Source organism: Ruegeria sp. BC7 (assembly GCF_056539165.1).
The window spans coordinates 628,500-743,842 of record NZ_JBQFUL010000001.1 but is presented as its reverse complement, the minus strand read 5'-3'; the positions used below and the strand labels follow the sequence as shown (position 1 = coordinate 743,842).

98 protein-coding genes and 2 tRNA genes (2 of these 100 cut by a window edge) are annotated in these 115,343 nt (G+C 56.3%); 41 read left to right on the top strand and 59 right to left on the bottom strand.

Annotated elements, in window-relative coordinates:
- The 4 genes from rpoD to ACR0KS_RS03420 form a co-directional block, all read right to left on the bottom strand.
- A protein-coding gene (rpoD, locus tag ACR0KS_RS03435) for an RNA polymerase sigma factor RpoD (protein WP_170562681.1) crosses the window boundary here: on the bottom strand, positions 1-1,201 show its 5' portion. The gene continues 788 nt to the left of window position 1, outside the view; only the first 1,201 of its 1,989 coding nucleotides appear in the window; it begins with the start codon at positions 1,199-1,201; its stop codon lies off the left edge, out of view.
- Between the two features lie 114 nt (positions 1,202-1,315).
- Positions 1,316-3,262, bottom strand: coding sequence for a DNA primase (gene dnaG, locus ACR0KS_RS03430; protein WP_170562678.1), 1,947 nt, complete (start codon positions 3,260-3,262; stop codon positions 1,316-1,318).
- A gap of 80 nt (positions 3,263-3,342) precedes the next feature.
- A complete protein-coding gene (locus tag ACR0KS_RS03425; RefSeq protein ID WP_170562675.1) occupies positions 3,343-3,639 on the bottom strand; it encodes a hypothetical protein in 297 nt (98 codons plus the stop codon).
- A 144-nt stretch (positions 3,640-3,783) separates the two neighbouring features.
- Entirely contained in the window at positions 3,784-5,214 is a 1,431-nt protein-coding gene (locus ACR0KS_RS03420) for a Glu/Leu/Phe/Val family dehydrogenase (protein ID WP_170410518.1), read from the bottom strand.
- 323 nt (positions 5,215-5,537) lie between these two features.
- Here ACR0KS_RS03420 and ACR0KS_RS03415 point away from each other — a divergent pair, with 323 nt between their 5' ends.
- Genes ACR0KS_RS03415 through ACR0KS_RS03405 form a run of 3 tightly spaced genes read left to right on the top strand, consistent with a single transcriptional unit; the run spans position 5,538 to position 8,315 of the window.
- Positions 5,538-7,220 carry a TadE/TadG family type IV pilus assembly protein gene (locus tag ACR0KS_RS03415; RefSeq protein ID WP_170562672.1) on the top strand — a complete coding sequence of 561 codons (1,683 nt, stop codon included), beginning with the start codon at positions 5,538-5,540 and terminating at the stop codon, positions 7,218-7,220.
- Positions 7,217-7,747 (top strand): TadE/TadG family type IV pilus assembly protein, encoded by a 531-nt coding sequence (locus ACR0KS_RS03410; RefSeq protein ID WP_480681099.1) that lies wholly within the window; start codon positions 7,217-7,219, stop codon positions 7,745-7,747. Before ACR0KS_RS03415 ends, ACR0KS_RS03410 begins: the two co-directional genes overlap by 4 nt.
- 7 nt (positions 7,748-7,754) lie before the next feature.
- Complete coding sequence (locus ACR0KS_RS03405; RefSeq protein WP_170562669.1) at positions 7,755-8,315, top strand: pilus assembly protein; 561 nt, start codon at positions 7,755-7,757, stop codon at positions 8,313-8,315.
- Between the two features lies 1 nt (position 8,316).
- Here ACR0KS_RS03405 and ACR0KS_RS03400 read toward each other — a convergent pair whose 3' ends face one another.
- Positions 8,317-8,787, bottom strand: a complete 471-nt coding sequence (locus ACR0KS_RS03400) for a hypothetical protein (protein ID WP_170562666.1) — start codon at positions 8,785-8,787, stop codon at positions 8,317-8,319.
- A 158-nt stretch (positions 8,788-8,945) separates the two neighbouring features.
- On the opposite strand from ACR0KS_RS03400, the gene ACR0KS_RS03395 reads away from it, so the two are divergent.
- Positions 8,946-9,857, top strand: coding sequence for a pirin family protein (locus ACR0KS_RS03395; RefSeq protein WP_170482878.1), 912 nt, complete (start codon positions 8,946-8,948; stop codon positions 9,855-9,857).
- Here ACR0KS_RS03395 and ACR0KS_RS03390 read toward each other — a convergent pair whose 3' ends face one another.
- On the bottom strand, positions 9,858-10,445 hold the full coding sequence (locus ACR0KS_RS03390) for a TetR/AcrR family transcriptional regulator (protein ID WP_170383568.1): 588 nt from the start codon (positions 10,443-10,445) through the stop codon (positions 9,858-9,860).
- Between the two features lie 98 nt (positions 10,446-10,543).
- Here ACR0KS_RS03390 and ACR0KS_RS03385 point away from each other — a divergent pair, with 98 nt between their 5' ends.
- The 6 genes from ACR0KS_RS03385 (at position 10,544) to ACR0KS_RS03360 (ending at position 15,338) form a co-directional block, all read left to right on the top strand.
- Complete coding sequence (locus tag ACR0KS_RS03385) at positions 10,544-10,792, top strand: hypothetical protein (RefSeq protein WP_170562663.1); 249 nt, start codon at positions 10,544-10,546, stop codon at positions 10,790-10,792.
- Positions 10,793-10,907: 115 nt separating this feature from the next.
- Positions 10,908-12,194: a homoserine dehydrogenase gene (locus ACR0KS_RS03380; RefSeq protein ID WP_170563381.1), complete on the top strand. Its 1,287-nt coding sequence runs from the start codon at positions 10,908-10,910 to the stop codon at positions 12,192-12,194.
- Between the two features lie 70 nt (positions 12,195-12,264).
- The gene (glpX, locus tag ACR0KS_RS03375; RefSeq protein ID WP_170383564.1) at positions 12,265-13,248 is read left to right on the top strand and encodes a class II fructose-bisphosphatase; all 984 of its coding nucleotides are present in this window, start codon (positions 12,265-12,267) and stop codon (positions 13,246-13,248) included.
- Between the two features lie 77 nt (positions 13,249-13,325).
- A complete protein-coding gene (recJ, locus tag ACR0KS_RS03370; protein ID WP_170562661.1) occupies positions 13,326-15,068 on the top strand; it encodes a single-stranded-DNA-specific exonuclease RecJ in 1,743 nt (580 codons plus the stop codon).
- A gap of 98 nt (positions 15,069-15,166) precedes the next feature.
- Positions 15,167-15,241, top strand: a tRNA-Glu gene (locus tag ACR0KS_RS03365).
- 22 nt (positions 15,242-15,263) lie between these two features.
- Positions 15,264-15,338: transfer RNA gene (locus ACR0KS_RS03360), tRNA-Glu, on the top strand.
- Between the two features lie 5 nt (positions 15,339-15,343).
- Here ACR0KS_RS03360 and ACR0KS_RS03355 read toward each other — a convergent pair.
- The 7 genes from ACR0KS_RS03355 to ACR0KS_RS03325 are packed head-to-tail and all read right to left on the bottom strand — an operon-like array spanning position 15,344 to position 22,730.
- Positions 15,344-17,185 carry a V-type ATP synthase subunit A gene (locus ACR0KS_RS03355; RefSeq protein WP_170562658.1) on the bottom strand — a complete coding sequence of 614 codons (1,842 nt, stop codon included), beginning with the start codon at positions 17,183-17,185 and terminating at the stop codon, positions 15,344-15,346.
- Complete coding sequence (locus ACR0KS_RS03350; RefSeq protein ID WP_170562655.1) at positions 17,182-17,874, bottom strand: hypothetical protein; 693 nt, start codon at positions 17,872-17,874, stop codon at positions 17,182-17,184. Before ACR0KS_RS03350 ends, ACR0KS_RS03355 begins: the two co-directional genes overlap by 4 nt.
- Position 17,875: 1 nt before the next feature.
- Positions 17,876-18,553: a hypothetical protein gene (locus ACR0KS_RS03345; RefSeq protein ID WP_170410551.1), complete on the bottom strand. Its 678-nt coding sequence runs from the start codon at positions 18,551-18,553 to the stop codon at positions 17,876-17,878.
- The gene (locus ACR0KS_RS03340; protein ID WP_170562652.1) at positions 18,553-18,996 is read right to left on the bottom strand and encodes an ATP synthase subunit C; all 444 of its coding nucleotides are present in this window, start codon (positions 18,994-18,996) and stop codon (positions 18,553-18,555) included. Before ACR0KS_RS03340 ends, ACR0KS_RS03345 begins: the two co-directional genes overlap by 1 nt.
- On the bottom strand, positions 18,993-20,789 hold the full coding sequence (locus ACR0KS_RS03335) for a V-type ATP synthase subunit I domain-containing protein (RefSeq protein ID WP_170803171.1): 1,797 nt from the start codon (positions 20,787-20,789) through the stop codon (positions 18,993-18,995). Before ACR0KS_RS03335 ends, ACR0KS_RS03340 begins: the two co-directional genes overlap by 4 nt.
- Positions 20,786-21,391 (bottom strand): V-type ATP synthase subunit D, encoded by a 606-nt coding sequence (locus tag ACR0KS_RS03330; protein WP_170562644.1) that lies wholly within the window; start codon positions 21,389-21,391, stop codon positions 20,786-20,788. The genes ACR0KS_RS03335 and ACR0KS_RS03330 overlap by 4 nt, the downstream gene beginning before the upstream one ends.
- Positions 21,369-22,730, bottom strand: a complete 1,362-nt coding sequence (locus tag ACR0KS_RS03325; protein WP_170549073.1) for a V-type ATP synthase subunit B — start codon at positions 22,728-22,730, stop codon at positions 21,369-21,371. The genes ACR0KS_RS03330 and ACR0KS_RS03325 overlap by 23 nt, the downstream gene beginning before the upstream one ends.
- A gap of 320 nt (positions 22,731-23,050) precedes the next feature.
- Between ACR0KS_RS03325 and ACR0KS_RS03320 the strand changes: the two genes are divergently transcribed.
- The 8 genes from ACR0KS_RS03320 (at position 23,051) to ACR0KS_RS03285 (ending at position 30,592) form a co-directional block, all read left to right on the top strand.
- Positions 23,051-24,790 (top strand): ABC transporter substrate-binding protein, encoded by a 1,740-nt coding sequence (locus tag ACR0KS_RS03320; RefSeq protein ID WP_170562641.1) that lies wholly within the window; start codon positions 23,051-23,053, stop codon positions 24,788-24,790.
- Between the two features lie 63 nt (positions 24,791-24,853).
- Positions 24,854-25,903, top strand: a complete 1,050-nt coding sequence (locus tag ACR0KS_RS03315) for an ABC transporter ATP-binding protein (RefSeq protein WP_170562638.1) — start codon at positions 24,854-24,856, stop codon at positions 25,901-25,903.
- On the top strand, positions 25,903-26,979 hold the full coding sequence (locus tag ACR0KS_RS03310) for an ABC transporter ATP-binding protein (protein WP_170549067.1): 1,077 nt from the start codon (positions 25,903-25,905) through the stop codon (positions 26,977-26,979). The genes ACR0KS_RS03315 and ACR0KS_RS03310 overlap by 1 nt, the downstream gene beginning before the upstream one ends.
- Entirely contained in the window at positions 26,976-27,839 is an 864-nt protein-coding gene (locus ACR0KS_RS03305) for a carbohydrate ABC transporter permease (protein ID WP_170383538.1), read from the top strand. Before ACR0KS_RS03310 ends, ACR0KS_RS03305 begins: the two co-directional genes overlap by 4 nt.
- A complete protein-coding gene (locus ACR0KS_RS03300; RefSeq protein ID WP_170410573.1) occupies positions 27,836-28,633 on the top strand; it encodes a carbohydrate ABC transporter permease in 798 nt (265 codons plus the stop codon). The genes ACR0KS_RS03305 and ACR0KS_RS03300 overlap by 4 nt, the downstream gene beginning before the upstream one ends.
- Positions 28,634-28,641: 8 nt before the next feature.
- Complete coding sequence (locus tag ACR0KS_RS03295) at positions 28,642-29,046, top strand: DUF2160 domain-containing protein (RefSeq protein ID WP_170383534.1); 405 nt, start codon at positions 28,642-28,644, stop codon at positions 29,044-29,046.
- A gap of 66 nt (positions 29,047-29,112) precedes the next feature.
- A complete protein-coding gene (locus ACR0KS_RS03290) occupies positions 29,113-29,508 on the top strand; it encodes a BlaI/MecI/CopY family transcriptional regulator (protein WP_170383532.1) in 396 nt (131 codons plus the stop codon).
- The gene (locus ACR0KS_RS03285) at positions 29,495-30,592 is read left to right on the top strand and encodes a M56 family metallopeptidase (protein WP_170562635.1); all 1,098 of its coding nucleotides are present in this window, start codon (positions 29,495-29,497) and stop codon (positions 30,590-30,592) included. The genes ACR0KS_RS03290 and ACR0KS_RS03285 overlap by 14 nt, the downstream gene beginning before the upstream one ends.
- Before the next feature lie 5 nt (positions 30,593-30,597).
- Here ACR0KS_RS03285 and ACR0KS_RS03280 read toward each other — a convergent pair whose 3' ends face one another.
- Together ACR0KS_RS03280 and ACR0KS_RS03275 are read right to left on the bottom strand one after the other, a co-directional pair.
- Positions 30,598-32,001 carry an MATE family efflux transporter gene (locus tag ACR0KS_RS03280; protein ID WP_480693115.1) on the bottom strand — a complete coding sequence of 468 codons (1,404 nt, stop codon included), beginning with the start codon at positions 31,999-32,001 and terminating at the stop codon, positions 30,598-30,600.
- A 107-nt stretch (positions 32,002-32,108) separates the two neighbouring features.
- The gene (locus ACR0KS_RS03275; RefSeq protein WP_170562632.1) at positions 32,109-33,605 is read right to left on the bottom strand and encodes a GMC family oxidoreductase; all 1,497 of its coding nucleotides are present in this window, start codon (positions 33,603-33,605) and stop codon (positions 32,109-32,111) included.
- Between the two features lie 407 nt (positions 33,606-34,012).
- Between ACR0KS_RS03275 and ACR0KS_RS03270 the strand changes: the two genes are divergently transcribed.
- The 3 genes from ACR0KS_RS03270 to ACR0KS_RS03260 all read left to right on the top strand — a co-directional run bounded on the left by ACR0KS_RS03270 (position 34,013) and on the right by ACR0KS_RS03260 (position 36,759).
- Positions 34,013-35,425 carry a GMC family oxidoreductase gene (locus ACR0KS_RS03270; RefSeq protein ID WP_170562629.1) on the top strand — a complete coding sequence of 471 codons (1,413 nt, stop codon included), beginning with the start codon at positions 34,013-34,015 and terminating at the stop codon, positions 35,423-35,425.
- A complete protein-coding gene (locus ACR0KS_RS03265) occupies positions 35,422-35,847 on the top strand; it encodes a hypothetical protein (protein WP_170562626.1) in 426 nt (141 codons plus the stop codon). The genes ACR0KS_RS03270 and ACR0KS_RS03265 overlap by 4 nt, the downstream gene beginning before the upstream one ends.
- A 141-nt stretch (positions 35,848-35,988) precedes the next feature.
- Positions 35,989-36,759, top strand: a complete 771-nt coding sequence (locus ACR0KS_RS03260) for a DUF3299 domain-containing protein (RefSeq protein WP_480693114.1) — start codon at positions 35,989-35,991, stop codon at positions 36,757-36,759.
- A 40-nt stretch (positions 36,760-36,799) separates the two neighbouring features.
- Here ACR0KS_RS03260 and ACR0KS_RS03255 read toward each other — a convergent pair whose 3' ends face one another.
- The 7 genes from ACR0KS_RS03255 to ACR0KS_RS03225 all read right to left on the bottom strand — a co-directional run bounded on the left by ACR0KS_RS03255 (position 36,800) and on the right by ACR0KS_RS03225 (position 43,892).
- On the bottom strand, positions 36,800-37,726 hold the full coding sequence (locus ACR0KS_RS03255) for a 3-hydroxyacyl-CoA dehydrogenase NAD-binding domain-containing protein (protein ID WP_170562623.1): 927 nt from the start codon (positions 37,724-37,726) through the stop codon (positions 36,800-36,802).
- Positions 37,726-38,466: an SDR family oxidoreductase gene (locus tag ACR0KS_RS03250; RefSeq protein ID WP_170562620.1), complete on the bottom strand. Its 741-nt coding sequence runs from the start codon at positions 38,464-38,466 to the stop codon at positions 37,726-37,728. The genes ACR0KS_RS03255 and ACR0KS_RS03250 overlap by 1 nt, the downstream gene beginning before the upstream one ends.
- A gap of 76 nt (positions 38,467-38,542) precedes the next feature.
- A complete protein-coding gene (locus ACR0KS_RS03245; RefSeq protein WP_170562617.1) occupies positions 38,543-39,334 on the bottom strand; it encodes an SDR family oxidoreductase in 792 nt (263 codons plus the stop codon).
- A complete protein-coding gene (gene betC, locus ACR0KS_RS03240; RefSeq protein ID WP_170562614.1) occupies positions 39,331-40,866 on the bottom strand; it encodes a choline-sulfatase in 1,536 nt (511 codons plus the stop codon). Before betC ends, ACR0KS_RS03245 begins: the two co-directional genes overlap by 4 nt.
- Positions 40,863-42,002 carry a ring-hydroxylating oxygenase subunit alpha gene (locus tag ACR0KS_RS03235; protein WP_170562611.1) on the bottom strand — a complete coding sequence of 380 codons (1,140 nt, stop codon included), beginning with the start codon at positions 42,000-42,002 and terminating at the stop codon, positions 40,863-40,865. The genes betC and ACR0KS_RS03235 overlap by 4 nt, the downstream gene beginning before the upstream one ends.
- Positions 42,003-42,137: 135 nt before the next feature.
- Positions 42,138-43,157 (bottom strand): GlxA family transcriptional regulator, encoded by a 1,020-nt coding sequence (locus tag ACR0KS_RS03230; protein WP_170562608.1) that lies wholly within the window; start codon positions 43,155-43,157, stop codon positions 42,138-42,140.
- Between the two features lie 168 nt (positions 43,158-43,325).
- Entirely contained in the window at positions 43,326-43,892 is a 567-nt protein-coding gene (locus ACR0KS_RS03225; RefSeq protein ID WP_170562605.1) for a beta-barrel domain-containing protein, read from the bottom strand.
- Here ACR0KS_RS03225 and ACR0KS_RS03220 point away from each other — a divergent pair.
- A complete protein-coding gene (locus ACR0KS_RS03220) occupies positions 43,887-44,249 on the top strand; it encodes a hypothetical protein (protein ID WP_170562602.1) in 363 nt (120 codons plus the stop codon). The genes ACR0KS_RS03225 and ACR0KS_RS03220 overlap by 6 nt on opposite strands.
- A 221-nt stretch (positions 44,250-44,470) precedes the next feature.
- Here the strand turns inward: ACR0KS_RS03220 and ACR0KS_RS03215 are convergent, their stop codons facing one another.
- The 4 genes from ACR0KS_RS03215 to ACR0KS_RS03200 all read right to left on the bottom strand — a co-directional run bounded on the left by ACR0KS_RS03215 (position 44,471) and on the right by ACR0KS_RS03200 (position 48,761).
- Entirely contained in the window at positions 44,471-45,847 is a 1,377-nt protein-coding gene (locus ACR0KS_RS03215) for an FAD/NAD(P)-dependent oxidoreductase (protein ID WP_170562599.1), read from the bottom strand.
- Positions 45,834-46,133 (bottom strand): (2Fe-2S)-binding protein, encoded by a 300-nt coding sequence (locus ACR0KS_RS03210; RefSeq protein ID WP_480693112.1) that lies wholly within the window; start codon positions 46,131-46,133, stop codon positions 45,834-45,836. The genes ACR0KS_RS03215 and ACR0KS_RS03210 overlap by 14 nt, the downstream gene beginning before the upstream one ends.
- A complete protein-coding gene (locus tag ACR0KS_RS03205) occupies positions 46,114-47,208 on the bottom strand; it encodes an FAD-dependent oxidoreductase (protein WP_170562593.1) in 1,095 nt (364 codons plus the stop codon). The genes ACR0KS_RS03210 and ACR0KS_RS03205 overlap by 20 nt, the downstream gene beginning before the upstream one ends.
- 137 nt (positions 47,209-47,345) lie before the next feature.
- The gene (locus ACR0KS_RS03200; protein WP_170562590.1) at positions 47,346-48,761 is read right to left on the bottom strand and encodes a sensor histidine kinase; all 1,416 of its coding nucleotides are present in this window, start codon (positions 48,759-48,761) and stop codon (positions 47,346-47,348) included.
- Positions 48,762-49,056: 295 nt separating this feature from the next.
- Between ACR0KS_RS03200 and ACR0KS_RS03195 the strand changes: the two genes are divergently transcribed.
- The gene (locus ACR0KS_RS03195) at positions 49,057-50,397 is read left to right on the top strand and encodes a cytochrome P450 (RefSeq protein ID WP_170562587.1); all 1,341 of its coding nucleotides are present in this window, start codon (positions 49,057-49,059) and stop codon (positions 50,395-50,397) included.
- Between the two features lie 34 nt (positions 50,398-50,431).
- On the opposite strand, the gene ACR0KS_RS03190 is transcribed toward ACR0KS_RS03195, so the two are convergent.
- Positions 50,432-51,493 (bottom strand): response regulator, encoded by a 1,062-nt coding sequence (locus ACR0KS_RS03190; RefSeq protein ID WP_480693111.1) that lies wholly within the window; start codon positions 51,491-51,493, stop codon positions 50,432-50,434.
- 114 nt (positions 51,494-51,607) lie between these two features.
- Here ACR0KS_RS03190 and ACR0KS_RS03185 point away from each other — a divergent pair, with 114 nt between their 5' ends.
- Positions 51,608-51,832, top strand: a complete 225-nt coding sequence (locus tag ACR0KS_RS03185; RefSeq protein WP_170562581.1) for a hypothetical protein — start codon at positions 51,608-51,610, stop codon at positions 51,830-51,832.
- A gap of 51 nt (positions 51,833-51,883) precedes the next feature.
- Here the strand turns inward: ACR0KS_RS03185 and ACR0KS_RS03180 are convergent, their stop codons facing one another.
- Positions 51,884-52,633, bottom strand: coding sequence for an acyl-homoserine-lactone synthase (locus tag ACR0KS_RS03180; protein WP_170410651.1), 750 nt, complete (start codon positions 52,631-52,633; stop codon positions 51,884-51,886).
- 548 nt (positions 52,634-53,181) lie between these two features.
- Here ACR0KS_RS03180 and ACR0KS_RS03175 point away from each other — a divergent pair.
- The 5 genes from ACR0KS_RS03175 to ACR0KS_RS03155 all read left to right on the top strand — a co-directional run bounded on the left by ACR0KS_RS03175 (position 53,182) and on the right by ACR0KS_RS03155 (position 61,044).
- Positions 53,182-54,123 carry a response regulator gene (locus ACR0KS_RS03175; RefSeq protein ID WP_170383481.1) on the top strand — a complete coding sequence of 314 codons (942 nt, stop codon included), beginning with the start codon at positions 53,182-53,184 and terminating at the stop codon, positions 54,121-54,123.
- A 277-nt stretch (positions 54,124-54,400) separates the two neighbouring features.
- Positions 54,401-56,323: a DUF3604 domain-containing protein gene (locus ACR0KS_RS03170; RefSeq protein WP_170410654.1), complete on the top strand. Its 1,923-nt coding sequence runs from the start codon at positions 54,401-54,403 to the stop codon at positions 56,321-56,323.
- Positions 56,324-56,448: 125 nt separating this feature from the next.
- Positions 56,449-57,279: a peptidyl-prolyl cis-trans isomerase gene (locus tag ACR0KS_RS03165; protein ID WP_170562578.1), complete on the top strand. Its 831-nt coding sequence runs from the start codon at positions 56,449-56,451 to the stop codon at positions 57,277-57,279.
- A complete protein-coding gene (locus ACR0KS_RS03160; RefSeq protein WP_170562575.1) occupies positions 57,276-58,277 on the top strand; it encodes a HupE/UreJ family protein in 1,002 nt (333 codons plus the stop codon). The genes ACR0KS_RS03165 and ACR0KS_RS03160 overlap by 4 nt, the downstream gene beginning before the upstream one ends.
- A 118-nt stretch (positions 58,278-58,395) precedes the next feature.
- Positions 58,396-61,044, top strand: a complete 2,649-nt coding sequence (locus ACR0KS_RS03155) for an AsmA family protein (RefSeq protein ID WP_170562572.1) — start codon at positions 58,396-58,398, stop codon at positions 61,042-61,044.
- Positions 61,045-61,114: 70 nt separating this feature from the next.
- Here the strand turns inward: ACR0KS_RS03155 and ACR0KS_RS03150 are convergent, their stop codons facing one another.
- The 4 genes from ACR0KS_RS03150 to ACR0KS_RS03135 form a co-directional block, all read right to left on the bottom strand.
- Positions 61,115-62,884, bottom strand: a complete 1,770-nt coding sequence (locus tag ACR0KS_RS03150) for a pilus assembly protein TadG-related protein (protein ID WP_170562568.1) — start codon at positions 62,882-62,884, stop codon at positions 61,115-61,117.
- 262 nt (positions 62,885-63,146) lie between these two features.
- Positions 63,147-64,496 carry a sensor histidine kinase gene (locus ACR0KS_RS03145; protein ID WP_170562565.1) on the bottom strand — a complete coding sequence of 450 codons (1,350 nt, stop codon included), beginning with the start codon at positions 64,494-64,496 and terminating at the stop codon, positions 63,147-63,149.
- Positions 64,496-65,155 (bottom strand): response regulator transcription factor, encoded by a 660-nt coding sequence (locus ACR0KS_RS03140; RefSeq protein ID WP_170383466.1) that lies wholly within the window; start codon positions 65,153-65,155, stop codon positions 64,496-64,498. Before ACR0KS_RS03140 ends, ACR0KS_RS03145 begins: the two co-directional genes overlap by 1 nt.
- Positions 65,156-65,193: 38 nt before the next feature.
- Positions 65,194-65,814: a hypothetical protein gene (locus ACR0KS_RS03135; RefSeq protein WP_170562562.1), complete on the bottom strand. Its 621-nt coding sequence runs from the start codon at positions 65,812-65,814 to the stop codon at positions 65,194-65,196.
- Positions 65,815-66,424: 610 nt separating this feature from the next.
- Here ACR0KS_RS03135 and ACR0KS_RS03130 point away from each other — a divergent pair.
- The 4 genes from ACR0KS_RS03130 to ACR0KS_RS03115 are packed head-to-tail and all read left to right on the top strand — an operon-like array spanning position 66,425 to position 71,959.
- Positions 66,425-68,515, top strand: coding sequence for a hydantoinase/oxoprolinase family protein (locus ACR0KS_RS03130; protein WP_170562559.1), 2,091 nt, complete (start codon positions 66,425-66,427; stop codon positions 68,513-68,515).
- Positions 68,515-70,161, top strand: a complete 1,647-nt coding sequence (locus tag ACR0KS_RS03125; RefSeq protein ID WP_170562556.1) for a hydantoinase B/oxoprolinase family protein — start codon at positions 68,515-68,517, stop codon at positions 70,159-70,161. The genes ACR0KS_RS03130 and ACR0KS_RS03125 overlap by 1 nt, the downstream gene beginning before the upstream one ends.
- A complete protein-coding gene (locus ACR0KS_RS03120; RefSeq protein ID WP_170562553.1) occupies positions 70,158-71,225 on the top strand; it encodes an aminotransferase class I/II-fold pyridoxal phosphate-dependent enzyme in 1,068 nt (355 codons plus the stop codon). Before ACR0KS_RS03125 ends, ACR0KS_RS03120 begins: the two co-directional genes overlap by 4 nt.
- Positions 71,222-71,959 carry an aspartate racemase/maleate isomerase family protein gene (locus ACR0KS_RS03115; protein ID WP_170562550.1) on the top strand — a complete coding sequence of 246 codons (738 nt, stop codon included), beginning with the start codon at positions 71,222-71,224 and terminating at the stop codon, positions 71,957-71,959. The genes ACR0KS_RS03120 and ACR0KS_RS03115 overlap by 4 nt, the downstream gene beginning before the upstream one ends.
- A 33-nt stretch (positions 71,960-71,992) precedes the next feature.
- On the opposite strand, the gene ACR0KS_RS03110 is transcribed toward ACR0KS_RS03115, so the two are convergent.
- Positions 71,993-72,925 (bottom strand): AraC family transcriptional regulator, encoded by a 933-nt coding sequence (locus ACR0KS_RS03110; protein ID WP_170562547.1) that lies wholly within the window; start codon positions 72,923-72,925, stop codon positions 71,993-71,995.
- Between the two features lie 65 nt (positions 72,926-72,990).
- Here ACR0KS_RS03110 and ACR0KS_RS03105 point away from each other — a divergent pair, with 65 nt between their 5' ends.
- Positions 72,991-73,791, top strand: a complete 801-nt coding sequence (locus ACR0KS_RS03105) for an MBL fold metallo-hydrolase (protein WP_170562545.1) — start codon at positions 72,991-72,993, stop codon at positions 73,789-73,791.
- A 113-nt stretch (positions 73,792-73,904) separates the two neighbouring features.
- Here ACR0KS_RS03105 and ACR0KS_RS03100 read toward each other — a convergent pair whose 3' ends face one another.
- The 19 genes from ACR0KS_RS03100 to ACR0KS_RS03010 form a co-directional block, all read right to left on the bottom strand.
- Positions 73,905-74,873, bottom strand: coding sequence for a sugar-binding transcriptional regulator (locus ACR0KS_RS03100; RefSeq protein WP_170562541.1), 969 nt, complete (start codon positions 74,871-74,873; stop codon positions 73,905-73,907).
- Positions 74,870-75,892 carry an ABC transporter permease gene (locus tag ACR0KS_RS03095; RefSeq protein ID WP_170562538.1) on the bottom strand — a complete coding sequence of 341 codons (1,023 nt, stop codon included), beginning with the start codon at positions 75,890-75,892 and terminating at the stop codon, positions 74,870-74,872. Before ACR0KS_RS03095 ends, ACR0KS_RS03100 begins: the two co-directional genes overlap by 4 nt.
- Entirely contained in the window at positions 75,889-76,920 is a 1,032-nt protein-coding gene (locus ACR0KS_RS03090; RefSeq protein WP_170562535.1) for an ABC transporter permease, read from the bottom strand. Before ACR0KS_RS03090 ends, ACR0KS_RS03095 begins: the two co-directional genes overlap by 4 nt.
- Positions 76,917-78,425, bottom strand: coding sequence for a sugar ABC transporter ATP-binding protein (locus ACR0KS_RS03085; RefSeq protein WP_170618230.1), 1,509 nt, complete (start codon positions 78,423-78,425; stop codon positions 76,917-76,919). The genes ACR0KS_RS03090 and ACR0KS_RS03085 overlap by 4 nt, the downstream gene beginning before the upstream one ends.
- 218 nt (positions 78,426-78,643) lie before the next feature.
- A complete protein-coding gene (locus tag ACR0KS_RS03080) occupies positions 78,644-79,660 on the bottom strand; it encodes a substrate-binding domain-containing protein (protein ID WP_170383440.1) in 1,017 nt (338 codons plus the stop codon).
- A 502-nt stretch (positions 79,661-80,162) separates the two neighbouring features.
- A complete protein-coding gene (locus ACR0KS_RS03075; RefSeq protein ID WP_170562530.1) occupies positions 80,163-81,776 on the bottom strand; it encodes a GMC family oxidoreductase N-terminal domain-containing protein in 1,614 nt (537 codons plus the stop codon).
- Positions 81,777-81,795: 19 nt separating this feature from the next.
- Positions 81,796-82,806 carry a zinc-binding alcohol dehydrogenase family protein gene (locus ACR0KS_RS03070; RefSeq protein ID WP_170562525.1) on the bottom strand — a complete coding sequence of 337 codons (1,011 nt, stop codon included), beginning with the start codon at positions 82,804-82,806 and terminating at the stop codon, positions 81,796-81,798.
- A 5-nt stretch (positions 82,807-82,811) separates the two neighbouring features.
- A complete protein-coding gene (locus tag ACR0KS_RS03065) occupies positions 82,812-84,323 on the bottom strand; it encodes an FGGY-family carbohydrate kinase (RefSeq protein WP_170562523.1) in 1,512 nt (503 codons plus the stop codon).
- A complete protein-coding gene (locus tag ACR0KS_RS03060) occupies positions 84,316-85,158 on the bottom strand; it encodes a Cgl0159 family (beta/alpha)8-fold protein (RefSeq protein ID WP_170482988.1) in 843 nt (280 codons plus the stop codon). The genes ACR0KS_RS03065 and ACR0KS_RS03060 overlap by 8 nt, the downstream gene beginning before the upstream one ends.
- Entirely contained in the window at positions 85,149-86,870 is a 1,722-nt protein-coding gene (locus ACR0KS_RS03055; RefSeq protein ID WP_480693110.1) for a glycerol-3-phosphate dehydrogenase/oxidase, read from the bottom strand. Before ACR0KS_RS03055 ends, ACR0KS_RS03060 begins: the two co-directional genes overlap by 10 nt.
- A gap of 31 nt (positions 86,871-86,901) precedes the next feature.
- Positions 86,902-87,897 carry an aldo/keto reductase gene (locus tag ACR0KS_RS03050; protein ID WP_170562518.1) on the bottom strand — a complete coding sequence of 332 codons (996 nt, stop codon included), beginning with the start codon at positions 87,895-87,897 and terminating at the stop codon, positions 86,902-86,904.
- Positions 87,887-88,867 (bottom strand): sugar-binding transcriptional regulator, encoded by a 981-nt coding sequence (locus tag ACR0KS_RS03045; protein WP_170562515.1) that lies wholly within the window; start codon positions 88,865-88,867, stop codon positions 87,887-87,889. The genes ACR0KS_RS03050 and ACR0KS_RS03045 overlap by 11 nt, the downstream gene beginning before the upstream one ends.
- Positions 88,867-89,862, bottom strand: coding sequence for an ABC transporter permease (locus tag ACR0KS_RS03040; protein WP_170562512.1), 996 nt, complete (start codon positions 89,860-89,862; stop codon positions 88,867-88,869). Before ACR0KS_RS03040 ends, ACR0KS_RS03045 begins: the two co-directional genes overlap by 1 nt.
- Positions 89,863-89,876: 14 nt before the next feature.
- Complete coding sequence (locus tag ACR0KS_RS03035) at positions 89,877-91,391, bottom strand: sugar ABC transporter ATP-binding protein (RefSeq protein ID WP_170562509.1); 1,515 nt, start codon at positions 91,389-91,391, stop codon at positions 89,877-89,879.
- Between the two features lie 93 nt (positions 91,392-91,484).
- Positions 91,485-92,501 (bottom strand): substrate-binding domain-containing protein, encoded by a 1,017-nt coding sequence (locus ACR0KS_RS03030; RefSeq protein ID WP_170383419.1) that lies wholly within the window; start codon positions 92,499-92,501, stop codon positions 91,485-91,487.
- Between the two features lie 247 nt (positions 92,502-92,748).
- Positions 92,749-93,723 carry a zinc-dependent alcohol dehydrogenase family protein gene (locus tag ACR0KS_RS03025; protein WP_480693137.1) on the bottom strand — a complete coding sequence of 325 codons (975 nt, stop codon included), beginning with the start codon at positions 93,721-93,723 and terminating at the stop codon, positions 92,749-92,751.
- Between the two features lie 110 nt (positions 93,724-93,833).
- Positions 93,834-94,241 (bottom strand): universal stress protein, encoded by a 408-nt coding sequence (locus tag ACR0KS_RS03020; RefSeq protein WP_170383415.1) that lies wholly within the window; start codon positions 94,239-94,241, stop codon positions 93,834-93,836.
- A 58-nt stretch (positions 94,242-94,299) separates the two neighbouring features.
- A complete protein-coding gene (locus ACR0KS_RS03015; RefSeq protein WP_170562500.1) occupies positions 94,300-94,749 on the bottom strand; it encodes a phasin family protein in 450 nt (149 codons plus the stop codon).
- 246 nt (positions 94,750-94,995) lie between these two features.
- A complete protein-coding gene (locus tag ACR0KS_RS03010; protein ID WP_170562498.1) occupies positions 94,996-95,403 on the bottom strand; it encodes a c-type cytochrome in 408 nt (135 codons plus the stop codon).
- Positions 95,404-95,812: 409 nt separating this feature from the next.
- Here ACR0KS_RS03010 and ACR0KS_RS03005 point away from each other — a divergent pair, with 409 nt between their 5' ends.
- On the top strand, positions 95,813-97,033 hold the full coding sequence (locus ACR0KS_RS03005) for an amino acid permease (protein ID WP_170562495.1): 1,221 nt from the start codon (positions 95,813-95,815) through the stop codon (positions 97,031-97,033).
- A 115-nt stretch (positions 97,034-97,148) separates the two neighbouring features.
- On the opposite strand, the gene ACR0KS_RS03000 is transcribed toward ACR0KS_RS03005, so the two are convergent.
- Complete coding sequence (locus ACR0KS_RS03000) at positions 97,149-97,829, bottom strand: GntR family transcriptional regulator (RefSeq protein ID WP_170562492.1); 681 nt, start codon at positions 97,827-97,829, stop codon at positions 97,149-97,151.
- Positions 97,830-97,951: 122 nt separating this feature from the next.
- On the opposite strand from ACR0KS_RS03000, the gene ACR0KS_RS02995 reads away from it, so the two are divergent.
- Positions 97,952-98,971, top strand: a complete 1,020-nt coding sequence (locus tag ACR0KS_RS02995) for an AbrB family transcriptional regulator (RefSeq protein WP_480693109.1) — start codon at positions 97,952-97,954, stop codon at positions 98,969-98,971.
- A gap of 142 nt (positions 98,972-99,113) precedes the next feature.
- On the opposite strand, the gene ACR0KS_RS02990 is transcribed toward ACR0KS_RS02995, so the two are convergent.
- On the bottom strand, positions 99,114-99,803 hold the full coding sequence (locus ACR0KS_RS02990; protein WP_480693108.1) for a DUF6629 family protein: 690 nt from the start codon (positions 99,801-99,803) through the stop codon (positions 99,114-99,116).
- Positions 99,804-100,172: 369 nt separating this feature from the next.
- On the opposite strand from ACR0KS_RS02990, the gene ACR0KS_RS02985 reads away from it, so the two are divergent.
- Positions 100,173-101,249, top strand: coding sequence for an AI-2E family transporter (locus ACR0KS_RS02985; protein ID WP_170562486.1), 1,077 nt, complete (start codon positions 100,173-100,175; stop codon positions 101,247-101,249).
- 71 nt (positions 101,250-101,320) lie between these two features.
- Here ACR0KS_RS02985 and ACR0KS_RS02980 read toward each other — a convergent pair whose 3' ends face one another.
- Positions 101,321-102,223, bottom strand: coding sequence for a YegS/Rv2252/BmrU family lipid kinase (locus ACR0KS_RS02980; protein ID WP_170562482.1), 903 nt, complete (start codon positions 102,221-102,223; stop codon positions 101,321-101,323).
- Positions 102,224-102,665: 442 nt separating this feature from the next.
- Here ACR0KS_RS02980 and ACR0KS_RS02975 point away from each other — a divergent pair, with 442 nt between their 5' ends.
- The gene (locus ACR0KS_RS02975; RefSeq protein WP_170563371.1) at positions 102,666-104,522 is read left to right on the top strand and encodes an SLC13 family permease; all 1,857 of its coding nucleotides are present in this window, start codon (positions 102,666-102,668) and stop codon (positions 104,520-104,522) included.
- A gap of 178 nt (positions 104,523-104,700) precedes the next feature.
- On the opposite strand, the gene ACR0KS_RS02970 is transcribed toward ACR0KS_RS02975, so the two are convergent.
- Complete coding sequence (locus ACR0KS_RS02970; protein ID WP_170562479.1) at positions 104,701-105,153, bottom strand: hypothetical protein; 453 nt, start codon at positions 105,151-105,153, stop codon at positions 104,701-104,703.
- A gap of 385 nt (positions 105,154-105,538) precedes the next feature.
- Here ACR0KS_RS02970 and ACR0KS_RS02965 point away from each other — a divergent pair, with 385 nt between their 5' ends.
- Positions 105,539-106,321, top strand: coding sequence for a lysophospholipid acyltransferase family protein (locus ACR0KS_RS02965; protein WP_170562477.1), 783 nt, complete (start codon positions 105,539-105,541; stop codon positions 106,319-106,321).
- Between the two features lie 814 nt (positions 106,322-107,135).
- Here the strand turns inward: ACR0KS_RS02965 and ACR0KS_RS02960 are convergent.
- The 3 genes from ACR0KS_RS02960 to ACR0KS_RS02950 form a co-directional block, all read right to left on the bottom strand.
- Positions 107,136-110,456: an AAA family ATPase gene (locus tag ACR0KS_RS02960; protein WP_170562474.1), complete on the bottom strand. Its 3,321-nt coding sequence runs from the start codon at positions 110,454-110,456 to the stop codon at positions 107,136-107,138.
- Positions 110,457-110,830: 374 nt separating this feature from the next.
- Positions 110,831-112,285, bottom strand: coding sequence for a metal-dependent hydrolase family protein (locus ACR0KS_RS02955; protein ID WP_480693107.1), 1,455 nt, complete (start codon positions 112,283-112,285; stop codon positions 110,831-110,833).
- A gap of 309 nt (positions 112,286-112,594) precedes the next feature.
- Positions 112,595-113,503: a LysR substrate-binding domain-containing protein gene (locus tag ACR0KS_RS02950; protein WP_170562472.1), complete on the bottom strand. Its 909-nt coding sequence runs from the start codon at positions 113,501-113,503 to the stop codon at positions 112,595-112,597.
- Between the two features lie 179 nt (positions 113,504-113,682).
- On the opposite strand from ACR0KS_RS02950, the gene ugpB reads away from it, so the two are divergent.
- Positions 113,683-114,993, top strand: a complete 1,311-nt coding sequence (ugpB, locus tag ACR0KS_RS02945) for a sn-glycerol-3-phosphate ABC transporter substrate-binding protein UgpB (RefSeq protein ID WP_170695720.1) — start codon at positions 113,683-113,685, stop codon at positions 114,991-114,993.
- A gap of 61 nt (positions 114,994-115,054) precedes the next feature.
- Positions 115,055-115,343, top strand: partial view of a sn-glycerol-3-phosphate ABC transporter permease UgpA gene (gene ugpA, locus ACR0KS_RS02940; RefSeq protein ID WP_155150415.1) — the beginning only. The gene runs 593 nt beyond the window's last position; only the first 289 of its 882 coding nucleotides appear in the window; the start codon lies at positions 115,055-115,057; its stop codon lies off the right edge, out of view.

The window sequence follows — 115,343 nt, the reverse complement described above, 5'->3', positions numbered from 1 at the left end:
CGACATACTGACCGACCTGAGCCATATCGTTGCGCAACTCCTCGACCTTGGCAGTCGAGCGTTCGATGAACATCTGCCAACCACGGCCCGGCTTTTCAGCCATTTCGGCCAGCCAGTTCGGGTCCAGCTCGCGGCCGCGATACGCTTCGATGAACTCGCGGCGGTTGATCCGTGCCTGATCAGCCAGTTTCACCATCGCGCTGTCCAGCGACATGACGCGGCGGTTGATGCCATATAGCTGGTCGATCAGAGCTTCGATCCGGTTGTTATGCAAGTGAAGGCCGTTCACCAGCTCCACGATCTCGGCGCGGAGCTTCTGATAGGTTTCTTCGTCCTTTTCGCTGAACGAGCCGTCTTCGTTCAGGGTGGCAGAAATCCGGCTGTCCTGCATTTCCGACAGCATCGAGAAGTCGGTCGAGATACGCTCCAGCGTGGTCAGAACCTGATCTTTCAGCGCAGCTTCCATCGCGGCCAGCGACATGTTGGCCTGATCGTCGTCGTCATCATCGTCGTCGTTGTTCAGCGGGTTGCCGTCAGCATCCAGCTCGGGGCCGGTATCTTTGGCAGGCTTCGCCGCCTGCACGTTCGAGGTATCGACAACCGGTTCCTCGACATCGCCGTCTTCGTCAATCTGGTTGCCGAAGGTGGCCTCCAGATCAATGACGTCGCGCAGCAGAATGTCTTCGGACAGCAATTCGTCATGCCAGATGGTGATCGCCTGGAAGGTCAGCGGGCTTTCACACAGGCCGGCGATCATCGTGTTCCGACCGGCTTCGATCCGCTTGGCGATGGCGATCTCACCCTCGCGGCTCAGCAGTTCGACCGAGCCCATCTCGCGCAGGTACATGCGAACCGGGTCGTCGGTGCGGTCCAGCTTTTCGGTTGCCGCCCCCGAAAGAGCAACTTCGCGGTTGCTTTCCGTCGTGGTCAGCTCGGTCGAGCCTTTGTTTTCTTCTTCTTCGGCTTCTTCATCTTCGATGATGTTGATGCCCATCTCGGACAGCATCGACATCACGTCCTCGATCTGTTCCGAGCTGACCTGATCAGGCGGTAGCACCTGATTGAGCTGGTCGTAGGTGATGTAGCCTTTCTCGCGGGCCTCGGCGATCATCTTCTTGACCTGAGCTTGGCTCATGTCCAGCGAGATCTCCTGTTCCTGCTCGTCGGATTTGCGGTCTTCGTTCGTATCCTTGGCGGCCATTCAATGCTCCTGCAGGGATGGGTGATTCGTTTCAGCCGAATCATTAGCGCGTAGAAGTGATTCGGCTACCCGTTTACCTGTTTTTCTTTTCCAGTGCCTTACGAAAACACCACTTTACCGGCGTTTTCGCTCGAAATTGATTCCGGACATGATTGCTTTGAAGGCGTCTTTCTCATCTCGATTGATTCGCGCGCCATTGTCGGCCACGTCGAAAATCGCCCTGTCTTCATTCTGACTGCGGCTTGTGCGATTGCGCTCTTCGGCGGCCTGAGCCAGCCGATATGTCAGCGCCTCATCCGGCAGTTCAGACAGTTCCTCCTCGGCTTCGGCAATCTCTGCGTCCAACCCCCTGAGAGCTTTGATTTTTGCGAGTTCCTCGGCCAGCGTCATCTCGGCCTTTTCAACGTCGCCCGGTTTGAACACACAGGGGATCACTGCGACATGGCGAAGGCGCAGCAGGTTTTCAAGGGCGTCCGGCCCCAAAGTTTCGGCAATGTGGTCTTTCAGGTTGTCGGGATCATCAATCGCATGACGCAGGATCGCGTCGCGCAAGGCGGCATGATCGAGGTCACGACACTCCATCTCTTCCAATTGATGTTCAAACTGCACAACGACCTGAGGGTTCAGCGCGGCGATCGCCAAGATCGCTCCTTCGCGCAGTTGGATTTCCGCGTTCTCTGACGATGCAAGGAACGAGGCGCGCGCGCCCGGCGTTGCTGCCGGTTTTGGCTGCCACTTGCCGCGCGGCTGCCATTGGCGGTTCTGCGATTGGCGTTGCGGGCGGAATAGCTGCCAGCGCAAATCTTTGATTTCTTGTCCGTAATGCGAGCGGATCGACGGGTCGCGGATCAGCTTGATCTTGTCGCGCAGCACCTTGTCCAACGCAGCCTTACGTTCCGGGCTATCGAACACTTTGCCCTCGGTCTCGCGCTGCCACAGCAGTTTGACCATGGGGATCGCGCCCTCCAACACCGCCTGCACAGCCCCCGGCCCTTCGGCACGCAGCAGGTCGTCGGGGTCTTTGCCCTCGGGCATCAGGGCAAAGCGCAGGGATTTTCCGGCCTCCAGCAACGGCAAGGCCAAATCAACCGCCCGCATCGCGGCGCGCAGACCGGCCGTGTCGCCATCCAGCGCGATGATCGGTTCATCGGAAATACGCCAGAGCAGTTGCAACTGATGCTCTGTAATCGCCGTCCCCAAGGGCGCGACGGATGCGCCGAACCCGGCCTCGGCCAGTGCGATCACATCCATATACCCTTCGGCCACGATCAAAGGCTGCCCCTTCCCCGCCGCTTGCCGTGCGGGGCCGTGGTTGTAGAGGTTGCGCCCCTTGTCGAACAGCTCAGTCTCGGGCGAGTTCAGATATTTGGCGTTGTCATTGGGGTCCATCGCCCGACCGCCAAAGGCAATACAGCGACCACGTGGATCGCGGATCGGGAACATGATCCGATTGCGGAACGTGTCGTAAGGCTTTTTACCTTTATTCGACGGTTTCGCCAGACCCGCCCCAAGGATCAAGTCTTCTGCGACGTTCTTGCCCGTCAGATGATCCCACAGCGCCTGCCATCCATCTGGGGCAAAGCCGATCTCCCACCGTTCCAGCGCCTGAGCATCCAATCCCCTACCGGTCAGGTAATCTCGCGCGGCACCCCCTGCCCCGGTTTTGAGTTGCAGCCGGAAGAACTGCACCGCCTGTTCCATCACTTCGGCCAGTTGCGCGCGGCGGTCCTGTTTTTCCTGCGCCTTGGGGTCGCGCTGCGGCATCGGCATCCCGGCCTCGCGCGCCAGAATCTCGACTGCTTCGATGAATGAGACATTCTCGGTCTCTTTCACAAAGCTGATCGCATCGCCCTTCGCGTGACAGCCGAAGCAGTAATAGAACCCCTTTCGATCATCCACATGGAACGAGGCTGTCTTTTCATGATGAAACGGGCACGGCGCCCACATGTCACCCTTGCCCTGATTTGACTTGCGCTGATCCCACATGACCTTGCGGCCAACGACCTGAGACAGGCTGAGGCGCGTGCGCAGTTCATCGAGAAATCCGGGGGGCAAAGACATGGATCAAACCTGACAGAAATGAAAACGCGCGCCAAGGGGATGACACGCGTTTGTCCACAGCGAATTGTTGAACTTGTGGATTATTGCTGCAAACACAGCTCCAGCCATGCGGCAGCAAGATCCTTCTTGCGAATATCGCGCATCTTCTGCTCATAGACCCACGGTGTGATAAGCGGGATTGCAGCGTTGTAGTTATCCGGCCATGTCGGGCTTGAGGCAGCAACGGCATCCGGCACGTCCCGCTCTTTCACCCTATCAAGTCGCGCTTGCTGAATGGCTGCGACAACGTCGGCCTGGTATTGGCAATCTTGATTCTTGGCTTCCTGAGCCGCCAAGGGTGTGGCCGCTAGCAAGGCCACTATTGCTATTCGCAACACGGTAGTCTCCCGGATTCGATTCCTTCTGGCCAGCTTACCCGCCCCCGGGCACCCCTGCCATCGTCCATTTGCACCCGTCCGGAATACACCCTGAAATTACAAGGGCGGCCGAATATGCAGCCGACCGCCCCAATTGCGCATGCGTCAGAGACCCTTGGCCCGGTAACTTTTGGAAACGCGATCAATGGCCACGATATAAGCGGCCGTTCGCAAATCCTCGACATCGTCGCGGCTGTGCCAGACTTCGCGCATGGACTGGTAGGCGATGCGCATCGTGTCATCCAGACCCGAACGTACCAGCTCCAGCTCGTCCGCGCCTTTCAGATACTTGGTCTTGAAGCCCGGCGTCATGGACCACGCATCCCCCAGATAGCGATCCAATCGTTCAAGCTCGCTGACAATAAGCTCATGCCGCGCTTCTTCTTGTCGGCGTTGCATTCGACCGAAACGGATATGACTGAGGTTCTTGACCCACTCAAAATAGGAAACGGTCACACCTCCGGCATTTGCGTACATGTCCGGTATGATAACGACCCCCTTCTTGCGCAGAATTTCGTCTGCTCCGGCTGTAACAGGCCCATTCGCCGCCTCGATGATCAAAGGAGCATGTATCCGATCAGCGTTGGACAGATTGATGACCCCTTCCAGCGCAGCAGGGATCAGGATGTCGCACTCTGCCTCCAGAACCGCCGCACCGTCTGCCGAATGGGTTGCGTCCGGGTAGTCGCTTACGCCGCCGTGCTTGACGATCCACTGCCGAACGGATTCGACGTCTATGCCGTCGGGGTTATAGAGTGCTCCGTCCCACTCAATGATCCCGACAATGCGGCTGCCGTCCTCCTCGCTCAGGAACTTTGCGGCGTGGTAGCCCACATTCCCCAGCCCTTGCACGACAATGCGCTTGCCATCCAGCTTTCCGGACAGGTTCGCCTTTTGAACGTCCTCAGGATGACGGAAAAATTCGCGCAGAGCGTACTGGATACCACGGCCCGTCGCTTCGACCCGCCCGGCGATTCCCCCGGCATTGAGGGGTTTGCCGGTCACGCAGGCACGTGAGTTGATATCCGTGGTGTTCATGCGGGCGTATTGATCCGCCATCCAAGCCATCTCACGCTCACCCGTGCCCATGTCTGGTGCCGGGACGTTCTGCGAGGGGTTGATCAGGTCGCGTTTCGCCAGTTCATAGGCAAACCGGCGGGTGATCTGCTCAAGCTCGTGTTCTTCATATTGGCGAGGATCAATACACAATCCACCCTTGGACCCGCCAAAAGGCGTTTCAACCAGCGCGCACTTATACGTCATCAAAGCGGCCAGCGCCTCGACCTCGTCCTGATTCACGGCCAAGGCATAGCGAATGCCACCCTTCACCGGCTCCATATGTTCCGAATGGACCGACCGGTAACCTGTGAACGTATGGATATCGCCACGAAGCCGCACCCCGAAACGGACGGTATATGTGGCGTTGCAGACCCGGATCTTTTCTTCAAGCCCCGGAGGTAAATCCATCAGGGACGCTGCCCTGTTGAACATCAGGTCTACACTCTCGCGAAAACTGGGTTCTTTTGTGGCCGTCATTTAAACCTCCGTGCCAAAGAACGACTGGCGTCCTGACGTTTTGTCGCACCCCTTTCGTAAACGATCAATATTTAAGCAAAAATAAAACATCAAAATCCCCGCAATTTTTCGTGCCCCGACCGAGTCGCCGTTTTCAAACCCTGTTCAGAATTGTTCCCAGACTGAACACAGAGGTCGCCAGAAAACTCTGATTATCCCCTCTCCGCCCGGAAAAGGGCCCAATCCAAGGCTTTTTCGCCCAAATCCCGCCACGTTTCGGCGCTAATTTTCTCGCGTTAACATTTCCTTAGCAGAAGTGAGCTTCTGTTCAGCGAGGTCAGAAAATGATTAAGCGCGCTATTCTCAGCGGAATTGGAAGATTTGGACTAAACACTTCAACGACCCGCACGTTCGCTAAACGCGAAGACGGGACGTTCACTATTTTTGTGCTATTGGGTTTCATTATTATTTTCGCCACCACCGGAATTGGTGTCGATGTTATGAACTATGAGCGTGACCGCGCCAATTTGCAGTCAACGCTGGATCGTGCAGTGCTTGCCGCCGCTGACCTTGACCAGAAACTTCCCGCCAAGGACGTCGTTGCTTCGTATTTGGAAAAAGCGGGGCTGGAAGGGAAGCTCGTTGGTGAGCCCATCGTAATCGAAGGGCTGGGGTCCAAGACGGTTTCCGCCGTCGCCGAAACAAAGGTCAGAACTCACTTCATGAGCTTTTCGGGTGTCGACTCTTTGACGGCCCGCGCTGCCAGCACAGCGGAAGAAGCAGTCGGTGCCGTGGAAATCTCATTGGTGCTCGATATGTCCGGGTCGATGAACGAAGATTCGGCCGAGGCCGGGAAAACCAAGATCCAGGTGCTCCGGGATGCCGCCAAGCAATTTGTGACGCTGATGCTGCAGAAGCAGGACGCAGACAGGGTCTCGATGTCGATCATCCCCTACGCGACCCAAGTGAACGCCGGAGAGGAAATTCTGGGCAAATTCACTAACGTCACCTCCGAACACAGCTACTCTCACTGCCTGAACTTTTCGTCGACACAGTTCAACAATGCGGCGCTGGACCCGGATGCATCCTTCCAGCGTACAGCACATTTCGACCCCTTCCGGTACACAAACGGGGCCGAGCAGTTCCCCAAGTACCCGGTCTGCCCAGTTCGTACCGGAAGTGAGATTACGGCCGTAACCGACGATGTTGATGTCCTGCATGACAGAATTGACGCGCTGACTGCGAAAGGTAACACGTCGATTGATGTCGGTATGAAATGGGGATCCGCCATGCTGGATCCTCAGTTTCGCAGTGTTATCGAAAGTCTTTCCGAGGATGGCAGCGTCCCTGCGAAGTTCAACACCCGTCCACTGAGCTATGACGATGACGTTCTGAAGATCGTCATTGTCATGACAGACGGAAAGAACACCACCCAGTACATGTTGAACTCCAGCTATCGTAGCGGAAAGTCGAACGTCTGGTACAATCCCGAATACGACAGAGGCAACGGCAAGAAAGGCGAATACAGTGTTCGCTATAGGCGAAACCCTGATCGCTGGGTCTGGATGCAGCACACCGAGCGTAAGGGCAGCTATGTGACCGCTGATCACCCGTTCGGAAATCCCCCGAACGAGAACACCTCAAATCAGGAAGTCGGAACATCTGAACGCCTATCCTATCCAGAGTTGTTCAACCTTGCGTCCACCTGGTGGAATGCAAAGAACAACTATTACTGGCAGAATAACCACGAAAACAACTGGCACTACGGAATTCGGTCGTCGGTCGGCTCGTCCACAAAGAATACGCGCACCAAAAACATCTGCGGCGCGGCCAAGAACAAGGGCGTGATCGTTTACGGAATTGCCTTTGAAGCGCCAACTGAGGGTCTTACAACCATCAAAAACTGCGCGAGTTCGGACAGTCACGTCTACGAAGTGGACGAGTTTGACGATCCCGAGGGCATCTCTTTGGAAGAGGCATTTGCATCCATCGCTTCTTCGATCAAGAAACTGAGGTTGACGCAATGATACTCAAACCGCTGGCAAGGTTGCTGAAGTTCCGAAAAGCTGAGACCGGTACAGTGACGGTTGAATTCGTCCTGATTTTTCCGGCCTTCCTGTTCTTCATTCTCAGTGCCGTTGAGTATTCGCTTGTCACGTTGCAGCAGGCGATGCTTGAACGCGCGGTCGATCAGTCCGTTCGGGATATTCGTCTGGGGACAGGAACCAGCATGACCCATGATCAGATCAAGGACTCAATCTGCAACAAAACCATCATGGTCCGCGAGTGTGACAAGAACCTGCGCCTTGAGATGATCATCCAGAACGCATTCGTAGGAGTTGACCTGCCGCCAGAAGCTGACTGCACAGACAACTCGGAAGAAGTGAAGCCAGTGCGCCAGTTCAAGCAGGGCCAATCGAACGAGCTTATGATCCTACGTGCCTGCGCGAGGATCGATCCTGTGTTTCCGACCTCTTCCATGGGGCGCGCGCTGGCTGACGAAACCGGACAGATCGCGTTGACCGCCACAACCGCATTCGTACAGGAGCCTTGATAGACCGATGTCTCTTACCGCGATGTTGAGAAAATTTTTCACCCGTACCGCACGCGATGAAAGCGGGCTGCTCACGGTCGAAGCTGTTCTGATTTTCCCTATGATGCTGTGGACCGTCACGGGGGCTTTCACGTTTTTTGACGGATTTCGCCAAAGCGCGTCGAACTTGAAAGCGGCCTATACGATCGGTGACCTTATTTCGCGTGAAACACAAACGATAACCGATACTTATATCGACTCGCTTCACGAACTGACATTGCGCATGGTCAACAACGGTTCAGAAATGAAGCTACGTGTGTCGCTTATCGTTTTTGATGAAGAAGATGACCGGCACTACGTAAGGTGGTCAACGCAACGCGGCTTCGACGAAGTTTGGGATGACGGCAACATCGAAAATATGCGGACAAGCCTGCCGCCGATGCCGGATCAGGACACGCTGATCATTGTTGAGACATCTAACAAGTATGAACCCGTCTTCGGATCAGGTTGGGTCGCCGACGACTATACTTTCCAGAACTTTGTGTTTACTCGGCCTCGCTTTACCAACGAGATCGCCGCCGACGTGTGATTCAGGCTCTTTCTGCGATCATCGCAGACAGCATTTCTGACATGAACTTGGTTTCCGCTGCGGCGGTCATTCCACCTATGCCGACACGTTGCCCAAGACGCCACCATAGCCCCGGTGCCCAGGCGTTTTCTTCTTTAGTGCGGGTGCGAACAAGAAACCCGTTCGACGGTTTGAAAGCGAACACACCGCGATCAATGGCTTCAATGTCCTGAACCCGTGCTATCACCCTGCCCGTTCCGGTTCGCAGCTCTGTTTGCGTCAATTCGATCCAGTCATCCGTCGCATGCCACATACGATAGGCAAGCCAAAATGCGGCTGCTCCGACGACAAACAGGAATACTTGCCACACGGGTTCCGGCGGCGTTGCCATAGCCACGTACAACACCATTGCACCAACCACAGCCAACATGCCAACGCCAAGCCATCGTCTGGGTGTCGACGCCTTTACCTTGGCCAGAACTTCTTGCTGCATGTCCATCCCCTGCTTGGTTTTGACCGGGTGTAGCGGCTTTCCACGACAAACAACAGAGGGGGCGTCACTGCGAATTTTTGCACACTGTACGTGCCCGACCGCAAATTGACGCTGATTGCGCACAGATTACATGATCAGCGAAGTATCAGGAGGCTGCAATGTCACTAAGACCAACCTTGGAAACCCGAAAATCCGTACCAACAATGGAGGGCGCAGGCGTCAAACTGCATCGCGCGTTCGGGTTTCAGGATCCGTCCGAACTTGACCCGTTTCTTCTGTTTGACGATTTTCGGAACGAGCGCCCGCAGGATTATCAGGCTGGTTTCCCGTGGCACCCTCATCGGGGCATCGAAACGATCACCTATGTCTTGTCCGGAACAGTTGAGCACTCGGACTCACTGGGAAATTCCGGAACGCTGGGCGCAGGGGACGTGCAGTGGATGACCGCTGGCTCGGGAATCCTTCACCAAGAGATGCCAAAAGGGAACGCGGTGGGTCAGATGCACGGGTTTCAACTGTGGGGCAACTTGCCGTCTGACCAGAAAATGACGGCTCCGCGGTATCAGGATGTTCAAAGCCAGGACATCCCCGAGATCACAGATGACGATGGAACAACGGTTCGTGTCATCGTCGGCGAGTTCTGGGGGAAGACAGGCCCTGTAGACGGTATCGCCGCCGATCCGCAATATCTTGATATTCAGATTCCGGCCGGAGTGAAAAAGACATTTCGTATCGATACCTACCGCAGGGCATTTGCCTATGTTTTTCAGGGGCAAGCGGCATTTGCGGACGCATCTCAACCCACCGGTGTTCTGCTAGAGAAGGAAGTCGCGGGGCAAGAGGTCAACATCCGCGATATGTCAGGTGACCGGACACTGGTTCGTTTCGGAACCGGAGATGAGATCACCGTTCAGGCCGGTCCTGAAGGTGTGCGATTTCTGCTGATTTCCGGCGCACCGATAGATGAACCGGTCGCGTGGCATGGGCCGATTGTCATGAACACCCAGGCCGAGCTTGAGCAGGCATTCAGAGAGTTGCGTAACGGCACCTTCATTCAGCCCGCTCATTGATCACGCGGTCACTGACCGTCGGACCATGTCCCAATAGACTCGCTCGACCTCATCCAAGGAAAGGCGTCCGCCTGCGCGATACCACGTCATCACACCGTTCAGCATGGCGATGACGGCCAATGTTGCGATTTTCGTGTCCGTGATCGCGAACAAACCTGCCGCCTGCCCCTGCTGGAGGATCGTTTCGAGCGAGTCTTCGTAGTCGCGCCGCAATGCCTCGATCTCCGTGAAATTGTCGGGGGTCAGGTTGCGCAATTCCATATAGGCGATGAAAACTTCGTCGGGCCGTTCAAGGTGAAAGCGTATATGGAAACCAACAAAACGGCGCAGGGCTTCCTCTGCGTTTTCAGGTTTGTCCAAGTTGGCGTAGGTCGAAAGCAGATCTTTCATGTGGTCGTACATCAACCGGTATAAAAGACTCTGCTTGTCCGGAGTGTAGTTGTACAACGCCCCAGCCTGCACGCCGACATCCGCCGCAATCTGACGCATGGAAACAGCTGCATAGCCATGTCGCGCGAACAGTTTGAGTGCTGCTTTGCGAATACGAGGGCCGGTAATATCGGAATGTGAACCTTGTGTGCGTGCCATATCTCAACAGTATATGAACGTTTGTTCAGATAGAACCCTCCTTGAACGAACACTTCAAAAGGTGCATCACGGGATCACGGATTACCTATGGGGCTAGCATGAAACCGTTGCCACTACTGATCTTGATGCTCTGCTGTGCAGGTTGTGCTGATTTTTCAGAACTGGACGACAGCGAACCCGCCAGCTTGAAATCGGCGCGCTACCCCAAACTGATACCTTTGCAGGAAAACCTGGGGCCACCAATAGACCCGGTCAACGAAGCGTCCGAGGTTGAAGAAGACCTGACAGCGCGACGTGATGAGCTGCAGAAAAAGGCGGATCGGCTGCAAAGCGAACAAATCAACTGACCAAGTGTTTGTCGTGGCGCACCACGCATTGCACCCTTTCGCCGAACCCGCTAAGGCAGCGTTGAACGGGCGAAACCCGTCATTCAAGAATTTCGAGCGGAAAGGAACCCACGGGATGACACAGGCGCTGCGGCTGGGAATTGCGGGCTTGGGAACAGTCGGCGTGGGCGTCGTCAAGATCGTGCGCCGTCATGCGGACCTGCTGCAGGCGCGGACAGGACGCGCAGTGGAAATCGTGGCTGTGTCCGCACGAGACGCAAGCAAGGACCGTGGCGTCAATCTTTCCGACTACGGCTGGGAAACCGACCCGGTCGCTTTGGCCAAGCGCGATGATATCGACGTGTTTGTCGAGTTGATGGGCGGCGAAAACGGCCCGGCCAAAGCCTCGGTCGAGGCTGCGCTGGCAAGCGGCAAGGATGTGGTCACCGCGAACAAGGCACTGCTGGCAATCCACGGTCAGGAACTGGCGGAAAAGGCCGAGGCCGCTGGCCGGGTCATTCGTTTTGAAGCCGCCGTCGCCGGTGGCATTCCGGTCATCAAGTCCCTGACCGAAGGGCTTGCTGGCAACGAGATCACCCGCGTGATGGGGGTGATGAACGGCACGTGCAACTATATCCTGACGCGAATGCAGTCGCAGGAACTCGGCTATGACGCTCTGTTCGAGGAATGCGCGCAGTTGGGATATCTTGAGGCCGATCCAAATCTGGACGTTGGCGGCATCGACGCGGCGCACAAACTGGCCCTGCTGTCTTCGATCGCCTTTGGCACCAAGCCGAATTTCGACGGGATCGAGATCGAAGGTATCCAGCAAATCAGCCTCGACGACATTCATCAGGCAGATGACATGGGATACCGGATCAAGCTGTTGGGCGTCGCACAGCGAACCGCGCGCGGGCTGGAACAGCGGATGCAGCCCTGTCTGGTGCCCAGCGGCTCACCTTTGGGACAGCTCGAAGGTGGAACGAACATGGTCGTGATCGAAGGCGACGCAGTGGAACAGGTTGTCCTGCGCGGCCCCGGCGCGGGCGAAGGACCAACGGCCAGTGCAGTGATGGGAGACATCTGCGATCTGGCGCGCGGACTGCAAATTCCGACGTTTGGACGCCCTGCCACATCGCTTCAGGATGCGGCCCCGGCGATTACGGGCCTACCTGCGCCTTATTACCTGCGTCTTGCGTTGCTCGACAAACCCGGCGCGCTGGCCAAAGTTGCCGCTATTCTGGGTGATGCCGGTGTGTCCATCGACCGTATGCGTCAATACGGACATTCCGAAAGCACCGCGCCCGTTTTGATCGTCACACACAAAACGACCCGAGCCACGCTTGACGTTGCGCTGGAAGGGTTCCGCGAGACTGACGTTGTTGCTGGAGAGCCCGTTGCGCTGCGGATTGAAGAAGTTTGACCCTTGCGACCTGCACAAGACGCAGGATATGCCCTAGAAAACGCCCATACTGAGCTAAGGATACTGAAAAATGAGTGCTGCCAAGATTGATTTCAACGACCGCCTGCTGTCACTGGGCCTTGCACGGGTGGCAGAACAGGCCGCACTCGCGTCGGCATCTCTGGTGGGGCGTGGGGATGAAAAGGCCGCAGATCAGGCTGCTGTGAACGCCATGCGCGAACAGTTGAACCTGCTGGACATCGCGGGTGTCGTTGTCATCGGTGAGGGCGAGCGCGACGAAGCTCCGATGCTGTATATCGGCGAAGAGGTTGGCACCGGCAACGGCCCCGGCGTTGATATCGCGCTGGACCCGCTGGAAGGCACCACACTGACCGCCAAGGACATGCCCAACGCGCTGACCGTGATCGCTATGGGTCCGCGCGGTTCAATGCTGCACGCGCCTGACGTCTACATGGACAAGCTGGCCGTTGGCCCGGGCTTCCCCGAGGGTGTCGTCAACCTGGATATGAGCCCGCGTGAACGGGTTGAGGCTCTGGCCAAGGCAAAGGGGTGTGAGCCTGCCGACATCACCGTCTGCATTCTTGAGCGCCCCCGTCATGAGGCAATGATCGCCGAGGTGCGCGAAACCGGCGCGTCGATCCGTTTGATCACCGACGGTGACGTTGCTGGCGTGATGCACTGCGCCGAAAGCGAAGTGACCGGCATCGACATGTATATGGGTCAAGGCGGCGCGCCCGAAGGTGTGCTGGCTGCTGCTGCTCTGAAATGTATGGGCGGTCAGATTTTTGGCCGCCTGCTGTTCCGCAACGATGACGAACGTGGACGTGCGGCCAAGGCGGGCATCACCGATCTGGACCGCGTTTATGCTCGGGATGAGATGGTGACAGCCGACGTAATCTTTGCCGCAACCGGCGTAACCGGCGGCTCACTGCTGCCGCGCATCAAACGCGAGCCGGGCTGGGTTGAGACCACCACCCTGCTGATGCGGTCGAAAACCGGATCGGTCCGGCGCATGTCCTATCGCACACCGATGTGGTCGCACGACAACGCCTAATCGGTGCGCAAGTCGATCCAAGCAATCATAAAGGCCGGGTCCGAGAGGGTCCGGCCTTGGCATATCAGGGGCAGGTCATGAGCTTTCTAGGGGTTGAACAGTCATTGTCCGGGCGGCGCTGGGTCGGCCCCTCGGCGGATGTGGAACGCGCGACCGAGATGTTGGTGCAACAGGCGGGTCTGCCACGTGCGGTCTGTCAGGTTCTGGCACGGCGTGGAGTTCCCGCAATGGAGGCCACCGGGTTCCTGGACCCTAAGCTGAAGGAACTGTTGCCCGATCCGCGCGCGATGAAGGATATGGAGGTCGCCGCCACCCGTTTTCTGACGGCGGTGCGCACCAAGCAGCGGATTGCTGTTTTTGCCGACTACGACGTGGATGGCGGCAGTTCGGCAGCTTTGTTGCTGGTCTGGCTGCGGCAGATGGGGATTGAGGCGACGCTTTATGTCCCCGACCGGATTGATGAGGGCTATGGCCCCAACGTGCCCGCGATGCAGGAACTTGCCGCGCGTCACGACCTGATCATCTGCGTCGATTGCGGCACGCTCAGCCATGAACCGATTGCGGCGGCTAAAGGCGCGGATGTGATTGTGCTGGATCACCATTTGGGCGGCGAGACCCTGCCCGATTGCGTGGCTGTGGTGAACCCGAACCGGCAGGATGAAAGCGGCGATCTGGGTTACCTCTGCGCGGCTGGTGTCGTCTTTCTGATGCTGGTTGAGGCCGGGCGGCAACTGCGCGAGGCCGGGGCCAAGGGGCCGGATCTGATCTCTCTGCTGGATCTGGTGGCGCTGGCGACTGTGGCGGATGTGGCCCCTCTGATCGGGGCGAACCGGGCGCTTGTGCGGCAAGGGTTGAAGGTGATGGCCCAGCGGCAGCGGCCCGGTCTGGTGGCCTTGTCGGATGTGGCGCGGATGGATTCGGCCCCCAACAGCTATCATTTGGGGTTCCTGCTGGGACCGCGCGTGAATGCCGGAGGGCGGATCGGTCAGGCCGATCTTGGCGCGCGGCTGCTCAGCACCGAATCGGCACACGAGGCCGAGGCGCTGTCGCAGCGGCTGAACGAATTGAATACCGAACGTCGCGATATTGAAAACGCCGTGCGTGCCGCCGCCATGGAGCAGGCCGAAGAACGCGGGTTGGATGCGCCCTTGGTCTGGGCCGCGGGTGAAGGCTGGCATCCGGGTGTCGTCGGCATCGTCGCCTCGCGCCTGAAAGAGACCGCGAACCGCCCCGCCATCGTGATCGGCTTTGACGGGGATGAGGGTAAAGGATCGGGCCGCTCGGTCTCGGGTGTCGATCTGGGGGCTTCGATTCAGCGCTTGGCGGCCGAGGGGCTGCTGGTCAAAGGCGGCGGGCACAAGATGGCTGCCGGGCTGACCGTGATGCGCGATCAATTGGAGCCGGCAATGGCGCGGCTGTCCGAGTTGCTGGCAAAACAAGGCGCGGGCGAAGGCGGTCCGGCCGACCTGAAACTGGACGGCACCCTGATGCCGGGCGCGGCCACGGTGGACCTGATCGAACAAATCGAAAAAGCAGGCCCGTTCGGAGCCAGCGCCCCTGCCCCACGCTATGCCCTGCCCGACCTGCAGGTGCGCTTTGCCAAACGTGTGGGCGAATCACATCTGAAACTGTCATTATCCGATGGCGTGGGCGCAGGGCTCGACGCCATCGCCTTTGGCGCGTTCGACGGGCCGATGGGTGAAAAGCTGTCCAACCACGGCGGCGCGCGGTTCCATTTCGCCGGACGGCTTGAGGTTAACACATGGGGCGGACGGCAATCCGTGCAGCTCAGGCTAGAGGACGCGGCCGAGGCCCATTAGCCCCGCGCCCGGCCCTGCCAAAAAACTTTCACATCCCTGCATTTTTCGGCTTGCGGGGGTGATAGGTAAACCGTAAAAGGCGCTCCACAAGCTAACGTGGCCCGTTCGTCTATCGGTTAGGACGCCAGGTTTTCAACCTGGAAAGAGGGGTTCGATTCCCCTACGGGCTACCACTTGTGCTTGTATCGCCTAAATGGCCCGTTCGTCTATCGGTTAGGACGCCAGGTTTTCAACCTGGAAAGAGGGGTTCGATTCCCCTACGGGCTACCACTTCCTTACACTCCGAATTTATCGCGGCACAGGTCTTGGATCTGACCCCATGTGGACTTGAACTCCGGCGTGTTTTCAGCCGCGTAGTGGAAATTTTTCATCAAACCCGTCAGTTGGGTAAAGACCTGCCGCACCTCTGCCTTGTCGGTGAATTCCGCGCTGGATTGTGTCACGCCGTAGACCAGCTTGAACGTCATCTTCTGCCGCTCAAGAGGCACGGTCGCATCCACCTTATCGAACGCATCTTGCTGCAGATACACCATGTCCACGAACAGCGCCTTTTGCTGAGTGACAAAGTCCTCAATCGTGACGCCCTCTTCGCCCGTCACCTGCATCATCTGGTCAACCTGCTCGCCCTTTTCGATCAAAGCCAGAAGATCACGAACCTTCCCAGTCCACCCTGCTTCGGCGTTGGCATCGTACCAGTCAGACAACTGATCCAGATAACGCGACCAGCTTAGCATCGGGTCCACCGCTGGATAGAATCGTTTATAAGCCCGCTCGGACGACAGGCCGAGGAAGCATTTCACCGTAGACAGGGTCGACTGAGTGACCGGTTCGTCAAAGTTGCCGCCAGCGGGCGAGACTGTTCCGATCAATGTCAGGCTGCCCAGATCGCCATCATTGGTCTTCAAGGCGCCCGCGCGTTCGTACAACCCTTTGATCGAGCTTTCCAAATAGGCGGGAAACCCCTCTTCGCCCGGAATCTCTTCCAGCTTACCGGACGTCTCGCGCATGGCCTGCGCCCAGCGGCTTGTACTGTCGGCGATCAACAGAACGTCATACCCCATCTGGCGGTAATACTCGCCCAGAGTGATGCCGGTGAAAATCGACGCCTCGCGCGCAGCGACGGGCATGGACGACGTGTTGCAGATGATGATTGTCCGGTCCATGAGGCTGCCGCCCGAGGTCGGGTCGGTCATCTTTGGGAATTCACTAATGGTTTCAACCACCTCACCTGCGCGTTCTCCGCAGGCGACAACGATGACGATGTCCACCTGGGCGTTGCGGGCGATCAGGTTCTGCAACACCGTCTTACCAGCACCAAACGGTCCCGGAATACAGGCGGTTCCACCCCGGGCAATGGGGAAGAATGTGTCGATCAGGCGCTGAGATGTCAGCACCGGCTCGGTTGGATACAGCCTCTCGGACAGTGCGCGTTTCAAAACGCCCTCGGGCAATGGGCGTCGCACTGGCCACTTCTGTGAGAGGGTCAGAGTATGCTCTCCGCCCTGTTCATCCTCAAGCCGCGCCACGATATCGTGGATCGTGGCCGCTCCCTTCTGGACCCAGACGACCTTATAGTCGCCAACCCAGTTAAACGGCAGCATGATCTTATGCTCAAACCTGCCCTCGGGCACCGTTCCGATACTGTCCCCAGCTTGAACGGTATCGCCAACCTTGACAGTCGGTGAGAACGACCACTTGGCCTGATCATCCAACGGGGCCACGTCCGCACCGCGCGGCAGGAAGGTGCCGAACTCGGACGCGACTTTCGGCAATGGGGATTGCAGGCCGTCAAACACCTGACCCAACAATCCCGGCCCCAGTTCGACCGACAGCAATTGCCCGGATTGTTCGACCGGATCGCCCACAGCGACGCCATCCGTGCTTTCATAGACCTGCACGTCCGCCGTATCGCCGCGCACGCGCAGAACTTCGGCCTTCAGGCGTTCCTGACGACCTCCGGGGCCGAGGCGTGTCGGCAGGATAAAGACGACCTCGTTTTTAACCAACTGCCCGGGGTGACCTTCTGCGTCGGGTTTTGCTTCGATCTGAACCAGCCCCTCCTGGACCGAGACAACACGGGCGGTGGCGGTTTGAGTGGATGGAGTTGGGGCGGTCATGCGTAAGCTCCCTCAAAGTCGATATCGGCGACGTCGGCCATGGCCTGTTGCGCCAGTTTTTCAAATCGTGCTGCTGCCTCCTGTGCGCTGCTTTGCGCCCAGCGGTCGAAGATATTCCAGATCAGCACATAGATCGCCACGGCCTCAAAATCGAAAAGGTGCCGTGCGGCGTGGCGCTTTAACTGTTTGTGACTTATCGACAAAAGCAGTCTTTCCAGCCCCAGCGGATCCTTGGATTCCAACAACTGACGAGCCTCTTTGATCCAGGGCATGGCTGCATCCAGCCCGAAACCGGGATCATTCCAATGCGCGGGGACGTGGCGGCTCCATCGTCCGAAACCAAAGGAGGTGGCAGGCGGGGCCTCCCCCCGATCCCGAAGCCGCAAAGCGGCAACAACGGTGCGCAAGTCCATCCGTTCGATAAGCAACTTTTTCAATGTTGGTTGCGGGATGTCATCCAACGCCGTCTTGCAACGCGCGATCGCCTGATCGTCCGTGACGCCCATGTCGTAATCGTTCCAGTTCAGAGCGTGCTCTAACACGCGAAGAACCCGCGCATCTTCGGCTGCCAACGCCTTTAACCGGCGATCCAGCCGCAGTCGTGACAGAGGCGGCTGCTTGGCAACAAACAACCGTTCCGAGCCGGGCAAACTGCTGATCAGCGCGATATAGGCGTCCGGGTCCGACATGTCAGCGGATCACACCTTCCAGCACGGCGCGGAATCTGGGTTGCAGATGCTCCATCAACAGCGAGGCTACGGCTTTGTCCGTGAGGTCCAGCACGACGCCTTGTTCCTCGGCCTGAATTCGGATGCCATCCTGCGTATCGTCTGACGCGTGCAACTCGACTTGTTCCCGCAGCATTTCAGCGGTCAAACCCAGCACGTATTTGGTCAATTTGCCGGACTGGATATCGTCGGCGTTCTGCTTGATATCTTCCTGAGTGGCCACTTTCGCGGGCAGGATCACCTGCACTTTACCGTCCAGTTTGGCACCTGCTGCGGCCCGCCCAACAACCTCAAGGATCATCTGTTTCAGCATCTCAGGATCCGCCATTTCCTTGGTGACGAGGCGCTCGACATCCTTGCGGAAGCGGTCGGTCAGACCGGCTTTCATGGTCAACACGGCATCGCGCATCGCGGTGTTCAGCGCCTCTTCTCCAGCCGCGCGGTAATTGTCCGAGTCGGCGCGGGCTTTCTTCTGATGCGCCTCAGCCTCGCGCTTGGCATCTGCGAGGATCTTGGCGGCCTCAGCCTTAGCCTCTGCGCGCAACTTCTCGGCCTCTGCCTGACCTGCGGCAACCCCGTCATTTCGCAGCTTGTCGATCAGGGCATCAACGCCGTGAGAGATCATGCCATCCTGTGCCATCAGCTAATCCCCGCGCTGATGACCAATGCGAATACGAAGGCGAAAACGCCAAACCCCTCGATGATCGCCGCCGGAGCAAGCGCCAAGCCGAAGATTTCAGGTTTCTCTTTCGTTGCATTGATCGCCGCGGCGCAGGCCCGACCCTGCCAGATACCACAATACATAAGCGCGATGCCTGAAAGGATACCGATCCCGAACAGCCCGCCTGCATTTTCGGACGTCACCTCGCGGTTCAGGGTAAACATGATGACGATCCCGTAGATCACCATCGTAGACGGGAATGCCGAAACACCGACGAACCGACCATAGCCGCCTTCGGTTTCCGTCATCGCGCCGATGCTGGCCTGACCAGCGATGGCGCACCCAATGGCGCTTGCCGCTGCGCCCAACGCCATTGGCGCGTAGATACCCAGCCAACCCAATGTCAATACAAGCTCATTCATTCCTGTACCTCCTTGCGGGCGAACGGGCGAAAGACGATGCCTTCATCCGGCAGACCCCATTTAAAGAATTCGATGTAATTGAGACGTAATCCGTGAACGACGCCGCTCATCATAGCGAGGGCAAAGTTCAGAATATGGCCGACGATCAGGATCAGCAGGCCGAACAGAATGCCCGGACCCTTCATTGCCTGCATCACCGAAACAGCCAGATCATTGAACGTGATCGCAAGCGACGCCGAGGCCAGCCCCAGCGCAAACAGCCGCATATAGCTGAGCACATCGCCAAAGGCACCCATCGCACCGGCAAGGCTTTGCAGCCCATCAATCAAGCGCCAAAGCCAATCGATTGGATTGCGTACAACCCTCTCACTTGAGAACAGTACAATGGCCAGAACACCCGCAGCCAATACAACCGCCCCCGGCACCATCGACCCGCCCTTCATATAGCTGAGCCACAGAATAAACCCGCCGATCAAGGCTCCGATCCAGCCGAGGTTTGCAACGGCCCTCCGCTGCCCCCACGCCGCGCGCGCGGCCAACGCATTGGCCAACACCAGATGCAATACACCCACCACGATCGAAATCATCATCATCGCGCCAAAGTTGTTGAGGTCCAGTATCTTGAGCTTGGCCCAAACCGTGCCTTCGGCCGGTGATGCACCGAAATAGCTTCCGACCAGCACACCGTAGACAATCGTGGCACCGGAAATGATTACTCCATACTGGCGCCATGACCTTTCACCTGGCGTTTTGCCCATCCGTTTCCAGAACGCCAGCAAGCCCAGCAGAATAACCGCTCCGTACCCAGCATCCGCCACGATCATGGCAAAGAAAAACGCGAACGAGGCGGCGACGATGATGCTTGGGTCCCAGTCTTTGTACCCCGGCACCTGATAGAACAGGGCAAGGTCAACTGCCGCGCTTCGGTTTTCCGGTTGCTCTAGCAGGGTCGGCGGATTGTCGTCTGGCCCCGGTTCTTCGATCAGAACAGCGGCGTCCTTGGATTTGGCCATGTCCAGCACAGCCTCGATACGGTCCTCGGGCACCCAGCCCTGCAACGCGAACATCGCCTCCGCATCGCGGACCTTCTGGGTCGCATGGGCCAGTTCCGCAGCACTTTCTGCCGCTGACAGGTTCCGGCGCATCAGGGTCAGATAACGTGTCTGGGCAACCCGTTCGGCCTCAAGCGCTTCAATCGCGATCTCAGCCTCCTCTAGTTGCGCCTCCAATTCGTGAATCGGCAAAGACCCGGTGTGAGTACGCGGCACCGGCAAGATGTCGTCGCCCGGATCATCGGGCGCAATCAGAACGGCGTAAATATACCGATGGTCTTCCTGCAAAATCGCCCAAGGCAGATTGATGTCCGACAATGCCTCGCGATGTTTCAGGGGAAGCTGATAGAACCACAGCCGATTGCCCGCCAGCACATCGGTCGGCGGGAAATCCAGATCCCCCCAAGGGCGTACCCGCGCGATCCGGTAGGCCAGAAAATCCCGACGATCCGTCATATCGCGGATGCGCTGCATCAGGTCCAAAACATCGCGAACGAACTGATCCATCTTAAACGCGGGATCACGTTGAATCTGTCGGCGCGGTTCGGGCACATCCGTCAGGAACCGCAGCGCCTTATACGCATGACGCGCCCCGCGTTCGCTAATCTTTTCGGGCTCGGCGGGCGGAGGCGCAAGCGGCAGCACATGCATACAGCCCAGCTCTTGCAACGCCTCCAGCGTGTCGCCCTTCTGCGCGGCCGGGCCGACAAGAGACAGTTTTTTCAGCCGCGCGACGCTCATGTCAGCGCCTCCTGCGCATGTTTGCGCTTGGAGATTTTCGAGCGCACAACCGCCTGCATCTGCTCATCGCTCAGATAGATGCGGATTTTCTTGATATTGGCCTTGGCGCGCGGGATCAGAACCTTCTCGAACAGGTTGACGCGCTGCGTGATCGTGGCCACGGCCTTGTCAAAAATTCGCACCCTCTCCTCGGCGACTTTGACGCGCAGCCGCGCCTCGATCATGTCATGCAGCAAGCTGGCGGCGGCATCGACCCAATGGGGTTTCGCCAACACCGAATAAGGCCGCACCGCAACCTCGATCCGGTCCAGATCGGGCATCTTGACGCCGACCACGTTGACCTCTTTCAACTGGTAATCCTTCAGCTCGACCAGCCCATCCAGATCGACGCCCTGCTGCGCCAGCATCGGCAGTTTTTCCCCGACCTGCTGCGCCAGATCATGCACCTCTTGCTGCAGGCGTTGCACGTCTTCGCGCGCCTTGGCGCGTTCCGCCATCAACTGCTGGCGCTTGAGGTCCAGCGACGGCAGGAACCGCTCATAGCTTTTCAGCTGTGTCTGCTGGCGGGCCAGCGACGATTTATTCAGCTGCAACCGCGCCATCGGTATCCTTTGGGAAATACTTGTCGACCAGAGCCTGTTTCATCAGCAACTGCTCGGGCTGGAAACACTCGGCCAGCGTTTTCCACCCCAGATCCAGCGCATCCTCAAGCGGGATCGAGACGTTGATATCCATGAACCGAGCCCTGAACAGCGCACCGAATTTCAGCAACTGGTGATCGTAATCCGACAGATCAAACGCCATCGCCTGTTTTTGCGCGGCGTCGCGACTTTCGGAATAGAACCGGATCATCGTATTCATGATCTGCCCGTGATCTTCGCGCGTGGTTTTACCGATCACATTCTGCTTGAGGCGTGAAAGGCTGCCGAACGGGTCAATCACCCCCGAATGCAGGTAAAACTGCCCCTCGGTGATATAGCCGGTGTTGTCGGGCACGGGATGGGTTACATCATTGCCGGGCATCGTCGTCACGGTCAGAACCGTGACCGAGCCGCCCTTGGCATAGTCGCACGCTTTCTCATACCGCCGCGCCAACTGGGAATAGAGATCGCCCATATAGCCACGCTGCGAGGGCACGCGTTCCTGACTGATCCCCACCTCTTTCATCGCGTCGGCATAGGCGGTCATGTCGGTCAGCAGGACCAGCACGCGCTTGCCTTCCTCAACCGCGAATTTCTCGGCCACGGCTAGCGCCATATCAGGCACCAGCAACCGTTCGACCAGCGGATCCATCGCCTGATTGACGAACATCACCGTGCGCGAGAACACGCCTGCATCCTCGAACGACGTGCGGAACGTGTGGTAATCGTCAAAGATCAGCCCCAGCCCGCCAAAGACCACGATATCCGCATCCGCCTGAATACCGATCCGGCTGAGGAAAGCATTGAACGGCTCGCCCGAGACAGAAAAGATCGGGATTTTCTGGCTTTCAACCAGCGTGTTGAACACGTCGATCATCGGCACATCGGTGCGGATCATCTTGTTGGGCACCGCGCGCTCGGACGGATTCACGGTCGGCCCGCCAATGTCGATCCGTGGCTCGGACGACAAGTCCGGCCCGCCATCAATCGCCACCCCTGCCCCATCAAAGACGCGGCCCAGAATGTTGGACGAATAAGGTGTCTGCATCGGGTGGCCCAGAAAAGTCGCAGTCGCCTCGGTCGAGATGCCCTTGGTGCCCGAAAACACCTGCAAGGTCACCACGTCTCGGTCGATGAAGATTGCCTGAGCCAACGTTTTGTGGCCGTCGACCGTTTCAATCACGGCCAAATCGTTGAACCGGACCGCCGCGTCGGTTTCGCCGTCCAGCGGCACCCTGACTTTGATTGTGTCCCCGACAATTTCCAGAACACGCGTGTACTTTAAAAGACTTTGGGACATCACTTATCCTCAGTCATCTAAAAGAAATTTATTGAAGCCACGACGCCGGGCAAAATCCCCCAAAACGAGTGAATCCACGGTCAGCTTACAAAGAATCAAGCACTTGGCAAGAAAAGATGCAGTTTAGTCTCGCCTCAGCCTCAATCGCAGAAAACACTGCGTGGCTACGCCAGAATATCCCAAAAAACATATAAATAACAATTTATTAACTCGCGGTAACTTCAAGTACTAAAAAATTAGTTTGACAGCAAAGCTGGAAATCGCTGATGCTGATCGCCATCCGGTCCGCGCCGGATCACATAATCTTTGGGAGGAGACAGATGCGGAGACATCTACTTTCCGCAGTGGCGGCGGCGGCCGTCATTGCGGGGCACGGTCCTGCTTGGGCCGACGAAGCCGCAGCGCAACGTTGGATTGACGACGAATTCCAGCCATCGACCCTGTCGAAAGACGAACAGATGGGTGAAATGAAATGGTTCATCGAAGCTGCACAGCCCTACGCCGGCATGGAAATTAACGTCCTGTCCGAGGGTATCCCAACCCATTCCTACGAGTCCGAGGTTCTGACCAAGGCGTTCGAGGAAATCACCGGCATCAAGGTCAACCACCAGATCCTCGGTGAAGGTGAAGTGGTTCAGGCTGTGCAAACACAGATGCAGACCGGACGGAACCTGTATGACGGCTATGTCAACGACAGTGACCTGATCGGCACCCACTCGCGTCTGCAATTGGCCTATCCGCTGACCGACATGATGGAAGGCGACTGGGCGGCAACAACCTCGCCGACGCTGGATCTGGGTGACTTCATGGGTATCCAGTTCACCACCGGTCCCGACGGCAAGCTGTATCAGCTACCCGACCAGCAGTTCGCCAACCTCTACTGGTTCCGCAAGGACTGGTTCGATGACGAAGCGAACAAGGCGGCCTTCAAAGAAAAGTACGGCTATGATCTTGGCGTTCCGGTCAACTGGTCCGCATACGAAGACATCGCCGAATTCTTCACCAATGACGTGAAAGAAGTCGACGGTGTTGCGATCTATGGACACATGGACTACGGCAAACGCGCGCCTGACCTGGGCTGGCGCATGACCGACGCCTGGCTGTCAATGGCCGGTGCCGGTGACGTGGGCGAGCCGAACGGCGTCCCGGTCGACGAATGGGGCATCCGCATGGAAGCGGGCACCTGTAACCCCGTCGGCGCGTCGGTGTCGCGCGGTGGTGCGGCCAATGGCCCGGCTGCGGTTTATGCGATCCGTAAGTGGGATGAGTGGCTGCGGAACTATGCGCCTCCGGGTGCGGCGTCGTATGACTTCTACCAGTCGCTGCCGGCGCTTAGCCAAGGCAACGTGGCCCAGCAGATCTTCTGGTACACCGCCTTTACCGCCGACATGGTGAAGCCGAAGTCCGAAGGCAACAACACCGTGGATGACGAAGGCACACCGCTGTGGCGGATGGCGCCCAGCCCGCACGGCCCCTATTGGGAAGAAGGCCAGAAGGTTGGTTATCAGGACGTGGGGTCGTGGACCTTCCTGAAATCGACGCCTGAAGATCGTGCTCAGGCGGCGTGGCTCTATGCTCAGTTCGTGACGTCGAAAACTGTCGATGTGAAGAAGTCCCACGTGGGTCTGACCTTCATCCGCGACAGCTCGGTCAACCACGAGTCGTTCACCGAACGCGCACCCAAGCTGGGTGGTCTGGTCGAGTTTTACCGCTCGCCCGACCGTGTGGCATGGTCGCCGACCGGCATCAACGTGCCGGACTATCCAAAGCTGGCCCAAATCTGGTGGCAGCAGATCGGTGACGTGAACTCGGGCGCGTTCACCCCGCAAGAGGCGATGGACCGTCTGGCCGAAGAAATGGACATCACCATGGCCCGGATGCAGGCCGCAGATGAAAGCGCCGGTGTCTACGGCGGCTGTGGTCCGCGTCTGAACGAGCCGCAGGACCCCGCTTTCTGGCTAGAGAAGGCCGGTTCGCCCAAGGCCAAGCTTGAGAACGAAAAGCCGCAAGGCCAGACCGTCAACTATGACGAACTGGTTCAGCGCTGGCAGGCTCAGTAAACGCAACACCGTAGGCCGGGCTCAAGCCCGGCCTACCCTCGGACTACCCCGCGAGATTCCCCGATGATCGAACTTCAAGACGCCACCAAACGGGTTGGCAACGTCATCCATATCAAGCCGACAAACCTGACCCTGCAGACCGGCCATTTCAATGTGCTGCTGGGCGCGACAGGATCGGGCAAGACCTCTCTGATCAAGATGATGGCCGGGCTGGATCCGATTGTATCGGGCAAAGTCCTGATGGACGGGCAGGACGTGACACGGCTGAACACGCAAAAGCGGCAGATCAGCTTAGTGCACCAGTTCTTTGTGAACTACCCGCATATGACCGTATTCAACAACATCGCCTCGCCGTTGCGCGTTGCGGGCATGGCAAAATCCGAGATCGAAGGCCGTGTTGAAGAAGCCGCCGAACTGCTGCAACTGCGCCCGATGCTGCACCGCCGCCCGCATGAGCTGTCGGGCGGGCAGCAGCAACGCACCGCCCTGGCCCGCGCCATTGCCAAGGAAAGCCGCGCGGTGTTTCTGGACGAACCGCTGGCCAACCTCGACTACAAACTGCGCGAAGAACTGCGAGAGCAGTTGCCCGATTTGTTTGCCGGACGTGGCGCGGTGGTGGTCTACGCCACCTCGGAACCCGAAGAGGCGTTGCTGCTGGGCGGCTATACCGCGCTGATGGAAGACGGCCGTGTCTCGCAATTCGGCCCCACCGCCGACATTTACCGCAATCCAGAAAACATCGCGGCAGCCCGCGTCTTCTCGGACCCCCCGATTAACGTGGCGCGCATCTCAGTTTCAGGCGCACAAGCGCAACTTGCCGGGGGCGGTGGCTGGGCTGTCTCCAACATCGCTGACGGAGATTACATAGTCGCCGTGCGCCCGCACCGGGTGACCCCCTTCCGCACTTCGGACGCCGATGTCGAATTGACGGGCCGCGTGATCGTGACCGAGCTGTCGGGGTCTGACTCCAGTGCACATTTCCAGCATGGGGACGACGCTTGGGTGTCACTGGCGGCAGGCGTTCACCCCTACCAAGTTGGCGAAGATCACAGTTTCTACATGAATCCAGCGCATTGCCGGTATTTCAGCCAAGACGGGACAAGGGTGGTCTAATGGCGCAGATCAAACTTTCAAACCTCAAGCACAGCTATATGCCCGCGCCGAAAGGCCCAGAGGACTACGCGCTGAAGGAAATTGATGTGACATGGCGCGATGGCGGAGCTTATGCCCTGCTGGGTCCGTCCGGTTGCGGCAAGTCAACTCTGCTGAACATCATTTCGGGCTTGCTGACCCCGTCCGAGGGTCAGATTCTGTTCGACGGTCAGGATGTCACCGCCCTGCCCCCCGATCAACGTAACATCGCGCAGGTGTTCCAGTTCCCGGTGATCTACGACACGATGACCGTTGGCGAAAATCTGGCCTTTCCGCTGAAAAACCGGGGCGTGGATGCCGCAACGATCAAGCGCCGTGTCGGTGAGATTGCCGAGATGCTGGACGTCACGGATATGCTGAACACGCGCGCCAGCGGTCTCAGCCCTGATAACAAGCAGAAAATCTCAATGGGGCGCGGATTGGTCCGGGATGACGTGAACGCGGTGATGTTTGACGAACCGCTGACCGTGATCGACCCCCATCTGAAATGGAAATTACGGTCCAAGCTGAAAGAGCTGCACCAGCGCGTCAAAGCGACGATGATCTACGTGACCCACGACCAGACCGAGGCGTTGACCTTCGCCGACGAAGTCGTTGTCATGCAAGAAGGCGAAGTGGTTCAGATCGGCACTCCGGTTGAGCTGTTCGAGCGGCCTCAGCACACATTTGTCGGCCACTTCATCGGATCACCCGGTATGAATGTCCTGCCCTGTGAGGCCAAAGGCGACCGTGCGCTGTTTGAAGGCCACGAGGTCATGCTGGAAGGCCCAACCAGCGGCGACGGAGGCCGCACCGATCTGGGTATCCGCCCGGAATATGTGGGCTTTGGCGACACCGGTATTCCAGCACATGTCACCAAGGTCGCGGACATCGGACGTCACTATGTGGTTAGCGCGATGGTCGGCAACACCGCGTTGAAGGCCGTGACCGAACACACCGTGCCCGAACCCGGATCACAGGTCTTCCTGCAATTCAAACCTGAACAATCCCGCGTCTACCGCGACGGCTGGATCGCAACCGAGGAGCGGGCGCAATGAGAACGGAAAACCAAAAGGCATGGTTCTTTGTCCTGCCCGTGCTGGCTCTGGTCGCTTTCAACGCGCTGGTGCCGATGATGACGGTGGTCAACTATTCGGTGCAGGAAACCTTTGGCAACAACCAGTTCTTCTGGGAAGGGCTGGGTTGGTTCGAGCAAATCCTCCGCTCGGACCGGTTCCAAGCGGCCCTCGGTCGGCAGTTCCTCTTTACCTTCCTGATCCTGCTGATCGAGGTGCCGCTGGGCATCATCGTGGCCCTGTCCATGCCCCGCAAAGGCTTCTGGGTGCCGGTCTGCCTGGTGCTGATGGCCCTGCCGATGCTGATCCCGTGGAACGTTGTCGGATCAATGTGGAACATCTTCACCCTGCCGAAAATCGGTCTGATGGGATATTTCCTGAATGACGTTCTGGGCATCAATTATGACATGACGCAACAGCCCCTGTCGGCCTGGATCACTGTCATCGTCATGGATGTCTGGCACTGGACCTCGCTTGTGGTGCTGCTGTGCTATGCGGGCCTCGTTTCGATCCCTGACGCCTATTATCAGGCGGCCAAGATCGACGGTGCCAGCCCCTGGTCGGTGTTCCGCTATATCCAACTGCCCAAGATGAAAACCGTCCTGACCATCGCCGTGCTTCTGCGCTTTATGGACAGTTTTAACATCTATACCGAGCCTTTCGTTCTGACCGGTGGCGGCCCCGGCAACTCGACCACGCTGCTGTCGATCGACCTTGTGAAGATCGCGCTGGGACAGTTCGACCTTGGCCCTGCAGCCGCGATGAGCCTGATCTATTTCGCCATCACGCTGCTGGTCTCATGGCTCTTTTATACTCTGATGACAAAGGATGACGCGCAATGAAGAAGCGGTCCCTTATCCCGATCCTCTATATCGCGTTCCTGATGTTGCCAATCTATTGGCTGGTGGCGATGTCCTTCAAGACCACGAACGAGATCCTTTCGGGCTTTTCCCTGTTTCCCCAGACGTTTACGCTGGACAATTACATCACGATCTTTACGGATCCGACGTGGTACTGGGGGTACATCAACTCGATCACCTATGTGACTCTGAACACAGTGCTTTCGGTCTGCGTTGCCCTGCCTGCGGCCTATGCGTTCTCGCGCTATCGGTTCCTGGGCGACAAGCAGCTGTTCTTCTGGCTGCTGACCAACCGGATGGCTCCGGCGGCAGTATTCGCGCTGCCGTTCTTTCAGCTCTATTCGTCGATCCACCTGTTCGACACCTATCTGGCCGTGGCGCTGGCGCATACGCTGTTCAACGTGCCGCTGGCGGTCTGGATTCTGGAGGGCTTCATGCGCGGCATCCCCAAGGAACTGGACGAGACCGCCTATGTCGATGGCTATTCTTTCCCGCGTTTCTTCGTGACGATCTTTCTACCCAATATCAAAGCAGGCGTCGGCGTGGCGGCCTTCTTCTGCTTCATGTTCTCGTGGGTCGAGATGCTACTGGCGAAAACCCTGACCGCGGTCGAGGCGAAACCCATCGCCGCCGTGATGACCCGCACCGCCTCCAGCGCGGGGTATGAGCTGGGCTTGCTGGCCGCTGCCGGGACGCTAACCATCATCCCAGGCGCCATCGTCATCTGGTTTGTCCGCAACTACATCGCGCGCGGTTTCGCGATGGGCCGTGTGTGAGGTTCGATATGCGTAAACTACTTCTTACCCTCCCCTTCCTGCCTTCAACCGCCCTGGCCCAAGCCAAAGCCGGATGGGGCAATGTCGGGCAGGAGGAGGAAAAAGGGTTTTCCTGGACTGATCCCCTGTGGCCCGATTTCTGGATGGCATGGACCCCCGCGACACTAGCCGTGTTTGTGGGCATCTTTTCGGCTATTGCGCTGATCGGTGTTCTCGAAGTCACCAAGTTCCGCGATGGGATTGAACGGCGGGGCGTACTGGGCCTGACGACCACACTGGGGGATCGGCTGTTTATCACTCTGCTTGGATCAGCTTACATCTTCCTTGCCTGGCTGGGGTTGGTGGGCCAGCCCGTCTGGACACCGCTGTTCCTGTCAATCGGCTGGGGCTTCTTCGTTTTCTGGAAAGTTTAGGCTTTGCGAAACAGCGAAAGGATGCTTGTCTGTCAGGCATACTAAGAAATGCGACACGAAAGACCGATGCGAAAGAAAAAGACAACAAACCTGCTGACCGAAGTCGAACTGGAGTTCATGAACGAGCTTTGGGCGCTGGGTCAGGGCTCGGTCCGTGACGTACTTGATCGCCTGCCACCAGAACGAAATCTCGCGTATACATCCGGCGCAACCATCCTGCGTATTCTCGATGAAAAAGGGTTCGTCGAAAGCCGCAAGGACGGAAAGACGCTGATCTATACACCGCTTCTGGAAAAAGACAGGTATCAGGCGCGGTCGCTGCAGAACCTGTCACGAACTCTGTTCGACGACACACCTGCCACGCTGGTTGCGCGTCTGGTGGACGACGCGGGCCTCAGCGAAGCCGATCTTGAGGAAATTCGGGCACTGGTAGAAAGGAGACTGCAAAATGACAGCAGTTAAACCGGTTCTCGATACCTATCTCGAATTGAACCTCGTCTTGGCGCTGGCTGCTCTTGTTTGGCTGGTGGTCCGAGCGGCACTTGCAAGAACAAGTTTGCAATATGGGTTTGTCACGCAGCTTCGGGCGCTCAAAGCCCTTTGCCTGTGTGTCGTTCTCAGCCCTATTTTGGCTATGGGTATTTTTGCGCTGGCCGCCCAGACATCTGCCCAAGGTGCGGTTGCCATTGGGGATATCGCAGTCGCAGCCTACTTGCGCGGCGAAATCGCAATGCCCGCCACACAGTTTGAATCTCTGTTGAATACGCGTCAACGCTGGGCCGATCTGGTGCTGTCCGGTGAATATCCGCTTGTGTCTGCTGTGCTGGTTCTTTTGGCCATTGTCTCAGCGGGTTACACGCTGCGCATCGCTTATGATGCATGGGCGATCCGAGGCACGATAAACAACAGCTTCCTGTGGCGCAGGTCATCCAAGGTAGATATCCGTCTGTCGGACCGGATCACTGTCCCCTTTGCAGTACGCGGATTGCGCAGGCGTCATGTCGTTTTACCCAGCCATCTTCTTGATACCCCACGCGAATTGCGGTTCGCGTTGGCCCACGAATTACAACACGTTCGCGCCGGTGATGTCGAATGGGAACTGGGTTTCGAGCTGTTGCGCCCGCTTCTATTCTGGAACCCGGCCTATGTGTTTTTGAAATACCAGTTTGACCGGCTTCGCGAGCTTGCCTGCGATCAATCCGTCGTCGCCCGTCGCGGTATCGACGCACGGGACTATACCGCTTGTCTGCTGGACTATTGCGCAAAGAGTATTGCTCTGCGCAGCCCGCGTGTTCTGAACGTCGCACTGGTCACCGGCGGCAAGGCAAAACGCGTACTGCGCCAACGCGTAGTCGCACTGGCCGAAGCACCAACAATCCAGTCGTCGATGCCTTTCCTGTTCCTTGGCCTGACAATCGTGTTTGCAATCGTCCTTGGGCTGGCCGCTGCTTCGGTGCGGCAGACCGAGGATTGGAGCCATGACCGCCTCATGTTATCGACGGTTGTGAACCTCGAACGGCTGGAAGCACGCAATCAGAGCAACTGAGCGACTTACCACCCACGCCGTCCAAACAGCGCCTGCAGCCTGTTTTGCCCTGCAAAGGGATCGACGGGCTGAGGGGCGGATAGCCGCGATACAACTCGGCGGACCAACAGCAAACAGACTGTCGCAAAGAGCACCCCACCCAATGCCTGCCCTAGCAACACTCCGGGCGCGCCCGCGACATAGCCGCCTGCAACAGCAAATGGCCAGGTGCCCAGCGTGTGCCGCCCCCAGTTAACCCAAGTTGAATAGACCGGGTGGCCCAGGTTGTTGAAACTGGCGTTCGAGACGAAAATCACTCCGTTGAAAAAGGACGCAAGCGCCAAAGGGCCGCAGAACAGGTAGATCAAGGCACGTGTCTCTCCCTGTGCCTGAAACAGATCCGCGATTGGAGCGCGCAGAAGGAAAAGCGTGGCTGCCATCAAACAGACATACACGGCGGTGAATTTAATTCCGGACCAGAAGGCTTCTTTAACCCGATCATAGCTCCCGGCCCCGAAGTTCTGCCCGACGATTGGGCCGATTGCCCCTGAAAGCGCAAAGACGACTGAAAACGCGACCGGCATCAAGCGCCCTATGACAGCCATTCCAGCAACGGCATCTGTCCCGAATTGCGCTATTTCGCGGACGACGATTGCGTTGCCAACTGGGGTTGCAATGTTGGTCAACACGGCCGGAACTGCAATCGCACGGACAGAGCGAAAATCTCGGGCCACCTGTCGCAAGGACGGTCGGGCAAACCCCCGGTGTACGCTCACCGCTGGCTTGAGCGCGGCAATCAACATACACACCCGGGCGATCACCGAAGCGATGGCCGCACCGTCCAGCCCCAGCCCTAGCGCAAAGATAAGGATCGGATCCAATACGGCATTTGTCACTCCACCGTAGATCGTCGCCATCATCGAGCGGCGCGCGTCTCCGTGCGCCCGCAAAACCGCCATTCCAGCCATGGCCAGAGCCATGACCCACATCGTCGGCAGAATAATCGAGACATACCGGACAGCCAGGCGCAATACCTCACCTTCAGCGCCCAGCGCTGAAAGAAGAAAATTTACATTAAACAATACGATGACGGACACAATTAAACCAAACAGAACGCCCAGCGTTGCAACGCTGGTGCCAAAGTGTCCTGCACGGTCAGGCTGTCCAGCCCCCAGTTCACGCGCGACCAACGCTCCGGCGGCGATCGAAAGTCCGACGTTGATGGAATTTGTGAAAAACAGCAGAGTTCCCGCATACCCTACAGCTGCGGCCAGTGCGTCGTTGCCGAGCATCGAAATGAACACCATGTCCACGAAGTCGACGGCAAAGATCGCCATCAGCCCGATACTTGTCGTCAGCGACATACGGGTCACGTGCCGCATCAGGCTTCCGGTTAGAAAAACAGCCTTGCCTGACGATCCTGATTGCATTTGATTTCCTGCTCATGCTTGCAAACGCAATCTGCCAGTGCGCGCGACCGATCAGCAACAGCAAAATTCAATGCATTGGCCTGTGCGCTGCATCAGCTGTTTTGGGATTAAGCCGCTAACCCTGTCAAATGGTCAGCGAGACGCAAAGAAAGCTGGACGATCGTAAAGGTCGGGTTCGCATGGCCGCTTGTTGCGAAAACCCCAGACCCCGCCACAAATAGATTAGGGGCACCGTGCACCTTGCAGTTGGCATCGACAACGCCGGTTTCAGATGTAAGCGACATCCGCGCACCGCCCATGTGATGACTGGAATAGTCGAAATCCAGTTCGTCCAACTCTGCGCGATTCCACAATGTTGGCTCAACGCGCATCCGACCCAACCCGTTGCGGATCAAAAACCTTGCCGCCTCTCCGGTTGAGACGCGCAGAGTTTCGATATCTCTGTCCGTTAACTGCAGATTCAACCCCACGAGTTCTAGTCCAAAGCGATCACGTTCATTGGTCAACACCAACCGGCTCGCCATGTTGGGCTCTTGTTCGCCAATCACACTGGAATCGCCCGTCAGGAAGTAGTCCTCATTGAATTCCAGGTTCTGTATGAAACGGTCGTTACCAGCTTCGTCTTCGCTCATGGGGCGTGGCTTCAAAGGCTCAAGGCGAACTGCAGAATTTAGCCACCCATTTCTCAGCATTTGGTCCTCGCTCGGGCTCAGGACAAGTTCCGGGCGCGCACGGCGACGCAGGCGCTCGAACTCCCAGGTCGGAGAATGCGAATATAGGCGTTTGGTGATGAAATACCGGCCGTTGTGAACGGCCGGGTGCTCCATGAAACAGCGCCCTACCATATCGTTCTGGTTGCCAAACCGGTTCTCGTTTCTGGCGTTAAGGCTCAGAAGCATTCGGCAATTTTCTATTCCGCCCATGGCAAAGACAAACTGCGCCGCTTTGGCCTGCCCTTTACCCTCTCCATAGTTGCGGAAATGGGCTTGGGAAATCCTGCCGGTATCGCCATCGACAGTAAAATCGACAACATTGGCGCACAGGACCAGATCGATATTTTCAGCACTCTCAAGATCGCCCAGGTAAAAGCTTCCAAACCGCACAGGATCAATGTTTCGGACTTCGTAGAAAGGCCGGTCTGAACTGAACCTTTGCGCCACGCTGTCGATCGTTCCTGTCGCATCCGCCGGTTTCCGAATTTCTGACCCGAAACTGCCGGTTTGCAAAACGTGCGCGGCCTCGTCTTGATACGGCTCCAGGTCTTCAAAGCGGATGGGCCAGCCACTTAGGGGAACATCTTCGCGCGGCAAGAAATCCGAGCGGTCCAACAAAACGCATTGTCCACCCCAATGCCCCGTCGTACCACCCAGCGCCCGCAGCCGAGGCGCAGACAGCGGATAGTAATCGACCCCAAGATTTTCCCCTTCGTAGAGATCCTGCGATTCTGAGGTTACTTCCTGACCTCCGGCTTCCAGCACAAGAACTCTTTGACCCGCGTTTGCCAGCTTGAACGCCAGCGTGATACCCGCAGGGCCAGCCCCGATAATGCAGCAATCATATATGTCGTCGAGCGCCGGAACCTCGTCGCGGGCATCAAAGATCATGTCGACAGCTCGCTCTCTAGATCGTTCTCGTCCAGCAGCCACCCCTCAGAGAAGACCAACTTTGGGTCTTCAACACCGGGAAGTGGATTGTCCTGCAATCGCATGAACCCGATCCGCACGATCGGTGGAACCACAACCAGGGCCGTAAAAAAACCTAAAACGTGCCGTCTTTTCATAGCCAACCTTTAAAAACCATTGCCAAAGCAAACTTGTACCAATTCACATCCAGGCGGCCCCTCAATCAAGCGGACACAAAGGACGCCTTGCACAAAATTCTACCGAGGACTTCTATCAAATTGCAAATCCAAATAATCACTGGTTGTTTTTCGCGAGTGCTATATCATCCTTAATCAGATTGCGTAATTTTATTGGTTTTGATCGATCGGTCTTAGGGTCAACAAGTTGTCATGCAGAGATTGTCCTTAGAAGAAGCAAGCTCTCGGGAATGGGATGTCGTGATCGCGGGGTCCAGTTTTGCTGCAATGTTTTTTGGCTGCGGTCTCCCTGATGAACTGGACGTTTTGTACGTCGAAAAAGGGGCCGACTACTCACATAACGACCAATTGGAACGTGGGTGGGCTGTGCGAGAGAATTTCACGCAGCGAAACCACTCGGGTGTGCACAAGAACTGGGTCGCGTTCTCGCTGTTTGGTGGAAATTCCAACTATTGGTGGGGAAACGCTCCGCGTCTTCATCCGGACGATTTCAGTCTGAATAGCAAATTTGGCGTCGGTAAAGATTGGCCGTTTCTTTACGAAGATATTGAACCGTTCTGGGAAAAGGCAGAAGATATAATCCAAGTTGCCGGCGGCGAGTGCGAACACATTCTGCCCCGCCGCAAACCCTTTCCCTATCCTGGACATATACCATCGCGCGCCGACGAAGCCTTGCGCGCCTCAAGCCCGCTGTGGGTTCCATTGCCTACAGGCATTTCAAACGGTGGTTCTCGTCCGGTATGCTGCACAAACGGCGTCTGCAGGATTTGCCCTGTGGGCGCCAAGTTCACAGTATTGAACGGCCTTGAGGCGCTCAACGCTGCCGGCTCACATGTCCTGCTGGATACCGAAGTCCGCGCGGTCGACATCGAAGGCGGAAAGGCACGCGCTGTCCGCGTAAGAAGCGCGGATGGTTCAGAAGCACGGCTGCGCGCAAATACTGTTGCCCTTGGAACAAACGGTATATTTAACTCTGCCATCCTGAAACGTTCGGGTGTGCAGAACAGCGCTTTAGGTAAATACCTGCACGAACAGGCCGTCATTGACGTCCATGTTGATACAGCCAATATCAAGTCGTTCTACGGCGGAACCTCTGAAACGGGTCACGGGTATCACTTCTATCATGAAATAGATCGCAGTTCCGCGGCGGCAGTTCTGATTGAAACTGTTAATGCGCCCGTGTCGATCCGACCGGAACCGGGAAAATGGGCGAACCGCATTCACTTCCGTATGGTCGCCGAAGACATCCCTCAGGCGGAAAATCAGGTCATCCTTGAGGATGACGAACCCATCATTGAATGGCATGGCTATACCGACTATGCAAAACTCGGTTTGGACAGGGCAAAGGCCGGGCTGGCGGACATCATACCCGACACGATTGAGAATGTGGCAGTTTCTCCGCTCCTGGGATCAGAGGCCCATATTCAAGGCACCCATCGCATGGGGACATCACCGGACGATTCTGTCGTGGACGAAAAGATGAGATTACATGGCGCTGCAAACGTGTTTGTTTTGGGGGCCGGGTCTTTCCCATCATGCTCACCAGCCAATCCCACTTTGACTATATGTGCATTGTCGCTCCTTGCATCGGAGGCCGTAGCATGAAGCTTTCACGTCGCAAAATTCTAGCTCTGGGTGCGGGGGCCGTCGGCGTTGGGGTCGCATATCGTGCTATCAAAGGTCACGGGATTGCCGCTCATGCGTTGGATGTGATCAGAACGGTTTACGGCCAGGACATGGCGCAACAAAGTGCCGCCAGTGAATTCGCGCAAGCCTACGAAGAGTTTGTCCTTGAGAAAGGTGCGCAAGGCCGGATGTTGGATATGGTATATTGGTCTGGTCTGGATGACGCGCCATACGTGGAAGACTATCTCAGTCGGATCGACAAGAGCGTAATCGACAAGTTCGCGACGTCTACAAATGTAATCAAGGCCGCCGAGGAAGGTGTACCGCTTGAGTTCTTCACGGTTTTCGATCCCTTCCACACGCCATGCATGAACCAACTTGGTGCTTATGCCGTCTCATAGTGGCTGTCTCTGACCGATTGCCGGACACAAGATAGAGCCCCGGTCAAGCCAACCGTAAGGCGCACAGCTATTGGCCTGTTTCCCTAAACCGAAGTGCACTATATTGAAGTGAGAGACAGCATCGTGGCGTGGGGAAAGCCTTTGTTTATTGATAAATACTTAAAAGGTTTGGCAATCACTTGTCTGGCGCTGTCACTGTCAGGTGGTCCCATAAGCGCGGGCATTTCAGTTGATTGGACGGACCTACCCGACCCGACAGTACAGGTGTTTGAGGATCCCTATCGCGATCTTAGCCCTGAACAATTCGACGATGTGCTGTACACCGTGCGGCTGCGCGGCAGGCTGCAACAGGATAGTGGCAGCCCGGAAGAGCGTCAGAAATGGCAAGAACTCCTGAATGAAACCGAAGACACACTAGCGGCTGAGGGCATAGACATTGACTGGCTTCTTGATCAACGTCAGGTCGTGATGGAGCGCCGGGAAAAAGCCGGAACAGCGGGTAACCCTTTATTCGATGGAAAAACGATTACCGTTGCCGGGTTTGCCATCCCTGCGCCCCCGGACGCTGACGGCAGCCAAGTCGCCTACCTGGTTCCCGAGCGGGGCATGTGCAGCCATATGCCCCCTCCCCCTCCGAACCAAATGATCCGGGTGCGACTGCAAGGCGATTGGACCCCGGCCTATGTCCACGAGCCCGTTCGCTTGACTGGACAACTGAAAATTGATCCCACCGATCATCAAATGGTCGTTGTAGACGGCCTTATGCCAATGCGCGCGACCTTTCTATTGGACGCCGAGCGGGTAGAAACTCTGGAAAATCGAGAGGATCGCCTGGAGTGGAGCGAAAGCGTAGCGGACAAAATTCGCGCCGCTGGTCAACGCAAAACCGGTGGGCAACCAGCATCCGACTGAAACACCGGAATCCCACCCTCACATGAGCGGTCTGATATCCTCAACGCAGTTCCGACACGGATTTTTGTAGCGCCACTATCATCTCATCGCGTTTCTGGGAAAGTTCGGCTGGAGTCTTACCCCGTGCTGCAGCGTGAATGCCGTCGGTCAACTGCTGCTTGATGTCATCGGTCAAATGAATTTGCCCCAAATCGTCCCACCAACCGTTGAATGTTCCCGAAAAATGCTCGCAGAACGCTGAAAGGCCGCCCTCGCCTGCGCCAAGGTTGAACAGCATCGTGGGCCCCATCGCGGCCCATCTCAGGCCCGGTCCGGCCCAAACCGCCTTATCGACATCCTCGACCGAGGCCACGCCAGACACAACCAGATGAATCGCCTCGCGCCAGATCGCGGCCTGTAGTCGGTTGGCAACGTGTCCGGGCACCTCTTTCTTGACCCGTATCGTGGTTTTGCCAAGGCTTTCATAAAAGTTCTGGGCCGCTGCGACCACACCGGGGGCTGTCTTGTCGTTGCCCAGCACCTCAACCAGCGGAATCAAATGCGGTGGGTTGAACGGATGCCCCAAAACAAACCGAGAAGGATCAGCCCAGCCGGGCTGCATCTGCCCAAGGGTCAGCCCCGAGGCAGAACTGGCAACAATGGCCTGCGGTTCAAGCGCGGGCTCGATCAAGGCAAAAGTTGCATGCTTGATATTCAGTCGCTCTGGCACGTTCTCCTGAACAAAACCCGCACCTTCGACGGCTTGGGCAGCGGATTGAGGAAACTCGATCGCGTCGGGGTTCCCGTTCTTCACCAGGCCAAGTTCTGTCATCGCAGCCCATGCATTTTCAATATAGGCGCGTACTTTGGCTTCAGTGGATGGATCAGGGTCATACAATGAGACTGATCGACCCGAGGCCAGAAACAGCGCGGCCCAGCTCGCGCCGATCACACCCCCACCAAGGCAGGCCGTATGTTGTATATCCATCAGAACATTCCCGGGTTTAACGGAGAAGCCGCGGTCATGCCGCCATCCACTGTAAACATCTGACCAGTCGCAAAACCCGCTTCGTCGGAAGCAAGCCAAACCGCCATACTTGCGATATCCTCTGGCCTGCCGAACCTTCGGGTTGCGTGCCGCGCCAATGCATCCCGGCGTGCGGCGTCGGGGTCTTTTGCCAGATCGAACCCGGCATCCAACATGCCTGTTTCGATCCAACCGGGACAAATCGCGTTGCAGCGTAGTCGCGGCCCGTGATCGACAGCAATTGACCGCGTCAACCCATGCACAAAAGCCTTGGATGCGTTGTACAGGGCCATCGAAGGGTCCGCGACGAAAGCGGAAATTGAACCTATATTGATGATGGCGCCTCCATCCGACATCTGCGGAATGAACGCTCTGCAAAGGTTAAATACGCCTTTACAGTTTGTGCCGACCACTGCGTCCCAATCGCTGTCCAGACTATCGACCACCGTCTTTTCGACCTGCACGCCAGCGTTGTTGACAAGGATGTTTAACTCCGCGCACGCGCTGGCCAATTTCTCAACGGCAGCCACGTCTGTGACATCCAGTGACACCCAAGCGACATCGTCCGCCAAACCTTCCGGCCTTGGCCCGCGTCCGCATGTCGTTACCACGGCCCCTTCAAACACAAATGCATCAACTATTCCCCGACCGATCCCCTGTCGACCTCCGGTCACGAGCGCTGTTTTCCCTGCCAGCCGCATCAGTACACCACCATCTTCATGGCGGTCGGCACATCTTTGGCGTCAGAGAACGCACTGGCCACGACGATTGGTTGGCTCATAGCTTCATCTGCTGAACCTGCGCGCTCAGCCCTCCGTCCAAAACCCAAAGTTGACCGCTGGCATAGCGTGCCTCGTCCGAGGCCAGCCAGTTGACCAGATTGGCGATATCTTCCGGCGTGCCGTAACTGCGCATGGGGTGCACGTCTCGAACGGCCTGCTGCAACTGGTCAATGGACTGACCGCCCCCGCCGGACCCTTCGCCCGCAAAGAAACTTTGCAGCATGGGCGTATCAACATAACCCGGGCATACGGCGTTGACGCGAATTCCTTCGGGTCCGTGATCGCAGGCCATCGCCTTTGTCAGCGCGTGTACCGCCCCTTTGGTTGCGCAATATGCGGCAAGGCCGGGGTCCGCGATAAACCCGTCATAGCTGCCGAAATTGATGATCGAGGCAGTTGCCCCTTGCGCCGCCTTGCGCAACAGCGGCAGCGCGTGCTTGGCGGCCAGAAAAGTCCCTGTCACATTCACTGCGAACGAGAGGTTCCACTCCTCCAGCGTTGTCTGTTCTATGGTCTTTTCAATCTCGATTCCGGCCGCGTTGACAAGCACATCAAGCTGCCCCGCCTCGCGCCCGACTTGCGCCATCGCCGCAACCACATCGGCCTCTTGCGTGACGTCGAGCTTAACAAAGATGCTGCCATCGTCATCATGGGCAGCAAGCGACCCCTCTGGCGTCAAGTCAGCGGCATAGACCCGCGCACCTTCCCGCAGGAACCGAGCCACGATTGCTCGCCCGATACCGCCGCGCCCGCCTGTGACCAGTGCGGTTTTCCCCTTGAGCATCATTCAGAGTTCTCCTTCAACGGCGGATACCGATACCGCTTGGCGGCCACGGTCCAATCCATGTGATTGCGCACATATTCCTGCGAGGCATCGCGTGGCGGATTGTAATCCCACGTCTCGCCCGCCCCTGCCTCCATCGCCGCATGAAGGGCACGACGAGATTTTTGCGTGGCGATCACATCGGCGCGCAGTCTCTCGCTGTCCCAACGCTCTGCAACCTCGTCCGCGAATTGCTTGGCATGCGACGCATAGGCGGGATTAGCGGCCACGTTGGTCTTTTCGTGCAGATCCAGCGCCAGATCATAAAGCTGCGGCGGGTCCGGGTCGCAATGAATGTACTTCAGCGCCCCTCTGCGGATCATGAAAACCGGGTATGGCGTCATCTCGGCGCAGTATTCGCCAATGGCTTCGTCCACCGCGTCATACTCTCCTCGCGCAAGGGGTAACAGCGACCGGCCGTCCACGGGCTCTCCGAACATGTCCGGCGTTCCACCGGCAATGTCCACGAAGGTTGGCAGCAGGTCCACAAGTGAACAGGCATTGCCAGCCACACCCTGAACAACGCCCGGCCCGGCCATGATCAATGGCACGCGGGCCGAGTGTTCAAAGAAGTTCATTTTGTACCACAGACCACGTTCCCCCAGCATGTCGCCGTGATCCGCAGTCACGACGACCAAAGTATTGTCTAGCTCACCAATATCCCTCAGCGCGCGCACCATTGCCCCGACCTTGCTGTCGAAATAGCTGACATTTGCCAAATACGCGCGACGTGCCCGTTGGATTTCCTCGTGGGTCAGAGGGACATAGCTTGCCTCGATCCCGTCCATCACGCGGCGCGAGAACGGGTCCTGTTCGTCCGGAGTGAGCGTAAACTCCGGCATCGGCACATCGGCGTCGGAATACAGGTTCCACCACTCTGGCATTGCAACATAGGGGTCATGAGGATGAATGAAGCTGGCCACCAGACAAAAGGGCGCATCATCCCCGCCTGCACGCTCTCGCCCGCGGTCGATCAGCCAACGGCGGGCCGCGAACTCGACCTCGTCATCGTAATCCGTCTGGAAGGTTGCGATTGCCTCGCTACTTTCCTTGACCGTCTGCATGTTGTGATACCATTTGTCGATCCGCTCGTCCGGTGCTTCCCAGTCCGGCGTCCAGGCAAAATCGGCGGGGTAGATGTCGGTCGTGACCCGATCCTGAAACCCGTGCTTCTGGTCTGGTCCGACAAAATGCATCTTGCCGGATAAACATGTCCTGTATCCCAGCGACATAAGGTAATGCGCAAAGGTCGGGACCGAGGCGCGAAACTCGCTGGCATTGTCATAGGCCGCAATCCGGCTGATCAATTGCCCGGACATGAAAGCAAAGCGCGACGGAGCGCAAAGCGGCGAGTTGCAGTAGGCCGCATCAAACCGCATTCCACGCTGCGCCAACGCATCGATATGCGGAGTTTTCACCGTTGGGTGCCCGTAGGCACCGCAAAAATGGGGCGCCAACTGATCGGCCATGATCACAACAATGTTGGGCCTGTTCACGGCGCGGCCTTCGCGTAAGCATCCAGCACCAAGCCGTGAAAGTGGTGAACGGCATGTTCCGATTTACCCGAACCGTTGGGGTCGTGAACAATACGGCCCTGCGTGAAGGCCGGCGTGCTCATCCCACGCTGGACACTTTCGACTATGTCGATGTCTTCGCGTTGCAGAACCTCATCCAGATAGCGGATCGCCTCTAGCTCGGCCTCGTCAGGCTCGGGCGTTTCCAAAAAGAAATCATAGGTCTCCAGCGTCCGGTCCGGGCCCACCGGAATGATATTCAGCACGATCATGGACGATCGCCCAGGATACCGCATCAGGCAGGTCGTGGGCCACAGCCACCAAACCGCGTGCGTCCGCACGGTTGCGTTGGACACGTCATAGGCGGTGTTGCTGCTTTTACCGGCTTCGGCCATATGACTGGAATAGATGCCGTAGGTCGTCACCTTGTAGGTGTCCATATCGACAAGATCGCAGAAATCCTTGTGGGCAGTCGGGCAGTGGTAGCATTCCAGAAAGTTGTCGACGACATTCTTCCAGTTCGACTTGATGTCATAGGTCAGCCGGTGCCCAAATGTCAGGTCTTCGATATCCGGTGCCCAGTGGCGTATCTCGGTCTGTAGATCGCCCGAAACTTCGGTCAGAGGACGCGCCTCGTTATCGAGGTTCACAAACACGAAGCCCGCGAATTCCTCGACCTGAACCTGATCCAGACAGATGTCCGACGTGCTGAAACCTGTCAGGTTTTCGGTTTCCGGAGCGCGGACAAGCTGTCCGTCCAGCTTGTAAACCCACGCATGGTACGGGCACATGATCCGAGTGGTCTCGCCCTCGCCAGACAACAGGTGATGCGCACGATGTTTGCACACATTATAGAAAGCACGGAGCGTCCCCTCGCGATCGCGAACGACAGCTATCGGGCGGTTCGCAATCTCAACCGTCACAAAAGACCCCGGCGTCCGCAGCTTTTCGACATGGCACACCCATTGCCACGTCTTGGCGAGGATTTCGTTCAAATCCACCCGGTGCCAAGCCGGATCAACGTAGGCTTCGGCCTTCAATGAGCTGGTGTTGAAAGGGTCAGGGCTGAACCCATCGGAAATTCGGGCGAATTGTTCTTTGGAGGGAAGCTCACTCATCGGCAACTCCACAAACTGGGCCGAACGTGGACCCGGTGACAGAATGGTAGAGTGTATGATCCGCTGAAATCCGACGATCGGCTTAACTTTTCTCGCCGTCAGTTTAACAATTCACGCCATATTGCAAAAGTTAACTTACCCGACTTGAGGCTTGCGATACATGGGCCAGGCACGAAACTCAAACGGCACACGACCTTCGATCCTGTCCTGACTTGGGGACAACCCAAACCGTTCTTTATATGAGCGGCTGAAATGGACGAGGCTCGCAAAACCGGACGCCACGGCGACCTCGGCGATCGGCATATCAGTCTGCGTGACCAACCCCCGCGCCCGATCCAGTCTTATGTCTCGGTAATAAAGAGCCGGTGTCTTCTTAATGTACGTCGCAAACAATCGGTCAAGTTGACGCTGTGAAAGGCCGGCTGCCTTGCTGATCTGAGGAACCGATAACGGTTCTTCCAGATTTGCTTCCATTGTCTGGATCGCCGCTCGCAGCTTTGCCGGAATGGTTGTGCCCAAGGGTTCGTTGACTTCGGGCTGCTGCAAATCCGCCGCCCCCCTCAACCTGTCATGAAAAACATACCTTGCGGCTGCATTCGCTAGGGCGCTGCCGTGGATATTCAGCAGGATTTGCAGTGCGAAATCGACGGTCGCGGTACCTCCGCAACACGTCACGCGATTGCCATCAAGGACGAACAGGTTTTCAACGACCGCCACGTCAGGAAACAGTTCCTGAAAGGCGTCGATATGCTCGTAATGTACCGTCGCTCTCTTACCCTTGAGAAGCCCGGCCTGCGCAAGGATGAACGCACCCGTATCCAACGCGCCCAGAATAGCACCACCGCGCGCCCAGTGTCGCAGAGCATTGCCGATCCTTGCGGTCACGTGTTTCTCAGGCGTCCAACTGGACGAAACGATAACCACGTCGAATTCCCTAGTAACCACCTGATCCAAGGCGAGCGTATTGATGCCCGCTCCGTTGCTGGAAACGCAATAACCGCCTGCTTCTGAAACGAACTCCCACCTGAAATATTGCTTTCCGTCCAAATAGTTCGCTGCACGGAAGGGATCAATGAACCCCATGGTTGCGGCCATATTGAAACTTGGCGCAACCAGAACAAGCAATCGGGTTTCGGACCTCTCGGACTTGGACATTCGACAGCAACCTCTCGACGAGACTCTGGCTGCAACAAGATAGCTTTTGGGTGCCCTGCGCAAGCAAAGCCTCCTGTGACCCTAAGAATATCGGGACGGGCATCCCCTGACCTTAGTGTTGACGACCTTGCCTGTTGTACAAACTTCGATGCTCAAATCAGAACTAGGCTACCTTTCGTTGAATGCACGATCCATGGTCAGTTGGACAGGCTTCAACAGGTAAGCAAGCATCGTCTGCTCGCCGGTTGTCATTTCAGCAACGACTGTCATTCCTGCTTGCAAAGGACGTGCCAAACCGCCTGTGCCCACCTTGGAGTTGTCCAAGACAATTGAAGCCCGAAAGTAGGTTTCACCAGTTTTCTCGTCCGTCAGCGGCACCGGATACACAGATTTCAAACGCCCCTCGGCTTTGCCAAAACGACGTGCATCATAGGTGTCTATGCTGATTGAAACGGGTTGATCGGTTTTGACGTGCCCCACCTCAGAATTCGGGATGCGAGCTTCGACGACAAGTTCGTTTCGGGTCGGTAAAAGTTCAAAAAGCGTTTCGCCTGGCGCTATGACTTCGCCGGGATTGGGATAAACAACCGCCTGAACGATGCCTCGCGTAGGCGCAACAATGCGCGTATCGTCCAACTTTGCGTTCACCATCTCAAGAGAGATATGCAGTTGGCGGCGCTCACGCTCTAACTCGGAGACACGGCTTTGTCGGATGGTGGGGCAGTTGACTTGCAAGGGTGGGATTTGGACCTGCTGGAAATCTCACCCCCACCGGGATTTGAAGGGACAATTAACGCGGAAATAATTGTTTCAGATACGGGATTTAATGGCGCGCAAGTGACGTCTATCAACTCGTTCTCGCTGGAAGTTGGGCAATCCAATGACTTGGCGAAGGGCATGATGCCAGACGAAATGGAACCCTTTTCTCTGGCCCCCAATACAATGCAGGACTCATGCCTTGCTTGGGATATGGATCAAACGAGTCAAAAGGAGGCCGAGGACACGGACGTCATGACAGAGGAGGTTCTCAGCAGCCACGACGCCCAGATTTCCTGTATCGACACGGACAGCTATGAGCGCGCGGACTGGTAGTCACCGCATTCGTTGATCAGAAAACAGACCGCGTCGGCAACCGCCTCCTGAGCGAGCCGTTCATTCGCTAGGGTTCCGGTGATCATTGGCCTTTCAACTAAATTCGCTGGAGCCATTAGCATCCGAACATCACCTACCCACCGTGTCTATCCGATATACCGTTTTCTGACGGGACTATTGTTCAGCTGTTCGACTTTGACGAAAAACACGGCGCGGCGGTATCAATCGGCATCGTCCTGCATCGCAGCCAACTCGCCCAGAGTGACGGGTTTCAAAGGCGGTCTGATCCTGAAATAGCCAGTCTGATCCTGCGAGACCCCGTTTGCCTGAGACAGAAGTTCCGTGACCGTCAAACCGCAAAACCGGCCCTGACACGGCCCCATTCCAGCGCGCCCGAACGCTTTTGCCTGATTTGGCCCAAGGCACCCCAAACGCGCGTAGGACCGAATGTCCGCTGCCGTGATCTCTTCGCACCGGCAGATGATAGTGCTGTCATCGGGCGACAACGCCTGTGCGCTTGGGGGGTATGCTGTTTCCAGAAACGGACGCACTGCAGTCTCAAGATCAAGTGCACGACGCAAGGGCTGAGCCAGCCTGTCCCTTTCCGACGCTGACAATCGTTGCATCTGCTCGGCAAGCCTTAGCGCCGCAAGGCGCCCAGTCAATTCAGCGGCTTTTGCACCGTTAATTCCCGCGCCGTCGCCGGCAATGTAAACTCCTGATACGGCGCTTTCCCCCCAAATATCGATATGGGGTCGAAAACAGCGCTGCTGGGCATCCCAACTATGGGCGATTCCGACTGAGCGCGCGGCCTGCGTGTTAGGAACCACCCCGTGATGCAAGAGCACCATTTCGCAACCGATGTTGACGTGTCGTCCCCTGTGTCGGAAACGCACAGCTTCGGCCCGATCACTGCCCACGATGGAAATGTCTGAAGCGTCTGTATAGCGCGGAACACGTGCCCGGCGCAGCTGGTTCAGCAGGCCGACGCCCTTGACCAGATACCGCCACCCGCGCAACGCACCAAAGCTGTGCCAAAGCGCGTTACGCATTGCGGTTCGGGTCTCTATCAATGCGACAGGCGGCGTTCCCGCGCGGACCATCTGAGCTGCAACCAACAACAACAACGGCCCGTTTCCAACCAAAACCGCATTTTGAACCAACACCCCGGATTGTTTTAGAAGGATTTGCCCCGCTCCTGCCGTCATCACTCCGGGCAAAGTCCATCCGGGCAGTGGCATGGGTCGCTCTAACGCACCGGTTGCCAGCAGAACCCTCGGCGCACGGATTGTGGCGGCGCGGCCAGACTGCGTGTACGAGAGTTCAAAGCCGTCTTCTATGGCCCAGACCGTCGCCGCCCGAATGTGTTCAATACCGGCAACGTGCATCCCGGCGGCAAGAGCTGCGCCACAGGTGTAATCCGGCCCAAGTATGTTGCGGCGAATTTCCGAGGCCCGCTCGACATCGCGGTAAATCTGCCCGCCTGCGCGGGGCTGTTCATCAAGAATGGCAACCCGCAATCCAAATTCGGCTGCCTGCGTTGCGGCGGCCATTCCCGCAGGACCGGCGCCGACGATAGCCAGATCAAATTCGGGCATTAGACCTCACTTGTCCGGGCAAGGTGATCCGAAGGCAATCGGCTACTTCGCTCATGCAGGCTTGGCGCGTGACGCCATCAATTTCCACCAGACACTCATAGCAAGCGCCCATCATGCAAAACGGACCACGCGGAGAGCCAGAGACCGGAGTTCGCCGAAACACATCTATGCCAGCGCACAACAGCGCCGCGGCGAGGTTCATTCCTTCCGGCAAGGTCAGCTCGACCTCATCCACGAAGACGACAGCCTGCGCAGCTTGTTCAGACTCAAGAAAAACGGGCTTCACCAAACACCTCCAGATCAGGGGCAGATACCGTGCCGTCAAACCAGTCGGGCAACAGCCGCGCATGGGCCGCAGCCAATGTGATGCCGCTATGACATGTCGCAAGAAACGCACCGGGCATCTTGGCGCTTTGCTGGTAGATCGGCAATCCATCCGGGGTCAGAACCCGCAACGCGCCCCAGCTTCGGACAAGCTGCGCGCGCGCGAGGATCGGATACGCGGCAATTGCCTCGGCCGCCAGCCCTGACAGGCCATGCCGCGTCACGCGATCATCAAGACCCGTTTGTTCGTTGGTAGCGCCTATCTGTATTCCGCCTTCATCCACCTGCCTTGCGATGATGGACGGGCGATTGATGATCCGAGGCAGCTTTTCCGTGATCAGCACCTGCCCCCTCTCTGGGCGCACTGGCGCGGAGAATCCCATTTTGGGCCCAAGCTGCGCAGCGCCAAGACCCGCGGCCAAAACAACCTTGTCAGCCTCAAAAACCTCTCCGTCCTCGCATGTGATCAGGAAAGAGCCGGGTTTGTCGACGTCAACAACCGTTCGCCCCGTCATGACCTGCCCACCCAACTGGCGTACATCGATCGCCAGCGCCTTCAACAGCTTCAAGGGATTAACATGACCGTCCTGATGATGGAGTATGGCGCCGATGACCTTGGGGCCGATATGCGGTTCTTCCTTGCGCAGCGCATTGTGCCCCATGACCTCGTACGGGTAATCGCCGTCCAGCGCGCTGCGAATATGCTCGTAGTCCCGAACTGTCGCCTCAAGTGTCTGTTCAGAGAAATGGAAGTCGAACCCTCCGCGCTGCTCGAGCCGAAGGTCGAGCCCCGTGGCCTCGCCAAGTTCACTGGCAAAATCTGACCAAAGTGCCGCCGAGCGCTGAGACCAACGTGCGTAACGGGGTTGCTTTAACCCCTTGCCTTGCACGCAAACCAGGCCAAAATTTCCACGGCTCGCGCGGAAAGACCCGTCATCCCCGTCGAGAACCGCAACACTACGCCCACGTTTTAGCAGCCCCCACGCCACCGAGAGGCCCACAACGCCAGCCCCGATAACAGCATAATCGGTTCCCATGGACCTGCCTTATTAATGAACAGCCTACGAAGTTTAATCTGCCCTTCGGGGAAGTCCAAACCGAATTTCATTTCGCGACGACGCCAAGTTCGACGTGAAAGCCGACAAGCAGCGCCTCAATCAGCCGACGGGTTTGATCAAGCCGCGTTGGATTTTCCGGCAAACGCACGCGCAATCGAACCGCTTCCGCCCTCAAAGATGGGGAATTCAACAAAAAACTCAGTGCCGACGCCAACTGTGCTGTAATAGTCTATCGTTCCGCCGAACTGTTCGACAATCTCCTTGGAGATGTTCATCCCAAGCCCTGTGCCTCCGGCGTGGCGTTCGTCCGACGAGTCAATTTGTGAAAACCGGTCGAATACCTTGTCCCGGCAGCCAGCAGGAATACCGACACCTTGGTCCTTTACGAAAATGCGAACACGTGGTCCGATCCTCTTGAACCCAACGGTCACTGTTCCGCCTTCAAACGAAAACTTGGCAGCATTGGATATCATGTTGGTCAAAACCTGCATCAGACGCGAGGCGTCGCCCTTTATCATCAGGTCCTGATCCTCTTGCTCATCCTCCACAATCTCGACGTTATGCGCGCTGGCAAATCCGAGGTTGCAGGCGATCGCCTCTTGAACCAGCGGACGAACGTCGATTGCCGTCCTGCGAATGACCATCTCACCGGCTTCCATTTTCTGGATGTCCAGAACGTCGTTGATCAAAGACGACAGCCGCTCGCTGTTCTTGCTCGCCAGCTCGATAAGGTTCTGCATTTTCTCGGGAACTTCACCCATCGCGCCGGAATTTATCAGATCCAATGACCCCTTGATTGACGTAAGGGGCGTCCGCAGTTCATGGCTAACCGTGGAAATGAACTGAGTCTTTGCAACGTAGGCCGCTTTTGTACGCTCATGTTCTTCTTTCAACTTTTCGAGCTGCTCCAAGTTTTTCCGGTACAGCTTTAGAAAAACCAGTGAGCAGTCGATCAGAAAGTACATCACGAACACGACTGTGAAAAAATGCAGCCACAAATCGGACGAAAGATCGGGTTGTTCGACCCATATATCCTTTACGACAATCACCATGAACGAGACCCCGTACATGGCAAGACGAACAATCATCGCCCAAACGAATTGGTGGTTGTTCATTGCAGCAAAAAGCGCCGCCGCAAACAGGAAAAACAACGGGGTAAAATGACCGCCCGTCGGCTGTTCAAGCGCGACCGAAACGGCATACAGACAAATTGCGGTGGAACTCAGGATCGTATTCAGCAGGATCCACGCGACCATCATGGCAATGGCTTTGCGTTCATCTGGGTTCAGGCGGGCAACGCGTTTTGCAAGGTACAAGTCCTGCGCTTCACAGATCAGGATCGTACCGTAGAACAAAATGGCATTGAGGGGCTCGAAGAAGAAACCAGTGAGAATTGTGGTGGCCAGAAAAATCGCCTGCCGCTGCCACAACAGCGCAAAGCTCATGGCAGTGTAGTCTTTAATGTTTTGTAGCAACTGATCTTTGGGTTCCCCTGGGTCCCGGACCTGTTGCGTTGCTTCGATGACCGTCATCCCGTCGTCTTCATTGCTTTGCCTCTTGGCAACTTCTAGCTAAACAATGAGGACGCAGTTGGTCGGAAATAGGTTCACAGTTTGGCGACTTTCTTTCGCCAGGCTATCAATTGTCGCATTGCCTAAAATCCAAGCCCATCGAAATCTAACCGCATTGTTTCCAGAAAGTAGGTCAATCAATTGGCTCTGCATCCACGAACTCATTGCTTATTTACACTTTTTCCACGTAAATGAACCTGTAGACCGGCGAAAAGCAAAGAGGGGCAGCGCCTTGAACGCCATCGGAAAGAGGAAAATGAAACAATTCGACGTCACGCCGGTTTCTGCCAACCTCGCAGAAAAGCCAGTGACGTTGCTTCAGTTCGCAAAATCGGCTGGCCGCAATATGCTTGAAGTCATTCCGGCCGAGACATTGCGGCAGACTTATGTTCGTGGACCGCTGAACATCCACTACATCTGCGACCCGGAAATGGTCACAGAGCTTCTTGTCGGCAAAGGCCGGTCTTTTCCGAAGGCAAAGTTCACGAAAGACATCATTGGATCAGCGGTAGGCAACGGTCTGATCCTTTCTGAGGGTGAAAAATGGCGCAAACAGCGACACAGGTACTCTCCTTTGTTTGCGGCAAGAAACCTGCCGGTTCTGTCCCGCCACTTCGCTGAAACTGGCATTGAAGTGGCAGAGTCCATTGCAGAAAACGAAGGCCCGGTCGACGTCGCGCAAATAGCCCCTGCGTCAACACTGACCAATATTTCAAGGGTCATCTTCTCAGGAAATGAAGAAGTCAGCGCCGAACAAATCCGCGTCGGGCTAATCGCTTACTTCAACTATATTTCGGATCTTTCCCTGTTTGACCTGCTTGGGTTTCCCAAGTGGCTTCCGCGGAAAAAGTGGCTCAGCAGCAAGGCTCCGGTCACTGACATGCGGGATTTGGCGCGGCAAGTTATTGAATTGCGCCGGTCTGAAAACCGTGACGAACCTGAAGATTTTCTTGATCTGATGATTGATGCGCTCAAGTCGGACTTTGAGGACGCCGAAACAACGGTCGACAACCTGTTGACCTTTGTTGTTGCCGGCCACGAAACTTCGGCCAATGCGCTGGCATGGGGGTACTACCTGCTGGCATTGAACCCCGATATGCAAAACCGAATACGCCAGGAAATCCGATCTGTTTGCCCCGAAGGAAAGCTGGAGTTTTCGCATCTCGAGCACCTGCCGTTACTACGGGCCCACATCAAGGAAACCCTGCGGCTGTACCCTTCGGCGGCCTTCTTTGCCCGAGACGCGTCCGACGCGATCGAGGTCAAGGATGTCAAAATCGAAAAGGGGGACGCGCTGTTTTTCCCGGTCTACTCGCTGCACCGGAATGAAAAGCTGTGGGACGAACCCTCGCAATATCGTCCGGAGCGATTTCTTGGCACGCCTCCTCCGCGAGGGCAATATATCCCGTTCGGAGCAGGGCCGCGAATTTGCATCGGCGCTCAATATGCCGAGACAGAGATCATGATCTTGATGGCTTCGGCACTGCGGCGCATTCACTTTTCCTTGTCCGACGTTCAAATTCCTGAACCGATCCTGACATTTACAATGCGCACGAGCGGCCCTTTGATTTTGAACGCCGAGAAAGCGCCAGCATGAGCCTGACGATCACAGGACCATCCGTATTGGCGTGTTATTTTCGCGCCAAGTAAGTTTGGTTTCCGTACATCTCGCGCAGCACTGTATCGAATAGCCTCTTATGAGACTTCACCTTGCGCGACCCTGCGGCCTCGCAATGAAACAGAGGCTCAGCGTCGAAACCTTTTCTATAAGCCTGCTCGCGGCCGTTAACATTCTCAACCGCGCTGTTCATTGCTGCGAAGGCTCCGGCCTTAGAGATCGAGCGCATCGAAACTGGTGCGCCTATTACGGCCCTCATGGACCCTCCCCCGCCTCTATCGCTGAGAACCTCAGCAAAAACAGAGTTAAGCTGGTCTTCCTTTGGAAGCATGGCCGCGCGGTCGCGCCCATGCGCGACAACAAGAAAGACGCCACTCCCCCTGTAGGAAAATACCGATTCAGCCTCTTTGGTGGCCAACTCTACGCTGCGACCCAAGCCGGTTATCGCGCGTCGAAAAGCTCCGAAATCGTTCAGGTCAAAGCGAAATTCTGCGTCCTGCAACTTTATCGCGACGGCGCAGGATTCAAACAGACGCCCCCTCGAAAGCTGCTCGACATAGTTGTCGAACTCTACATACCGCAAGAAACGACGCAGCCCGTCGATTGAAAGTGGGTCTTCAAAGCTGAATTGCTGGCTATAGTCCAACTCCTCGCGGAGATTTTTGACAGAGGCCGACGTCCTGCGTGCTTTGATCCGCTCCTGCATCAAATGATGAGCCGCGTTCATGCGGCTGCGCAACTCGAAAAAGTCAAAGGGTTTAGTGATATAGTCGAAAGCACCCACCAAAAAGGCTTCTTCGACATATCTTCTGTCGCTCATTGCAGTCAGCATGATCGCAGGTGTATCCGCGTGCTCGGGAATGCTGCGAATACGGCGCAACAATTCGATGCCATTGGTGCCGGGCATTTGAATATCCAACAGAAAGCAATCGAACGCGGCATCACACGACTGGATCGTCTGCAGCGCTTCGTCGGCAGAGCTTGCCACTAGAATGTCGCAGTTTTCGACCTCTGACAGGGCTGCCTGAAGCAATTCCAGAATGCCTGGCTCGTCATCGACCGCCAACACTCTCATCGTGGCTTTCTGTAACGCGCGGCTTTCCAGCTTGCGTTGGAATTGCTCTTTTCCCGGATTTGAATGTTTCATAACTGGTGAACTACATTTGACCTGTTTAACGGCCCCAACCTAATGAGCGACTGGGACGAAACAGCGGCGAAAAGCGAGAAAAACCCCGCAAATGTTGTTCATTTCTTGACCTTATTTTGGCACCAACAGGCCAAAACGGGCTTACACAACATCAAGAAATCAGATTTTATCTATAAAATACAAAAGGTTACCTTGGCAATAGGCATCAAACCCCAACAAGAATGGGTGAAGTCAGCAACCCGTTTTCGCCTCAAAGATGAAGACTGACGTAAAAATCAGGACCGGACGGCGCGTAAATTGCTGCGAGACTTTACCATGTCAGTCTGAATCGTCTTTGATGTTGAACAGAACCGATTGGCTGACGCTTCCTTCGATCGAAAACTTGGCCCCGACCGGAGCAGCCCCCACCCCCAGACGTCGCGACCAGCGCGACCAGACAGCAGGCACAATCCCAAGTATCCTGGACGCCCCACACTCCTCGGCGTTCTCGGTCATACGATAAAACAGCTCTTGCTGAATGGCCATCCGGCGCGAGGATGGGACACTGTCGGTGATAAAGAACCGTGACGCTTCCCAGACTTTCGGGTTCACCGGGGCTTCAAAGAACAAAACGTCAGTGGGCAAACTTGGCAGAATACCGTTTTGCGCATCCCGAAGCATATAACTGTAGATTCCACAGCGCGCGGTGGTGGGCAAAAGGCGCACCCCTCCTAGAACCTCGCCGAACTCGTGCAACACGACCCAGCGACACGCGGGTGTATCGTATTGGTCGAATTCCATCCCATCAACCTCGCCGATCTGCCAGTTCAGCCGGTCGATGAAGATATGCTTTCGAGTCTCCAGGTACTTTGCAAGCAGTGTCCCATGCTCGTGCATGTTGCGAAAACTAAGTGTCGTCGCGCGGATGCCCCCTAGTTTGCTTAGACGGTCGGACGACCTGCGTTTGAGCGCAAACAACTTTTGGCGCGCCGAAATTTTCGGCGCAGCCGGAATGTCATTTGCAGGTTCAAGCTCCGGAAAAACGCGGGACGCTGGATATGCCTGCTCGTACCTGAGTGGTCGGTCCATATTTTGCTCTTATTTTTGACACACTTATGCCAATAAGCTGAACGGCAAGTCCATAAGTTAGTGTCGCTCACCCTATGATTGAAGAGGATGTGTGACCAAATCACCTCCCATACCTTGGGTTGAGTATTCACAAGACACCTATATCTGTTTTTAGCGTTCATTTTGCGGCTAAAACCGGCAAAAAGCGTACACTCGATCGCACTCAAATCCTTGACAAAATTTCAATTTCTTCGCTGATCTACAAATTTTCGCATCGCGTCACCTGCGGCGGTTCTCGATCAGGGTTCCTCAGCCCTCATCAGAGCAGCCGCACACCCCATAGTTTTCACGGAAAAGCTTACATCTAAGCCGTCTGCACCCTGAAAAATGCCCAACACGCGGAACAATAAAAATGTAAGCCGGAACACATGGCCGCCCTTCCAGTGTCAATGTTTTGCCGTTTTTGTTCGACAGGCTATCAGAACCTAGAAATCCACTCGCCAGCCGATCTTTGCCGGAAGTCTGCAATGCCCAAAGGTCGGTTCGGTGGCAAAACCTGGTGAATAGTTATGCGGATACTTGCTGTAGACGACGATCCAAGCATCCTAGAGTTGCTAATCTGTGTACTCGGGGCGTTCGGCTACGAAGATGTTGCGACCGCGCGAAGCGGGCAAGAGGCACTAAAGACGCTGTCGGAAACCGACCAGCCCTTTGATTGCCTTCTGCTGGATGTGCAAATGCCCGAGATGAACGGCATTGCGCTATGCGAAGAAGTGCGCAACTTGCCCGACTACAAATTTACTCCGATCATCATGGTCACCGCCATGGTGCAAAAGCAGTACATCGACGAAGCGTTTGAAGTTGGCGCAACCGACTACGTAACCAAGCCCTTTGAATTCGCGGACCTGAAACAACGGCTGTCCGATGCTTACAGGCTGGCTGCAGAGCGACGTGCGGCGATCGAAGTGCTTGAGGCGGACATCTACGCCGACAACGACTCTGAGGTTAACACCAACTTCAGCCTGAGCGACCCTCTCTATTTTGGGGATCTGGATGGCTGCATCGGACTGGCCGAGTTTGAAAACTACGTCGTTCAGCTTGCCACGATGCACTCAAGAACATCGAAAATCCTCGCCGTGAAAGTTGCGGACGTTGAGGATCTGTTTTCCTCAAGCACTTCCAGCGAGTTCCGCGAATTCCTGGCGTCGGCCGGAGCAGCACTTCTGTCCGTCAGCCAAGAAGGGCGCAATTTCGCGACCTATTGGGGGAACGGGGTCTTTCTGCTGATTCATGACAAGAAAAAGGGAATGGCTGCGCAGCAGTTGAACCACCGGCTGTCGCAACTTCCGGCCGGCGAAACGCCAAGCATTCATTCACCGACCAATTTCTCTTTCCAGGTCGGAAACGATGTTTCGCTGCTTGCACATTCCAAGATGGAAGCCTTGTTCTTGATCGACAAGGCGGTCGAATTGGCTGATATCCCACAAGGCCCAATCGCCCGCTTCGGGTAATTCGCCTGCGACTATTCTTGTAAGACTGGTGCGTTCAGAATCTCTGAGCGCACCACAACTTTTCCACGATCTATTTTCAGCCATCCTTTCACATTCGGACCGCTAGGCTCAAGCGTCCGCGCCCCATCAGGTGCGTTTAACTTATTTATTTTGAACATTTTTTTGACGATCACTAGAAATCCCAAAATACCATTCGGTAATATTTACAAATTGGAATATCGTTGACTAACAAGTCAGACGCCTACGTTGTTTTGAATATATTTACTGGGAGGTTTCTATGCTTCGATTGCGTTCCTGTTTGGTGACTTTGATTTCCCTGCCCGCCATTTCATTTGCCGATGCGGTTCCAAGCAAACAGGCCGCTGAGGGCACGTTTGCGGAACGTCCCTTCTCGCCTTATGCCAATCGTACATTTCCCGAGCGTCCGCTTTGGGGTGACACCCATTTGCACACGGGGCTTTCGTTGGACGCGGGCGCGTTCGGAAACACTCTGCTGCCAGACGAAGCATGGAGATTTGCCAAGGGTGAGCAGGTAATTTCATCCACTGGTCAACCTGTCAGGCTGGCTCGACCGTTGGATTGGATGGTTCTGACGGACCACACCGACCTTATGGGTTTTGCACCAGACTTGCAGGCAGGGAAACCCGGTGTTCTTTCTGATCCAAAGGGTTTGGAGTGGTATGAAGGCTACAAGGCTGGCGGCGAAAATGCGGCCAAGGCAGCCTTTGATATTATTACGAATTTTTCGCAGATGACCCTGCCGGAAATCCTGCTGGAGTCCTACAGCCCCGGCGCTGACGCTTTTGCGTTCACGTGGGAACAGATTGTCATGGCGGCCGAGCGGCACAATGACCCCGGAAAATTTACGGCCTTCATTGGGTTTGAGTGGACGTCCGTGCCAAAGGGCTTCAACCTGCACAGGAACGTTATGCTGCGCGATGGTCCAATCCGCGCATTGCAGATGGTTCCGCCGGTAACCCAGCCTCCTTACGGGGATACGGACCCCAAGGCGCTGTACGCCTGGCTGGAAGAATATCAAGCGAAAACAGGTGGTCGGGCGGTTGCATTCGCGCATAACGGCAACCTATCCAATGGCTGGATGTTCCCGACCGAAGACACGTATCACGGTGGCAAAGTAGACGAAGAATACGTCAACAACCGCGCCAAATGGGAGCCACATTACGAAGTCACGCAGATCAAGGGCGATGGCGAGGCTCACCCCTATCTAAGCCCGGATGACCCATTCGCCGATTATGAAAACTGGGATGTCGGCAATCTGGACATCACAGAGCTTAAGACCGAAGACATGCTGGCCGGCGAATACGCACGCGAGGCACTGAAACGCGGTCTGGCGCTGGAAGAAAAGTTCGGCGTGAACCCCTACAAGTTCGGAATGGGCGGGGCAACGGACAGCCACACGTCACTGGCGACGGCCGAAGAAGAAAACTACTTCGGCAAATCGGTCAGCGCCGAACCCTCTGCCACGCGGGTGCTGCACCCGTTTGTCGAAAGCGAATTGGGTGCCTTTGAAGGGCATACGCTTGTCGCGTCCGGCTATACCGCTGTGTGGGCGTCGGACAACACACGCGCGGCTATTTTCGACGCCTTCAAGCGTCGAGAGACCTACGCCACCACGGGCCCGCGTATCGGTCTGCGCTTTTTCGGTGGCTGGGATTTTCAGGACGAGGACTTGCTGACCCGTCTTGTGGCTGATGTCGGGTACACCAAGGGCGTCCCGATGGGCAGTGACCTTCGACCGCGCGAGGGCGACGGCGCACCAACGTTCCTGATCGGCGCGCTGCGTGACCCCATTGGCGCCAACCTTGATCGCGCGCAAGTTATCAAGGGTTGGCTGGACGCGGACGGTGAACTTCAAGAGAAAGTTTTTAATGTTGCCTGGTCTGGCGACCGGTCACTGGACGCGAGCGGGCAACTGCCAGAGGTTGGAAATACCGTCAATGTAGATACAGCAAGCTGGAGCAACACGATCGGCACGTCGGAATTGGTGACCGTTTGGACCGACCCCGAATTCGATCCGAGCCAAAGAGCCTTCTATTACGTCCGGGTTCTGGAAATACCGACTCCGCGCTGGGTGCTGTATGACAAGCTACGCTTTGGCATTGATCTGCCGGAAGAAGCGCAACTGGTTCATCAGGAACGCGCGTATTCCTCGCCAATCTGGTACACACCAAGCGAGTGATCCGTCATTTCGGATGTCGCCGTTAGGATAAACGATAGACACGGCGCGCTGAGTAACATCAAACTACCAAAGACAGAGCCGCTGGTCAGCATTGGCCGCGGCTCACGTTTTCCCTGAGAGAGCCCATGCGCATTTTTAAAGAACCACTGCTCCACTTTATTTTGATCGGGGGGGCAATTTTCGGATGGTTTTACCTTGTTTCACCTCAAGACGGTGATGCAGAGCCAACCGAGACGATAGTTGTTGATGAACAAGACATCGATCTGCTGGCCGAACGGTTTTCTGACACTTGGAAAAGGCCCCCGAACGAAGCAGAGCTAAGCGCCCTTGTTGATGCGACCGTGCGCGAAGAAGTTCTTGTAAGAGAGGCGCGCAAGCTCGGGCTCGACCGCGGAGATCAAGTGATCCGTGCGCGGTTGGCGCAAAAGATGGATTTTCTAACGAACGCGATCGCGTCATCGGCCGAGCCGGAAACCCAAGAATTACAAGCATTTCTGAACGAAAACTCCGAGCGTTTCACAACCCCTCGACTGATCGCTCTGGATCAGGTGTTTTTAGGTGAATCGCCCAGCTCTGACGACGTTGCCGACGCGAAATCCCGATTGGAGGCCGGTGAAGACTGGGTGGGCATTGGCACACGAACTTTGCTTCCACGATCCCTGCCCTTGTCGTCAGCCCGAACCATTGATGCCAATTTTGGTAAACAATTCTCGGATTCCGTCGGTGCGCTTGCAACTGGGCAGTGGGCAGGCCCGATCCAGTCGGGGTATGGGCAACATTTGGTTCGTGTCACGGCGACCCAACCGGCCTCGCTGCCGCCGCTTGATCAAATTCGCGAAGCTGTTCTGCTAGAATGGCGCCGCGAAACCGGAGAGCAACTGGCGCGCGCTCAGTACGAGAATTTGGCCGCAAATTATCAGATCGTCGCACCGGGACAGGCAGAGGCCGAGGAATGAAGACCTTTCTCTATCTGTTATTCACCATCTGGGTCGCGTTTGCCCCGAAGGTCGCGCACGCGCACGCATTGGATCCGGGCTACCTGGAACTCAGGCAGTTGACCCAGAACACCTGGCAGGTGCATTGGCGAAAGCCCGACGTCGTGGGCCGTCCTATGAACATAGACGCCGTTTTCCCAAATTCATGTGAACCAGCGCGGGGGCCGGAACCCACATCCGACAGCGTCGCATGGGTATCCACGTGGATCATGGAATGCGATACCGGTCTGGCAGGCAAACCCGTCTTGATCGAAGGGCTTGAAAAGCAACGAAATGACGTTCTGCTGCGCGTTCAACCCCTTGACGCAGCCACAACGACGCTGCGCTTCACGCCCGACGTTTCTACGCTGATCATCCCGGAACAACCGACGACCAGTTCCGTTTTCTTCAGCTATTTCCAGCTTGGTTTCGATCATATTCTGGAAGGCTGGGATCATCTTCTGTTTGTTTTTGCACTTTTCGTTCTGGTGCACGACAAATGGCGGCTGGTCGGAGCGGTCACAGCGTTCACTGTCGCACACTCGATCACGCTGGCCCTTGCGACTTTGGGCATCGTTCACGTGCCTGGCCCGCCGGTAGAAGCCGTCATCGCTTTGTCGATCGTATTTCTGGCGCTGGAAATACTCAGTCACACTGAGGGAAAACCAAGGTTGTCGGAACAGTACCCCTGGATCATTTGCTTCTGCTTCGGCCTTTTGCACGGGCTTGGATTTGCAGGGGCATTGGCTGAAATCGGTGTTCCGCCCCAAGACATTTTCACGGCACTGCTTTCCTTCAACTTGGGCGTAGAGGCAGGCCAGCTTTTGTTCATAGCCGGGCTTGCGGCGATCATGCTGGCTTGGAGACTCACCACAAGGTTCGAGCCCGCGAAAGTTGCCTCCATTGCTATGCCGGTTGCAGGCTACGCCATCGGTTGCGTTTCAATTTACTGGCTGGTCGAGCGTGTCAGCGGTTTTTGATGCCAAATGGGTCAATACATGATTGATTAAAGATCATTTCGGTTTCTTCATTCCGGTGATGTGCCCCGCTTTGGAACAGTGGGCACCGTCAAAAACCGGCAGGGAAAGGGGGCAAAAATTGCGATTTTTGGTACGAGGACTGGTCGTCATCGGTGCAATAGCTCTGGTTGTTTTTGGCGTTGCCTGGCTGTTTCTGTCGTCTCCGTTCCTGTCTTCGGCGCGCTCGGCAATGGCCGCGCAAATTCTGTCCGAGAAAATCGGCCAAGACGTTAGCATCAAGGGCGGCCTTCGCGTGGGGCTTGGCCCTCAACTGGAGATTTCCGCCACAGACGTCGTTCTCCCTGCTCGATCACCGGAGGGGACCGATTTTGCCAAGATTGATACGCTCGGCTTCCAAATTTCCGCTCGTGATCTGACCAAGGGCAAGCTCTCGGTTAGCAATGTGGTAGTGGACGGAGTTCATCTGAAGCTAATCACGACCCAAGACGGGGAAACATCGTGGCGCGCCCATCCCGGCCCCACAGACAAAGATACGTCACCTCGCAGTGGGACACCGGTCGCAATCTCTGATCTACTGGCAGACCCCCAGTTCAACATAAACAACATATCGGTACTGTATCAGAGCGCGCAAAACGGCATGGACCTGGACTTGCGCATACCCGACCTGACATTGACATCCGGCAGCGGTACGGCGGTGGCCTCTGCGACGGGGAACGGAACCCTGAACGGAGAGGCTTTTGACCTCCAACTCCTTTTCCCAAAAGACGAACCATTTCAGCTAAAGGCCGACTTTGACCATGTTTCGATCACCGCCAACGAAGTTGAGACGGCGTCGGGGCTGACCGTAGAAACGAAAGCAGAGATCAATCAGCTTGGGCAACTCCTTGATATTTTGAAACTCAATCGCGTTCTCGAAGGCTCTGGCCAAGCAAGCGCGACTTTCAAGTCGTCCGAGGGGATCGCGCGGGTCGACGATCTTGATGTGGGGGTACAACTGGATGGCGGGCAAAGCCTTGAATTGACCGGTCAGATCGGTGAAATCGGAAACCCGGCCGATGTGTCCCTCAGGACAAAAATCCGACTTTACCCCAAGGGCGAAGACCCCGCCCCCGCTCAATCACGCTATGACCTGAAACTCATAGCTGTGGATATGGTAATGGACAGCGTTCCTGGCCAGGTGCCACAGCGACAGATGGTAATCCAGACCAACGGGTTCACGTTGGACACCGCAGGGGAAGGACCGCCGCCTGTCAAATTCTCTGAGGTATCCAGAACCCCGGACGGCGCATTGCGAGTTGGCAATGTTAACTTGCGCATCGGAGACCCCGCAAACCCCTTTGTTATCTTGAACGGATCAGTCGGTGACGCTCTGCGCCTGCAAGAGGTTTCAGCAGAAGGGTTGCTGGACATTCCGGCCAGCAGCCTGATTTCGCCAGAGCTATTGGGCGCGGACGATCAACTCGGCAGGTTTTCAGGAGAGTTTTCCCTGACGGGCGGCATCGACCAGCTTACGCTTTCGGATTTGGACGGCCGCACGAGCGAGACTGAAATCTGGTCTCTGAACGTTGACGGTTCGGTAAAAAATGTTCTGAAGTTCGAGAATCTGGATCTGGGGATTGAAGTTGGCGTTCCATCTGGCGCGGACCTTTTGCAGGCGCTGTCGTTGGACCCTGTGGACACGGGGCAAGCGGGGTTTTCGATCAACCTGAGTAGCGACGGCGCGGACTGGAATGCAGAGGCGGACATCACTGTTGCGGACTCTGAGCTGCTGTTTTCAGCCACACTGGACGACGCAACCTCTGACCCTGTCCTGAAGGGGCAAATCGAAAGCGACCTGATCCGAATAGACCAAATTCGCAGCATAGTCCTGGCAACCGCCCAGTTGAGAAAGCTCGGCCTTTCCGACGAGGACGGTGAGGACGAGGCAGAGGATACCTCAGACGCTAGCCCGCTGAGGGATGTCACACTCAAACCTATTGGCCGCTCAATCCTTCTTTCGGGAATGAACATGGATGTCGACATCGACCTGCGCCATATCGAAGGGGCCGAAGGCATAAGCAGTTTGCAAAGTGAAGTGACGCTCGACGAAAGTGAACTGAAAGCCGGACCTTTGAAATTTGAATACGGCGGGGCCAATTTCGATGTGAGTGGCCTTTTGGACCTGTCGAACGAAGACCATTTGCTAAACCTGACCGGTCAGGCCGGTGGCTGGCGGTTGGACGATATACTGCACAACCTGAACTTCAAAAAAGGCGCCAGCGGAACGATCTACGCGGATTTCAACGTGACCGGCGGGATCGACTCGGTCAAACATTTTGCCCAGTCAATGCGCGGCAACGCCACCGTATCCATGCGCAATGGGTCCATTGAAACCCAGCTTCTGGACCTTGCGGGTCTTGGATTGCTGCCTTGGGTCTTTACAAAGGAAAAACAGAAAGTTGCGCCAATCGTGTGTTTGCGCGCTCCGCTGTCCATCGCAAGCGGGAACATCTCGACCAAACAAACCACGCTGGAAACGGACCAAGTTCAGATCGTCGTTTTCGGTGCGGTGGATATGAACAACAAGGCTTTGGACCTTAACCTGCAGCCCCGAAAAATCGGAGAGCCGCTGTCCCGCAGCCCGTGGCCTGTGACCGCCACCGGACCTCTGGCCAAGCCGAAGATCAAGGTCAAGGACGGGCCAAAACGACTAAAACGGTCTGACGGCGCTGATCAGATGCCCACCAACCGCAAGCTGTGCGTGCCAGACATCCTGCAATTGCAATAGCGCAGCCAAGGGACTGCGCTTTGCTTCAAAAGGAAGGGGCGCGAATGGATCGCGCGCCCTTGATTTGTACTTATTGGATCAGACGAAGTTTTTGGATCGACCCTGCTATCGAAACAAACGAGTCGATGATCTCTTCGCCCGTCACTTCGTAGTAGTGTGACGGAGACGATGCGCAGGCTTTGACCTCTGCCGCTGCTGTGCCCGACGTCTCGAACGCGACTGCGTAGATCACGACATTGTTTGCCTTAGCCAGCTCACACTGCTGCTTGAACAATTGCAGGTTGGTTACTTGCGACGAGGTGACTGTGGTGTCCCCGGCCGGACGTTCGACTAATTCGGTAAGACCGTTCTCAATTTCCACTTCATTCGTCGGCCGCACCTGTGGGCTGGTCCGCCCGTCCGTCATGATAACGATGTATTTCGACGAATCTTCCTCATCCCAATCCAGCGGACGGTTGGCGAATTCGACGGGTATTTCGCCGGCCGCGCTAAGATGCGCAAATGCGTCTCTTGCCGCCGGGTCCAACAATGCCAGAGCATATTTCAGGCTGTAATTGGTACCGGTGCCGTCAAACAGTCTCAGGTTGTCGATGAAGTTGTGCAGGATGCCTTCATTATTCTGCGCATAACGGATGCTCATTTCATCGTCCGGGCACCAGCCCCAATTCTGGGTTGTTTCGTCGTAATCCCAGTTCACGAAATATGGCACCTGCTCGATAGACCCGGACGGCAGATTCGAGTTCATGAAATCCGAATACGTCATCTCAAGACAAGACGAGACGTTGTTTGGGATCGTCTCAACATAGGCGTAAAACTCTGAGAACTGGAATTCCAGATCCACGTTGTTGAACTTTGTCGAACCCGTGATTTCCTCGCCAGCAATGCTGAAAAACGTCGTTGTTTGCTTGCCGCCCTTAATAGACGCACCCAACATTTTAGCTTTTTCAGGCAATGCCGGAGTCTTCGAGATGATGAACTCTTTCACGTAGTGATGATAGGTATCGACGTCATCCTTGTTGAAAAGCTCGACGTCGTGACTTGGGTATCCTTCGATTTTTGCCGAGAAATTCGGCTCGTCACCGCCAGAGGTATCGAACCAGAACACAACGTTTGAAACGTCCTGCTCCCATTCCCGAAAATGGTTCGCTTCTGTAGTCGTGCCAAATCGCTCGCCGCCCAGGTATTCAAACATCGTCGAACCAGGGTTCGTCTGACCGGCAAACGGAATAATATTGATCGAAGTCTGCTTGTCGGACTTTACGCCCGTGGTCGGGTCTTCGTTCCGGCTCAAGCTCTTTGTAATAAAGGCTTTGGCGGCAGCTTGCATGAGTTCAACGCGATTGTTGTTCCCCATGCTTCCCGAAATATCCAGGACCATCGAAATCTCGGTATGTGGCGCGGCTTCGTTCGCTGCAGAAGCAACATCCAAGGACAGGGATTCCACCCCACTCAAACGCATGAAATGTGTCTCGAACTCGGTTCCGATACTGGCCGAGACAGTTCGGTCCAGATAGGATTCCTCAACACCGATGTTCTTTTGGTACTCATCAAGCCCCTGAGCCGCGAGGTGGGCATTGACGACATCGGCAGGCGGCAGTTCCTGCTCTAGGTTCGCGGCGGCCAGTACCGCATTGTCCAGCGCCCATTGCAATTTAACCCGGTCACGTTCGTAGTTCATGAAGTCGACCGCTATGCCCGTCATTGCGATAAGGGTTACGAACATAAAAAGGACGAAAATAGTAAAGCCACCATATTCTTCGCCAGAAAAGCGCTTTAGATACTCACGATATTTATTAGACCGCTTGGAACTTGCAGCCTCTTGAGGGCAGAACTTGAGCATTGCAATCTCCACAAAATTCAGGATTCCGTGAGATATTGCTCGAAAATAATGTCCCTAATTTGCTAAATATTTGCCTTTTAGATTTCGCAGGGTGAACGGAATGTTAATTTAATGTGAACGGGTGGAAATGCTAAATATGTTCACGATCATTCTACCTGCATTTAGCCAATTCCCCCCGAAACAACAATAAAATGAAGCGCTTAAAAAATTAATACAGCGAATTATCACCGCTAATTTTCGGGTTTTCTTGGACAGACTCAGCTTAGGTCGATGTCTGGTTAAATCCCGTCGGGATCAGAACCCGGCTCTCCAAGCCGCCAAGATCGCTGGACGTACCAAGGTTTAGCTTGGCACCGTAGGCATTTAGCAGATCAACGGCAATCGCCAATCCCAGCCCGCTGCCCGTGACCGACGTATCCAAACGCCCGCCCGACCTGAGCGCTTCGCGCCGGTCGTCTTCCGGTATTCCCGGGCCGTCGTCCTCGATATGAACTTCGATGCACCCGCGTTTGGACACCGCTGTCACGCGCACGGTGGTTCGGCACCATTTGACCGCGTTGTCCATCAGGTTCCCAAGCACTTCCTCAATGTCCTGCGGGTCCATTCGAACCCACAGCCCCGGCGCGCGCGTCACCTCCAGCGTTTTGCCTTCTCTCTCGGCCATCGAAGAAAACAGGCGGGTGAGCCGGTCCACCGAATTCGACAGATCGGTTCTCGAGTGCGAAAGCTCTGCTGTATTCAAAGCCCTCATCCTGGCCAGCGACCGGCTGAGCTGTGCATCGATCCTGTCCAACGCTTCCTGTGCGGCCTCTGTCGGCGCGCCGTCCTCGGACAAGGTGCTGAGTTCATTCCTCAGAATGGCGGTCGGTGTCTTGAGGGCATGCGCTAAATCCGCCGCCTGCCGCCGGGAACCGGACACAATGTCCCGGTTGCGACGCGAGAGCTGGTTCAAATCCTCGACCAGCGGCGAAACTTCTTCTGGATAATCTGCAGGCTCTAGCCCCTCATCCGTATCCCAACGGTGGGACACATCGCTTCTTAGCTTTCTCAGCGGCCCCAGAATGACCGAGGACAGCAGCATCGACCCCACAACACCAATCAACCCGACCAACGCGAATACGGGCAGCAGACTGCGCTGCGCTGCGCGCCTCTCAGCAATCAATTGGGCCTGGCTTTCGGCAACACTGACCCCCCAGACCGTACCGTCTTCGTAGGTGATCTCTTGAAATATGCTGCGGACCCTTTCACCTTCTGGGCCCGGAATGTTCCAGATTCTAGGCGTATCGGGGGAATCCAGAGGCTCGGCTATGGTTTCGTCAAAAAGCGATGACGAGGTGAAAATCTCTCCGGCTGCATTTGTAACCTGCCAATAGCGCCCCGAATACGGAGTCCCATACGCGGGGTCAAACATCAGGCTACGCAAAGCCTCGGGGTCGCCGGTTGTCGCGCTTAGACCTACGACAAGTTGCGTGTGCCGATCCCTCAGCGTGCTGTCAAAGCGATCCGAGACTCTGGAGTCGATGTACGAGAAAACGGCCAGCGTCCCAACTGCAACGGATACTGCACCGGTCGCGATTCCTCCCAGCAATGCCCGTTGGCGCAAAGACAGCATTAGTCGGTATCAATCATGTACCCGCGGCCCCGAACGGTCTTGATCAAGTCGGCCCCCAACTTCTTGCGCAATCGCGTTATGAACACGGCGATTGTGTTGGAATCCCTGTCCGCGTCGTATTCATAAATGTGGTCGGAAAGCTCGGATCTTGACACCAAGCGCCCGCGATTATGGGCCAGGTAGGTGAGAACGGCGATCTCCTGCGCGGTCAGATCAACTGCGATCCCCTGCGCTGTCACACGCCCGTTTTTCGAGTCGAGCGTGACGCTGCCCATCTCAATCACCGGATTCATCAAGCCGCTTTGACGCCGCAGAATCGCCCGAACACGGGCGGCCAGCTCGGGCATGTGAAAGGGTTTGGTCATATAGTCATCCGCACCGGCGTCGAGACCATCCACCCTCTCGCTCCAGCCGTCTCGGGCGGTCAGGATCAATACGGGCGTTTTCAAACCCGCGTTTCTCCATTCGCGCAGCACGGAAATGCCATCGCGCTCCGGCAACCCTAGATCAAGGATGATAACGTCATACGGTTCGGTTGAACCAAGATGAAGGGCGTCCACTCCGTTATGAACAACGTCGACGACACGCCCTTCGGCGTTCAGCAGTTTCTTGACTTGCGCGCACAGGTGCGGCTCGTCCTCAGCAAGTAGTACTCTCATTCTTCGTAGTTATATTTGTTTGAGCGACGGTTCATCTATTATTTTCTACCGCCGCCATTTCCACCCGAATTCCCGCCGCCGGAGTTACCACCGCCGCCGCCGGAGTTTCCGCCACCCCCGCCGGAGTTACCACCTCCGCCGCCGGAGTTACCACCACCACCGCCGGAGTTTCCACCACCGCCGCCGGAATTACCGTTACCCCCGGAATTACCGTTACCGCCGGAATTACCGTTACCGCCGGAGTTGCTGTTTCCACCCCGGTTCCCGCTGTTGCCCTTGTTGCCAAAGTTGCCCTGAGACTTGGCACTCGCCGAGTTTCCTTTGTTTGACCGGGCAGCTTCTGAAATCTGGCGTCCAACACTAGATCTATTGGACACAACGACGCCGGATTGGGCGTCTACAATAACACTTATGATTTCGCCATTCGGCTTCTTGACCAAGATGCGATAATAGACCTTGTCGGACTGAAAAGCGCGCGCGTCCACTGGCGTTCCACCAAAGACCCGCTCAACCCCTTTGATTACTTTCTTCAGCCGGATTGCCGTTCCCGAAGCAGTAACCTTTCGCAGCTCGGATTGTTTCAGCTCACGCGTAGCGGCTTGGCTCTCGGCACCCAAGAGCAAAGTAGCCAAACATATAATCGCCAAGAGCTTCTTCATTCCTTCCACTCTTTTCCCGCGAAATCCTATGCAAAGCTTACTCAACTCAACGTGAACGTGTGATGAACGGTTAATTCCACGTGGGTTCAATGAAAATCTGTTCAATAAGAAGGGCTAAACGATTCTAAATCAAGCATTTTGCTCACTTACGTTGAGAAACAGCGACACGCATTTTGGAAACAACTGCAAAACTCGTCTCGAGCTAACGAACAAACAACGTTTTGCCCTGCTACTCACGGAGGCAAAAACAACCGGGCCAGCCAATTATTGAGGTTCAAGAACCCTTGGCTGGCCCGGTTTCATTTCCGCCGGGTCTCAACAGGCAGGACGACGGAAATGGCCTTAGACAGGTTGGGATTGAACCCAGCAACCGGGGTTTTGCCAACATCGTTTGCCGGAACGTCAAAATTTGATGTCGCTTCCATACTATCGCGTCGCATTTTTGCTTGCCGCTGATAACCGGCACTTGCACACTTGCTGCATGACGATGACTTGTATTCCCAATCCTATGGATCGCCGGGCAACTGGCTGCGATCTGGTGATCTCTGCTTGATCGTAAGGCTCTTGCCTTCTGCAACCCGCTGCGATCACTCGGATTTCGGAATACAGAATGACCCCTCAAACTCTGCGCCTGGCCATTGATATTGGCGGCACATTTACAGACACGGTTCTGGTTTCAGGCGAAGACCAGATTGTCGCTTCGACCAAAACCCTGACCACCCATCAAAACCCTGCCGAGGGTGCAATGGACGGTGCACGACGGGTCATGAGGCAATCGGGATGTGCGTTGTCCGACGTCTCTGGTTTCATTCACGGAACGACGTTGGCCACCAATGCCCTGATCGAGCGGCGCGGCGCCAAGGTTGCAACGATCACGACCGAGGGCTTCCGCGACATTCTCGAAATCGCCTACGAGCGGCGCTATGCGCAATACGATATCAATCTGGAAAAGCCCGACCTGCTGGTGCCTCGGGAAAGGGCGTTCACGGTGCGCGAGCGTATGTCGGTGGACGGTGACGTGCTTATCGCGCTAGAGCAGCCTGCGATCGACGCGGTGCTGGACGAGATCGACGCAAGCGGCGCGGACGCGGTCGCCATTTGCCTTATGCACGCTTACGCCAACTCCGCGCACGAACAGCACCTGCAAGCGGTCTTGGCCCAAGAGCGCCCCGAACTGGCCATCTCAATCTCGTCCGAGGTCAGCCCCGAGGCGCGTGAGTTTGATCGCCTCTGCACCACGGTTGCGAACGCCTATATCCAGCCCTTGATGCAGACATACCTGAAGCGCTTTGCGGACCAGTTCCGTGACGAAGGTCTAGGCTGCCCGATCCTGATGATGACAGCGGGTGGTGGGATGTGCACCCTAGACACGGCTGCGCAATTCCCCATCCGTCTTGTCGAATCCGGCCCGGCCGGAGGCGCCATTCTTGCCGCCCGGATCGCCGCACGCGCGGGTCTAGATCAGGTTCTGTCCTTTGACATGGGCGGCACAACAGCCAAGCTCTGCCTGATCGACAATGCGCAGCCACAAACCTCGCGCCAGTTTGAAATCGCGCGTGCTGCCCGGTTCATCATGGGCTCGGGCATGCCGGTGCGAATTCCCGTGATCGAAATGATCGAAATCGGAGCGGGCGGCGGCTCGATTGCCGGGGTGGATCGGTTGGGGCGATTGACCGTAGGGCCACAGTCGGCAGGTTCCGAACCCGGCCCCGTTGCGTTCCTGCGTGGCGGCACGGATCCGACGGTCACAGACAGCGACATCGCACTAGGCTACATCACCCCCGAAACCTTTGCCGAAGGACACATCGCGATTGACCCCGAGGCTGCACAACATGCTTTGGAACAAGGGATCGGGACCAAGCTCGGCCTGAACGCAACCGGTGCCGCAGATGGTGTCAGCCGCATCGTCGACGAAAGCATGGCCAGCGCCGGACGCATGCATGCCGTCGAAAGCGGCAAGGAACTTGGCACCCGCACCATGATCGCGTTTGGCGGCAATGGCCCTCTGCATGCAACACGGGTTGCCCGGTCAGCCGGAGTAAGCCGGATCGTGATCCCGCCAAATCCCGGCGTTGGTTCGGCTGTTGGCTTCCTGTATGCCCCTGTCAGTTTTGAGATCGTGCGGTCACGGTATTCCATGTTGGAAAGCATCGATGTTGACGCCATCAACACGCTGTTCGACGCGATGATTTCCGAGGCGCAACTGGTGGTTACCCAAGGCGCGGGCGATGCGCCAACTCTGCGACAGCGTACTGCGTTCATGCGTTACAGCGGTCAGGGCCATGAAATTGAAATCCCCCTGCCCGACCGCAATCTTTCCCCCAAAGACATAGCCCCCCTCACCCATGCGTTTGAGGAGGAATATCGCAAGCAGTTCTCTCGCCCGGTGCCGGGGATGCAGATAGAAATCCTCAACTGGTCAGTGCGCGTGGCGACCGTCGAAAAGGAACCGCCTACATTGGCTGATGCGCCGGTATCTCGCGCAACAAAACCATCGCAAACGCGCCCCGTTACCTGCGACGTGACCGGAGAAACGGTACAGGCAACGCTGATCGCTCGCTCGGACTTACACGCAGGTGATTGTCTTCCCGGACCCGCGCTGATCACCGAGCCGCAGACAACCACGTTGGTCTCCTCGGACTTCTCCGCCCGAGTGGACGCGATCGGGAATCTGGTTCTTACCCGGAAAGGAACAGAATGATGACCCACTCTCCTGCCCGACTCCAAGTTATGTGGAACCGTCTTCTGGCGGTTGTCGAAGAACAGGGGCAAACCCTGATCCGGGCGGCCTTCAGCCCAATCGTGCGCGAGTGCGGGGATATCTCGGCCGGTATATTTGATGCGAACGGACGCATGCTGGCGCAGGCTGTCACAGGCACGCCCGGACATATCAACACAATGGCCGAAGCGGTTCAGCATCTGCGCGCGGCATTCCCGGTTCAGGACATGAAACCGGGTGACATTTATATGACCAACGACCCGTGGCTGGCCTCTGGGCATTTGAACGACTTTCTTCTGATGATGCCCGCTTTCAGGAATGGACAAGTCGTGGGCTTTACCTCGTGCACCTCTCATCTGGTGGATTTGGGCGGGCTTGGCATGGGACCAGAGGGGTCTGACATCTATGACGAGGGCTTGTTGATCCCGCCCTGTAAACTTGTCGATCAAGGCGTGCCAAACGCCCTGCTTCTTGACATCATCCGCGCCAATTCCCGCGAACCCATCGCGAATGAGGGCGATATCTACGCGCTGATCGCCTGTTGCGAGGCCGGGGTCGACCGTCTGCTGGGTATGATGGAGGAATTCGGCCTCGATGATCTGGATACGCTGGGCGCTTATATCATCGACACCTCGCGCCGCGGGACTCAGGCTGCAATCGCCGAGGTTCCTGATGGTGTCTACAAGAACGTCCTGAAAATGGATGGGTATGAGAATGAACTGGAACTTCACGCCACCCTGACTGTCCATCAGGACAGAATGCATGTGGATTTCTCTGGCACCTCGGGGTGTTCTCGCAAAGGGATTAACGTACCGCTGAATTATGCCACGGCCTACACGGTATTTGCGCTGCGCTGCATCGTTGGGTCGGACATACCGAACAACGCTGGATCGTTGGAGCCCTTCACCGTTGACGGACCGAAAGGGTGCATCCTGAACGCCCAAAGGCCCGTTCCCGTCGCCATGCGGCACACTCTTGGTCAGGTGACGCCTGATTTGGTACTGGGATGCCTGCATCAAGCCCTGCCTGATCAAGTACCGGCAGAGGGCGCAAGCTGCATGTTTGACCTGCCTATGCGTCACGCGCCCGAAGTGGCCCGCGACGGTGGGCGGGAGTTTGCAATCGAACCCGTGCATAATGGCGGAACAGGTGCGCGGCCTCATGCGGATGGCTTGTCGGCAACGGCCTATCCGTCCGGCGTTTTTGGCAGTCAGGTCGAAATCACGGAAAGCGTCGCGCCCGTGACGATCTGGCGGCGCGAACTTAGGCCGGATTCCGGCGGCGAGGGGCAATATCGCGGCGGGCTGGGTCAGCGCATAGAAATCACATCGTCCAATAACGCGCCTTTTGTTGTGTTCCTTTCGGTTGAGCGGCTGAAATTCCCCGCTCTTGGCAGGATGGGCGGCCGCGCTGGAAAACCCGGCCGCATTCACTTTCGCAACGCTGCCGAGGACATTCCGGGCAAGGGTGAGCTGCGCGTTGAACCGGGCGACTACCTGATCTTTGAGACGCCAGGCGGCGGCGGGTTCGGAAATCCGAAGCTGCGCGATCCCTCGGCCCTCGACCTCGATCTGAAACGCGGTCTGGTCACCCCAGACGGCGCAAAGGCTTACGGAGGTGACACATGATCCGCCCGAACGCTTATGTCGCTGATATGGCAGCCTATGCCCTTGCCGATCTGGGCGGGGCGCAGACAATCTCGATGGCACAGAATGAAAGCGCGTTTCCCGCCAGTCCTGCCGCGGTTCGCGCAGGGCAAACGGCGGCGGCTAACCTCACGCTTTACCCCGACCCCGAGTGGACCGAGCTGCGCGCAGCCATCGCGGACGTGCACCGCCTGAACCCAGCGCGCATCTTGTGTGGGGCGGGGTCGATGGAGCTGATTGGCTGCCTGATCCGCGCCTACGCAGGGCCCGGTGATCAGGTTTTGGGCACGCAATACGGATATGCATTTGTGGCATCGGCTGCCGCGCAAGTACAGGCGGATTATCAGACGGCACCCGAAGTTGATCTGACGGTCAGTGTTGACGCAGTTCTTGCCAGGGTAACGCCTGCGACACGCGTTGTTTTCATATGTAATCCGGGCAACCCGACTGGAACGCTTATTCCGAACTCTGACATCCTGAGGCTGCGCACCGAGTTACCGGACAACGTGCTGCTGGTTGTTGATCAAGCCTATGCCGAGTTTTCGGACACGAACAATAACCCCGCAGACATCTTCGCGCTGGCGGACCGAGGTGACACCGTCGTCACGCGGACCTTCTCCAAAGCCTATGGGTTGGCGAGTGCTCGTGTCGGATGGGGGTATTTTCCACCGGACATTGCCGACCAAATGCGCAAGCTTCTGAATCCAAACAATATATCATCAGCATCGCAAGCTGCCGCAGCCGCCGCCATGCGTGATCAATCCCACATGCGCGAGGTGGTCGGCCAAACGGCAACCCTTCGCGACCAGTTTGCGCAGGACTGCCGTGCGCTTGGGCTGACCGTGCCGGACAGCCATACGAATTTTGTCCTGCTGCGTTTTGCTTCAACGCGTGATGCTCAGGCCGCCGACGCCGCTTTGCGGAACGAAAATCTGCTGATGCGCGGAATGGCGGGTTATGGCCTGCCGGACTGTCTGCGTGCAACGATTTGCGCCCCCGAGACTATGGACAAGGCGCTGAGCGTGCTGAAAGGAGAGTTGGCATGACCGAGACGCGAACCGCAGCCAAGATTGGCGTGCTCGTCCCCTACACGAACACCAATCTTGAACCTGACATGGAGATGTTGCGCCCACCGAACACCACGGTTCATTTCCAGCGTATGGGCGGCTACGACGTGGATGAGATCCCGGGGTCTGAACAGATGGCAGGTTTGGGTGCCTCGGATATCAGCCACGATTTGCGGATGATTGCGGGCGTTCGGCCGGACATTGTGCTGTACGGCTGCACCTCTGCCACTCTGACGCATGGGCCTGCATTTGATACGGACCTTGCGCGGCAGATTAAAGCCCAATCGGGCGCGCAATCGCTAACGGCGGCCGGATCATTGATCGCTGGCATCAAAGCTTTGGGCGCAACAAGGGTTGGGTTTTCCTCGCCTTATGTTGGCGAGATCAACACGCAGGCCGTGGAGTTTCTGTCGCAGAACGGGATCGAAACCGTGCGCTGCGCCGATATAGGACGCGAATTGGGGAATTCCGGTCAAGGCGAACTGACCCCCGATGAGGTGTTTAATCTGGCCTGCCAAGCAGACCATCCTGACGCGCAGGCAATCGTCCTGAGTTGCACCGACATGCGCGCGGTTGAGGCCATCGACAGACTTGAGGCGCATCTGGGGAAACCTGTCGTCACCTCGAACCAGGCTATGGTTTTTTGCATGATCCAAATGTTGAAACTTGGCCGCGACACCGCACTGCCCGGTCGCTTGTTTGATCACATTTGAGCCCGTGTGCGTGATGGGTGCAGGCACAAGGTGTCAGCCATTCGCTCCGTCACCGGCACGCACCATGTTTCTGAAACCGGCAGGTGTCATTCCCGTCAGGCGTTGAAAAACACGGTAAAACGCGGGCACATCCGTGTAACCGGTCTGCGACGCAATCTCTGAAACAGAGGCCGGACTATCTGCCAACAAGGACTTGGCCCGTTCCATCCTTAGTCGCTGCAGATACTGAGTCAGGTTCAACCCAGTGGAGGCGACAAACCGGCGTTGCAGACTGCGCGGCGAGATAGCGGCAATCTCTGCAAGATCAGATACAGGCGTTTGTTGCTGAAGGTTTTTCTCCAAGTACCGCTGGACGCGCAAAACCTGACCGTCGCCGTGATTGGTTATTGGCCGAAACCTCTGAAACCGCCGTTGATCCCTGCGGTCAGGATCGACAACAAAATGGCGCGCTGTTTCCAGCATCCTTTCCCGTCCTGCCAACCGCTCGATAACGATCAGCGCCAAGTCGATCCAAGCCATCATCCCGCCTGCTGTGACCAGATCGGAATATTCGATCACCAACCGGTCAGTATCCAGGTTCAACGCAGGCCAATCCGTGCGCACGCGATTGACAATTCCCCAATGCGTTGTCACCGGCCTGTTTCCGTCTATCCCTGCCGCGGCCACCCAGTTCAGACCAACACAGGCAGAACAGACCAACACTCCGTCCGCCGCACATTCCCTGAGCCACTCAACCAATTGCGGAGTTGCATTAGGGTCAGACATTTCGGCAGCAGGCGGCAGAACAACCGCGCCCCATCTACCAGCTTCGTCCTTGGGGGCGGAGTCGATAACAGGGCTCAGACCGGCATGCGACAGCATATCCCGCAACCCAAGCACTGCGGATTGCAAGGCTCCGGGATAGTCCAGGATCAGAACCGGCTGCATCTCTTTCATTTTTGGCACAATCAGCAAAGACATCGTCATTTGTGACAATATCCAGATTGGCGTTCCGCCCCATATTGTCAATCCGAACTAGCGCGGAGAGTGACATGCCAAATCAAACTCACACCCTTATGGTCGGAGACATTGAACTGACCGTACACGACGACGGCCGTTTTCAACTGCCTGCCGGGTATTTTGCAAATGTTCCCGCAGGCGTTTCCTTGGGTGAGCAGGTTGAGATCGGCGCGAACCTCTGGACGCTGCGCACGGATGAACGTTTGTTTCTGGTCGATACCGGCTCGGCAAATGCGCTGACTGAAAGGTTCCCGGATACCGGTCAGGCATGGCCCGGTTTAGAAACCGTGGACCCGACCGACATTATCCTTACGCATATGCATGCTGATCACATGGGCGCGCTGGCCGACCCCGGCGCATTCCCCAGAGCAAAGATCCACGTCCCGCGCACCGAGTGGGATTTCTGGACGAACCCGGCCCTACCCGATGCAGTGCCCGCCGACATGCGCCCAATGGTCGAGATGATTCAGGCCGTGTCTCAAGGCTTTGCTGACAGGGTGGTCCTACACGATGGCCAAACCGAATTGGCACCCGGCATAGGCTTGATCCCCCTGCCCGGGCACACTGCTGGCCATACCGGAGTTCTCGTGTCGGACAAGGGGCAAGAGTTGATGATCATCGGGGACGCAATCATCTCGGAACGTCTGCAATTCACCCACCCGGGCGTAAGCTATGCGCTGGACGGCGACCCGGAACAGGCAGTATCCACCCGGAGTGCGCTTCTGCAACGGGCGGCCTCGCAAGGCTTTACAATTGCAGCCACACATTTTGCGTTCCCAGGCGTGGGCAAAGTAAATGCAGACGGTGAAACCTATCGCTTTGCCCCGATGTGACCCCACTTTTTCGACCGTGAAGAAGAACCTCGCCGCCTCAAACGGCTGCCCGCTTTAAAATGCGGGCAGGGTTTCAGCCGTGTGCGAACAGCCAAGTAGGTCTGGCGCTTACGTCAACTTTCCTCAGAGCACCCCAGAACCGATTGGGCCGTTGTATCATCAACCACCAAGGTATTGATGTGATCGCCGTTTAGGGCGGCGACGATAGGCTCCACCTTTTCGGGACCGGTCGCGACCCCAATCCGAACCGGGATATCCTTGGCTTGGGCAAGTGGCAGGCTGACCAGTTTGGAATTCAATTCGCTGTCGCACAGCTTTCCGGCCAAATCGACCAGATGACCCAGCAATTCAGCGCGCACGCCGTCCTTATATAGTTGGGTTCGATTTTCTTCGGACAGAGGATGGGCTTTGTAGTAAGTCGCTCCTTCGCCGGTGACAGCACCCAGCCCCATGATCGAGACGCGGGCATTGCGTGCCTGCTCAAGAATGTCGCGGATAGCGCGGACAGATAAAAGCATGTCGCGCTCTTGTTCCGAATCCGCGTGCAAAGGCGCATGAATAAGCGTTGCCGTCCCACCTAGCCCATCGGCGATACGTGTGGCGATGTGGTTTACATCCGTATAGTGCTGTCCCTGCACACCACCGGTCAGCGGTATCACGATATTAGACGTCTTACCCCGCACTTGCAGGTGGTTAGCTACGGCGCTCAGGGCTTTGCCGCCCGAAATGGCCAGAACATCATCATCTTGAAGGATAGCTTGAAGATGTTGTGCAGCCGCCTTGCCCACCAGATCCAACGTGGTTTCCGCGTTTTCGGTTACGGTGTCCGCCACAAGGAACTCTGCCTGCGGCCAACGCTCTCTCAACTGTCGCTCTAGGTCGAACAGGCGCTGGAACGGGCTGTGAATGCGAAACTCGACCATCCCCATTTCACGACCTTGCTTGATCAGACGATTTACCTTTGCAGTCGACAAACGAAGACTGTTCGCAATCTCAGCCTGCAGCAAGCCCTCTTGAAAATGCAGTGTCAGCACACGAGCGATCAAGCGCAGAGTATCCGGGTCGGGACCTGTAGCGTTCAACTTTCGTTATCCTTTCTGCTCACCAAATGGTTCGATGCCGCAGCCAGCAGAAGCGCTGTGCCGACAACCAAAGTTTGGAAATACGCGGGCACCAGTGTCAACATTCCGACCGTCAGGGACATGATGATCAGCGCCCCGATAAACGATTTCAGAACACGACCTTCACCACCGCTGAAGGCTGTACCACCCAACAGAACCACAAGTATAGCGGTTAATTCCATGCCATCGCCGGATAGAGGGTCGCCAAGAGACATAAAGCTGGACCTCGCAATACCCGCCAAAGCCGCGCAAATGCCAACCAGAACATACAGCCCGATCACGACACGAGCTGTATTGATGCCCGACAGTTTGGCCGCCGTCGGATTGCCTCCGGTCGCGGCCGCGTATTTTCCCAGCTTCATACGGTCTTGTGCGATGATCATGGCAATCGTCACCAAAATGGCGACCCAGAACGCCCAAGGCAGTCCAAACAGAACCCCGTCGCGGCCGTAATCGTTGAACCAGCCTGGCATTTTCAACCCACCACCGGATTTGATTGCCGACACGCCGTCCTCAACAAGCAAAAGTGCGATCCCTTTGTACAGGCTCAGCGTAATCAGGGTTGCGATCACCGGCGTTATCTTCAACCGGACCACCAAAAACCCGTTGATCGCGCCTAGTAGAACGCCCACCAGAACCGTTGCGAGAAAGGCAGGCACGAAAGGCACGCCGTTGATCGCAAGCAGCGCATAAACAACGGCGCTCAGGCTCATGGCGCTGCCAACCGACAGGTCGATATAGCCCGAGATCATCAGCAGAGTGAACGCCCCCGCTAGCGTCAATACCGGTGCCGATATGCGCAGGATGTTGACTATGTTGCGCTCACTCAGGAAGTTTCCGCGCTCGAACAGAGGAAACTTGTCCAGATTGGCGGTACTGAGGACCACGACTACAAGGACGAGAACCAGGTAGATATAATAGTCCTTCAGGAATTGCTTGGCACGGTCGCCAGGGCTACGGCTTTGGGTCAATTCAGTCATTGTGCGTGCCTCCGGGCCAGAGCCCAAGTCTGTGCCATGATCGCGATGAATACAGCGATCGCCTTGAGGGTGAATTGCCAGTCCGGTGACAGAACCAGCCCTGTCGCGGCAGACGTCACTGTCGCCAGGACAATCGCGCCGAAGAACATCCCGATCACCGAACCAAATCCGCCCGCGATTGCGACACCTCCCAACAGCGAAATGACCAGCGCGTCGAACTCCATCAGCGTTCCTCGATTGGAAAAACCCGACTTGAACTCTGAGGCCAGCAGGATGCCGACGGCTCCGGCGACAAATGCGCTGAACAGGTACAGTTTCACAACGTGCCCCGCATTATCCACTCCGGAAAGGCGCGAGGCCACTGGGTTCGCTCCGATCAGGTAGGTAAGCCGGCCAAAGACCGTTTTCCGCTCGACGAATACGGCAACAAGGATCAGGATCGCCATCAGAACGACCGGCAGCTTTATCGAAGTGCCGAACATCGCCATATTCCCCAACGTACCGAAGTCGGACGGCAGGTTTGTATTGCGCTGCGACCCTTGGGTAATCACCTGCGCGATCCCTCGCGCCAGCATCATCGTCCCCAGTGTGACAATGATCGAAGGCACCCTCAGCACCACGACAAACACCGCGTTGACCGCCCCGATCGCCAACGCTCCGACCAAGGCGCAGCACATGGCCAGACCCGTCGGCATCCCCCAGCCAGAGGACAGCGCATTGGCCCCGCCCGATGCCTGCGCGAACCACACAGCCAGAACACCGGACAGGGCGACAATGCCACCGACCGACAGGTCGAAATTCCCGGAAACCAAGAGAAACGTGACCCCAACGCCAAGCGAGATCACAGCCCAGTTATTGGTTACGAGGTTCACAACGTTCTGAAACTGAAAGAAGTTGGGAACAAAAATCGACGCAAGCATGAACAACGCCACCGCTGCGCCCGCCACCAATGAGGTGATGAACATCTCATCGCTCAGCCTGTTGTCGCGTTCGGCCAGTCTGCGTCCTGCGATTGCCTGATCCGTCATGGTTTTTCACCGCTCCCGCCGGTCACGACATTCAGGATGTGGGGAATGTCGACCTCGGCCCCGTTTTTGATTTCTGCCTTGATCCGTCCATTGAACATCAGAAAAACCCGATCACAGATGCCCAAAACCTCCTCCAATTCGGATGAGAAAATGCAGACCGACTTGCCCTTGTTGGCCAGATCGCGGATCAGGTCATAGATTTCGGATTTCGCGCCCACGTCGACCCCGCGCGTGGGTTCATCAAGCAGCAGCAAGTCCGCATCTGCGAACAGACACTTTGACAAGACGACCTTCTGCTGGTTTCCGCCCGAGAGTTTCTCGGCGTATTTCTCGATCGAGTTGGTGGCTATGCCCAGCTTGTTAACATACTCTCTGGCAACGGCTTTTTCGCGTTCATCATTAAAAACCCCAAAGCTCGCCAATTTGCGGATATTCATTATCGGAATATTGCGCCGGATGGTCAGCTCTGTGAACAGACCTTGGGTGCGTCGTTCCTCAGGAACAAGGGCTATACCTGCGGCGATTGCCTCTTTCGGCGAGGTCGGACGCTGGCGCTGTTTGAACTCGATCTGCCCGCTGGCCTTGTCTGCCCCATAAATGGCGCGGGCGATTTCAGTTTTGCCTGCTCCGACTAGCCCGTAGAACCCGACGATTTCACCTTCGTTCACATGAAAGGAAACGTCTTGCAGCAGGTGGTTGCGCAGCCCTTTGACGGTCAGAACCGGCTTGTCCGGCACCTCGCCACGGGGTTCATAGTCATGTGTTATGGCACGCCCCACCATCATTTCGATCAATTCGGGGCGACCATTCACCTGGGCCAGAGGTTTCGTCGCGATGTGTTTGCCGTCACGCATGACGGTAACATTGTCGCCCAGCTCAAATATCTCATCCAGTTTGTGCGAGATATAGATAACGGTCACATCAGATTCTCTGAGGCGACGAATTACACCGAACAGGCGTTCTACCTCGCGTTCTGACAGGGCCGCGGTGGGTTCATCCATGATGATAATGCTGGCACCCGACGACGCAGCGCGCGCGATCTCGACAATCTGCTTTTGCGCGACACTCAGCGTTGACACGCGCGCCTTGGGGTCGATTGTCGGCTCGATCGCCGCAAGCGTTCTTACCACACGATCTTCCAGATCCGATTTGACCAGAAAACCGAACCGGCTGGCTTCCATCCCCAAAGTGAGGTTTTCAAGAACCGTTAACTGATCCACGACGTGCAATTCCTGAAACAGCGTACCAATCCCGCTGTCTCGCGCCTCTTGCGTGCTGGTCGGCTCATACGTTTTGCCCAGAATGGCCATCGACCCGCTGGTCGGTTCAAGCGCACCGGTCAGCATTTTGACGACGGTGGATTTACCCGCACCATTTTCCCCAACCAGGCAATGAACGCTGTTTCTGTCTATATCGAATGACACGGCATCCACGGCACGCACGCCGGGGTAATCCTTGGTGAGTTCCCGTACGGACAGTGCCTTCTCTGCTTGCGCGATCTGCACTATCTTCCCCTTGTTGTTCTTTACACAAGCCTGCAAATGGCGCGACGCAGCCGCAGCCCATTCTCCAAGCCTATCTGAGTTTGAGTTTTTTGCCACCAACCCCAATACACCATTACAGCACAGGGTTGGTGACACATTCCGAACCATTTCAATCAGATCCCAGAGTGGACGGTGGACCCAAGATTTATTTGGTTCGAGTTTATTGTGGCGTCCTTAAATCAGCCGCCAAACTGCTCTTTTAGCCATTGCTCGGCCTCTTCTTTCGGCATGCTCCAGTAGGAAACAGTGTATGCCTTATAGAAGAACTCCTCTGCCGTATCGGATGTCCGCTCCACTTTTCCGTCCAATACGTCCATGATCAGGTCGATACGACCCTGCGCCGTTTCCACCGGCGGCAATCCCATCGAGGCTTTGAGGCTGGAATTTGGATCATAGACCTGATCGAATTCGACTGAATCAAAGTCTACGCTGGCCACGATCTCGGTCAGCGGCTTTCCGTCATCGAATTTGCCACGTCCCAATTGGGCAAGACCCGCCATCGTACCCACAGTAAGGTTCGATGCCTCAGAGTAGATCAGATTCACTTCGGGGCGCTGCGTGAGCAAATCAACTATGATTTGCTTTGCGGCTTCCTGACCCTTGCTGGAATCCAACGCGCCAAGGTTTTCTGCATCAGGATCAACCGACAATACACCTTCGGCAAACGGAGCCGTCCGGCCCGAGTTCACTTCGGTATGGTTCGGCCAGCCCAACTGGACCATGACGATTGGCTTGTCAGGGTGCGCTTCTTTCCACGCCTTTGCCATCTGCGCGCCCATCTCGAACGACACCGCAGCTTCGTCGCTGCGTGCGGTCGGGATACCGGTGTCCGTGATCGGGCTGAAGAACGAGGTCATGACGATGTCCTCTGCCAAGGCGTCCTCTACACCCGGCGTTGCCGCCTCAGCGTCCCAGATATGCAAGGTGGCGGCATCAAACCCGCCCGCTGCGATCTGGTCTACGTTCTGCGTCATGACGGCAGAATCCGCCTGACCGTCAAACACCACAACTTCGGCGCCGTACTTCTCTTTGGCATAGCGTTCTGCTTCGGCTGCCTGAGATTGATGAAACACGTTCGACAAGTCCGAGACAAAAAACGCGATACGTTTCCCATCCTGTGCAAAGGCTGCGGCCCCTCCGACGAATGTCATCGTCGTAGCCAAAAGCCCTGCCTTTAGTAATTTCCTCCGCTGCATTTTTTCTCTTCCCTTTTCGCTTTTCCTCCAGAGCGCGGCTAGCCCGGAACATGCACTTCCGGAGCCGCAATTTCAGATCCTGACCTCCTCAAGCAAGGTGTCTGAAATTTATTGCAGTAAGTGTTATTATTATCATGTTTGCGTTCTCAGTCAACGGTTTTGATTATTTTTCGACAAAGATTTTGGCGAACTTTGGAGCACAAGTTTGCAATGTAAGTTTTTGTTTTTTAACCACTTTTATAAAGCTCGACATTCCGCAGACGACCAAGGGAAATACGCATCTCTCGACACCTTGGAAAACTCAGGTCACGCGTGGCAAAAACCTTGCTCAATTTGGGTCGAACGAATCCCTCTTTCCCAAGCCCAGCGTCAGTTCTTGCACTGTGATCCGAGCCTTGACCTTGACGGTTTCCGTGAAGCGGATCAGACCAAACCTAGCGAAAAAGGGACTCGGGCTTTTTCGCCGCTAAGCCAAAAACGTCATAGACAATGCCGTCCGCGATCATATTGCTGCACGGATCATGTCCGCTGCTTTCTCGGCAATCATCACGACCGGAGACGCCGTATTGCCCGATACGATCTTGGGCATGATTGACGCGTCGACCACCCTTAGCCCCGTCAACCCATGAACTTTGAGGTCTGCTCCCACCACGGCAGAGGCGTCGGACCCCATCTTGCAGGTGCCGACCGGGTGAAAAATCGTAGTGGCGATATCACCTACTCCGCGCACAAGGTCTTCTTCGCTTTCCATCGCCGGGCCGGGCAGCACTTCTTCGGGTTGATACGGTTTCAACGCCTTGGCGGTCATAATCATACGCGCTTGACGCACGGATTTCGCCGCCACGCGTTTGTCATTCTCGGTCGAAAGGTAGTTCAAGCGTATCTCTGGTTGCTGGGCCAAGTTCGTGCCTTGGATGTGGCAGGTGCCCACACTTTCCGGGCGCAGGTTACACACCGAGACGGTGATCGCAGGAAAGGGGTGCAGCGGATCGCCCAGCTTGTCGGTGGACAAGGGTTGAACGTGATACTCCAAATCCGGCGTGGCCAGATCAGGGTTGGATTTAGTGAACATTCCGAACTGACTGGGGGCCATCGACATCGGCCCCGATTGTGTCAGCCCGTATTGCAGCGCAATCTTCGCCTTGCCGACCAGCGAGTTTGCCATCGTATTCAGCGTTTTCGCGTTCTGAACTTTGAAGACCGTGCGGATTTGCAGATGGTCCTGCAAGTTCTCGCCCACGCCCGCGCTTTCGTGGTGCACGGCGATGCCATGTTCGGCCAGCACATCGCCCCGACCAACGCCAGAAAGCTCTAGAATTTTGGGGGAGTTGATCGCTCCGGCGGCAAGCAAAACCTCGGCCCCTGCGAAGGCGTCGTAGCGAACGCCTTTTTGATGGAAGCGCACGCCTGTCACCCGTTTACCGTCGAACAACAACGTCTCGGTCTCGGCATGAGTCAGCACGCGCAGGTTTGGGCGTTTCATGGCCGGACGCAGGAAACCCTTTGCGGTATTCCAGCGCACGCCATTGCGTTGGTTGACCTCGAAAAACCCGGTGCCTTCGTTGCTGCCATCGTTGAAATCCGCACGCGGCTGGATGCCGAATTCCTTGGCCCCTTCCTGCACGGCCTTCAGAATATCCCATTCAAGGCGCTGCTTGGAAACTTTCCACTCGCCGCCGCCACGGTGCATGTCGCTGTCGCCCGCATGGTGATCTTCGGACTTCAGGAAATAGGGCAGCACGTCATCCCATCCCCAACCAGCATTGCCCAACTGACGCCAGTGATCATAATCCGCCGCCTGCCCCCGCATATAGATCATGCCGTTGACCGAGGTGCAGCCGCCCAAAACCTTGCCGCGCGGATAAACCAGAGAGCGCCCGTTCAGCCCCGGTTCGGCCGCGGTTTTCATCATCCAGTCAGTGCGCGGATTACCGATGCAATAGAGATAGCCCACGGGGATATGCACCCAGTGGTAATTGTCCGATCCGCCCGCCTCCAGCAGCAGCACCCGAGTCTTGGGGTCTTCGGTCAGGCGATTGGCCAAGACACATCCGGCCGTGCCCGCGCCGACGATGATATAGTCATATTCGCCATCAAGTTTCCGGGCGTCTGTCATGGAGTTCTGGTCTTTCTGATTAGTATGCGACGACAAGTTTGCCGATCATGCGCCCGGTTTCAATGATCGCATGCGCTTCTTTCAGCGTATCCGCCGACAACCCGTTTAGAGTTTTCTGTTCGGTGGTTTTGATGATCCCGTCATCGACCATACTGGCGACACGGGCCAAAATCTGCCCCTGCCGCGCCATATCTGTTGTTCCAAACAACGAGCGGGTGAACATCAGCTCCCACATCAGCGCGGCGGATTTGCCCTGCAACGCGGAAATGTCCAGCTTCTCCGGCGTCTCAACAATGGTTCCGATCCGGCCCTGTGGCGCGATCAGTTCGCACATGGCGTCCCAATGCTGCGCGGTATCGGCGTATTGCGTGATATAGTTCACGGTCTCATGCCCGGCGGCCTGCACCTCGGCGATCAGATCGCGGTGATTGACCACCTGATGCGCGCCCATTTCCTTGCACCATTCGACCGTTTCGGGGCGAGAGGCGGTAGCAATCAGATGCAGCCCGGTCAGTTTGCGTGCCAGTTGCAAGGTGATCGAGCCCACCCCTCCGGCCCCGCCGATAACCAACAGGCTGGCAGGTGTTTCGTTTGTCGGAACTTGCAACCGGTCAAACAGCATTTCCCAAGCGGTCAACGACACCAACGGCAACGAGGCCGCCGCCGCAGGACTGACCGACTTCGGCGCAACCGACGCGATGCGATGATCGACCGCCTGCAACTCGGCATAAGACCCCGGACGATCAGCATCGCCCGCATACCAGACGCGGTCACCTTTGGTGAATCCTATGGCCTCGGGACCCATGTCACGAACAATACCCACGGCGTCATATCCCAGAATGAACGGCTCGGCATGGTCCTGCTCGGCCGCCGTTCGGATGCGGCGCTTGGCGTCCGCGGGATTGACCGAGATCGCCTCAACCTCGACCAGCAGATCGTTGGGTCGAAGGACCGGCTCTGGCAGGTTGACATCCATCAGGCTGTCAGGCGCGTCAATTGGCAGTGACTTCAGAAATCCCACGGCTTTCATGTTGATTACCTTTCCATTGAAGTTTGGGTGCTGTCCCAAAACCCGCGCATGGCTTCGATTAGCGCAAGATACTGCGCGTAGCGGGTGTCGTAATGGGCTTTCATTTCGGAATTCGGCTGGAACTCGGCCTTGCGGCGGGTCATCTGACCGATGGCTTCTTCGTAAGAGCCATACGCGCCTGTCGCCACAGACACGCCAATCGCTGCCCCCAGCGCGCCGGTCTCCTGCGCTTCGGCCACGTAGATCGGAACGCCAAGGCAATCAGCGAACATCTGCGGCCAGACTGGGCTGCGCGAGCCGCCGCCGGACAGAACCGCCCGGTCGAAACTGACGCCCGCTGTTTTCAGAACCTCGATATGGCGGCGATGCTCGAACAAAACACCCTCGAACAAGGCGCGCAGCATATGGCCCTCGCCATGCCAGCCCGCAACGCCATGGAACCCGCCCCGGAACGAGGCCCCCTGCCCCGAACCATAAAGGAACGGATGAAAGAACGGATCATCAGCCGCAGGGGTGACCTCGGCCACCTTCTCATTGCAGAACCCAAATGGGTCGTCGTGATGCGCGCCGCGTTCAACGAATTCACGCACATACCATTCAAGATTGGCGGCCGACGTCGCGCTTGCTTCGATATTCACGAACCGGTTGGGGCCAAAGCCAGAGACCATGAACAGATCATCATTGACGGCAGGCGCGTCCGAGAACACCTGATTGATGCTCCAAGTTCCCGCGATGATCGACGCCTCACCCGCGCGCACAACGCCTGATCCCATGGCACTGGACACCACGTCGAAATAGCCCCCAATCACCGGCGTACCCTCGGCCAGCCCGGTCACTGCGGCGGCCTCCGCGCTGACGGTTCCGGCAATGTCCGCCGGGTCGATCAGGCGCGGCAGCATCTCGCGCGCGTCACCCAGACCGTAAAGCGACAGCAACCCGTCATCGTAGGTACAATCGGGCATCCGCGTCAGGCCGCAGCCGGACATATCCGAGATCTCGCTGACCCGCTCGCCGGTCAGTTTGTAGGTGATGAAATCCTTGCACAACAGCACCGTGCCGGTCTGTGCGTAACCCTCGGGGCGGTGGCGCTTGATCCAGGCTAGCAGAACCGGAGTCTGGGACGGCCAGGGCTTTTGCAAACACAGCGCGTGCAGGGCATCCCCTGCGGCCTCGGACAGCTCCTCGGCCAGACCAGCAGCGCGCGTGTCCAGCGACTGGATACCGACCAGAGGCTCACCCGCCTTGTCCAGCAGATACAGCCCGTTGCCATGCCCTGCACAACCGACGCCAATAATCTGATCCGGTGTGATCCCGGCCTTTTCGATGCAGCCAGAGATCACCTGCCGGGCATTCGCCCACAGCTCGTTCAGGTCCCGCTCAACATGCCCCGGCTGCGGGGTCGAGGACTGCCCGTCCAGCGCCTGCATCGCCACGGGGTTCCCCTGTAGATCGAAGAGAACGGCCTTGATGACCGTGTTCCCCGCATCCAGCCCCAATATGTATCCGTCTTTAGCCACGGTTATAGATGTCCCACGCTTCTTCGCCGCTGGCCTTATTGTGGATCATCGCCATCAGCGCCGCCACAACCGCCTTTGGGTTGTCATGCTGATAGATGTTGCGGCCATAAACCATCCCCTGCGCGCCCTGCGCCATCAGAGCCGCCGACTTCATCAGCACGTTCTTGAGGTCTTCTTTACCACCGCCACGCACCAGAACCGGCACGCGGGCGGCCTCGATCACGCGGTGGAAGTCCTGCGCGTTCTCGGTCGGGTCGGCCTTGATAATATCCGCCCCCATTTCCGAGGCCAGACGCACCAGCGTCACGATCTTTTCCGCGTCACCGTCCACCTGGTAGCCGCCCCGCACATCGTTGGGCAGCATGACCAGAGGTTCGATCATCAGTGGCATCCCGTATTTGTGGCAGGCCGCGCGTACCTTGCTTATGTTTTCGACACATTGACGGAACAACTCTGGCTCATCGGGCAGCATGAACAGGTTCACCACCACGGCTGCCGCGTCCATTTCCAGCGCGCCGATGATCGGCTCGTCGGCGTTTTGCAGCATCGACCACATCACCCGGTGGCGCTGATCGTTATAGGGGTTACCCATGTCGATCCGCATCACCAGCGCGGGCTTGTCCTTTTCGGGACGCGATTGCAGCAGGTCGGCCTGACCATAGGCGCATTGGATCGCATCCGGTTTGGCCCCGATCAACGTGTCCATGACGCCGGCCATATCCTCAAGCCCGACCATAAAGCTGGGTTCGTTGCAGACCCCGTGGTCGATCGCCACGTCCAGACATCCGCCATTGGTAAACATCCGGTTCATCCGGGCTTTGGTGCTTACACGCATTCTGTTCTCCGTTCATTATTTCGTGCGGTCAGAGTTTCGGCGGTCACGCCACAGAACTCGGACAATTCATGGATCAGCGCTTGGGTCTGATCGGTGATTTCCTGCGAGCTGAGATCGCGTTCAGCGGCCAAAAGCGCACCCAACTTGTCTAGCAATGCCGCCGAAATCTGCCCTGTGATCGCCAGAGCCGTGCGGCGCAGGACGATATCCGACAGGGTTTCGACAAATTCGGTGCGCAACAGCCAAATGATCTCGGCTTCGGTGTAGGGACAGGTTTCGGACAGCGGTGCGTCCTGCGCGGACTGGCAGAACAAGGCGACGTCATCGGCCTGACTTCCGTAATGCTCGATCAGATGCTGCGCGCGCTCTGGCGTGATGCGGAATTCTTCGACCAACCTGCGCAGTAGCGTGGCCGGATCATCCGGGAACTGCGCTCCACCTCCGATGGCCAGCGCGAGGGTCGACGCCTGACGGGTTTTGCCAAGTTCGGCCAGAACCTCATCCGTGGTCTGTTCACCAAAGGCGCGGAACGTGGTCCATTTGCCGCCTACCATGCAAAATTGCGGCACATCTCCGTCCAGTCGTTTTGTGTAGTGACCGCGCGAAATCCGGCCGGTGAAATCCTGATCACTGTGCGGAAGCGGACGGATACCGCTGTAGCTGAACACCACCTGTTCGGGGGCGATCTCAATCTCTGGAAATACCAGCCGCAGCGAACCGAGAATATAATCGAACTCGTCTGGCTCACACCGCACACGCGCTGCCTTGTCGACGCGAATATCGGTCGAACCGGCCAGCACTTTGCCCTGATAGGGGAAGACGATGCAGACCCGCCCGTCGGTATTTTCAAAATAGACCATATGACCGCCAAGCGCCTGCACCAGCGCCGGGTTGTCGATGATCAGATGCGAGCCCTTGGTGCCCGAAACCATCTGCTCATTGGCGCCACCGCCCAAGCCACGCACCGTGTCGTCCAGCCAGGCGCCAGTGGCGTTCACGATCACCTTGGGCTGCACCCGCAGGCTCTGGCCGCTGCGCCGGTCAGTCACCGCATAGTCTTCGCCCAACCGTGTCATCTCGGCATAGTTCAGAGCCATGCAATCTGGCGCAGCGACCTGCATGTCTCGGATCATCTCGACACACAACCGTTCCGGATGTGTGATCTGCGCGTCGTAATACACCGCCGACCGCGTGGCCTTGGGCGTGAGCGCGGGCCAATCCTTGCGAGTCCGCCCCGCGCCGTTGAAATGATGCTTTGGCAGGATACGCCGCTTGCGCGTCACCCAGTCGTACAGCGACAGGCCCAGCTTGATCGGCACCGCCCCCCGGCTTGAGGGTTTTCCCTGCCACCCGACAAAGCTGGCCGCTGCATTGAACATACCGGAAAAGACCGAGGTGATCGGAATGACCGTCGGCAATGGCCGCACCATATGCGGGGCGTTCAGCAGCAGCGCATCACGTTCCTGAAGCGACTCGCGCACCAGATCGAATTCACCATTCTCCAGATAGCGCAGCCCGCCATGGATCATCCGCGATGGCGCGGCGCTGCAGCCCGAGGCAAAGTCGTTGCGCTCGACCAGCAGCACGCGCAGTCCCTGCAAAGCCAATTCCCGGTAAACGCCGATCCCGTTTACGCCCCCGCCGATGACCACGACGTCAAACGCAGCGTTCTCGCGCAGTTTTGTCAGGTTTTGGTGCCGTTGTTCTGACATAGTGGTCCTGTTCGTTGCGGGGTCTTGGGGCTTAGCTGTCCAGATCGCTGAGATGCGCGCGGGCTTGGGCGTCGATCTCGGCAATCTCGCCGTCGGTTAAACGCAACCGGCCCGCCTTGGCATTCTCGACCGCCTGCGCCGCGTCACGCGCGCCACATAGCGAGAAGGTGATACCGGGCTGTTGCACCGTCCACGCAATCACCGTCTGCGCCAGCGTTGCGCCGTGGGCTTCGGCAATGGGTGCGATGGTCTCCATCAGGTTCGCGACCTTCTGGCGGTTCGCCATCGAGAAACGCGGGTTGTCCTTTCGCTGATCGTCCCCGGTAAATTCACGATCCGGGCCGATCTTGCCGCTGAGCAGCCCCAGCGCCAATGAGGAGTAGCTGAGCACCGACACTCCGTTTTCGCGACAGACCGGCAGCAGAGTGCCCTCGATGTCGCGTTTGACCATGGAATATTCTTCCTGAACGGCGTCCAACTGACCGGCGGCGACATAAGCCTTCACCTCATCGACCGAGGTGTTGCTGGCCCCAATCGACCGGATCTTGCCCTGCTGTTTCAGGGTCTCCAGCGCCTCCATCGTCTCAGCGATGGGGGTGGTTGGGTCCTGCCAATGGGTGATGTAGTGGTCGATATAGTCGGTGCCCAGACGGGCCAGGCTTTGTTCGACCTCATAGATGATCGCGTCCTTGCCCAGATAGCGATGCACCGGCTTGCCGTCATAGTCGAAGAAATGGTTGCCCTTCTGCATGTGCCAGACCAGCCCGCATTTGGTGGCCAGCACCACCTTGTCACGCCGCCCTTTCAGCGCCTTGCCGACGATGTCCTCGGCCACGCCCCGCCCATAAGCCGGGGCTGTGTCGATCAACGAAACGCCTGCATCGACCGAGGCCTGAATCGCGGCGATGGATTTGGCCTCATCCGTGCCACCCCACATCCATCCGCCGATGGCCCAAGTGCCCAGCCCGATGACCGAAGCCTCGATCCCCGAAGCACCAATTTCCCGTGTCAGCATCTCATGCGACATCTCGTGTTCCTTCCATTTCCTGTATGACTGCGGTCGCTGTATCTTCGTCCAGGATCAGCGAGTTGAGAAACTTTCCGTTCAATACTGCCTTGATCGGCTGCACTTTCTGCGCCCCGGCACTGACCCCGATCACCCGCGAACACTGCGCCAGATCGGACGGCGTGACCGAAACCAGCCGCGAGTTCAGCGCATAGTTCGAGACCGAGCCGTCGATATGGATCAGATGGGCCAGAAACTCTCCGATCACGCCCATACCCATCAGCATCTTGCGATCCGCCTCGGGCACCGGGTGAAGGTCGTAATAGCTGGAGCCTTCGGGTTCGATCGAACCAACCCCCACAAGCGCCACATTCGCGCGGCGGGCCAGATCCAGCACCTCGCGGATCGAGGACACCTGTTCCAGCATGTCCCGCTGTTCGCGGCTTTCGGCGAACAGGGGTGCGTGCAGCAGCATGGTCTCGCCGCCCAGCCGATCCGCCATCTGCGTCGCCAGATGGTTCACATCCGTATAATATTTGCCCTGAATGCCGCCGGTCAGCGGCACGACTGTCACGTCAAAATCGCGTTCCGATTCCAACGCCTCGACCGTGGCGCTGACGGCCTTGCCGCCGGTGATTGCAATGACGTCGCCATCGCGCAGGGTCTCAAGCAGGTGATTGGCGGCGGCACGACCCACCTGTTGCAAGGTCGTTTCCTCGCTGCCCGCAACTGCGGGGGTCACGATGGCCTCGGACAGACCAGTCGAGCGGGTCAGGTCACGTTCAATATCCATCAGTGTCTCGAACGGGCTTTCGATGTCGATCTTGACCATGCCCATCTTGCGACCCTGCGTAATCAGGCGGTTGACCTTGGAATTCGACAGGTTCAGCGCCCGCGCGATATCGGCCTGTTTCTGCCCTTCCAGATAGTGCAGGACCAGAACGGTGTGGATTTGCCGGATAAGTTCAAAGTCTTTCTTTTTATCGACCATCACCCGCGCCTTTTGTTCAGATAGTGGTCGATGGTCACCGCCGCCAGCAGGATCGAGCCGCGGATGATGTCCTGCCAGTAGACCGAGACATCCAGCAGCGCCAACGAGCTGGAGACGAGCGACAGCAGGACAACGCCAAGGATCGCGCCCAGAATGGACCCCGAGCCGCCGTTTAGACTGGCCCCGCCGATGACTGCCGCCGCGATAATGGTCAGTTCCAGCCCCAGCCCGAAGGTGGGTTGCGCCGAACCGAACCGCGCCATGTAGATGATGCCTGCAACGCCGCATAGGGTCGAACACAGTGTCGTGGTCAGGAAGATGACCTTCTTGGTGCGGATACCCGAATAGGCGGCGGCCTTTTCGTTGCTGCCCGTATAGAACACCTTGCGGAACATGGTCGTCCGCCGCAGCATGAAGTCAAAGGCGATCACGAAGACCAGAAAGATGACGATCACAATCGGGATCGGCCCGATGCTGCCTTGCCCGATGAACTTGAACTCGGGCGGCAGGGTATAAAGGCCCAGCGGACGCCCTCCGGTGAACAGCAGACAGGCACCGCGCGCGATCACCATGATCGCCAGCGAAACGATGAAGTGATGCAAGCCCACGCGGGTCACGAAGAACCCCATGAAGGCGCCGATCCCCGTACACAATGCAATCGCCATGGCCGAGGCCACCCAAGGGTTCACACCACTCAGGAACAGCCACCCCGCGATCACCATCGCCAGCGCCGTGACCGAGCCGACCGACAGGTCAATCCCGCCCGATATCAGCAGGATCGTCATCCCGATCACCAGCAACCCATCGACGGCAAAGGCCATCGACATTGCCCGCATATTCGCCCAGGTCAGGAAATAGGGCGAGGCGAAGGACATGATCAGGAACAGCGCCAGAATGATAACGATCAGCCCTGTCTCGCGCATCCGAATCATTCGTTTCAGCAGCGGGGTGCCGTCGGTTTCACCCGGTTGGGTCAGGTTCACGGTGTTGTCCATGTTGCTTTCTCCGCTCATGCGACCGAGGGCTGCACGTCCATGACCGAGGCCAGGTGCATGATGTTTTCTTCTGTCATCTCATCGCCCGTGACCTGACCGCTGATGCGCCCTTCGCGCACCACCAGCACCCGGTCGCAGACACCAATCAGTTCGGGCAGCTCGGATGAGATCACGACAATCCCCACGCCCTCTTGCGCCAGATCGCGCAGAATGCGGTGGATCTCGGATTTCGCGCCCACATCAACCCCGCGGGTCGGTTCATCCAGAAAGATCAGGCGCGGGTTGACCGACAGCATCTTTGCCAGCGCCACCTTCTGCTGATTGCCGCCCGACAGGGACGACACCGGATCATTCAGCGACCCGCATTTCAGGTTCAACTTGCGCCCCAATGCCTCGGCCTGCGCTTCTTCCGTCGCGGACTGAATCAGGCCGACCCCGTTGGACACTTGCTCCAGCTTCAGGGCCGAGACGTTGGCGGCAATCGGCAGGTCCAGAAACACGCCATCGCCTTTGCGGTCCTCGGACAAGTACACCATCCCCTTGGCGATGCTGTCCTGATAGTTTCGCAGTTTTAGTTCCTTACCGTTCAGCCAAACCTGCCCCGTCACCTCACCCTCAAGCCGGCAGATGCCCTTGACAATCTCGCTACGGCCCGCACCGATCAGGCCCGCAATGCCCAGAATCTCACCCTTTTTCAGCATGAATGAGACATCGCGGAACCGCGTCGCCTCGGTCAGGTTGCGCACGTCGAGGATGACCTCCTCCGACGGCGCTTGCTGTTTCGCGGGATAGAGGTTGTCGATCACCCGCCCGACCATCGCATTCACCACATCGCTGGGCTGAATATCGGCCACGTCGTTCGTGACAATGTGCTGCCCGTCCCGGAACACCGACACCCGGTCGCAATTATCGAAAATCTCGACCATCCGATGCGAGATGTAGATAATCGAAATCCCCCGATCCGCCAGATTACGCATGATCCCAAAGAGGGTTTGAGCCTCGGTTTCCGTGAGTGCGGCTGTGGGCTCATCCAGGATCAGAATCCGACAATCCAACGTCAGAGCCTTTGCAATCTCGACCAACTGCTGGTTCGAGATCGAAAGGCTTTTCACAAGGACCGACGGGTCGATATCGCTGAGCTGGCGAAACACATCCACCGCCTCGCGTTCCAGTTTCTCGTAGTCCATCAGCCACGAGCGGCTGACATTGGTCTTGGCCATAAAGATATTCTCAGCCACCGACACATCGGGGCACAGGGCGATTTCCTGATGGACGAAACCGATGCCCAGTTGCTGTGCCATAGTGGGCGACGAGATTTTGACCGGTTTGCCGTCCAGCACAATCTGCCCACTGTCCGGCTGCAAAATCCCGTCGATCACATTCATCAAGGTCGACTTGCCTGCACCGTTTTCGCCTGCAATGGCGTGGATTTCCCCTTTGCGGAGTTCAAAGTCGATCCCACGCAATGCTTTGACAGGGCCAAAGGACTTGCTGAGGTTCGATATCCGGAGGATCACGTCGTCTTGCATGGCAGCACCTTGTTGGGTGTCTATTATTGGCGTCTTGAACCGCCCGCGAAAATTTCTGGAACTGCGCGGGCGGCTCATCGGGGAGTTTCCCGATTAGGCCGGATCGCGGCCTTCCATGTAGACGTTCAGATCAAAGCTGTCGGCATTGTCCTTGGTGATGACCGCAAAGCCATTATCCATGAACGGGATCTGAACCGGGTTGAAGCCGCTGGTTTTCCAGTCGTTGAACGGATCGAACACGTCCGAACGATTGGCCAGGTGCACCGCCATAAAGCCCATGAAACCCTGCACGCCCTGGTTGGGGTTCAGCGACATATGGATGTTGCCCGCGCGGATATGTTCCAGCGTTGTCGGCGTTACGTCCGCGTGCATGATCAGAATGTCCGATTCAGCCTCCAGCTTGGCAGCTACGGCACCTTCGGCAGAGCCCGCCTCGGGGATCCAGATCGCCGCGACATTCGGGTTTGCCTGAATGATCGAGGCCGTTGCACGATAGGCCGCGTTGCTGTCCTGGTTCGTGGCCTGACGACCAACCAGCGTCATGTTCGGATAGTTGTCCTCCATGTACGCGATCAGAGCGGTCACACGCAGGTCATGGTTCGACTGGCCCGGATTTTCGAGCACCGCGTATTCTGCGCTGTCTCCGACCTGTTTAACAATTTCCTCCGCCGCAAACTTGGCTTCGGCAAGGTTGTCCGAAGTGATATATCCCGTGCGCTTGGAATTCGGGCTGTCAGCGGCGAAGGTCACGATCTCGGTGCCATTGTCGATGGCGCGGTTGATCGGTTCGATGAACGGGTCGGACTGCATCGGATGCAGCAGAACACCCGCAGGTGTCTTCACCAGATCCTGCTCGAACGAGGCAATCTGCTTGGTGATGTCATAGTCCGGCGTGCCCGAGAAGACTGTCTTGCAGCCAAAAGCCTCGGCCGCCTGCTTGAAGCCTTGATACACTGGCACCCAGTAAGGGTGACCCGATACCATGACGTTCATGATGTAGGTTTCGCCCGGCTCGCACATGATGCCTTCGGCCGTCGCCGGTGCAGCCGTCACGCCAGCAATAGCGATGGCGGCAGAGGCAATAATCCCGTTGGTTTTCCGGTATTTCATAGAACTCCTCCCAAGAGCGTGTTCCCGCACGTGCTTTGCATTCTTCCTCCACCGCAAAGCATTTGCAAGAAATTTCACTTTATGCCTTTTATTGCATACATGGAGTTTTAGAGCCGTCCCGGAAGGCAAGTCAACAAGTTTTGATATTTTTACCTTTGTGTGAAATTTTTTTCAAAACGGGCTCGCCGGCAAGCAAGAACGCTGGAAGAAGTCTGATTTGAAAGGTGGGTGATCGATCAGGAGCGCGTTAAATCCTAAGAACAGCGGCACCTTGCAGCCGCCCTTGCCGCAAGTCTTCCAAAGCCTCGTTTGCTTTTTCCAAAGGATACGTCACGACGCTGGTTTCTATCCGCATCCTTGCCACCAGATCAAAAAACTCCTGCCCGTCCGCGCGAGTGAGGTTTGCCACGGACAGAATTGATCGCTCCTCCCAGAGGTCGGCGTAGGGAAAGCTGGGAATGTCGCTCATGTGAATCCCTCCGCAGACGACGCGCCCTCCTTTGCGGGTTGCCTTCAACGCGATCGGGACCAAGCCCCCTACCGGGGCAAAAATAATTGCCGCGTCCAGACTGGCGGGAGGTGTTTCAGACGCGCCTCCGGCCCATATTGCGCCCAAATCCAAGGCAAATTTCCGGGCTGCAAGATCATCATCTCTGGTAAAGGCATACACCTCGATCCCCAGAAAATTAGCAACCTGACACAAAATATGTGCCGCAGCGCCAAACCCATAAAGACCCAGACGTTTTGGGTTACCGGCCATTTTGAAACTGCGGAAACCGATAAGCCCAGCGCAGAGAAGCGGTGCCAGTTCTTCGGGCGTCGCATCTTCTGCAAGAGGAAAGACGAAGCCAGCATCAGCAACGCAAAATTCCGCGTATCCTCCGTTTATTGTGTAGCCGGTAAACCCCGGAAAATCACAAAGGTTTTCGCGCTGCGATCGGCAATACTCACACGTACCACAAGTATGACCCAGCCACGGTATACCGACGCGCTGACCAATTCTGAACGCATCGACCCCAGCGCCCAGCTTGCTGACACGCGCGACAATTTCATGTCCCGGAATCAAGGGAAGGACAGGATTCTTCAAATCCTGATCCACGATATGCAGTTCTGTGCGGCAGACTCCACACGCCTCAATGCGCACTTGCACCTGACCCGCGCCGGGTTCGGGAATTGGCAGATCACGCAGTTGCAGCCGGGGACTGGCTCCGTCAAATAGCATAGCACGCACAGTGAGCTTCCTTTCCATGCAACATGGCCGCCAAGGCCAAAAGCCAAGGTGAGACCGGCAACTGGTAGTCTTTTGCGATAGGTTCTAGGCGCACCCCAAGCTCAACGGATTACATGAACCGCGCATTTTGCGTGATGAACAACGCGGTTTGCGGTCGAACCAAGAAAGATGTTTTCAAAGCCGGGCTTGTGCGAAGCAATCACGATACAATCGATGTCATGTTCATTTGCAAAGTCAACGATCGCCCGCCCCGGGTTCCCAGAGATGAGCCGCGTTGTGGCGCGCGGCAACCCGGAAGCGTGCAAATGCAGTTCCTCTTGCGCTTCACGACGTGTGTTTGCAAAGACATCTTCGGGAATTTGCGAGGCTACATACGCAGGTATCGGCTCTTGCACATGTATCACGGTGAAGGTGGCATCGGAATCAGCCAGCAAACGCGCGGCCTCGAAAGACGCCTGAGTGTCGTGGGATTTGTCCAGAGCGACAGGAATCAGGATGTTCCTATACATGTTTCCCCTCCTTGTGTGTTCCTGTTGAATTCAGGCCAGCAATCGTGACCGCTGACACCTAAACCGGTTCAGATTTCGATGACTTTCCAACAGCTTTTGCGGCGCTCGTAACGTCTGCTACGGTTTTCTCGACGGCTTTGACTTCGGTCTCAGTGGCATAGGATGCACAACGGGCAACCGTCTCAAACCATTCCTGTGCGTCCGCCACCATCCGCTCTGCTGATCGACGCTGCCATTCGGTCATGGTTTGCATAGCTTTTGATGGGTCGGCCGGGTTCGCAGACGACGCCGAACGCGCGGCCTTCAATGCAGAACGCACCGCTTCGTGGCGACGCTCGAACCAGTGTTGAGCAAAAGTTTCCGCCTCTGCCAGCATCTTTTCCTGAGCGTCCCAGAACTGTTCTATCTGCGCTCCGAAGACCGGGTTTGAAGATGCCGAGAACTGCATCTGTTTGAAGACATCGACAAGTGGACCGGGATAGCTGGATTTTGAACTCTTTTCTGGCATCGGACATTCCTCCTTTTCCCTAATCACGCAATTTTGCCAGATACTGGAAAATCCGCCTTAATTTAGATCAATGCGGCCGGAACCGCATGAACGTTGCAGGATTGTGTGTAACGCCTGAGGTGATTTTCTTGCCAGTTTGCCAGCAGTGCAACTTGGCCGGCTCCCAAATTGGCCCTTACTTTGGCCAGCACGGTCGTGTTCGCGATCTTGGGGCCGCAACCCCAACAGACCTCTGAGATCGAGCGCCTATTCAACCTGAATCGTTTGGAGAAATGCGATCAAGCTGGCCAAGGGCACGCCCGTCATCATCGGTTGACCACTCGGCAAAGACAACGCGATCTGCTTGTCTGAATCCAGCGCAGGTCCGAATATCGGCATTTCACCGCCATGGGCCAGCACAGGCGATCGCCCGTCCACTTGCTGGGCCACAAGTTCGGTTGGAAACACACCGTCGTTTCGCGCCGCCAGCTTGGTCAGATCCGGCGTGCGTATTGCCAGCATCTCGGCCATTGGTCCGTCTCCGGTCGCCTCGAATCCGTGGCACTGCCAGCAATATGTCCTGTACAGATCATTCCCGTCCTGAACGTTCAAATCCTGCGCTATTGCTGCGCCCGACGTAAGAGCGGCCAGCGCAATTCCACGTATAACCCGCATCTTTTCCTCCTGTGTTTTCCCTCGGTTCGGGATCAGTCTACACGGCTTCTGCTTGGCACTTCTTTGACCTCTCTCATGTTCCCGCTCGAAAGAAACAGCCCAGGTCAGAGCCAAACTTTCCCTGCGCAGTCTCCGCTGCTTTGCAGGCCTACCCATCGGAATGAGTTGATTTAGATCAATGCGCGCGGCCACATCATATAGTGAAATACGAATGTTTTATAACGGTCTACGCTCGCCGACCTGTCCCCAATACGCATGATGGTGAACGGAATTCAAAACTTGTGGAGGTTCCACCTTGGGGGTTCGGCATGAAAGGTGGCGAGCCCCTCTTGCGTATAAGCGTGTTGAACAATTGGAACACCTCAATTTGCCTGACTTGGAAACAGAGGACTGTTGATGAGCGATCCGCATGGCAACGACTGACCAAACGCCGCCAAAACTGCGCCGGGCGCTGACGACTCCGCTGCTCACGCTATACGGTCTGGGCGTCACCGTCGGCGCGGGAATTTACGTGCTTGTCGGGACAGCGGCCGACATAGCGGGGCCATATGCGGCGTATTCGTTTCTTGTGGCCGCGCTCGTGGTGTCCTTGACGGCCTTGTCTTACGCGGAACTTGCGACGCGCTATCCCGTCAGCGCGGGCGAAGCCGCCTATGTAGAGGCCGGGTTTCAGCGAAACTGGATGGCCGTTCTGGTTGGCCTTTCGGTCGCTGCATCTGGGGTGATTTCAGCCTCGGCTGTCGCTATCGGCGCCGCCTCGTATCTACACGCCCTGACCGGTTTGGGAACGGCATTTCTGACGATCATTGTCGTTCTTGCCATGGGGCTTATCGCCCTCTGGGGCATCACACAGTCTGTCTTCGTTGCCGCCGTCATTACTGTAATCGAGATTTCCGGGCTGCTGTTCGTCGTTGGCTGGGGTCTTTCGATTGATGATCCGCAAGGCTATGCGCTAAGCGAAATGGTGCCGCCTTTCCAAATGAACACGTGGCGGGGCATTTTCGCCGCCTCGTTGTTGGCGTTTTTTGCCTTTGTCGGCTTTGAAGACATGGCAAACGTCGCAGAAGAGGTCAAAGATCCGGTCCGCACCATACCAAGGGCGATCCTGCTGACTCTGGTTCTGGCAACAGTGCTGTACTTGGCGACGTCGATGACGGTATTGCTGGTAGTCCCGATTGACCTTCTTTCAAGTTCGGCCGCGCCTCTTGCACTGGTTTTTACAGAAGCGCCAACACTCATCAAACAGGGGTTTTCTTCGGTTGCAATCGTTGCGACCGTCAACGGAGTGCTGATCCAGATGATCATGGCGTCGCGCGTGATCTACGGACTTGCTGACCGAGGCCATCTTCCGAACGTTCTGGCAACAGTCCCTCGCGCGACACAAACGCCGGTCGTGGCGACCTTGTTGGTCGTAGTGACAATTCTTCTGCTGACACAAACTCTGCCCATCGGCATTCTTGCAGAACGCACATCTCAGATCGTCTTGGGTGTCTTTGTCTTGGTCAACATGTCGTTGATCCTCATCAAGATGAAACCCGACACAGCAGAAGCGCATTTTCGTGTCCCGCCTATTGTACCGATCCTTGGAGTGGTCAGCAGCACGTTGCTTTTTGGCGCTGGGTTTCTGTGATGTGGCGCGACACGCTCCCGGCCCTCGGCTTTCGGCTCAAGAGGGTCGCGGACCCAGCAAAAAACGATGAAGCCCCCCTCGACCCCACCCTTAGTGCCGTCAGTGTACAGGTTTCCTATCGGCCTTGATCCGTTGTGCGGTCGCGCTCTTGAAGCGCACGAATTCGCATGCGCTGAGCCGCGTGAATATGCGCGCGCATTTCTGTTTCCGCCGCAGCCCCGTCACGCGATGTCAGGGCTGCCATAATCCGCCGATGCTCAACCACGGCGGTTTCGGCCCGGTCACTGTCCAGCAGTTGTGATGGCCCCAGGATCAGCAATGCCTTTTGTAGCGACAGCATCGACTTTGCCAAAAACCGGTTCTTGGCCGCATCCAAAAGCGTTGCGTGAAAAATTCGGTTGATCCGCGCAGCTTCCGGCCCGGTGCCTGCCTCTGCCAACCGGTCGTTCAGAACCTCCAGCTCGTCAAGCTCGACATCCGATGCCGCCCGCGCCGCGAGGCGCGCGGCGGTCCCCTCTAGCACGGCGCGCATTTCATAAAGCTCCATCACCTCGGCGTAGTCGAGGCTGCGGACCGTCGCGCCCTGTCTAGGGATATGGGTAACTAGACCATCTGCCTCAAGCTGCCGGATCGCTTCGCGCACCGGTGTCCGGCTGACACCAAACCTCTCTGACAGCTCAATCTCGCGCAGACGTTCGCCGGGCAGCAAAGAGCCTTCGCGGATGTCCTCCAGCAGTCGATGATAGGCAGAGTTCCCCTGAGGGCCGGGTTGAATTGGGTCGTCTAGGGTGGACATAGCACTCGCTCTTATGTATTGCGTCCACATGTATACATCTGGATACAGTACCAGTCAAACGTGACGGAACCCGCAAATTGTCGACCCCAAAGTCCCCACCCACGCTGTTGATGAAAAGGGCTATGACATTTGGCCTGGCCGTAATCGGCACAGTCCTGTTCTCGGCTCTGGATCTGCCACTGCCGTTTTTGTTCGGCCCCATGAGCGCCTGCCTCATCGCTGCTCTGGCTCATGCCCCGATGGAAGGTTTCGGGGAAATCTCTGTCGCGGCTAGAACCATCCTGGGCGTCGCAGTTGGCGCGTCGATCACGCCAAGCCTGTTCACCGAGCTTCCAAAGATGGCAGCCTCCATCATGCTGATCCCGGTCTTCATCCTTCTGATTGCCTTGGTCGGAGTGCCGTTCTTTCGCAAGGTATGGGGTTTTGACACAAAGACTGCGTTCTACGCAGCAATGCCCGGCGGATTGCAGGACATGATCATATTCGGGACCGAAGCCGGAGCCGACCCGCGCACCTTGTCGCTGATCCATGGAACGCGCGTTCTGATTATCGTCACCCTGGCCCCATTGTTCCTGACGGTTTTCTATAACGCAGAACTGACCAACCCAATCGGGCAACCCGCAAGTGAGTTGCCGGTTCGTGAATTGCTGCTCATGGTTCTGGCCGCATTCGTCGGCTGGAAGGGTGGCGAAAAAATAGGGCTGTTCGGCGCATCTATACTTGGGCCGATGATCCTAACGGCTGCTTTGTCATTAGGGGATTTCATCCACACGCGCCCGCCGCGCGAAGCGGTGTTGCTTGCTCAGTTCTTCATCGGGTGCGGGATCGGTGTGAAGTTCGTCGGCGTGACCTTGCGCGAGCTTCGCCGGGTTGTTGCGGCAGGCGTGGCTTACGTCGTTGTACTCGCCATTCTTGCGGCGGGGTTCACGGCCGTTGTCACCACACTTGGGCTGGGTCAACCCGTCGAAGCGTTCCTTGCCTTTGCACCCGGAGGCCAAGCCGAAATGACGGTTCTGGCAATCGTGTCCGGCGCTGATCTGGGCTTTGTCATCACCCACCATCTGACGCGGATCGTTCTGGTCATCATCGGCGCACCGATTGCAGCCAATATTGTTCTGCGCTGGTCCAGACCCAAGAATTGATTGCGTCCACCAATGCGCGGCTGATCGGAAATGCCCACGGCTTGCAGGGCAAACCCGTGCCCGGCCACTCGGCCGGACTAGAAAACAATCGGTCTTTCAGACAGCCAGTGCAAAGCAGCACACCCACCAACGACTACGAATTTCAGCCCTTCGCTGTGCCCGCCCATTGATCCGCTTCGGGTTTGCCGTAGCGCAAAACCCAGAGAATATACGCCGACAGAATGGCGGCGAAAAAACACCAGATTGATGTGAAGGCATAGGATGCAAAGAGGAATCCTGCGGCGACGGAAGCAACGATCAGATAGCCAAACCCCCGCAACCCTTTGTCGCCTGATCCAACAAGCGGAATACAGATCACAAGCGCATAAAGCAGGCGCGCTATGATCTTGGTCGTCTCGGTGGGGAACATATGAACGTTGTTGTACTGAATTGAGTGCTTGGAAAGTTCGATATCCAGTGTGTCTGGCGCCCAAAGCACGGGCAAGTACAGAAACATTCCTAGACCGAAGCCTAGCCCGCAAATGACTTGAAAAAAACGTCTGCGCCGCAAGCTCGACTCGATAAGCGCAGCCGAAAGAGGCACCCAAAACGGCCAAAACCAATACGCGAAAAATAGAAATATCAACGCGGCGGCGACAGATGGGCTTGTATCAGGAGTGTTGATAGACACCCACAAGAAGCCCTCGGATATTTGTTGCAGGCCGAAAAAAAGCGGAAGGCAGGCCAGGGGAAGATAACGCACCCCTTTCCGCACAGCCAGCCGAATGGTCAGGCCGCTACAGGCAACAAGGGCCGCGCCCGCGACGAAGCTGGCTTCGGATGAAAAGCACATTGCGAATACCCCTCCTCCTTTTGCAGTAATCACTCTACCCGGACCACAAGCCGCTCGTCCTGTTCGGAAACTTCACAAGATAGCGCAAGGCAAAGGCACTTGGCCCAGTTTAGATTCCAATCAAATTGATGGCGACAGAAATGACGCGCCCGTGTTGCGGTATCGGTTTCATAGATGTCGATCACCAAAGATACGGCCCCAGTCCTGTCAGGCGATGGAAAACCCGTGCGCTGTGCGGCTGAGGTCAGCACATCGGCCTCCGGTACCAATTACTTCGTGACACTTGCCAAAATCAGGCTGAGGCGACCTAATGCCCAATAGTTAGTTCATTGTCGGCAAATCCTGTAAGTTTACGGACGGAACCCTTTCATGAAACAGTCAACGCAGAGCGACAAACCCGCTTCCTACCTGATGGGCCTCACATTCTGGTATCATCTGGTTGCGCTTCTTTTCTTGTCTGTCGCGTCGTTAGTGCTTGCGGCTTCGGTATTGGTTCCGCTTTCCTTTGCCGCACTCTTGTTTGTGCTGCTGACGGCAACGTCCGATCGAATTCACAAAATACGGATATTTGGCAAAGCCGTGCCGAAATGGTTGGCGCATCTTTCCGCAATTTCCGTCATCCTAATCGGGCTGTCGGTCATTCTGTCGATTCTTTCAAGCCAGGCTGGGCAAGTCTCCGAAGCCTTCCCTCGCTATGAACAACGCTTGTCCAGTCTGCTGGCTCAAGTTGTTTCGCTGGTTGGGCAAGACAACTATGAGACCGCGATGAAAGCGTTGGAGCAGATAAATCTAGCGGGCTTCGCGAGCGGTGTTATCGGCTCCGCCGGAGCGTTCCTAAGCGCCTTTTTCCTCGTGCTTCTCTACGTCCCCTTCATGCTGGTCGAGCGCGTCCCCATGCGGACCAAGATCAAGCTGGCGATCCAAGACGCCGAAGGGGCGGAAAAAGTACGGAGGGTTCTGGAAAAGACCTCCAGCAGTATTCAGCGTTACGTGGGAATTAAAACGCTGGTTAGCGCAATGACTGGATTGGGTAGTTTCGCCGTCATGGCATCCGTTGGGCTGGATTTCTCGGAAACCTGGGCGGTTCTCGCGTTTCTGCTGAATTTCATCCCAACAGTTGGGTCCATTATCGGCGTAGCACTTCCGTCCTTGGTCGCACTGGTCCAGTTTGAGGAGATACTCCCTTTCCTGGTTGTTTTGATCGGGTGCGGTGCCGTTCAGTTCTCGATCGGGAACATTCTGGAACCCACCCTTCTGGGCAAGAGCCTGAATTTGTCTCCGCTTATGGTGATTTTGGCACTGACGTTTTGGACGGCGGTTTGGGGCATCGCCGGAGCATTGATGAGCGTACCGATCACCGTATGCATAATGATTGTTCTGTCGAACATCCCCTCGACACAGCCAATCGCGATACTGATGTCGGGTGACGGGAAAATTAACGATTGAACCGCAGCCGCTGACATGGCCGAAACCCTTTCAGCATCACGCGCCAAGGCTACTGGGGTAAACTGCAGAGATCACGAGCTCTCGGATTCTTCTGGGAAAACAAATCCCAGCGCTTGCGGCTTGATCGAAACTTCAAATCGTTGATCGACCATAGGTTCGCCGTCCAGATTCATATGGAATGGCTGTGTGGTTTCCAGCACCATGGCCCTCAGACGGGACCGCTGAACAATGCCTTCGATTGGGTCCGATATGTCGGGCAACCGGCCAAACGGTACTTTTTCCGGCATCAGTCGTTCGGCAGACAGAACACTCAGATCAAGCAAACCATCAGACACTTCGGCCGCTGGCGCTACGTCGAACCCGCCCCCTGCATACCGGCTGTTGGCAATAGCGATCGCGGAAATTGAAACTTCGTAGGGGTCTCCGCCATCAATTGTGATGTGCGCCGGTACCGATTTCGCATCGGACAACCGGGCAAGCCCGAACAGAGTATAGGCCAGCCCGCCCAGCCTTTTCTTCATCTCCTTGGGCGTCGTCGCGGTAATCATTGCGCCAAATCCACCACTGGCAACGTTTACGAAAGGCTTGCCGTTGATAAATCCAATGTCTATCGGCTTGGGGTTTCCCGTCGCAGCAACGCGGACAGACGTGGCCAAATCCGTTCCGTCATCACCGAAAGATCGCGCAAAGTCATTCGCGGTTCCCAGCGGAACCAGCCCCAATGAAACACCTGCGCTTTTTTTAAGTCGCAAAACAGCATCCGCGACAGCGTTCAATGTGCCGTCACCTCCTCCGGCAATTATGCGGGTCACTCCATCGCCGACGGCTTCGCGAACAGATCGCCGCAGGTCCTTACCCGACCAAGGTATGACGACCTTGATACCCAGTTCCTTTTCAAGCGGACGCACCGCTGACCGCAAGTCTGGCCTTGCAGCGGACTTCCTGTTGAGCACAAGCAACGTACGTTTCGCCATTTCATCAGCATAATGAACCAACGCTTGTGGGCAACTGCTTTGGCACACCAGCGCTGAGGCAGCGCGATCTCTCGGGCCCATCCGATGCCACCAGAACCGGATGGCTTCGTGGCTGACGTCAACGCCTCGCTCATGGAATGTAGACGTCAAAGGTTGGGACAAGCGGGTCGTTTTGATCAGCGAAAACACACCCGATTGATACGACAAAGTCTCGTTTAAGTGGTGAACATCAAGTGGCGCGCAACACAGGCGACAAAGGAACGTGTTTCCCGGCAATCACTATGTAGCGACATTCTGTTGTCACGTCTTAGAATTTTATTTCACAGCCCCGCTGAAAATTGAAATATCATGACAGTGTGGGCGCGATAGTTTAGGTATTGCCTTTATACAAAATATCCAAGTCTCGGTGGGTTCCTTGGAACAAATTACCTTTACGTTTGAGATGGCAGTGGTTTGCGTTTTGCTGGCCTTCACCGTCTTCTTGTTCGTATCAGAAATTGTCAGAATTGACCTCTCCGCCATACTGGTTCTAGTCCTCGTCGGGCTACTCAGCTACGCACCGGGGCTTGAGAACCTGGCGGATGTTACGCATCTGTTTGATGGGTTTGCGTCGAACGCCGTGATTTCTATCATCGCGGTCATGATCGTCGGTGCCGGCTTGGACAAAACTGGTATCATGAACAAGGTTGCTGCGGTCATTCTAAAATATGGTGGCTCAGCCGAAAGTCGGGTGCTGCCGATTGTTTCTGGAACGGTTGGGGTAATATCGTCATTCATGCAGAATGTCGGGGCTGCCGCGTTGTTTCTGCCGGTCGTCAGCCGCATTTCCTCGAGGTCCGGAATTCCGCTGTCGCGCCTGCTGATGCCCATGGGGTTTTGTGCCATTCTTGGCGGCACGATGACTATGGTCGGTTCGTCTCCGCTGATTTTGCTGAACGACCTGGTTCAGACTGCGAACGAGGGGCTGCCTGAAGATCAGAAAATCCAACCCTTTGGCCTATTTTCCGTAGCGCCAATCGGTGCGGCCTTGATCCTGACCGGGATCGGGTACTTTCTACTGTTTGGACGCTGGGTCCTGCCCGGCGATACAGGGTCTGACAACACCGGCACAGGGCAAGGTACGCAGGAATACCTGCAACGGGTTTACGGGTTGCAGGCGGATGTTTTTGAAGTGATCGTGCCAGAAAAAAGCCCGTTGGTCGGGCAAATATTGGCTGACATCAACCATGAAAATCATCTCTACATAATATCCACATTTTATCGCGGTAAGACTTCTATGGTTCAGGTTCTGACCGCCGAGATCGCCGCTCCGTGCAGGCTTGCGATCATAGGTAACCGCACGGTCGTCGGACAGTTTGCAGAGAAATTCGGTCTGACTGTTCTTCCTGAACTGGATATCTTCGTAGAAGAGTTTGCACCTACCAATGCCGGAATAGCCGAAGTCGTTGTGACGCCTGACAGCAAGCTGATCGGGAAATGCCCCCGCGAGCTTTTGTTCCGAAAGACATATGGCATGTCATTGCTTGCCATTCATCGAGGAGAAGAAACGCTCAGCCACGTCGAGACCGATACGCACGAGTCCACTCAGATCGGGCTCGAAGAATTTCACGCTGGCGACATGCTTGTTGCGCACACAAGGTGGGACAACCTAATGCGGATCAAAAGGGATCCAGATTTTGTGGTCGTGACAACAGATTTTCCGCAAGATGAGCTGCGGCCTCAGAAGGTCGGTTGGGCTTTGGCCTTTTTCGCAATTTCGCTGTCGCTAATACTGTTCACCGACGTTCGCTTATCCCTTTGCCTTCTGACAGGTGCCGCTGGAATGATGCTCACGCGTGTACTCAGTGTCGATGAGGCGTACAGGGCGGTCGGATGGAACACGGTTTTTCTGCTGGCATGCCTCATACCGCTGGGACAAGCGGTGCAAAATACTGGCACTGCGGCTTGGATTGCTCAGCAAATCATGATCATTTTGAATGGCTGGCCAATTTGGGCGCTTCAAGCCGGCGTCGCAATACTGGCCACCGCGTTTTCTCTGGTTATGTCAAATGTCGGGGCCACAGTCCTGCTTGTGCCCCTTGCCGTTTCAATTGCCGTGGCCGCCGGCGGAAACCCGGCCGCCTTTGCGCTAACAGTTGCAATCTCGACCTCGAACAGCTTCATCATTCCGACCCATCAGGTAAACGCACTGATTATGGGGCCGGCGGGTTACAAAGTATTGGACTTCGTGCGCTCTGGCGGCATCATGACCGTTCTGTTTTTGTTGGTTTCCTTGCTAATGCTTAATGTGATTTTCTGAACAGCCAGTGCGAAACAGACATCAATCTCTCGGCACTAAATCGAAAACTGACCACGCTGAATTTTTGGCTCCGAGCAGTCTTTCGGTAATGTTTGCTAAGAAAAACCTCGCTCACTCATGGCCGGTTTTTGAAAGTACTAACAGCAACCCGATCCCGATTTGCCGAACGGCTGATGACTCAACGCGATGGGATATCAAAGCAAACGGATGCCTCACAAAGGGGGTCCCAGGCCACAACCGGCGGGGCCTTCAGTACGTGCCGAGTTGTGAACACGGCATCCTCGTCAGTAACGCGGACGGGTCCGACGATCTCACGGTATCGTTGCCAAGCAGCAGCAAGGTCATAGCCCCACATGGGTACGTCACCAAAGTGCCCAAACTGAGCGCTGTACTGCATTAGTTCAGAGTTGATACCCATTGCCTGAAATGCATCTTCCGAGAACAGAGCATAGCTACGGATACCGGCGTCACCTTCTAGACCCCGCAACTTCATTGGGTCTTTCAGTTCACCAACAATCGCCTCAAGCAAAGAGCGGATGATTGGGTTGGCGTGTTCCAACTCTGACCGGGTTAGGTATCCTGTATAACCAGTAATATCGGCGATTAGCAGGTAACCTGTCTGTAAAGACATCCGAACATTCCCTTTTGCGTTCCGTCCTTTCACTGTAGCTACCGCCACAACACCGAACAAGCGAGTCTGCCTCTGTCCGTCAAATCGGATAGACACGTCTGAGGCCGCAAATCCTGCGTTTATTATCGGACGCAGCTTAGTAAGTGACACCGGCGCGTATCTGCCGCGCCCCACTGACCCGCAAAGAGTGACCGCTTTGGGCTAAAACCAGCCATTGTTGCCAATCGCCAATGTCAGACTTTCTGTTGATGTGCCCCGGCCATTGCCTCATAGAGGCAAGGTGCAGGGTGCTTGTCGGACCTTGCGCCCAGGGGGCAGGCAACAAATGCCAAACGGAGAAACCTCGTGAACCTCTCCCGGCAGTCAGCACAATCAACGGGAACCTATGTCACTCCAGCCTCCAAAGGAAACGGTCGCGCTTGCGGCCACTGACCCGGCCCCCCTGCAGGTCATAAAACGCGTCGCCTTGTTCCTGCTGGGTCCTGTCTACTTCCTGTACATCGCCTTTGTGCCCCTGCTTTGCAGTAAACGGCGAGGTTTTCGCGGCTGGTACTGGCCGCTAGTCAAACGTGCCTGTTCGCGGCTTCTGTGGCTACTCAGCATCCGAACAGAAATAACACAAGCCGACAGGGCCGCGCTGGCCGCCGACACCAACAGCATCATCGTGATCAACCACCGCAGCCATCTGGATGGTTTCGCTCTGATGGACATGGTGCCCGACGCCAAGTGGATCACCTTCGCCGCCAAAAAGGAACTTTGCGACGCGGTTCTCCTGCGCCACGGGTTCAAAGGCGCAGGGCTGGTGGAGATTGACCGGAGAAGCGGTTCAGTGGCGCTCGAAACACTCACTGCTGCCGTCCGCGCCATGCCCGCACGCCGCTCTGTTGTGCTTTTCCCAGAGGGTACGCGCACAAGCTCCGAAAGCCTCGGCACGTTCAAGGCAGGAGCTGTAATAGTCGCGCGCGCCACCGGTCGTACAATACGGCCCATTGTAATTCACGCATCCGACGCTCTTATGCCGCGCGACAAACACTTACCCAAAAGCGGAACGATCCGGGTCGAGGTATTGCCGTCATTCAAATGCGATCATTCCGCTTCGGTGGACGAAGACGTGGATCGCCTGCGAAGCGCCATGATGGCCGTCTTCGACGCCGGGTTGTATAAGTAGGTATGTGGTCCTTCGTTGGTCCCGCGTTTCCAACAGCAAGACGAAGGTCCGCTCTGGGGTCAAAGCAGTCTAGCGGTGCGTTAGGCATCAATGACCGCTGTGCGGACAAAGCCGCCGTTCAGGTCTTCGCAACTAGAGACCGCTTCTCGGTCTATTGCGGTCACTGCTATCACTGAGGGTGATCGGAAATCAAAGTTGTCTATCCATCTTTGTCGGCGAAGCGCTCGACCGCTCGCAGGATGCGCTTGTTCAGTTTGGCGGTTTCGCTCTCGGCCGAGAACATCTCGACTGCGGGAGCGAAGCGCTTGATGCTAAATACTACGAGCCTTACGGCGTACTGAAGCGAGGCAAGGTCAACCTCGGCCTCTTCGAAGGCATCCCCTCGCCAAGCCACATTGCCAAGCGCCACGCATCCGGCGATGCGCGTTGCCGTCTCGAGTGCTCGCGCCCAGAACCAACGAGACAGAGGCCACAGAATGGCCTCTGCCTACCTCATACCGGGAAACAGACATTGGTCCGTAGTGCAGCCTTTGAGAATTTGGGGCTCAAACCGGTCGTTCGCTGCAACTTGCTTGAAGGTCTACTTTGCGGACAAACCTGTCATTCGCTGCGCTGGGCATGAATGTCCACTTTTCGGGCAGCGCAGAAATTGAGCGGAATTGAGTACTGTTCGCTAGAGAGCGACCTATGAAGAAACGCGGGTCGGATATTCCTGGATACAGTTTCTGTCGAACGCTCAAATAGACGAACACCAAGTTAAGTTCCGAGTATGGGTTCCAATCTACCCAACTGCGCCGCTCTGAATTTTTGAGAGTTAGTCTAAAGCTGTCTGATCAAGCAGATTTTGGGCGTTGTTCACATCGGCTGTTAGCTCTCCTCCTATGATAGTTTCTAAGACAGCACTTAAGCCAAAGTTGGGAGCGGGGGTCTGTCTAAATTTTTGGCAGCTCTTAATGTAGTCTACAACAATCCGAAGTTCGTACATCTTTGCTTGCTGTCGTTTTGCCGTGTTCAAAGCCTCACAAAACTCTACTTCGGCGAACCGACTTTCAGAAATTTCAAGAGCATAAACCCGGTCGGTCTCAGCTTGCGCCCACCCTTCGTTTGTGAGGCTTTGATATCTTCGTGCCTCGGCCAAGCACTGTAAGGCGGCTTCCCGGTCACCCGTTTTCAACGTGAGTTCCGCAATCAGCGTCAAAAAGAAAGGCTTATAATTCCCAGCTCCGCTGGCCCACCACGCTTCCGATGCCTCTCGTAATGCGTGGATGTTTTCCGGCTCAGGGGAAAGGTAGGCATCCACCCAGCTTCGCCAGAGCTTTGCTGTCAGCGACATGAAGGTGAACGAGTGTTTTGAGGACAGCTCCTCCAACTGATTTGCGACTTCAACAACTTGTCCAGGTTCACGGCGCAGAAGATAGAGCATACACAGATAGGTTAGCGACTGCGCTATGCTATGTGCATGCTCCAACTTTTGCGCCGCAGCAACCGCTCGTTTCTGGACTTCAAGTGCTTTGTCTGGCTCACCGCGCATCCATACAGCCATACTCAAAAAGCAGGACGTGATCGCTGCGTGGTCCGAACCGTATATGTAGGCAAGGTGCCCGTCGCGCTTCGGACTGTAAAGCTCTAGCGCTTTACTCAAATGCTCGTATGCAGGGTTTAGTTCTCCAATATGAAACAGCACTGCACCCATGGCTCGATGCCCTACCATCTGATGGTGTGTTTCGCCCGTTGTATCTGCCAAATTCAGCAACTGCGCTGCAACGCTTCTTGCCAAATCATACTCAGCCCGCACCAAGTGAAAGGAGTACAAGCCATTCAAAACAGGGAACAGATGTTCTGTTTCGTCCACCCGTTCACACAAGTCGCGTATTCTTGCGTAAACGGTCCCTGTTTCATCGGCGGCTATTCCTGCAGTCGATCGTAGAACACCTGCCCTGAGAACCTGAACCTCAATTTCTTTCCGATCCCGCTCAACACCATGAGACAGTTGGCTCAACTGCTCGATCGCCAAGGACAGTTGTGTGTTCGCCTCGATATTGGCAGAACGTTGGACCGCGCGTTGGCCGGCGAGATAGCGATAGTCGATTGCCTCCTTGCTCATACCCGCCATCGTGTAGTGGTGCGCAAGTATTTCCGGACTGGCATCGCCAATATGGGTTGATTTACCACTTAAGGCTTGCGCAACACGAGCGTGCAAGACCCTGCGCTCGCTCTTCAAGAGGCTGTTGTAAGCTGTGTCGCGAATTAGGGCGTGGCGATAGCTGAAAGTTTCCAGATTTTCTTCTTCAGAAACTGTGACGATGCCTGCGTCGACCAAAAGTTCCAATCCCGCGCGTAACGGCTTGTCGCTGATACGAGCCACTTTGGCGATCAACGGAAAAGAAAACTGAGGTCCGATAACCGCCCCAATCTGGGCGACCTCCTTGACGGAACTCAGTCGGTCAAGCCGCGCCATAAGTGCATCATGCAACGTGCTTGGAACCGAGCTGGCCGGAGACGCCCCACCCTTCGAGTATGCGTCCCTTCCTTTTTTTAAAACCCCTAATTCCAGTAGATCTTTTGTCACTTCTTCGACGTATAGCGGGACGCCATCGGATCTTGCAGCGACGACGTTGTACATTTCGTCAGAAATCGAATGACCTTTTGCAACTTCGTCCACAATGTTTTTGATCTGGTGAAAATCCAATTGCTTCAAGACCACTTTACAAAGGTTGGATTGCAATGCCCAACCTGGGTCGAATTCAGGTCTGAACGTCATCACGACCAACACTGGAAGGTCACGAATCCGGTCCACAATTCGGTCAAGCAACAATTTGGTTGTCGGATCAATCCAATGCGCGTCTTCAAACAAAAGCAACACTGGCTTTTCCTCAGCCTGAGAAGTCAGATTGCTTAGCAGCATTTCTAATGTCTGATTCATGAGTTGCTGTGGCGTCAGATTCAGTTCACCCAACTGGTCTTCAAATGGAACCGAAAGAAGAGACGCGGCCAGCTTTAGAGTATGGTCTGACTGATCCCTAAGAACAGAGGATATCTTTCTGAGTTTTACTTCGTTTTTGTCGTCTGAACGAAGGCCCGCAGCATTCTCAATTTGACGAATGGCCGGATAAAACGCACTCGCGTAATGGTACGGAGAACACTGATATCGTGTTTGAGTGCGCGACATCCTCGGAATGCTCTGCGTTAATTCTTCGACCAATCTGGACTTGCCAATTCCTGGTTCGCCGGACACCAGTACAACTTGCCCTTGACCGCCACTTGCCAACTTCCACTTTTCATTGAGGGTTTCAAATTCTGCAGCGCGTCCGATCAAAGGGTTCAGCACCTCGTCATGCACTGCCATGAAGCGGCTGACCGTAACCCGTGCTCGTGTCACCTGCCACGCCTCGACCTCTCTGGCAAAACCCTTGAGCTTGAATGCGCCGCGCAGAACGTATTCAAAAGCATCACCCGCCAAATGATGAGTATTGGGTGCGACGATCAATGTCCCGGGCTCAGCCATTGCTTGCAGACGTGCGGCCAGGTTCGGAGTCTCACCCATCGCCGTTCCGTCCTCGAACATTTTTTCACCACGTAAGTCACCGACAACAACCAACCCAGTTGCGATCCCAATTCGGACATTCAGTTTCGCATGAGTGCGGATGGCTGGAATTTCCTCGATAATGCGAAGACCTGCGCGGATGGCTCGCTCTGGATCATCTTCGTGCGCATGAGGAAACCCGAAAAAGACCATTATCCCATCGCCATAGTAACTTGCGATGTGGCCATCAAAAGCGGCAACCGACGCGGCGCAGGTTTCTTTGAACAGTCGGAGTACTTCCGCCAAATCTTCCGGATCGACACGCTGGGATATTTCCGTTGATCCAACCAAATCGATGAACATTACGGTAAGCTGCCGACGCTCAGCGACGATCGCGGGACCTAACGCAGTGTTGTGCGGGTAAGTCTCTCCCTTTGCTTCGGCTCGAACAGCTTTCATGAAACGGCGCCTCGGACCTAGGGGAAGCCCGATTGTAGTGAGATCTTTGTCCGTTAATTCGGTCAGATCACCTAGTTCGATTTCGTGCTCTGCAAATGACCCGGCATACTTGGACAAGCCATGTTTCTCTAGCCAGCGCGAGATATCAGACATTTGATCCTTTCGCGTGCAGCGGCTGCAGAACTATCGCCTGCGATGCACCAGCATGCATCCCTTTCTCCAGTTGGTCGTTGCAGTTTACCGAGTCGCAATTTCAGCGCACTTGAACTCTTTTTTCGCATTGAAGATCACCGTATCGAATTTGGTCAAGGACTTCGTCGCTCTGGATGGAACGGGTACTTCGGCATCGGGTTGGTACAACGTGATGGTATCGTATCGTAAATATATAGTGCGGTTCCGCATCCAGTGGATAGCTGTGTGCCTGCTCTGGACTCGGTGCGGACGTCGGCCGAATTTCGCGAATGACCAGTGTGCGAACAAAGCTGCCAGATGCAATCGAAGTGATAGCAGGCCAGTCGGTTGGCGCTCTACTCCAGTTCGTTCACATACACCGCCCCATTGAGCATGACGAAGTCAATCGTGTCGATTGGTTCCCATTCCTCTGGTGCGTCGAACCACTGATCAGTACCGCCAATTACGGCTATGTCCTCCAGCGGATTTCCATCCACCAGAATAAGATCAGCGTAGGCTCCGGCCTCGATCACACCGAGCTTGCCAGCCTGATATGGGTTCCTTGGGCCTGACATGGCGATCATTTCCCCGGCGGTCGAAGTCAACTGTTTCAACACTTCAAAATTGCTGTCGAATGTCTGTGTTCGCCACCAGATTTCATAGCGGCGTGCTCGTTCTGCATCGGCGAACTTGCCGACGTAGTCAGAGGCAAAGACGACTTTGACGCCGTTCTTAAGAAGGTTGCGCCCAAAATCAGCGTACTGTTTGCCGAGTTCTTCCACCAACGGGATTTTGTCTGCCGGCATAAGAGGGTTGCGTGCAAGGTCGGGCGATATACCCCACATTTGTGGAACCATATACCCGCCTTCCTCCGCTATACGCTGCATGGTCTCTTCGGAAATAAAGAACCCGTGCTCAAAGGTTTTGACGCCGCAATCCAGAAGTCGGTTAACCGCGCGGTCGGTGAAAGTATGTGCCGCGACGTATGTTCCCCAATCCGCCGCCGCGCCGGTAATTGCGCAGATTTCATCTTCGGTAAATTGCGTCGTGTCGATTGGGTCAAAGCGCGATGAACCTCCACCGCCGCCCATGATCTTGATCTGTGTGGCACCGTTACGCAGGTTCAAGCGCGTGGCCTTCAGCGCCTCAGGCACTCCGTCTACGACATTACCAATACCCATGCGTTCAAAATTCGACAGGTCGCCAGCATCGTTTATCGAAAACCCTGCGTCAGCTCGGTCACGGAAATCACCGTGGCCAGAAGTCTGCGAGATGAAAGCGCCAGATGGATACAAGCGCGGGCCGACCACCCGACCTAGATTGATTGCTCTGGCCAAGCCAAACGCAGGACCGCCCATGTCCCTCACGGTCGTGAACCCATCTCGGACAAACCGTTCAGAAACGATGACCGCGTTGTAGCTGATGTCAGTAATGTCGAGGTCGCGCTCTACTGGTCCAAAGTCATCGTTGATCATGACATGAGCATGGCCATCTATCATACCCGGCATGAGGGTGCGGCCACCGCCATCGATGACAACAGCGTCCGGCGCATCGATGGTTCCCTCTGAAATCTCGCTGATCAGGCTACCTTCGACAAGCACGCTTCCTGCCTTCAAGCCATCGTTAACGCCATCGAAGATATTGACGTTTGTAATCAGCGTTTTCTCAGGCCGCTCTGCGTCGAAAATCATCGCTGGTAATTCACCGGGCGCGTATGCACTGGAAATGTCTGACTGCGCCGCGACCTCAAATGCCATGATTGAGACACTGGCTGAAAACACTGCTAGAAAGCCCGATTTAAAAACAATCATGGTAGTTTTCCTCCCGTCATAACAAAGCGTATCATTCGCCCGTAAAATCAAACAACAAATGATTGCTGCGTCAAACGCCTGCCCGCGCGAGAGAGCAATCACTTGACGTACGCTTCAGAAGGCAAAATCTCGTGGATAGTCGGTGGGTTCTACTGATTGCTTTGGGTTTTCATCAGTCGTTCGCGACCATAGGTCTGAACGTCCGCTCTCCGGTGAAAGCAGGCAACGACCGATTGCATTGTCCATATGCGCCGTGCGGGCAAAGCGGGCACTAGAGTATCCCAGGGCTAGGAGCTAAATCATCCATGCTCAGGAGTTTACCGCCTTGAACGGGGCTAGGCTCTCTTGGAACTGCTCGATGAACTCAAGCGTCACTAGTGACGGTTGCTTCAAAATCGGACGCACAAGGGAAAGCGTATGTGACAAAAGCGGTTTGAACGGTCGGTAGCTCAATCCGTTGTCTGCATATTGTACGGCGTCCAACTCGCTGACCACGGAAATCCCGACACCTTTTACAGCCAATTCACAAGCCGCCGTGAACTGCCTGACTTCGATGTGGGAATTCAATTTGACGTTGGCGTTTTGAAACGCTTTTGAAAGCTGTCCAAAAAAATCGCTGTCGCGCCGTGTGTGAATAATCTTGGCGTTTGCAAGATCCGTGGGTGTCACCTCGGAGAGTTTTTCCAATTCATGTCCAGTAGGAAACACGCAAACTGTACGGACATCGATGTCCCTGCTTTCGACGGCCGGGTGCCCGTTAAAGTTATCTGTGATTCCGAAATCATATTGCTCACCGATCATCCACTCGAGAATACGTTCCGGTCTGTCAGGTTCGATCGTCATTGTTACACCTGGCCGATCTTCTAAAAACGTGGCGATGACGTTGGGAAGGTGACTGGTAGCGAACCCGGGCAAACATGCGATGCGGATGTGCCCCGCCTTGCGTTGGGTTATGTCCTGACTGACATCCGAGATCTGTTTCATCAACTCCAAAACGCGCTCTACGCTGGGCTGCAGATAACGCACCTCCTGCGAAGGCACTAAGCGACCTTCACGGCGATCAAAAAGTTGAAAGCCAAGCGATTTTTCCAGATCAGAAAGCAGTCGGCTGACCGCAGGCTGGCTTATCCCAAGATCCGTAGCTGCAGCGGTGACCGACCCATTTGTGGAAACCGCCATGAGCGCTTCCAATTGGCGGATCCTCAAAGTTTGACTCATGCTTTGAACCTGGTTCGTTGTTTCTTAGCCAGTTTATAATGTAATGTTATGTTTTTCTCAAAAATTAAATGCTTGAATTATAAAATTGTAACGTTAACGTCGTGAAATCGTCATGTGTGCTGATTACGCGTTGCAGTCGGCATTCAACGAAGCATCAACACTGATGCATGGGAGGAATCATGAATAAGCATTTTCTCGGCGCTCTTGCCGTAACCACTGCGTTGTCCCCCGTGGCGGCGCTGGCCCAAACTGAAGTTCAGTTCTGGCACGCCTTCACCGGCCGACTGGGTGAGCTTGTTAAAGCGCAGGTTGAAGAGTTCAACGCCAGCCAGGATGAGTTCGTCGTGGTCGAAAGCCACAAAGGCAATTACTCGGAAACTCTGAACGCAGGTATTGCGGCTTTCCGCGCCAGTGAGCAGCCTCACATCCTGATGGTTTTTGAGGTAGGCACGGCAACGATGATGTCGGCCGAAGGTGCGATCAAACCCGTCTATGAAGTGATGGCTGAAAGCGGTGCGTCGTTCGATCCTGACGCGTATATTGGCGCTGTCAAAGGGTACTATACTACAACGGACGGAGAAATGCTCTCACTGCCTTTCAACTCGTCCACACCGGTTCTGTGGGTCAATCGTGATGCCTTCGAAGCGGCGGGTGTTGATCCGGACACAGATCTATCGACCTGGGAAAAGGTTGGCGACGTGCTTGAGCAGCTGAAGGCTGGCGGCGAGGACTGCCCGCTGGTTACCGCATGGCAAAGCTGGATTCACCTCGAGAACCTTTCGGCCTATCACGACGTTCCGTTCGCATCGCAGGACAACGGTTTTGCCGGTCTGGATACCGAGCTGATGCTGAACGGTCCGGCGCAGGTCGCACACCTGACAGCAATGGGTGACTGGGCCAAGGATGGCAAGTTCATCTACACCGGGCGCAGAAACGAAGGCGGCGCAAATTTCCGGGCGGGTGAATGCGCGTTGTTCACCGAAAGCTCGGCTGGTTATGCCGGTATCAGCTCTGAAGCTGAGTTCAAGTTCGACGTGCGCCCGCTACCCTATTGGGAGGCCGTCACCAGTGAGCCGCAGAACACCATTATCGGCGGCGCATCGCTTTGGGTAATGGAAGGCCATGATCCCGAGGAATACAAAGGCGTTGGCGAATTCCTGAGCTTCCTTTCGTCGTCGGACGTTCAGGCTGCTTGGCACCAGAACACCGGTTATCTTCCAATCACGTCCGAAGCTGGTGAAGCTACTCGTGCTGCAGGTTTCTATGACGAAAACCCCGGCACCGACATCGCGGTGATCCAGATGACTGCGAAGGAACCAACCGCAAACTCGAAAGGTCTGCGTCTTGGATCGTTCGACCAGATTCGCGGCATCATCGACGAAGAGCTTGAAGCCGTCTGGTCCGGCGAAAAGACGGCTCAGGAAGCGATGGACAGCGCAAAAGAACGCGGTGACGCGCTGCTGCGCCGGTTCGAATCCGCCAATCAATAAGTCTTAATTTGATGCGGGCCTGTTAAGGGCCCGCATTTTCTTTTTTCGGTGGAATATCAGGATGGAAAAACGCGTCACCTTCCGCGGCTGGCTTTTGCCATTGGCGCTGATTGCCCCTCAGGTCATCATTTCCGCCGTTTTCTTCTTTTACCCCGCAGGCCAGGCCGTTTGGCAATCTCTTTTCATACCTGATCCCTTTGGGTTGTCGTCCCAATTCGTCGGGCTCGGCAATTTTGAGTTCCTGCTGAGTGACAAGTTCTACCGCGCCTCTTTTGTGACAACAGCGGTGTTTTCAACGCTTGTCACATTGTGCTCGATGATACCGGCGTTGTTTCTGGCGGTCATCGCGG

Bases quoted from the DNA above. Each gene is read 5' to 3' on its own strand.
- ACR0KS_RS03160 (WP_170562575.1), top strand. From the start codon at position 57,276: ATGAAGACCTTTCTCTATCTGTTATTCACCATCTGGGTCGCGTTTGCC.
- glpX (WP_170383564.1), top strand. From the start codon at position 12,265: ATGAGTGCTGCCAAGATTGATTTCAACGACCGCCTGCTGTCACTGGGC.
- ACR0KS_RS03150 (WP_170562568.1), bottom strand. From the start codon at position 62,884: ATGCTCAAGTTCTGCCCTCAAGAGGCTGCAAGTTCCAAGCGGTCTAAT.
- ACR0KS_RS03300 (WP_170410573.1), top strand. From the start codon at position 27,836: ATGAAGAAGCGGTCCCTTATCCCGATCCTCTATATCGCGTTCCTGATG.
- ACR0KS_RS02980 (WP_170562482.1), bottom strand. From the start codon at position 102,223: ATGGCGAAACGTACGTTGCTTGTGCTCAACAGGAAGTCCGCTGCAAGG.
- ACR0KS_RS02995 (WP_480693109.1), top strand. From the start codon at position 97,952: ATGACATTTGGCCTGGCCGTAATCGGCACAGTCCTGTTCTCGGCTCTG.
- ACR0KS_RS03040 (WP_170562512.1), bottom strand. From the start codon at position 89,862: ATGGACAACACCGTGAACCTGACCCAACCGGGTGAAACCGACGGCACC.
- ACR0KS_RS03245 (WP_170562617.1), bottom strand. From the start codon at position 39,334: ATGATGCTCAAGGGGAAAACCGCACTGGTCACAGGCGGGCGCGGCGGT.
- ACR0KS_RS03265 (WP_170562626.1), top strand. From the start codon at position 35,422: ATGAAGCTTTCACGTCGCAAAATTCTAGCTCTGGGTGCGGGGGCCGTC.
- ACR0KS_RS03290 (WP_170383532.1), top strand. From the start codon at position 29,113: ATGCGAAAGAAAAAGACAACAAACCTGCTGACCGAAGTCGAACTGGAG.
- ACR0KS_RS03315 (WP_170562638.1), top strand. From the start codon at position 24,854: ATGATCGAACTTCAAGACGCCACCAAACGGGTTGGCAACGTCATCCAT.
- ACR0KS_RS03070 (WP_170562525.1), bottom strand. From the start codon at position 82,806: ATGAAAGCCGTGGGATTTCTGAAGTCACTGCCAATTGACGCGCCTGAC.
- ugpB (WP_170695720.1), top strand. From the start codon at position 113,683: ATGAATAAGCATTTTCTCGGCGCTCTTGCCGTAACCACTGCGTTGTCC.
- ACR0KS_RS03090 (WP_170562535.1), bottom strand. From the start codon at position 76,920: ATGACGGATCAGGCAATCGCAGGACGCAGACTGGCCGAACGCGACAAC.
- ACR0KS_RS03115 (WP_170562550.1), top strand. From the start codon at position 71,222: ATGACCGAGACGCGAACCGCAGCCAAGATTGGCGTGCTCGTCCCCTAC.
- ACR0KS_RS03415 (WP_170562672.1), top strand. From the start codon at position 5,538: ATGATTAAGCGCGCTATTCTCAGCGGAATTGGAAGATTTGGACTAAAC.
- ACR0KS_RS03230 (WP_170562608.1), bottom strand. From the start codon at position 43,157: ATGTCCAAGTCCGAGAGGTCCGAAACCCGATTGCTTGTTCTGGTTGCG.
- ACR0KS_RS02985 (WP_170562486.1), top strand. From the start codon at position 100,173: ATGAAACAGTCAACGCAGAGCGACAAACCCGCTTCCTACCTGATGGGC.
- ACR0KS_RS03125 (WP_170562556.1), top strand. From the start codon at position 68,515: ATGACCCACTCTCCTGCCCGACTCCAAGTTATGTGGAACCGTCTTCTG.
- ACR0KS_RS03135 (WP_170562562.1), bottom strand. From the start codon at position 65,814: ATGAAGAAGCTCTTGGCGATTATATGTTTGGCTACTTTGCTCTTGGGT.
- ACR0KS_RS02955 (WP_480693107.1), bottom strand. From the start codon at position 112,285: ATGATTGTTTTTAAATCGGGCTTTCTAGCAGTGTTTTCAGCCAGTGTC.
- ACR0KS_RS03120 (WP_170562553.1), top strand. From the start codon at position 70,158: ATGATCCGCCCGAACGCTTATGTCGCTGATATGGCAGCCTATGCCCTT.
- ACR0KS_RS03250 (WP_170562620.1), bottom strand. From the start codon at position 38,466: ATGCGGCTGGCAGGGAAAACAGCGCTCGTGACCGGAGGTCGACAGGGG.
- ACR0KS_RS03335 (WP_170803171.1), bottom strand. From the start codon at position 20,789: ATGAGCGTCGCGCGGCTGAAAAAACTGTCTCTTGTCGGCCCGGCCGCG.
- ACR0KS_RS03235 (WP_170562611.1), bottom strand. From the start codon at position 42,002: ATGAGTGAGCTTCCCTCCAAAGAACAATTCGCCCGAATTTCCGATGGG.
- ACR0KS_RS03270 (WP_170562629.1), top strand. From the start codon at position 34,013: ATGCAGAGATTGTCCTTAGAAGAAGCAAGCTCTCGGGAATGGGATGTC.
- ACR0KS_RS03325 (WP_170549073.1), bottom strand. From the start codon at position 22,730: ATGTCCCAAAGTCTTTTAAAGTACACGCGTGTTCTGGAAATTGTCGGG.
- ACR0KS_RS03180 (WP_170410651.1), bottom strand. From the start codon at position 52,633: ATGGACCGACCACTCAGGTACGAGCAGGCATATCCAGCGTCCCGCGTT.
- ACR0KS_RS03345 (WP_170410551.1), bottom strand. From the start codon at position 18,553: ATGGCACAGGATGGCATGATCTCTCACGGCGTTGATGCCCTGATCGAC.
- ACR0KS_RS03380 (WP_170563381.1), top strand. From the start codon at position 10,908: ATGACACAGGCGCTGCGGCTGGGAATTGCGGGCTTGGGAACAGTCGGC.
- ACR0KS_RS03310 (WP_170549067.1), top strand. From the start codon at position 25,903: ATGGCGCAGATCAAACTTTCAAACCTCAAGCACAGCTATATGCCCGCG.
- ACR0KS_RS03005 (WP_170562495.1), top strand. From the start codon at position 95,813: ATGGCAACGACTGACCAAACGCCGCCAAAACTGCGCCGGGCGCTGACG.
- ACR0KS_RS02965 (WP_170562477.1), top strand. From the start codon at position 105,539: ATGTCACTCCAGCCTCCAAAGGAAACGGTCGCGCTTGCGGCCACTGAC.
- ACR0KS_RS03390 (WP_170383568.1), bottom strand. From the start codon at position 10,445: ATGGCACGCACACAAGGTTCACATTCCGATATTACCGGCCCTCGTATT.
- ACR0KS_RS03075 (WP_170562530.1), bottom strand. From the start codon at position 81,776: ATGACAGACGCCCGGAAACTTGATGGCGAATATGACTATATCATCGTC.
- ACR0KS_RS03350 (WP_170562655.1), bottom strand. From the start codon at position 17,874: ATGTCGGACCCGGACGCCTATATCGCGCTGATCAGCAGTTTGCCCGGC.
- ACR0KS_RS03130 (WP_170562559.1), top strand. From the start codon at position 66,425: ATGACCCCTCAAACTCTGCGCCTGGCCATTGATATTGGCGGCACATTT.
- ACR0KS_RS03055 (WP_480693110.1), bottom strand. From the start codon at position 86,870: ATGTCAGAACAACGGCACCAAAACCTGACAAAACTGCGCGAGAACGCT.
- ACR0KS_RS03400 (WP_170562666.1), bottom strand. From the start codon at position 8,787: ATGCAGCAAGAAGTTCTGGCCAAGGTAAAGGCGTCGACACCCAGACGA.
- ACR0KS_RS02960 (WP_170562474.1), bottom strand. From the start codon at position 110,456: ATGTCTGATATCTCGCGCTGGCTAGAGAAACATGGCTTGTCCAAGTAT.
- dnaG (WP_170562678.1), bottom strand. From the start codon at position 3,262: ATGTCTTTGCCCCCCGGATTTCTCGATGAACTGCGCACGCGCCTCAGC.
- ACR0KS_RS02975 (WP_170563371.1), top strand. From the start codon at position 102,666: ATGGCAGTGGTTTGCGTTTTGCTGGCCTTCACCGTCTTCTTGTTCGTA.
- ACR0KS_RS03295 (WP_170383534.1), top strand. From the start codon at position 28,642: ATGCGTAAACTACTTCTTACCCTCCCCTTCCTGCCTTCAACCGCCCTG.
- ACR0KS_RS03215 (WP_170562599.1), bottom strand. From the start codon at position 45,847: ATGCCCGAATTTGATCTGGCTATCGTCGGCGCCGGTCCTGCGGGAATG.
- ACR0KS_RS03355 (WP_170562658.1), bottom strand. From the start codon at position 17,185: ATGACCGCCCCAACTCCATCCACTCAAACCGCCACCGCCCGTGTTGTC.
- ACR0KS_RS03105 (WP_170562545.1), top strand. From the start codon at position 72,991: ATGCCAAATCAAACTCACACCCTTATGGTCGGAGACATTGAACTGACC.
- ACR0KS_RS03110 (WP_170562547.1), bottom strand. From the start codon at position 72,925: ATGACGATGTCTTTGCTGATTGTGCCAAAAATGAAAGAGATGCAGCCG.
- ACR0KS_RS03140 (WP_170383466.1), bottom strand. From the start codon at position 65,155: ATGAGAGTACTACTTGCTGAGGACGAGCCGCACCTGTGCGCGCAAGTC.
- ACR0KS_RS03050 (WP_170562518.1), bottom strand. From the start codon at position 87,897: ATGTCGCATGAGATGCTGACACGGGAAATTGGTGCTTCGGGGATCGAG.
- ACR0KS_RS03385 (WP_170562663.1), top strand. From the start codon at position 10,544: ATGAAACCGTTGCCACTACTGATCTTGATGCTCTGCTGTGCAGGTTGT.
- ACR0KS_RS03200 (WP_170562590.1), bottom strand. From the start codon at position 48,761: ATGACGGTCATCGAAGCAACGCAACAGGTCCGGGACCCAGGGGAACCC.
- ACR0KS_RS03020 (WP_170383415.1), bottom strand. From the start codon at position 94,241: ATGTATAGGAACATCCTGATTCCTGTCGCTCTGGACAAATCCCACGAC.
- ACR0KS_RS03255 (WP_170562623.1), bottom strand. From the start codon at position 37,726: ATGGATATACAACATACGGCCTGCCTTGGTGGGGGTGTGATCGGCGCG.
- ACR0KS_RS03035 (WP_170562509.1), bottom strand. From the start codon at position 91,391: ATGCAAGACGACGTGATCCTCCGGATATCGAACCTCAGCAAGTCCTTT.
- ACR0KS_RS03025 (WP_480693137.1), bottom strand. From the start codon at position 93,723: ATGCTATTTGACGGAGCCAGTCCCCGGCTGCAACTGCGTGATCTGCCA.
- ACR0KS_RS03145 (WP_170562565.1), bottom strand. From the start codon at position 64,496: ATGCTGTCTTTGCGCCAACGGGCATTGCTGGGAGGAATCGCGACCGGT.
- ACR0KS_RS03095 (WP_170562538.1), bottom strand. From the start codon at position 75,892: ATGACTGAATTGACCCAAAGCCGTAGCCCTGGCGACCGTGCCAAGCAA.
- ACR0KS_RS03205 (WP_170562593.1), bottom strand. From the start codon at position 47,208: ATGGGAACCGATTATGCTGTTATCGGGGCTGGCGTTGTGGGCCTCTCG.
- ACR0KS_RS03170 (WP_170410654.1), top strand. From the start codon at position 54,401: ATGCTTCGATTGCGTTCCTGTTTGGTGACTTTGATTTCCCTGCCCGCC.
- ACR0KS_RS03340 (WP_170562652.1), bottom strand. From the start codon at position 18,996: ATGAATGAGCTTGTATTGACATTGGGTTGGCTGGGTATCTACGCGCCA.
- ACR0KS_RS03395 (WP_170482878.1), top strand. From the start codon at position 8,946: ATGTCACTAAGACCAACCTTGGAAACCCGAAAATCCGTACCAACAATG.
- ACR0KS_RS03165 (WP_170562578.1), top strand. From the start codon at position 56,449: ATGCGCATTTTTAAAGAACCACTGCTCCACTTTATTTTGATCGGGGGG.
- recJ (WP_170562661.1), top strand. From the start codon at position 13,326: ATGAGCTTTCTAGGGGTTGAACAGTCATTGTCCGGGCGGCGCTGGGTC.
- ACR0KS_RS03010 (WP_170562498.1), bottom strand. From the start codon at position 95,403: ATGCGGGTTATACGTGGAATTGCGCTGGCCGCTCTTACGTCGGGCGCA.
- ACR0KS_RS03280 (WP_480693115.1), bottom strand. From the start codon at position 32,001: ATGCAATCAGGATCGTCAGGCAAGGCTGTTTTTCTAACCGGAAGCCTG.
- ACR0KS_RS03000 (WP_170562492.1), bottom strand. From the start codon at position 97,829: ATGTCCACCCTAGACGACCCAATTCAACCCGGCCCTCAGGGGAACTCT.
- ACR0KS_RS03285 (WP_170562635.1), top strand. From the start codon at position 29,495: ATGACAGCAGTTAAACCGGTTCTCGATACCTATCTCGAATTGAACCTC.
- ACR0KS_RS03175 (WP_170383481.1), top strand. From the start codon at position 53,182: ATGCGGATACTTGCTGTAGACGACGATCCAAGCATCCTAGAGTTGCTA.
- ACR0KS_RS03080 (WP_170383440.1), bottom strand. From the start codon at position 79,660: ATGCAGCGGAGGAAATTACTAAAGGCAGGGCTTTTGGCTACGACGATG.
- ACR0KS_RS03420 (WP_170410518.1), bottom strand. From the start codon at position 5,214: ATGACGGCCACAAAAGAACCCAGTTTTCGCGAGAGTGTAGACCTGATG.
- ACR0KS_RS03275 (WP_170562632.1), bottom strand. From the start codon at position 33,605: ATGATCTTTGATGCCCGCGACGAGGTTCCGGCGCTCGACGACATATAT.
- ACR0KS_RS03015 (WP_170562500.1), bottom strand. From the start codon at position 94,749: ATGCCAGAAAAGAGTTCAAAATCCAGCTATCCCGGTCCACTTGTCGAT.
- ACR0KS_RS03330 (WP_170562644.1), bottom strand. From the start codon at position 21,391: ATGGCGCGGTTGCAGCTGAATAAATCGTCGCTGGCCCGCCAGCAGACA.
- ACR0KS_RS03060 (WP_170482988.1), bottom strand. From the start codon at position 85,158: ATGCGTGTAAGCACCAAAGCCCGGATGAACCGGATGTTTACCAATGGC.
- ACR0KS_RS03405 (WP_170562669.1), top strand. From the start codon at position 7,755: ATGTCTCTTACCGCGATGTTGAGAAAATTTTTCACCCGTACCGCACGC.
- ACR0KS_RS02990 (WP_480693108.1), bottom strand. From the start codon at position 99,803: ATGTGCTTTTCATCCGAAGCCAGCTTCGTCGCGGGCGCGGCCCTTGTT.
- ACR0KS_RS03410 (WP_480681099.1), top strand. From the start codon at position 7,217: ATGATACTCAAACCGCTGGCAAGGTTGCTGAAGTTCCGAAAAGCTGAG.
- ACR0KS_RS02950 (WP_170562472.1), bottom strand. From the start codon at position 113,503: ATGAGTCAAACTTTGAGGATCCGCCAATTGGAAGCGCTCATGGCGGTT.
- ACR0KS_RS03030 (WP_170383419.1), bottom strand. From the start codon at position 92,501: ATGAAATACCGGAAAACCAACGGGATTATTGCCTCTGCCGCCATCGCT.
- ACR0KS_RS03185 (WP_170562581.1), top strand. From the start codon at position 51,608: ATGAGCGACTGGGACGAAACAGCGGCGAAAAGCGAGAAAAACCCCGCA.
- ACR0KS_RS03190 (WP_480693111.1), bottom strand. From the start codon at position 51,493: ATGAGAGTGTTGGCGGTCGATGACGAGCCAGGCATTCTGGAATTGCTT.
- ACR0KS_RS02970 (WP_170562479.1), bottom strand. From the start codon at position 105,153: ATGTCTTTACAGACAGGTTACCTGCTAATCGCCGATATTACTGGTTAT.
- ACR0KS_RS03045 (WP_170562515.1), bottom strand. From the start codon at position 88,867: ATGGTCGATAAAAAGAAAGACTTTGAACTTATCCGGCAAATCCACACC.
- ACR0KS_RS03195 (WP_170562587.1), top strand. From the start codon at position 49,057: ATGAAACAATTCGACGTCACGCCGGTTTCTGCCAACCTCGCAGAAAAG.
- ACR0KS_RS03305 (WP_170383538.1), top strand. From the start codon at position 26,976: ATGAGAACGGAAAACCAAAAGGCATGGTTCTTTGTCCTGCCCGTGCTG.
- ACR0KS_RS03320 (WP_170562641.1), top strand. From the start codon at position 23,051: ATGCGGAGACATCTACTTTCCGCAGTGGCGGCGGCGGCCGTCATTGCG.